Below are 114,354 nucleotides of genomic sequence, written 5' to 3' on the forward strand. Positions count from 1 at the left end.
GGTCGAGCCGGAGGACGACTCGGACCCGCCGGACTTGCTCGTGGCGCTGCTCGACGCGGTGTCCGTGCTGGCGGAGCCGGAGGACCGGGAGTCGGTGCGGTAGAAGCCGGAGCCCTTGAAGACGATGCCGACGGAGTTGAACAGCTTCCGCAGCCGCCCCTCGCACGCCGGGCAGTCGGTCAGCGGCTCGTCAGAGAAGGACTGGACCGCCTCGAGCTGGTGACCGCACGCGGTGCAGGCGTACTGGTACGTGGGCACGTTCTCCTCCGGATCTGACACGGCCGGTTGGCACTCGACGGATTCGAGTGCCAATGGTGCGTCATTGCCCCCCGGTTCGTCCAGCCGAAGTGTGGGGCGTGACACCCGAGGGGGTCGCCAGCGCCTGCAAGCCACCGGTAGGAGTGACCACCGCCCGCACCGGCAGGTCGTGTGGCTCGGCGGGCAGGGTGTCCAGCAGTTCACCGTCGTGCAGCGGCACCACGGTGAGCACGGTGGCGGGCACCCGGGCCAGGGCCCGGTCGTACGAGCCGCCGCCGCGGCCCAGGCGTACGCCCCGGCGGTCCACGGCCAGCGCGGGCAGCACGACCAGCTCCACGGTGGTGATCGCGGTCACCCCCAGCCGCGGCGTGTCCGGTTCCCGGGTGCCCCGGCCCGCAGCGACCATCGCCGCCGAACCGGCCCAGACGGCCCAGTCCAGGTCGAGATCGTCGCGGAGGACCGGCAGCAGCAACTCCGCCCCGGGCGGCAGCGCGTCGGCCAGCACCGCCGGCAGGTCCGGGCCGCCCGGCTCGCTACCCACGGGCGCGTACGTGGCCACCCTGGCCGGCCGTAGTCGGCGTACCAGGGCCGCCAGCTCGGCCTGGACGCGCGCCGCCGCTGCCTGGCGTCCGGATTCGGTCAACGCCCGGCGGCGCGCGAGCAGCGCCACTCGCGCCGCCCGCTTAGCGTCATGCGCCACTTCCGCTCCCTCAGCAAATTCCGGCACGCAACACTCCTTACGCAACGCTTACTTCGCTGTTGCTCTGTGTCAGCATCGCAGGCAACGGTCGCGCAACTTCCGGGGGGAAGCGTTGACGCTACGCGGGCGGTTGACCGCAGCCTTCCTGGCTGTGGCGCTCGGCCCGGTCCTGCTCGGTGCCGTCTTCGTCGCCTCCACCGTGGCGGCGGTGGACCGGAGCCGGGCCACCGAGCGGCTGGCGGTGGCCGCGACCGCCGTCCGTACCTCGATCGACGCACTCTGCCAGCAGCTGCGGGCCGCCGCGGACGCGGTCGCCCTCACCGCAGACCCGGCCGGCGCGGCCCGCCAGGTGGTCAGCCGGGGACTCGCCGCGGCCGTGCTGGTCACCGACGTGACCGGGCAGGTCAGCTTCGCCACCCCGGACGCCCCGCCGGCACCCTGGCGGGACTGTGCCGCGTCGGCCCCGCCCGGCGGCACGGCGCTCGGTACGGTCACCGCCGCACAACCGGTCGACCCCGGGCTCGTCGCCCGGCTCGCGGCGGTGACCGGGGTCGCGGTGACCCTGCTCGACGGGGCCGCCCCGCCCGTGCGGGTGGCGCACACCACCGAGTCCGCCGGTGGTCGCGACGCCGTCCTCGCCGCCGTCGCCTCCCTGGCCGACGACGGCGTCACCGGCACCCCGGAGGGCCGGTACGTGCGCCGGGCCGGCCCGGCCCCCGGGCAGCCCCTGCCCCTGGTGCTGTCGGTGCCCAGCGACCAGCCGCCCGGCCTGCACGGCGTGCTGGTCGCCCTGGTGCTGCTGGCCGCCCTGCTCGGAGTGGCCGTCGCCTGGCGGCTGGCCCGGGTGACCACCCGGCCGCTGGTGGAGCTGGCCGGGGCGGTGGACCGGGCCGCCGCCGGGGACCTGACTGCCCGGGTGCCGGTGCACAGCGGCGACGAGATCGGCCAGCTGGCCGGTGCGGTCAACCGGATGACCCGCGAGACCGGCGGCTACCTGGCCGCGCTGGCCAGCAGCCGGGACCAGCTGCGCAGCCACCTCGCGGTCCTCGGCGACACCCTGGCCAGCACCCACGACCTGCAACGGATCCTTCGGGTGATCCTGCGCAGCGCGCTCGCGGCGACCGGCGCCCGGGCCGGTGCGGTGCTGCTCACCGAGCAGGGCGACATGCTCGTCGCCCAGTGCACCGAGGGGCTCGACGGGTGCTGGTCCGGTACCGGGTCGCCGCGGGTGCCGTTGGGCAGTGGAGTGGTCGGCGCGGTCGCCGCGACCGGCCAGCCCCGCCGGGGCCGGATGGAACCGGCCGGCGTGTCGTCCGGCGAGCCACCCTGCCGGACGTACATCGCGGTGCCGTTCGCCGCCCCCGCCGCCGAGCCGGCGGACGCGGCGGTGGGCGTGCTCGCCCTCTACGACCGGCTCGGCGGCGAGGAGTTCGACGACGACGACCTGATCAACCTGCGCACCTTCGCCGGGCACGCGGCGGTGGCGGTGGAGAACGTACGGGTGCACGAGGAGGCGCAGCGGCTCTCGCTCACCGACCCGCTGACCGGGCTGTGGAACTACCGCTACCTACGGGAGTCGCTGCGCCGGGAGGTGGAACGGGCCAGCCGCTTCGGGCGGACGCTGAGCTTCCTCGCCCTCGACCTGGACCGGTTCAAGAAGGTCAACGACACGTACGGGCACGCGGCCGGGGACACCGTGCTGACCGAGTTCGCCCGGCGGGTACGCGGCGAGATCCGCGAAGTGGATCTCGCCTTCCGCCAGGGCGGGGAGGAGTTCGTGGTGCTGCTGCCGGAGACCGACGCCCGGGGCGCGACGATCGTGGCCGAGCGGCTCGGCGCGGCCATCCGGGACACCCCGGTCACCGTGCTCGGGCACGCGGGTGTGCCGGAGACGATCACGGTCACCGTCTCCATCGGTATCGCCGTCTACCCCGACCACGCCGACACCGGCCAGCAGGTGCTGGAGGCGGCCGACGAGGCGCTCTACGCCGCCAAGGCGGCCGGCCGGGACACCTGGCGGGCAGCGGGCCCGGATGGTTGCGCCGGTCCGGGGGCTGCCGGCGCGGGCAGCAGGGCGGCCCGGGCGGTGCCGCCGACCCGGGAGCTGCCGGTGTCGGCGGCGGCACGCAGCCCGGAGGACGGCCTGCCCCGGGCCGGGCTCGGCGTCGATGCCGGCGGGTAGGCCGTGCCCGGCGAGCCGACCCGGAACCGGTCCGGCCGGCACCGGCAGAACCGGTCGGGCGGGCGGCGCGTCTTCTGGTCCTCACCCGCCGAGGCACGGCCGTGGCCGATAGTCTCGCGACATGTCGGAGCACTCAGCGCACCCCTCAGCGGCCGCCGCGACCGGCCGTCCCCGTGCCGTCAAGGCGGTCATCCCGGCGGCCGGTCTGGCGACCCGGTTCCTGCCGGCCACCAAGGCCGTGCCCAAGGAGCTGCTGCCGGTCGTCGACCGGCCGGTGCTGCAGTACATCGTCGAGGAGGCCGCGCAGGCGGGCATCGGCGACGTGCTGCTGATCACCGGGCGCGGCAAGACGTCGATGGTGGACCACTTCGACCGTCGCCCCGACCTGGAGGAGCGGCTCGCGGGAAAGCCCGACCTGCTCGCCGCCGTCAAGCGGACCGAGGAACTGGCGGCCATCTACACCTGCCGGCAGCCGGAGCAGCTCGGTCTCGGCCACGCGGTCGGGTACGCCGAGTCGCACGTCGGCGACCAGCCCTTCGCGGTGCTGCTCGGCGACGAGTTCGTCAACCTCTCCGAGCCGCTGCTGCCGGCCATGCTGGAACTACAGGCCCGTACGGGCGGCGTGGTGCTCGCCTTCTTCGAGGTCGACCCGGCCGAGACCAAGCGGTACGGCATCGCCTCGGTCGAGCCGGCGGAGCCGGAGTTCGGTGACCTCGCCGAGGTGGTCAAGGTGACCGGCATGGTCGAGAAGCCGAATCCGGAGGACGCCCCGAGCAACCTCGCCGTCCTCGGCCGGTACGTGCTGCCGGGCAAGATCTTCGACGCGATCAAGCGGACCAGCCCCGGCAGCGGCGGGGAGATTCAGCTGACCGACGCGATGGAGTTGCTGCGCACCGAGGGGACACCGGTGCACGCCATCGTCTACCGGGGCACCCGCTACGACACCGGCATGCCGCTGGGCTACCTACAGACCGTGGTCCAGATCGCCGCCGATCGCGAGGACCTGGGCGGCGAGTTCCGTAAGTGGCTGGTCGAGTTCGTCAACTCCGACGCGTCGGGCGGTCCGAATACATGACCGCGACGGCCGACGCCGAGGCGGCCGAAAACGGGTTGACGCCGCTCGCCGACTACCTGGGCAGCGTGCTGCGCAGGTTACGCGCGCTGCCACCGCTCGACCTCGACCTCACCCAGGCGTACGGCAACGTCCTCGCCGAGGACGTCGTCGCACCACACTCGTTTCCGGCCTTCGACCAGTCGGCCGTCGACGGGTACGCCGCGCGCTGGGAGGACATCGCCGGCGGGGTCCGGGGCGTGGGGTACGTCCCGGCCCAGTCCGGCGGGCCGGGAGGCCGCACGGTACGGCTCAACGTGGTCGGTGACCTCGGCGCGGCCAGCTGGCGGCCGGTCCGGCTGACCCCCGGCTCGTGCTTCTCCGTCGCCGCGGGGGCGCCGCTGCCGATCGCCGCGGACGTGGTGGTCCCGGTGGAGTGGACCGACCAGGGCATGGCGGCGGTGGAGATCTTCCGCGTCCCCAAACGGGGGTACGGCGTACGCCGCGCCGGTGCGGAGGTACCGGCCGGCACGGTCCTCGCCCGCGCCGGCACGTACGTCTCGCCGGCGCTGGTCGCGGTCCTCGCCGCCACCGGCATCGGGCATGTGGTGGTGCGCCCGAGCCCCCGGGTGGTCATCGTGGCCACCGGCGACGAACTTGTCGACGTGGGCCGGGGCAGCCAGCCCGGTCAGGTGGTGGACGCCAACTCGCACGCGTTGACCGCGGCGGCGGCGGAGGCGGGCGCGCTGGCGTACCGGGTGGGCATCTGCGACGACGACCCGGAGGGGCTGCGCGGGCTGCTGGAGGACCAGACCCTGCGCGCCGATCTGATCATCACCACCGGCGGCACCGGCACCGGACCGGGCGACATGGTCCGCCGGATCCTGTCCCGCCGGGAGGGCAGCCGGGCCGGGCCGGTCACCTTCACCGACGTGGCGCTCTACCCCGGCACCGCGCTCGGATTCGGCACCGTCGGCGCCGAGGAGGTGCCGGTGGTCTGCCTGCCCGGCGACCCGGGCGCGGCGATGATCGGCTTCGAGGTGCTGGCCCGCCCGGCGATCAACCTGCTGGCCGGTGCGGAGCCGGTGTTCCGGCCCAGCGTGCGGGCGCACCTGCTGGAGACGGTCTCCTCCCCGGCCGGGCTGCGCGAGTTCCGGCCCGCGCACGTCGCCGAGCGCCGTGGCGGCGGTTACACTGTCCAACCGCTCAACGGCGGCCCGTTCACCCTCTCCGGACTGGCAGAGGCGAATGGACTTCTCGTTCTTGGTGAGCGGGTGACCGCCGCCGCCGCCGGCTCCACCGTGGACGTGCTGCTGCTTGACCGCCGACGGTGAATCGCCGGTGAGGCTCGGGGTTGGAGGATCGGTGCGGTTCAGACGAGCGCCTGGCTGGCCGGCCGTGCTCTCCGACGGCCCGGTGCTGCTGCGGCCGTACCGCCGTTCCGACGCGGCGGCCTGGTCGGCGGTGCGCTGCGCGAACCGCCAATGGCTGGCCCCGTGGGAGTCTTCGCTGCCCGGTGACTGGGACGAACTGAACTCGCCGGCGACCTTCCGGTGGATGCATCGCGACCAGCGTCGCTCGGCACGTACCGGTGAGGGCATGCCGTTCGCGGTCTGCCTTCAGGAGGGCGGCGAGGAGCGGCTGGTCGGGCACATCAACGTGGGCAACATCGTGCGCCGGGCATTCTGCTCCGGCTACGTCGGCTACTGGGTGGACCGCCGGGTTGCCGGCCGTGGCGTGATCCCCACCGCCATGGCGCTCGCCGTCGACCACGCCTTCGGCCCGGGTGGCCTGCACCGGGTGGAGGTGAACATCCGACCCGAGAACCGGCCGTCCCGCCGGGTGGTGGAGAAACTGGGCTTCCGCGAAGAGGCGTACCACACGCGCTACATGCACATCGACGGCGCCTGGCGTGACCACATCGGATACGCGATGACCAGCGAGGAAATCGCCGCCGAGGGTGGCCTGCTGGCCCGCTGGCACCGGCTGCGCGCCCGTACGGCGTGAGCCGTCCCACGTGCGGGATCGGCGCGGCGCGGTGGTTCCGGCGATGGTGACCCTTAACCTCAGGTAACTGCAAGCTGCGGCAGGCGCTGCCCGCTCCGCACGATTCACGACTCCGACGCTGATCGGTGAAAGATCATGCGGCCGGGCGGCGGTTGCCCGGAATTCGGCGACGGGAGGGGTGAGGGTGCCGACCTCGGTGCTCCTCGCCGTCCTCGCCGCCGCCGGCCTGCTCGCCCTCGCCCCGGCGCTGGTCCGTCGGTACGACGCCGCCGAGCGGCTGGTGGCGGAGCGGGCGCAGTCGACGGCGCGGGTGCTCCAGCGCCGTCGGCGACGCCGCACTGTCCCGGGTCGGCGACCGATCAACCCGACCCGCGCACTGGTGGTCACGCTCAGCGAGGACGCCAGCTCGGGCGCGCTCGCCACCCCGGTCTCCGGCCCGCCCGCGCCCCGCCGTCCGGACGGCGATTCCGGCGACCGGTCGCTGCCCCGCCGCTCCGGCCGGCCGAGCCGGCTGCGGGCCGTACCGCCCACCGCGGGCCGGCCCCGCCGCCGCCCGGCCCGGCGCCGCCAACACACCCCCGCCATCTACCGCCGCCGTCGGCTGCTGGCCGCGCTGGTGCTGCTCAACGCCGTCGAGCTGATCGGCGTCGCGGTGGCCGGCCCCGGCTTCTGGATCAGCTTCGCGGTCACCGGCACCCTGTTGCTGGTGTACGTCGTACACCTGCGTGCCCGGGCGGTGGCCGACCGCCGCCGACGCCGGGCCCGGGCCCGCGAGGCCGCCTGGCTGGCCGCCCGCCAGGCCGAGGTACGCCGCGAGCAGGCCCGCCGCGCGGCAGCCCGCCGGGAGGCGCAACGCCGCCTGGCCGCCCAGCGGGAGTCCGTCCGCCGTACCGCCATGGGCCTGGACCGCCCGGCCGACCTGCCGCAGGCGGCCAGCGGCGGCTCCGTCTCCTACCGTCGAGCCGGCGGCCTACGCGGCCGCCCCTACGAAACCGGCCCCGGTTCAGCGTAAGGAGATGTAAGGAAGGGCACCTTATTAACGCCTCGGGTAGAGGAGGGGGCCCCTATTAACGCCTCGGGCGAGCACGTCGCGCTGGGCGGCGGTGCGCGGGGTGCCGGCAGCGCGGGGCGGTTCGCGGCCGGGGCGGTCGACCTGTTAGCCTTGTCGCCGGCCCGCCCGGTGACAGCCGGGTGGGACCGGCGCCGGTTCGTCGGCGGAGGGGCTGTGGCGCAGACCGGTAGCGCACCTCGTTCGCATCGAGGGGGTCAGGGGTTCAAATCCCCTCAGCTCCACCACGAAGCAGCAGGTCAAAGGCGGGTTCTCGGATGATCGAAAATCCGCCCTTGATCATTTGTCATCACCTTGTCACCCGGACTGATCCTCAGTGAGCAGCACGAGATGACACGGGTCCGCACAAGATGTGATGTAGCTCGCGTCGCCGGTGACGGACGGAGCCACAGTTGGTGGCATTCGTCGTGCCATGCAAGCCAGCGGGAAGCCGGTGGGCCGCCGCAGAACGACAAGGCCCTTGACCCGGTTGGGTGGGTCATGCCAGCGGGTCGCGGTAGCGCCGTTCGACTGTGGCGACGCCTCCCGTGTCCCGGTTGCCGAGATCCTTGAGGATGATCGGCGCTGGTTCTCGCGGCAGCTTGGCTCGTGAGCCGTCCCGTTCGATTGCGGTGAACCGGAAGTCCAGGGTGTGAGTGTCGGTGACGTTGCCAACCAGATCACGCATCTCGAAGAGGCATTGCACACCGAACGGTGGACCTTGCCCCATGACGGCAAGCATGTGTCCGATCGTGCCCTCGTAGCGCCAGCGAAAGCGCAAGGGGTGTGAGTCGTGGGACGGTTTGAGGAGCCAGACGTCGGGCCAAGGGTTGTCGCTGCTGTCTGTGAACCGTCCGCTGGTCTTCTTGGCGTTCGTCACCAGGACCGCGTTCGGGCCGAAGTTGTAGAAGTCAATCGACACGATGACGAACAGCTTCAGGTGGTCGAAGCTCTCTCGCTCTACGTAAAGGGGCAGGGTGTGAATGACCTTCTCGTCCACGTCTTCGAGATGTCGGTGAAGGTGTTCACCTTGTACCGACACCGAGACCTGGGGCGCTGATGCGTCGTACCTGGCGTACACGCTCTCCAGCAACGCTCGCCGAGCTGCGTCGCGCGCCTCCTCGGCGTGCTCGGCCTGCCGCGCGGCTTCCTCACGCTGCCGTTTCAGCGCCGCCTTGTTCTGCTCCAACTCCTCCCGCTGCGTTGCCACCTGCTCCGTGAGTGTGAGCACCTGACGGCGACCCAGCAGCATCAATTCAAAGGTCAACGCGGTGTAGCCAACCGCAGCCATCGCGGTAAGGGCCAGCGACAGCGCTTCCGGGCGACCCTGAAGCGGCCGGAAGGCCAGAAAGAACGTTGCAGCGGTTACAAGAGCCTCTACGAGCCACCGAGGCACGTGCCGCAGGAGGGGTGGCGGGTTCACGCCGGGCAGTCTCCCATTCTTGAGGTGAGCCCTACTCGTGACGCGCCATAACTGGCTCTGGAACAGCGCCGCGGCTTCCTCCTTGGCCGGGTTGCCGATCGTCAGTCGCTTTATTTGTTCAACGCCTAGCCGTCCGAATTTTAGGCGGCGGGGCGACCGGCGTGCTTCCGGCAGGCGACGTATCCTGGACCTCAGTAAGAGGACCGGCTTGCTCAGCCGGAACTGTGGGGCGAGCACTTCCGGTAGATCCCGCCGGACACCTCACACGCGGCGTTCGGTGGGCAGTCCGTGTAGGGCGGGCCAGGCGCCGACGTAGCCCAGGGATCGATCACCGAGGTCGCGTGGGCGGCCGAGGTGCGAGTCGCCCCATGCGTAACCGAGGGTGCGGGCCGACGGAGGAACCGTCATGGCCCGATCCACACCAATGGACCACGAGTCCGCTGACCGCATCAGCGCGGCGGCCGACCGCGACCCGAGTTCGCCGACCGTGACGAGCGGCTTCGATGAGCGGGCGCAGGAAGCGGCTGGCCGCAACGAGGCGGAAGATCCGTACGACTACGACGACTACGACATCGAGTAGACGGAGCGAAGTGCCCACCATCCGCCGCGGAGTGGCGGGCACTCGGGCGGCAATACCGACTAAGTGCGGTATCATTACGAGTCGCGTCGGGGCGATGCTGCTGGTGCCCGACGTCAAGACCTCGGGAGAGACCTCATGACAACGCGCGTGACAAGCCACCTCGACGGGGCCCGCCGCCTCGGTGGTTGGCCTGGTGACCCGCTCGCTGCCGCAGACCTCGGTGAGGTGTGGCTGCACCTGCCGACCGGGGCCGCCGGCCTGATCGGGATCCGTCCCCACTACGACAACGGCCCGGTCCCGGCCCGCGGGTTCAGGTTGCTGGAGGCGACCACGCCGGTACCGCTACCGGCCGGGCATCCCTTCGCCCGGCGGACGACGGCCGAGGTGGAGGCCGTGTTGCGGGCGGAGGGCTGGCGCGTCATCAGCAGCGCCGACGCCGCCACCCGGCTTCGCGCCGCCGGGTACCGGCTCGGCACCCGCCGGGCCGCCGGGCACCTGCTCTACGACGATGACGCCGACGAGACCACCTGGCGGGAGCACTGCTCCGGCTACTGCGTCAAGGCGTTCACCGCGCCGATCCACCCCCCGCCCGGCCAGCCCCCGGCGCGCTGAGCGGCGTCAACCGGTGCGTGCGGTCAGGGCGACCCGCCGGACGCCGCTGGGAAGGGAAATCCGAGCACCGTACACCAGCCGCGTTACCCGTAGCGCTGCCGATAACCCGTAGCTCTCACGATGAGCCGGATGACCACCCACCATTGGTGCCCCATCCGGTCCGTAACCGCAGGCGGTCCCGGTCGGTGGAGGCAACCCACCGGCCGGGACCTTGATCGGACAACGGAGGTCCGACCATGACAGACCTTACGGCTTCGACGTCGCCGTTCCCTCAGCCCCGGATTCGCCACCTGCCGCCAGGGTCGGTGCCGACGCGCGCGGTGCTGGAAGGCACGGTGACGCGATGAGCGCCGACCTGACCGACCTGGCCAGGGCCGACCGGCGGGTCGCCCGTGAGCTGGCGACCGCTGAGCGGGAACGGCTGGCCGGCGCGCAGCGGATCGCGGACGAGGACGCGGCGGTGCAGCGACGCCTGCGCGAGCAGGAAGGGCGGCTGCGCCTGGATGACCAGCGCGATCGGCAGAAGGCTGACCGCGCCGAGCGTCGCCGCAAGGGGCGCGAGGACAAGCGCGAGGCGAGGCGCAAGCGGCGGCAGGCCCGCCGGCAGGACACGGCGGCCTGGTACGCGCGTCGCGTCGAGTACGTCCGGGCCAACGCCGCCTCGGTCTACTCCGGCGTGATCTACGGCCTCGCCGTGGCCGGCGCTGTTTATGGGCAGGTCGACGCTGCCAGGATCAACGGTCTGCCCACGCCGATCGGCGTCGTGGCGGCGGTCGCCATCGAGGGCACGGGCCTGGCGATGGCCCTGACCGCGCAGCAGCAGCGACTCGCCGGGGAGCGGGCGCTCGCAGCGCGGGCGCTGATCTGGATCTGCACGGCGGCGGCGGTCGCGATCAACGCCATCGGCCACCACACCGACCCGGTCAAGGCGGTCGGGCTGTCGTTCCTCTCGGCGCTCGGCATCATCGTCTACGAGGTCCGTAGCGGAGCCAAGCACAGGCCGACGCTGCGGGACCGGGGCATGCTGCCGCCACCGCCGCAGCGGTTCGGCTGGCGGCGGTGGCTGGTGGACCTCCCTACGACCGCCACGGCTTGGCGGCTGGACGTGCTGGACCGGCTGAGCCCCGGCGCGGCTGCCCTGGTCGCTCGTGCCGAAGCCATGAGGCGGGAGCGCCGTCGGCGCGCTGCCGTCGAGCGTGACCGGGAACAGCGGGAGGCGCTCGCGGCAGACGTGCGGAAGCAGGCGCGCACCGCTGCCCGCCGGGCTGCTCGTGCCGGGGAGGCGGGCAAGGCGCTCACGCTGCTGCTGCACCTCGCCCAGACCGGCACCTCGGTACCGTCACCGGCACTGCCGGGGCCGGCGCGCAAGGAGAGGGAAACGGCGCGGGAGGCTGCCCGCCTGGCCCGTGCGGCGCTGGCGGAAGCGGAAGCGCGGCTGGCCGCAGAAGCGACACGACGCGTTCAGGCGGAAGCGGAAATCCGGGCGGCTCGGCAGGCGGCGGAAGCGGAAGCAGCGCGGCGAGCGGAAGCAGCCGAGCAGGCGCACCGAGCGACGCGGCGGGCGGAGCACGAAGCTGTCCTGCGGGCGGCGGCCGAGGAAGCAGCAGCGACTGCCCGAGCGGAAGCGGAGCAGGCGGCCCGGGGCCGGGGGCAGGCGGAAGCGGAAGCTCAGCAGTGGCGCCGGCGCGGCGAGCTGGCGGAAACGGAGGTCGCCAACGTCCGGCTCAAGGGCAGGGAGCAGGCGCGGGTACAGAAGGACCTGGAGGTGCGGGCGGCAACCGCCGAGCGTGCCCTCGCTGACGAACAGCAGCGCCGCGAGGCCGTGGAGGAGCAGCTCCGCGGGCTCATGGAGCGGATGTCGCCGCGCCGTCGCCGGACGTCGGCGAACGCGCCAGCGGGCGAGCCGCTGATGTTCGACGGGCGGCCGGTGCCGCAGGTCGACCGGGTCAGTCCGGCCACCGTCCTGGCGGTGCTCGAAGCGCACCGGGATCACCCGGAGGCGAAGCAGCAGGAGTTGGCGAGCTTGGTGGGCGTCACCGACCGGACGGTCCGGAGCGTGCTTTCTGCGGCATCGCGGCGAGAACTCGCTACCGCCGGCACCTGATCTGCCAGCCCCCGTAATTCGGCAACGCCTCCCGGGCTCCGGGAGGCGTTGCCCGTACTCACACCGAGCGGCGGGTGCCATCGCCCGCCCGCACGGCCCCGTTCGACCTCAACTCGATCAGCCGCGCGGCCGACGCTAGGGCCGAGCCTCGCCGGGCGGCTGCGGATGCTTCTTGCGCCAGCTCAGGTATCTGAAGGACGGCGCGATGCGGATTGAGGTGGTGCTTCCGGAAGCAACGGAAGCAACCGGTGACCTTACTGCCGGTACAGTGACCCTCACCCGCGACCGGAGTCGCCCGGCTGCGGCGAGCGGAAGCGTAAACGGGCTGCCTGGCGGGCGACGCCGGGGCACATCGGGACGTGAACGCAGGGGGACGAGTGGAGCTACGGGTGGTCAACGACCGCCTCTGCACGAACCGTCGCGGAGCCGCGGAGTACCTCAACCGGAGCCTGGAGACCATCAACCGGGTCGCCTCACCCAAGCATCGTCCTACCACCGGCTGGCGCGAGCCGGTTGACGTGGTAGACGGCCAGGAGTGGCACGCGCTTGACGACCTCGACGCGTTTAACGCCTCATACTTCCAAGCCAAACGGACCGTCCGGATGGCGAGAGTGCACCAGGTCAGCCTGGAGGGCGACCCAGACGAGCTGATCAACGCCAAGGAATTCCGCGCCTTGATCCGAGTCACCCACGGAGCCTGGTCCAAGTACGTCCAAAAGAGCAGCCCGGCCTGGGAGGAAGACCGGGACGGCTACCTGATCAAGCCAGATCTGGAAGAGCCCGGCCGTCGCGGAATCATCCGCTCCTGGAAGCGTCACCGGGTCGAAAGCTGGATCAACAACCGCCCTGGATCGGCGGCGAGCACCGGCCGGCCGAAACAGGACGCGCAACCGGACGCCGGAAGATGAGCCCGAGCTGCCCGTAACACCGCGGCTGGCTGGGGTGACAGGCAGCCTGCCCGGCCGCGCTACGCCCAGCGCAGGACAACGCAGGGGTAGCCCTGGCGCCACCCCGTCATCGGCACCGTCGCTGTTCTTACAGTGCCGCCGCCCCGAAAGGGTGATCGGCTCGATGAGCTGGCGGACGGTGGTTCACGTCGGCTGCTCGGGGCTTGGAGGCTCCTGGCGCTGGGTCCTTCCCGTGCGGGCTGCTTCCTCGGTGCGCAGAAGGTCATTGATGATTGTGGCTATCCCTGCCCGGGTGGCGGGGGTTAGTCGGAGCATGGATCGGGCCAAGACGCGCACCTCCCGGAACTTTTCGGCGAGTTCGTCCTCGTCGCCGAGGAGGTATCCGACGGTTACGTCGAAGAAGGTGGCGAGGGCCTGAAGTGTCTTGGTCGTTGGGTTGGGGTTGGGTGAGCGTAGGAGGCGTTTGATGCCTTCGGCGCTGATGCGGTGGCCGCTGTCGGTGAGCGCGCTGGCGACTTCCTTCTCGGTGTAGGGGCCTCTGCCCGGCGGGGCGGTTTGGAACAGCTCGCGGAGTCTGGTGGCGAGCAGGCTCGGGTCTGCCGGGTCAGCAGGTGCGGTGTCCTTCGGTGTCATGGCGTCCCCCAACTGCAACTATAGTTGGCTAGATCCAAACTGTAGTTGACGCCTTTCGGTGGGTCGTGCTTAGCTCTCCGTACGCCCGCAACTTCAGTTGTTGATTCTGCAACTGAAGTTGTGTGGAGCGTAGCGGATCGGAGTACCGCTAGCCAGATGGGATCCGGTCCGCGGTGGCAGCGGTGGTGCCGCTGTCGCCAGGGGCCTGCTCGTGACGGTCAGCGGCCAGGTCGTGGCAGTAACGGGGGACCGACCAGCGTCCGGCGTGATGCCGGCGGTGGTTTGTGCTGTGCGACTCGCTTCGGGGGAGGCGTCCATGCTGATCGCATCGACTGGCGGGCCCGACCGCTTCGCGGATCCCGGCTCGCCGAGGCCGGCGTCCGGGATCCGCGAAGCCGGATTGTCGAGCGGGGTGATGTCACCGCCGCCAGTACCTCCCGCCATCAAGGAACGGGCGACGACGCCGCTGGTGCAGGGTCTGTGGTGGAAGGCGCAGGGAGCCGAGCCGTCGGAGATTCCTCGGGAGTTTGGCGCGGGCTCCCAAGTGGAGTCACTGTGGCTGCGGGCTGCGGGGTTGCGTCCTGGATGCCCGTTGGTGTGCTTGTCGTCTGCTGATGGGGGTGTCGGCCGGTCGACGCTGACCGCGGCGGTGGGTGCGGTGTTGGCGTTGGCCGTGCCCGGGCCGGTGGTCGCGGTCGATGCGAGTTTGCGGGCGTGGGGTGGGCTGGAGCATCGGGTACCGCGGCGGAGTGCGGCGACGGTGTGGGATGCCGTGTCGGCGGGGGAAGCGCTGAGCAGACCGCCGGTGGTGGAGCGGCTGACGCAGCTTGGCCCGACGGGTCTGCGTGTCCTGGTGGGCGAGAGCACGATGACGAGTGCCCGGCGTCCGCCGTCGTGGCCGGAGTTGTTCGCCGTCGTCGGGTATCTGCGGTCGGTTTACGCCCTTGCTGTGCTGGACCTTCGGGCGGCGGATGTCGCGCCGGTGTGGCGGGCGCTGGCGTGGGCGACCGCGCCGGTCCTGGTCAGTCGGGCGAGTGTGGATTCGTTGCAGCACACGATGCGGCTGCTGGCGCAGTTGCAGGCGGTGGGGTTGCGCGAGGTGGTGGACCGCACGGTAGTGGTCGTCATGGCGGCATCGCCGTCCACAGCCCGTGAGGTGCGGGCGGTCGAGCAGTTGGCGAGGCAGACGGTTGCTCATCTGGTGCGAGTGCCGTACGACCCGGCGCTGGCGCGTCCGGAGTCCCTTGATCCGAGATCGATGAGCAAGGCCACGCGGTCGGCGCTGGTCGACGTCGCGGCGGCGATTGTGGATCGCTGCCCGGTCGATCTCCGGCCGGACAGCAGCGCCGCCGACGAGGCGGCAACCGACGGGGGGAGCAAGCCGTGATAGTGGAATGGACGGCGGCGGTGCTGACGGCGCAGGCGCCGGCGGTGGTGGGCCTTCTGGCTGCGCCGGATCCGACCCCCGCCCCGAGCGGTGGCGGATTCGACTTCGACCGCATTCGTCCCGACCCTGGTGCGGTTCCGCGAGCAGACCTGTTCTACACGTTGGTCAACGCGTCCCTGTTCCTCGGGGTGGTGGCCGCGGTGGCGGGGCTCGCGGCGGGCGCGATCGCGTTCGGGGTGGGCCCGATCTTCGGCGCGCACATCATCTCTGACCGGGGCAAGTCGATGATGTGGAAGGCAGGGCTCGTCGCGATCGTGATCGGTTCGGTCACGACCATCATCAGCTTCCTCCTTCTCGAAATCTGAGGGGTGGACGGTATGCGAGGAACTGCGTTCAAGTCCACTGCTGCCCGCCGTGGGCGGCGGATGGTGCTGCCGGTGGTTGCCGTGGCCGTCGTGGCGTTCGCTGTCGGACGGGTCAGCGCACCGGCATCGGAGGTGCCGCCCTCTGCGCCCGGCGTGCGGGTCTCCGGCGGGGTGCCGGTCGGCTTCAGCGGTACTGCGCGGGGTGGTGGTGATGCCGCCGCGGCGTATGTGGTGAGCCTGTCGGCGACCGTCACCCGGTCGGATGTGGAACGGCAGACGGTGATCGGAGAGGTGATGGCCGATGGTGTGCCGGCCGCCGCGTTGGTCGGTGAGGCGCCGACGCCGGCAAATGGGGTCACCATCGTCCAGGCGGTGGTGACCCGGGTCTGGGTGCCGAACGAGGATCTGGACGCGCGCCTGCTTGATGGGGCGGAGGTGGAGGCGCACCTGCTGGTGTGCGCGCTCAGCGGCGCGGCGATCGGTGGTGGCGCCATCGATCCGGAGGGGGGCTTGGCGGGCGGCTGGTACGTCCAGAACCTGCGGGTGCGGTGGAGCGCCGGTCGTTGGCAGATCGTCGCCGCGCAGCGGGCGGTGCCGGTGCCGCCGCCTGACCTGCGCGGGACACAGCGCGACGGCGGACCCCGTGACATGCAGCCCTTGGTCGATGTGCTGGGCACTCGGTCGTGGGTGCCAGGGACGGTGTGACGCTCATGCCGCGCCTCAGCCGGCTGTTCGTGCTCGCTGTCCTGGCGGCCACGGTCGCCGTGGTCGTGCCGAGCGGCGCCGCTGCGGCGCCCACGCCCCAGCCGTCCGCGTCGTCGGAGTCGTGCCCGACCCCGCCGGTGGAGCGGCCGGTGCTGGGAGGAGAGTCGAATCCCCAGGTCAACTGGTGCCTGCCGTGGGTGCGGTGGCAGGCCGGGACCGGCTGGCTCACCGACTGCGGCAGGGCGGCCAGCGCGGTGGATCAGGAGCACTGCGACGCGGTGTCGCTGACGGTGCAGTCCCCACCACCGGACGGTGTGCTGTCGGTGCTCGACGACCGGTTGCCTCCGGACGGCAGCATGCCGGTGCGGTGCGAACGGTTCGGTGACCGCGCGGGTGAGGATCCGGCGAATGCCGGCCGCTGGTGGGCGAAGCAGTCCCGCTGTGAAGCGCTGCGTGATGTCATCGCCGGCTTCTCGTCGCTACGGGTCAGCGTGTGCGGCACGTTCGATGTTGCCTGCCAGGTGGCTGAGCAGGCGAGGGATGTCGCTCGGACGGGGTTCGAGGGTTTGGCGGACATCGCGGTGGCGGGTTTCGCGTGGGCGTTGGGCAAGCTCGCGACGCTGGTGTTCGAGGAGACCAGCGTGGTGGCCGACGAGCCGTTCTACGGCGTCTACAACGACGTCTCCGGCGTGTTGATCATCGTGGTGCTGGTGTTCTTCGTGTTCTCGACCGCCATCAACGGGCTGAGGCTCAACGGTCCTGGGCCGTTGTCGTCGTTGGGTGGTCTGGTGCGCGCGATGTTCGGGATCGCGTTCGCCGGTGGGATCGCGTTTCTGCTGATGGCGGCGTGGGATGAGGCCACGGTGGCGTTGATTCGCCGCAACCAGCAGCGGGACTGGCAGCCGAGCATGTGGGTGGAGGCACTCAACGCCCTTACCGGGGACACCGGGACGGTGCTGTTCGCGTTCCTGGTGTCGATCGTGGGCGTGTTCGGCCTGGTGCTGGTGTTCCTCATGCTGCTGTTCCGGTCGCTGCTGGCCGCTGGCGCGGCGGTGGTGGGGGCGATGGCGATGACCGGTCAGGTGATGCAGGAGACCCGCGGCTGGGGACGGAAGTGGTTCTGGACCTGCAACGCGCTGGCGTCGTCGAAGTTCTTCATCGCCGCGTTCTGGATCTACGGCACGCGCAGCAGCTACGAGTCCGATCACGTGATCAACGTCCTGCGGGGGCTGTTCATCATCGTGCTGATGGTGATCGCGCCGTGGATTCTGCTGCGGCTGATGAGCATGTGGGACGGCTACCTCGCCGACATCGACGCCCGGAGTCTCGCGATGTCGGCGGCGACCGCGGTGGGGCTCGACGCTGCCGCGCAGCGGCTGACCAACCCAGCTGGTGGTGGGGATGATGCGGCGGCGGTGATGCGCGGCAACGCCGACGCCATCCCCACCACCCCAACCACTCCGCAGCAGTCGACCGAACGCGGCGCCGCCCGGTCTGAGGCGCTGCAGGCGTTGGAAGGCCACGACGACGGACGGGTGGGCGAGCTGGCAGACGATCCCGGCACGCCCGGCGGCGGCCAGGACGGCGGGGAGAACGCGCAGGAAGCCGACGGCGTCGAACGCGACTCCCGCACCGCGCAGGGCGACGTAGCGCGAGGGCAGCTCACCGTGCCGGGTGACGCGACCGGTCAACAGGGCGCGCTACCGGTCGTGCCCGCCGCCGGTCCCGGCCAATCGGGGCCGCCGGGCAGTGGCCGACCTGCCGGGGAGCCGTCCGCCGGTGAAGGGCCGGGCCCATCCGGGCCGGCACCGCCGAGGGGTCCGGCACCTGCTGGCCCCGCCGTGGGTGGCGCATCGGCCGGAGGGGCAGCCGCTGGCGGTGCGGCGGCGGAGATTCCGATTGTTCCGTTGTAGGCGAGAGGACACGGGGATGCAGTTCCATTTTCCGCCGCGCTCGACTCGCGGCTCGGTGCTCGGTTTCAGCTGGGGACAGATCGGCACGGTCGTCGCCGGCGTGATCAGCCTCGTCGTCGCGGCGAACCTGTACGCCGCGGGCCGGTCGGCCGCGGCGGCGGGAATGCTGCTGGCGGCGTTGCTGCTGGTCACGCTCGGGTTGCTGCGGGTGCGGGGTCGGCGGGTCACCGAGTGGCTGCCGATCGCCGTCGGGGCGTTGGTGCAGCGCGCTGCGCGGCAGGACCGCTACCGGGGTGGCCCGCTCGCCGACGGGCCGGGGGTGCAGCACCTGCATCTGCCTGGCCCGGCGGCCGGTTACCGGTGGCTGCCCGCGGTCGCCGCGGACGGGCTGACCGAGATCGGGTTGCTGCACCACCGGCGGGAACGCACGGTGACCGCGGCGCTGTCGTGTGCGGGCAGCAACCTGGTGTTGGCGGACACGTCGGTGCAGCAGCAGCGGTTGACCGGGTGGGCGGACGTGCTCAACCTGCTCGGCACCGAGTACGCCGACGCCGGCCTGACCCGCTGGTCGCTGATGGCGCGGGCGGTGCCGGACACCGCCACGTCGGCGCAGCGGTACCTCGCCCAGCGGGCGGTGGCCGCCGGCACGGCCGCGTATCGGTCGTTGGCGGAGTTGACCGCCGCGGCGGCGCCGTCGACACAACGGCATGAGGTGTTCCTGGTGGCGGTGTTCGACCTTCGCAAGATGTCGGCGGAGGTCAGCGATGCCGGGGGCACGGACGCCGCCGCCGCGACGGTGGTGCTGGACAAGCTGGTCGGGATCGAGGCGGCGGTGCGGGAGGCCGGTATCGACACCGCCGGCTGGTTGAGCCCGAGGATGTACGCGTCGGTGCTGCGCACTCAGGTCGATCCGCAGGACCAGCCGTTCGTCGACATGCGCGCCGGTCCGGAGCCGGTGCTCGCCCCGCACACGGCGGGTCCGGTGGCCGCCGAGACCGTGGGCTGGTCCGCCTACCGGCACGATTCCGGGTTCTCGCAGACGCTGTGGGTGTATGACATGCCCCGACAGCCGGTGTCGGCGACGTGGATGACGGCGCTGTTCACGCGCACGGTCGGCCGGCGCACGGTGACGCTGGTCGCCGAGCCGGTGCCGGCGCAGCTCGCTGCCCTGGCGACGCGGCGGGACAAGGTCGCCCGTGCCGGTGACGCGCTGACCAAGCAGCGGATGCGGCTGGTCCGCACGGCCCGGGAGGACGAGGAGGCCCGCGCGGTCGAGCAGATCGACCGGGAACAGGCGGCCGGGCATGTCCGCTACCGGTACGCGATCCTCGTGACCGTCACCGCCAGCAGCGAGGAGCAGCTGCGGCACGACGTGCGGACGGTCCGGCGGGTGCTGGGTCGTACCGGCTGCCAGGCGGTCGTGCTCTACGGCGAGCAGGACCAGGGCTTCGTGGCGGGGGCGTTGCCGTTGGCGCGCGGGCTCAAACCCTTGCGGGGGTGGTTCGCGTGAGCCGGGTGCGGCGCGAAGGAGCATGGTCGCAGCGCCTGGCTGACGCGGCGGTCCAGCGGGACCTGGCCAGGGCGCAGGCCGCCCTGGCACGCGAGCAACGGGGCCTGCGGCGGTGGTCGGATCGGCTGCTCGGCCCACCCGCCGTCGATCGGCGGGGCGCGTACGGGCGGGCCGCGGGGCGGGTGTACTGGCGGCTGGGCCTGCCGCCGCTGGTCACCACGAGCGCGCAGTTGTGCTCGGTGTACCCGTTCGTCGCGGACCCGGGGCTGGGCGTCGACGGGCCGCTGATCGGACAAGAGGTCTACTCCCGCTCGGGTTTCGTGTTCTCCATCCACGAGCTGTACCGGGCGGGGGTGCTCAGCGCCCCTAACGCGGTGGTGACGGGGGAGATCGGCAGCGGGAAGTCGTCGCTGCTCAAGAGCATCGCGTTTCGTGGTGTCCCGTTCGGGACGCGCTACTACGCCGTGGATGTCAAAGGCGAGTACGACACCCTCGCCGCCGCCACCGGTATCCGTCCGGTCCGGGTCGGCCCTGGCGGCGGGGTAGTGATGAATCCCCTGGCGGGCATTCGCCGCCAGGCGGGGCAGAGCGAGGCGCAGTGGTTGCAGGTGCAGCGGGCCCGCCGGCTGCTGCTGTTGGAAGGGCTGCTGGAGATCCAGCTCGGCGGGCCGTTGAGTGAGGCGGAACGCTCGCTGATCGAGTACGCCCTCGACGCGGTTGCCCGCGGCGACGACGGCACCAGCCCCGACCGGATGGCCGTGCCGAACCTGTCGCGGGTGCTGACCGCGATGGGCGACCCCGGCCTGTGGGCGTATCGGCTGGCCGGGGTGCACTACCCGGTCGAGCAGTTCGTGGTGGACAGCCGGCGGGTGCGGTTGGCGTTGGAGCGGCTGATCACCGGTGTGCTCGGCGGGATCTTCGACGCGCCGGACGCCGAGAGCCTGTCGGTGGACTTCGAGCAGCCGGGCGCGATCCTCGACCTGCGGGCGGTCCGGGCGTCGGACGCGATGACGGCGATGGCGATGACCTGCGCCCAGTCGTGGCTGGAGGCGGAGCTGACGCGCCCGGACGCGCCGCCGCGGGTGTGCCTGTATGACGAGTTCGCCCTGATCGCCCGGCATCTGGGACTGATCCGGCGGATGCGGGAGCAGTTGAAGCTCGCCCGCGCGCTCGGCATGGCGAACATCCTGGCGTTTCACCGGTTCAGTGACCTCGCGGCCAGCGGCAGCGCCGATTCGGAGCAGGTCCGCATCGCCCGGGGGCTGATCGAGGACACCGGTGTGCGGGTGTCGTACCGGCAGGCCGCCGGCTCACTGGAGGCGGCCCGCGAGTTCCTCGCGACGACGGACGTGGAAACCGACCTGCTGTCGCGCCTGCGCCGAGGGATCGGGCTGTGGAAGATCGGCCTGCGCTCCTACGTGGTCAAACACCAGATCTCCGCCGTCGAGCGGGAGTTGGTCGACACCGACAGCCGCATGCGCCAGACGCAGGGACCTGCCGGCCAGACGGCGCCGCCAGCAGCGCCGGCTGCCGTGGGGGAGGCCCAGTGATGGCCCGATCTTTGATGTCTCCGGGGCATCGACTGCCCCGACGTGGGGTGGCGCGCGCCGACATCACCGCCCGGCTGACCCTGCTCGGCCTGGCCGTGCTGCTGGTCATGCTGTGCACGGGCACGCTGTGGCTGGCCGGGCAGGTCGGCGGGCTGCTCGCCCACCGGCGGTGGCCTGACAGCAGCCCCGCCGACGCCCCCGGCATCGCCCTCAGGCTGGTCACCACGCTGGGCGACCCGGCCGCAGCGTGGCCGCAGGCCGCCCGCGACGCGCTGCCGCCGACGCCGGTGCTGTACGGGCTGTGGCTGATCCTGCTGTGTGGCCTCGTCGGCGGCGTTGGTGTGCCGGCGCTGCGGATCGCCCGTCGCCAGGTGCGTCGGCGAGGCTTCGCCGGCCGCCGGGACCTGGACCAGGTGGTGACCGCCGCGGCGGTGCTGAGGCGGGTCGACGTGCTGCGGCCGGGCCTGACCATCCGTCCCACCGACAGCCCGCAGACGGTGGCGGTCAAGCAGCGGCGTCGGGCCGATCCGCTGGAGGTGGGCCGCTTCCTGGGCCGGCACGCGCTCACCGGCGAGCCACTATATCTGGCCAACGAGTACACCGAACTCCTGGCGGGGGCGGCGCGGTTCGCCAACAAGACGTCCCGCTACATCATTCCGCGCGTCGCGGACGCCCGGGGCGCGGTCATCTCCACCTCGACCCGGCTGGACGTCGCCGCCGTCACCTACGGCCTGCGCGCCGAGATCGGCCCCACCTGGATCTTCGAGCCGCAGGGACAGGTGCCCGGCGTGCCGCGGCTGCGGTGGTCACCGATCGAGGGCGCCGACGACCCGGACGTCGCCGCGCTGCGGGCCAAGGGCTTCGCCGCCGGCGCCGGCCTCAAGGGCAACGTCGAGAACGGCCAGTATTTCCAGGATCAAGCGGCGTCGATCATCCGCGGGCTGCTGCACGCCGCCGCCCTGGACGAGCGGGCGACGATGATCGACGTCGCGAGCTGGGCGGCGAACCCGGTCGACCCTCGTCCGGATCGGATTTTGCGCCACCACGGGCAGACGGTGTGGGCCGACCGGCTCGCCTTCCACCGCGAATCCACCGGCCGCAGCCGCGACGCCATCCAGTCCGTGGTGTTCGGCGCGCTCGACCCGTTCAGCAACCCGCGGATCCTGCACGCCTGCTCCCCACCCCGGGGGCAGCAGTTCCAGCCGGAGCCGTGGCTCGCCGAGTCCGGCACGCTGTACCTCGTCGGCACCCGCAGCGGCCAGTCGCTGATCGCACCGCTGTTCGCCGCGATCGCCGAGGACATCATCTACCGCGCCCTGCACGCCTCGTTCACCGCGCCGGGCGGCCGGATCGAGCCGTGCCTGTACCTGGTGGGCGACGAGATCACCAACATCGCGCCGCTGCCGTCGCTGCCCGCGCTGGCCTCGGAAGGCGGCGGCTCGGGGATCGCGGTGTCGATCGCCTGCCAGAACACCCACCAGTTGGAGGAACGGTGGGGACGCGACGGCGGTCAGGCGCTGCGCGACGGCGCGAACGCCCGGTTCGTCATGGGCGGCACCCAAGACGTCAACGCGCTCAAAGACGCCCAGGCCCTGCTGGGGCAGGTGCAGGAGCTGACCTCGGCGGCGAGCTGGGGCGGTGGCCGGGCCAGCGTGCAGGAACAGACCCGGCGGGAGAACCTGATCGACCTCGCCGAACTCCGCACGCTACCCACCGGGCATGCCCTGCTGCTGCTGGGCAACATGCCGCCCGTCGAGGTCGTGCAGCCCGCCTGGTGGCAGCGCCCGGACGCCGACCGCTTCCACACCGCGCAGGCCGCGTTCACCGCCCGTCTGGAAAGGGCCAGCTGATGTCGCAACGGACCTTCGCCTTCGAGCTGCCTGAGGACGCGACCGAACAGCAGCGGGCCACCATCGAGCTGGCCGAACTCATCGACTCCCTGCGTGGGTCCGTCGAGCACCTCGCTGAGGCGCACGCCGCGCTCGTCGACCGCGTCGACGCCCTCGACACGACGACCGGCTGGATACCGGCACGGCACTGCTGGCGGGAGCTTGACCCCGACGCCGCCACCGAGCTGTGGGCGTGGCTGATCGCCTGGACGGGATGGCTGGTCGACCGGTACGGCCTGGCCCAGGACCTCGGCCCCTGCTGGCCGGCCCACCCGGCGTTGCTGGAGGAGCTGACCGCCGTCTGCGTGGCCTGGCACCACGCCTACTCCCGCAAGGCGGATCCAGACGCGCCGCTGCGCTGGCACGAGGCGCTGCACCGGGCCCGGCAGCGGTGGCAGCAGTGGGACTACACCCGCTGCCGTCACGGCCAGCACAGCCCGGCCAACCCGGAGACCGTCTGGGCCGACTCCTTTCCGGGCGAGGCCGCCGACCAGGCGGTCAGCGACGACATCACCGCACGGTCGGCCACCAACGGGCCGGCCCCGGCCACAGGGGGTAACCGATGACCCACCCCGCAGAGATCACCAACGTGTGGGACTGGCAGCGATTCGAGACCGCGATCACGGGACTGCGCGACGGGATCACCCGTCTCGACGCCTACATCGCCGGCATCCACGACACCCGCAACGACTGGCGCGACGACACGAGGGAGAGGCAGCAATGGACGGACATCGACGAGATGGCGCGACGGGAAACGGAACTCGACTGGGCCAGCGACGGCCACCTCGACGGCCGGTACCACCGCGCCGTCGACGACTGACCGCACGCTCCCTCGACACCTTCCAGCGTGTCGGCGACAGCCTGGAGCAACTGCGTCACGACATCGACGGGCTCATCGACAGTGCCGCGGGTCGGCCCGACATTGACGTTCGGGGCGAGCTGGTGGACGTGCACCACCACCTACGGCTGCTGGGGCAGCACCTCAACACCGCCTTGGCCGCCACGGCACCGCCAGCATTGTCGCGGGAGCTGCCGTGGGCCAGCCAGTGAGGATGCGACAGGCAATCACGGTGGCGATCAGCCTGCTGCTGGCCGCGTGTGGCGCTCCGACCGCGACCCCGTCGTCCGGGCCGCCGCTCGGATCCGGCCTGCCTGCGGCCACGTCCGGCAGCGGCGCCCGGCAGCAGGCGGCGACGCTGCCGGCCGATCCCGACGGGGTCGGACCCTCCGCGACGGCCCGCCCGGACGAGGCGGCGGTGGATGCCGCGACGCGGTTCGTGCGGGCGTGGGCACGACCACACCTGCCGGCCCGGCGATGGCTGGCGGACCTGCGGCCCCTCGCCGTCGCGGCGTACGCGGACCTGCTCGCCACCGTCGACCCGGCCAACGTTGCGGCCCGCCACGTCACCGGCGGGGCCCGCGTCGCTCTGGCGATCGACGGCCGGGTCGATGTCGACGTGCCCACCGATGCCGGGCTGCTGCGCGTGTCGGTGCTGCGCGCAGGATCCCGATGGTTGGTCGCCACGATCACACCCTCACCCGATGAGGTCGGGGATGAGTAGCAGGCGGGTGGGGCTCGGCGTGGCGGTTGCCGCAGCGCTGCTGCTGTGTGGGCTGCCGGTCGCGGTCGTGGTGACCGCGACCCCGGCCGGCGGCGCGTGCCTGCCGCCCGGCCCGCCCGCCGCGACCGTCAGCGGTGCCGTGCCCGAGCCGGTGGGGCGGTGGGACACCGAGCAGGTCGGTAACGCCGCCATCATCGTCGCGGTTGGCCGAGACCGGCAGGCGCCACCACGTGGCTGGGTCATCGCCGTGGCCACCGCGATGGTCGAATCAAGCCTGCGGAACCTGCCCGGCGGTGACCGTGACTCGCTGGGCCTGTTTCAACAGCGGCCCAGCCAAGGGTGGGGAACCCCGGCGCAGATCCTCGACCCGGTGTACGCGTCCACGAAGTTTTACGACAAACTCGAAGCGATCGACGGATGGCAGCAGCTGCCGCTGACCGTCGCCGCCCAGCGGGTCCAAATCTCCGCCTTCCCGGACCGGTACGGGCAGTTTGAACACGACGCCGAGCAGGTCGTCGCTGCGGTCGCCGGAGCAGCCGCGATCACCGACCTGCCCGGCGCCAGCCTGACCATCTGCCCCGCCCCCGCTGCCATCGCCGCGTCCGGATGGACGGTGCCGCTGCGCGCACCAGTGGGTAGCGGCTACGGGCCGCGTGACGGCCGGCTGCACGCCGGGGTGGACATGGCCGCACCCCGCAACACGGTGATTCGTGCCGCCTCGGCCGGCACCGTGATCTGGGCCGGCTGTGACCTCAGCACCGGCAACTGCGACATCGATGGCAGCCCTCACACCAGGGGCTGCGGCTGGTTCGTCGACCTCATCCACGCCGGCGGCTTCGGTACCCGCTACTGCCACCTGATCCGACGGCCCGTCGTCGCCGAAGGCGACACGGTGCAGGCGGGCCAGCCGATCGGCGAGGTCGGCACCAGCGGCCACTCCTTCGGCCCGCACCTGCACTTCCAAACCCATGAGGGCGTCTGTGTGGGGTCACGGTGCGACCTGAGCAACACCAACTCCGTCGACCCGCAGCCGTTCATGCAGGCCCGCGGCGCAGGCCTGGAAGGACGGTGATGCCGCAGCCCACCAATACGTGACCGCGACAACTCTCACGGGGGAGAGAGACGTGAACAAGCACCACAAGACCCTGCCACGCCGACGCGGACGACACAGCCCTGCCGAGCCGACAGCAGAGCCACCCCGGCAGGACGCCGGGCAGGTGGGTCAACGCCGCAACCGCCGGCCCATTCGCCGGCCGAGGTGGATCCGATGAGCGCCGCGATGCCGCGGCGGCCACGGCAGATCGCCGGCATCTACCGTCCACCGGTCACCAACAAAACGCCGCCGCCACCGCCGCGACCGGGGCCACTGGCGCAGCTGTTCCGTACGGCCAACACCATCCGCGCGCACCTCGAACACATCGTGTTGCACGAGGAGGGCATGAGCTGGACCACCTACGACGTCCTGGTGCTCATCTGCGCCCGCCGCGTGGTCGACACCCGCACCGCCGCCGTCGAGATCGGCATCGCCAAAGCCACCCTCACCAACACCGTCGGACACCTCGTCGACCGTAACCTCGTCCGCCGTAACCTCCACGACAACGACCGCCGCCGCGTCGTGCTCCGCCCCACCCCCGACGGGATCGACCTCGCCCGCCGTGTCCAGGGCCGCGTCGACGCCGAGCAGACCCGGCTGCTTGCCGCCGCCGGCATCTCCTCCGGCGACGGCCTCGCGCGGGCACTACGGCAACTCGCCACCACCTCACGAGCCCACAAGACGCTCCATGCTCAGGCGGGAGCGAGACGATGAGCGGCCAGATCGGCGTTGCCCGCGGCACCGCCCTGTACGTCGGCGCGGTACTCGGACCCGGAGTCCTCGTGCTGCCCGCGCTGGCCGCCGACGCTGCGGGGCCCGCATCCGTCCTGGCATGGGCGATCCTGATCGCCGTGTCAGCGCCGGTCGCCGCGGCGTTCGCCGCGCTCGGCATGCGCTACCCCGACAGCGGGGGAGTAGCCACCTACACCCGACAGGCGTTCGGACCAACGGCCGGCACCATCGTCGGCTGGTGGTTCTACGCCGCCGTACCCATCGGCATGGTGGCCGGTGCCCTGGCCGGCGGACGGTACGCCGCGGCGGCGCTCGGATTCGGCCCCACCTGGGCAGCCGGGATCGCCGCCGCGTTGCTCATCGCGGCGTACACGCTCAACCTGTTCGGCCTGCACCTGTCCGGACGCATCCACCTGATGTTGACCGCCGGACTCGTCGTCCTGCTCGCCACCGTGATCGCCGTATCGCTACCCCGAGTCGCGATGGACAATTTCACACCGTTCGCCCCGCATGGCTTCGCTGGTGTCGGCAGCGCCGCCGTGGTGCTCTTCGTCGCCGTGTGCGGGTGGGAAGCCGCGGTGAACCTCGCGCCGGCATTCACCCGGCCCCGACGGCAGATGCCGATCGTCGCCGCCGCCAGCCTGAGCATCATCACGCTGCTCTACATCGGTCTGGCAGTCACCACGATCGGGGTACTCGGCCCCAAGGCGGCAGACACCGGTGTGCCGCTGATCCGGCTGGTCAACAGCACCAGCGGCGTCGGCGCGAGCGTGGTCACTGCCGCGTGTGCCCTGCTGCTCACGTTCGGGGCGACGTTCACGTTCATCGCCGCGGCAGCTCACGGCGGAGCCGCGCTGGCCCGCGACAGAGCCCTCCCCAGATGGCTGGCCGCAACCAGCCGAGCCAACGTGCCGCGGCGCAGTCTCGGCGTGCAGGGCGCCGCCGCAGCGATCGTCGCGACAGCGACCGGCATCGTGCCTCTCGACATCGACCTGTTGATGCGCGCGTTCGCCGTCCTGATGGCGTCGGTCAGCGTCATCGGACTCGCCGCCGCCGCCCGGCTACTGACGTCAAGGACTATCCGCGCCGGTGCTGTCATCGCCATCGTGGTTGTCGGCGCCGTAGCGGCGCTCGGCGGCCAGATGCTTGCCCTACCGGCAGCGCTCGGGGCGATCGCAGCGGCCTGGCAGCACCGGCAACCGCCCGGCCGTCGGATCACTCCGACTCTGGCTACGCCAAAGGCCAGGGGCCACGCGATTCGCAAGGGGCCTACCAGGCCCCGCTCATCGCATCAAGCTGGCGCGAGAGTCGCCGCCGACCGCGCTGCGACCCGGCGGTGATAACCGCGGCGGTCGCCGGCAGCTTCCCCGGCGGGCGACCGCCGCCCCAACCAAGGTCACCTGGCCCACCAGACGGATCCCCTACCTCAACAAGGAGACGGGATGACCCGCACCGTACTCAACGGACCTGACGACAACTCCCGGCTCGGCGGCCTGCTGCGCCGACTCGCCGGCACAGCCAGCACGAACATCGGCTTCCCCGCCGCAGTCGACATCGACTACCGCAAGCTCGCTCCCTTCCTCGGCCACCTGCTCAACAACGCCGGCGACCCCGACATCGACCCCATCCATCCCCACCACACCAAGGAGTTCGAGCGCGAGGTCCTGGCCTTCTTCGCCAACCTTTTCCGCGCTCCCGAACCGTGGGCTGGGTACGTGACCAGCGGCGGCAGCGAAAGCAACCTGGCGGCCCTGCAACTGGCCCGCAGCCGCTACCCCGACGGCATCGTCGTCCACTCCACCGCCGCCCACTACAGCATTCCCAAAGCCGCCCACCTGCTCGGGCTGTCCACGATCGTCGTCAACGCCCAGCCTAACGGGGAAATCGACTACGACGAACTCGCCTGCCACGCCGAGCTGCACCGCCGTCGCCCGATCATCGTCGTCGCCAACATCGGCACCACCCTCACGGAAGCCGTCGATGACGTCATCTACATCCAAGACCTCCTCGCGGACGTCGGCGTCCACGACCGATACCTCCACAGCGACGCCGCGCTGTCCGGCATACCGCTGGCCCTGACCGACGATCCGCCGGGCTTCGACCTGACCCACGGCGCAGACAGCATCTGTATCAGCGGCCACAAGTTCCTCGGCACGCCGATGCCGTGTGGAGTCCTCATCGCCCGACACCACAACACCGATCACCTGCCCAACGCCGTTCCGGCATACATCGGAAGCCCTGACACCACCATCACCGGCTCCCGCAACGGTTTCGCTTCCCTGATGCTGTGGCTGGTGCTCCACGAACTGGGCCGCCCGGGACTACGCGAGCGGGCGCAGTACGGACAAGAGTTGGCCCAGTACGCCCACCAACGCCTCCAGGACATCGGGTGGCCGAGCTGGCGCCACCCACACGCGCTGACCGTGGTCCTGCGGACCCCACCTGCATCGGTCCTTTCGCGATGGCCGTTGCCGAGCATGGACGGCCGCAGCCACATCGTCTGTATGCCGGGCGTCAGCCATTCCCAGGTCGACCAACTCGCTGCGGCCCTCGCGGAGAAAGGCAAGCAGATGTCCCGGCCATCTGAGTTGGACAGGTCCACGCACCCGGCATGCGCCACCAGGGTAGGCATTCCTTAGCCCTGGCGGGAGCGTCCTGCGTCGTCGTCATCGATCACTGGTCCGGCGGTGTCGGTTCTCGCCGCGGGCCCGCGACCGCGTGCGCCCAGATAGAGCCCTGATCGGCGCATCCAGCACATACTTGGCGCGATCGATCCGCCCGGGATCACGCGATACGATCATCACCAGTGCGGCAATGACGAAGATCAGCGCGTGCGCGACCGGTCGGGCTCGGACCAGCCCTACCAGGATGATGAGCCCAGGCGAGAGTTGTACGAGCGAGGCGAACATGCGTGACTCCGGCTCGATCGAGCCGGCCACGGCCCGGCTAAAGCGGCTATGAGTCAACAGATGCGCGCAGGCATCACCGAATCGCGTAGCCTTGGCCGCTACGTCGCCTGCCGGATCCGGGCCATGGTCCATCGGATTGCCGGCGCATCGTCGGTAGCGATGCTGTCGCGAGTACGAGCCCCTCGCGCAGGGCGTGTACGTAGCGTACCTGACGCCGCTCGATCGAACGGGGTGACGGCCTATGGCTCGCACGCGGTGGAGGGCTTCGGCTGCTTGCAGAGCCGGGCCTGCTGCTCCAGGTCTTGAGGGAGATTTCGCCGCCTGAGATTGCCGCCCCCCGTTACCCCGGGCAACCGACGCCCAGGTACCGCGCCGTTACGCCACCTGGAATGTCACCCTGCGGCAGCGCGCACGGCACCAGCGTCACGTTCGACCGGTACATGGTCGCCCGCGGGCAAAATCTCGGCGCGCAACCCATCGTCTTGTCCGTACCGCTTGCCGGTCGCGTGCCCGCCCTCGTCCGCGAACGCTGCCGCCACCTCGTCAGCGGCGACGCCGCGACGACCTACTGGCTGTTCCCCGGGGAACCCAGGGCCCCGGCAAAGTTGCGACGCATGTCCGACTTGGGGTTAGTCTCGGCCGCTCCGCCCCGCGAAGCGGCCCTAATCGGGAGGAAGTTGGTCTACTTCCGAGTTAGGTTGCTGGGCGCGCCCGAGCGTGAGGTGTAGGGCAGGACGTAGGAGCAGCAGGGGCCTTTGGCACCTTTCTTGTGAACCGTTTCGGCTGGTCCAGGCGACGTCGCCGTCTTCGACGTTGCGCACGACGGCACGCACCCCGATCGCCCGAATGCGTCGACGGTAGGGTTCGTGTCAGCCTGAAGGATTTCGCATTGAGCGCACCTGCCCACGGTGCCGTGCTGCTACCGGAGGGCAGGGCTGACCGTTAGCGAGCGCATACACCTGTTTGGCGGCGCCGTGGCGTCTAGGTCCGGTCGGTGCCGCGATCTTGCGCTTCACGGCGCCCCAGCCGGTGCCGTCGAGCACATCGTGCTCACTCAGCCCTGCCGTGGCAGGGGTCCGTTAGCTGGAGATGCTGGGGCTGTCGGGGCCGCCGGGGTCGGGCGTGGGCTCGTTGACGTCGTGTAGATGGACGGCTGCTTCGCTGCATGGCAGAGGTGCGATGCGGCTGACCGCGTCGTTGAGTTCGTTGACGCGTTCGGCGAGGCCGTCGAGTCGGTTGAGGACTTCGCGGGTGAACTCTTCGCCGGTGGGCGTGCGTGCGTGGTGGGCTTCTGCGATGAGGTTGGTGAGGATGTTCCCGGCCTGGGTTAGCTGGTCGGGTTCGGTGTATGGTGGTGGTGAGGACATGGCTTGGGCACGTTGGCTCAGGTTGTGGGGGTCGCGTTCGCCATCTGGTGGAGCGGCCCTCCTCTCGTTGAGGCGTAGTTCGGTGCCGGTGGTGGCTTCGAGGATCGTGGCGACGTCGACGATGCGGTTCCACCATTGGGGTTCGTCGGAGCGCAGCGCGCGTCCGGCGGACCAGGCGACGGCGTCGGCCATCCACAGTCCGGGGTGGGTGCGGTCTTTGACGTGGACGAGGCGCATGCGGTGGCTGATGGCGTGGTGGTCGAGTAGGCGGCGGTAGGCGCGCACGTCGCTGCGGTCGGTGGCGGGTACGCGGGTGCCGCTGGCGCGGGCGAGACTCCATTCGTCTTGGCTGGCGCGGCTTTCGAGGATGACGTCGCGGACGCGGTGGGTGTTGAGGTGGCGCAGCAGCCGTTCGAGGCTGATCTGTCGGGCGTGTTCGCGTTGGCGTTCGAGGTAGCTGACGACGCGGTGTCCGCTGGTTGGTGCTGGTTCCGGGCTGCCGTGTCGCAGCGGGGTGTGTACGGAGATGACGGACCAGCCGGCGTGTGCGTTGACGACGTCGAGCATGTCTTCGATGACGCCGACGTGCCCTCGGTGGTAGAGCACCGAGGAGTGGTATTCGTGGCCGCGGGCGGCGGCGTGTGCGGCCTCGGTGGCGGTGGCGATGTCGTCGCGTTCGATGAGGACGGCGGACATGAGGTAGGCGCCGGGGTTGCCGCGTTGTTGAAGCCAGGATTCGTCGACGTAGGCGATGGGGTGTCCGGGCATCAGTCAAGCTCCGTCTCGTTGTCGGTGACACCGGTGGTGAGCCGGCGTCGGGTGGCGTCGGCGTGCGCGGGCAGCCGGTCGGGTGTGGCGGCGGTGCGGGGTTGGGGTCGGGTGTCGTCGATGGCGCGGACGCGGTCGGTGGTGGTGGCGACGGCGTCGGCGAGGGTGGCGTTGCGGGTGGCAGCGCGGCGGGCGTGTTCGGCGGCGGCGGCGAGGCCGGCGTAGCGGGTGGGTAGCGCGTCGGCGTACCAGCGGGTCCAGGTGCCGTGGCCGGTTTCCAAGCCGGCGACGCGCTGTTGCTGACGATCGACCGTCTGCTGCTGCGTGGCGAGTTCGTGGCGCAGGTTGCTGCGGTGCCGGGCGGCGCTGTGGGCGCGCTGCTGGGCGTCGCGGCGGGCAGCGAGGAGCCGGGCGCGGGAGGGGCCGCGCTGCCACCAGCGGGGCTGAAGGTGGCGGGCGCGGGTGGTGGCGCGGTGGCCGGCGGCGTCGACTGCGGCGGCCAGGAGGGTGAGGTCGTGGTGCCGGTGTTCGGCGGCGGTGAGGTCGCGGTGCGCGGCGCGCAGCTGGTTGGCGACGTAGGTGGGTGCGGCGGCGTCGGCGGCGCGCTGGGCGTCGATGAGGTGGTGCAGGGTGGCGGTGTCGGCGGTGGTGAGGCGACCGGCGAGGGTGGCGGCGCCGACCGCGACTCGGGCCCGGTGCCAGGCGTTCCAGCGGTGGATGTCGCTGGTGGCGGGTTCGGCGCCGATGGGGTGGTCGCTGGCGAGTTGGTAGCGGTCGCGGTAGGCGACGACGATTTCGGCGCGGCCGAGCCACTGGTCGCGGCCGGCGGGGTCGGTCGGCACGTCGCCGAGGGCCCGGGCCCAGGCGGGTTGCTCGGTGGCGGCGATCTCGGCGAGGGCTTCGATGCGGCGGTCGCAGATGGCGGCGACGCGACGCAGCGCGTCACCGACGTCGCCGCCGGTGGTGGGCAGGCGGCTGGTGTAGGTGGCGGCCTGTGCCGGTGAGGTGGCGGTGACGGGGTCGGCGACGGCGCGGGTGAGCAGCCGGTCGATGCGCCAGGAGAGGACGGCGGCGACGTCGTCGGCGGTGGTGAGCTCGCGGTGTCGGATGGTGCGGCGGAGCACATCGGCGGGGTCGTGTCCGGCGGCTTCGAGGGTGGCCAGGCGGGTGATGAGGGCGGGCAGGGCGAGGTCACCGGCGAGCCGGTCGGCCAAGGGCCGGCCGGCGATGCGTTGCACGATGGTGAGGTAGTGGGGGATGCGGGCGCGGGCGGCGAGGTCGTCGTAGATGGGCGCCCAGGTGTGCAGGGCGTCGACGTCGGCCCAGAGTTGGTGTTCGGTTTCGGTGGCGGAGCGGTCGGGGGTGGCGCGGCGCATGATGTCGGCCAGGACGGCGACGCGGGCGGTGGGTGGCTGGGGTGGAGTGCCTTCGCGGGGGTGGTCGTCGGTGACGACGTACGCCTCGTTGAGGGTGTGGCCGCGGGTGAGCATGACGTACAACCGAGCGAGGCTGGTGCTGTCGTCGACGAGCGCGCGAGCGGTGTGCACGGTCTGCCCTTGGACGGAGTCGACGGTGAGCGCGTAGGCGAGCTGGACATGCCGCGCGACGTACGCGGCGGGCAGCACCGTGCTCGCGTCGGTGCGCAGGTTGGTGACCTGCAGCCGCCCGGCGCGGGTGACGGCTTGCACGCGCCATCGGTCGCGGTTGGCGACGAACGCGCCGCCGGCGCCGATCCGTCGGTCGTTGCGGAGGGTGACGATGACGTCGCCGACGCTGGCGTGGTTGCCGTCGCGCAGGCGCACGGCGGGGCCGGTGCGGACGAGGCCGGCGCGCAGGAGGATGTGGCGGGCGCGGCGGGCGATGTCGGCGGCTTCGTCGCCGGTTTCGACGAGCATCATGCTGGGGTGTCCGGTGGCCATGTCGGCGGCCCACCGGTCGAGCATCTGACCGATGAGCAGGGTGCGGTGCCCGCCGTGGAGCCGGCCGCGGCGGTCGTATTCGTGCAGGACGGTGAGGTCGCCGGTGCGCAGCCGCAGCGACGCCGCTCCCTCCCACATGTCGGCGAACCGGTGGACCTGGGTGAGGTGGGTCGTGGCGCCGAGACTGTCGAGGTAGCGGAACAGTCCGCCGGGCCCGACGGCGGAGATTTGCGCGGGGTCACCGACGAGGATGAGCCGGCCGCCGACGGCGTCGAGTTGGGTGACGAGGCGGGCGAGGTCGTGGCTGGACACCTGCGACGCCTCGTCGATGATGACCCACTGCCCGGGTGCGAAGCGCCAGTCGGCGGCGCGGGTGCCGGGCGGCGGCCGGTCGTGGGAGTGCAGCCACCGGGCGATGTTCTCGGTGCGCAGTATCGTGCCGTCGGGTTGGCGGGTGGCGTCGGCGAGCAGCTGCGCGGCGGACTGCCCGACGGTGAGACCGAGCACCGGCACGCCGGTGTGCTGGGCGGCGGCGACGACGGCGCGCTGGAGGTACGTCTTGCCGGTGCCGGCGGGCCCGACGACGCCGGTGGCACGCCGGTCGTCGCCGACGAGGAAACGCAGCGCGTCCGCCTTCTCCGGCGACAACCGGAACGTCGTGGTGGCGGCGTCGATCGCGGTGTCGGGTGCAGGGCGGGCGCCGCGGCGGCCGGCGTAGGTGATGACTTCCTTTTCGGCGGCGAGGACGGCGTGGGTGGTCATCAGCAGGTCGCGGTGGCGGGTGTATTCGCTGTGCTGGTCGCTTTCGCGCAGCAGTGTCGGTCCCCACTGCACGAGGGCGGGCGGTGTCAGCACTCGCAGCCCACCGAGGTTCTTGGCGATGGCCTCACCGGCGAGGGTCTGCACGCGCTGCCAGTCCGCCATCGGCGAGGTACCGGGGGTGATGTCGAGGACCCGGCCGATGGCCAGTTCGAGGTGTTCGCGGCCGAACACGGCTCGCTCGCTGCCGAGGGTGTGCACGGCGCGGGCGAGCGCCAGGCGCACGTCGGCGCGTACGGCGGTGTCGATGACCCGGTCGCGGTCGGGCCCGGCGATGCCGAGTTGGTTGGCGGCGGTGCGCAGCGTTTCCTCGTCGACCCCGGCCGGGTAGAGCTGGCGGGCGCGGCGCAGGACACGCCGCGCCGCGTCGGCGGTGGGGTCGTGCACGTCGCCGGTGAGGATCCGGCGTACTTGGGCGGGGGTGTCGAGGCGAGCGGTGCGGTCCTCGGCATGCCAGCGCTGCACGGCCTGGTCGGTGGACTCCGCGCCTGTGGCAGGGCGGCGGGTCCGCAGGGTCGCGTCCTGGGCGCGTCGGCGCCACTGCGCCGCCGGCGAACGGGCGGCGGGTCCGGTGCGGTCGACACGGCGGTCCATCTCCTCGGTGATGGTGCCGCGCCGCTTGCCGTAGTGGCGCAGCGACGCCTCGCTGAAGCCGGCGATCTCCCGGATGCCGGAGTCGTCGCGGGCGGCGAAGGTGACGCCCCGGCGCTGGTGTAGTTCGAGTTCGAGCGCGCGTTCGTAGGCGATCCGGGCGCCGACGGTCGCGCGGTAGAAGGCCCGTCCGTCCAGTGCCAGCCACTGCGGGTTGCCGTTGCCGTCGACGGTTTCGACCTTCGCGGAGACGACGATGTGTGAGTGCAACTGCGGGTCGCGTTCGCGGCTCATCCGGTGGTCGAAGACCAGCGCGGCCAGTCCCGCCGTGTCGAGTTGACGGACACCGGCGGCGCCGGCGCGGGTGAAGGCCCCGTGCCGCTGGAGGTGATCGAGCAGCGCGCGTACCCCGGCGTGGTGCGCGGCCACGACGTCCTGCTTGACCGTGTCGTCGCCGAAAGCCCACAGCAGCGACACGGACTTCACGGGAGAGACGGTGACGTCGTAGGCGGACACGGCCCGCCTTTCCGGGGCGTTCATGATGCGCTGCCACACCGAGTCGCGTTGTTCCACGGTGGCGTCATCGGGCAGGTGCGCCAGCGCGCGCCGGACCGCTTCGTTGCGGTATTCGTCGGTCATCGGCGTGTAGATCCGCCATTTCTGGCCGAGCCGGAATCCCGTGGTGGGATGCCGTCCCTGGCCGATGAGATAGCGCATCTGTTGTTCGGTGACCCAGCCGCTGACGCCGAGGACCGCGGCGCCGTTGCCGGCCCACCAGCCGGGGCTCTCACCGCGCGCGGTGTGGTTGATGTAGTAGGGCGTCGGGCCGCTGTCGCCGAGGGGGCGCAGGTCATGACGGCCGGCGGCGACCTGTTCCATGACGTAGCGGTAACCGTCGCCGGGCGAGATGCGCGTGACGGTCAGCATGCCCCGACCGTAGAAGATCAACTACGGAAGTGGCAGTCGAGAATGCAAGGGGGTGTGTCCCCTGTAAGTGAGCAAAGGGCGGGGCGGTAAAGGTTTGAGCAGGCCAGCCATGCTGTAGCCAAGACCGAACAGGTGCGGTAGGTGAGTTGGGCAATCTGGCTAACTTCGAACGATTCCGAGAATCGGTGGAGGGTTTAGGCTGGTGGGCGGAACCGGGCAGTCGTTACTGTCGGGAAATGGCGAGTAAAACGGGGAATGACGCGACGCGGGCGTTGCGGCGGCGGCAGGAGTTGGAGCTGCGGGCGGTGCGGGCGGTCGAGCAAGCCGCCGGCACGGTGCAGGACGCGCAGCGCCGGCGGCGCGAAGCCGTAGCACGGCTGGACCAGGAGGTCGGCGCGTCTGATGCGGCGCACGGCCTGGCCGTGGCGGTGCTGGCGACGGTGCTGCGCGACGACGGTTTGGCGGCGGACTTGACCGGGGTGGACGTTGCCCGGGTGCGGTCGTGTCGGCGTGGCGCGGACGGCGCGGCGGTGCGGGCGCGTGTCGCGGAGCTGGGCGAGGTGCTGCCGCGTCGTCGGCGGACGGCGGTGGCGAGACCGGGGCCGGTGCGGGGGGATGCGGGCGCGGGGGCCGGTGGTGTTGCTGTGTCTGGTGACGTCGGGGCGTGAGCTGGTGGAGGGTTGGCCGGTCCGGGTGGTGATCCGGACCGGCCAGCGTGCGGGGCTGCGGTGTCTAGGTGTAGTCGAGTCCGCAGCCGGTGCAGACGCGGACGGTGCCTGCGGCGTTCCATTCCATGAGTTCGTCGTCGGTGGCGGTGCAGTGCTCGGGGATGGCGGCGGGCCAGTTGCCTTGGATGACGCGGTGGCCGGGGTAGACCCAGCGCCGGGCGGTGCTGCCGTGGTACATCACGGGCGGCCCGGGGTGCGGGTAGGCCAGCGGCAGCGTGACGCGGTGGCGCAGTCCGGTGCCGGTGAGGTCGGTCGGGACGAGGGGCGGCACGTTGCGCTGTACGGAGTGGCGGAGCCGGTCGTAGTCCTTGTGGGTGGGTGAGGCGAGTTCCGCGCGGTCAATCAGGGCCAGGGTTTCGTACGGCTGGGCTGCCTTGTGGTGGCAGAGGGCGGCGTTGAGGTGGGCGTCTGCGCGGGCGTTGCGGTCGGCTTGTCGGTTGTTGCGTTCGGCCTGGGTGGTTTGTGGTGCGGTGAGTAGGTGGGGGCGGGCGTCGAGGTGGGCGGCTACGGCTGACCAGACGGCAGGGCGGCCGTACTTCAGGGTGAGTCCGTCGAGGTGGCTGTCTGCGATGTAGCGGATAGCTGCGTCCTTGCCGCCATGGATTGGGCTGTGGAAGTAGTTGGGTGCCCAGTCGGCGCAGGTCTGCGCGATCGTGACGAGTTCGGGGCGGGTCATGCCCACGGGCGGTGTCCTTCCGAAGTTGAGGCGTTGGGTATTCGGTGGGTGAGGGGCGGGAGCGGGAGCTGGCGGCGGCGTGCTCGATGCACGTCGACGCCGTCGTGGTGCGGCGGCGGCGCGTTGATCAGTCGGTTTGACCGAGAAGGCGGCGGTGGTCGCCGGTGGTGATCCATCCGGCGGTGTCGCCGAAGTGTCGTTCGGCGCGGTGGGCGAGCGTGACGGAGTACAGGTCGGGTCGCTGTACGTGGTGTTTGCCGTTCTGCCACAGGTCGAGCAGGAGGGCGGCTAGGCGCAACGTGTGTCGCATGCGGCCGGGGTTGCAGGCGTCGCAGTGGTGCCGCCGGGCGTACTTGATCAGGGCGACGGTGGCGGCGCGTAGCTCGATGGCGGCGGCGGTGTCGTTCGTGGGCGTGGTGGGCCACGCTGGGGCGTGAGGGCAGAGGCGCATGACGGTGAGGGTCTGTGCCATGCGGCGGCGGGCGGTGTCGAGCAGGCGTAGGACATGGCGTGTGCGCTGCTCGGTGGGCAGGGTCGGGAGAAGCATGGTGGGCTCGTCTGGTGCTGTCATGGGGACTCCTGCTGTGGGGTTTGGTGGGGCATCCGAGCGGGGTTCGCCGTCCTTCTCGATGCCTATTGCGTGACCGGTGCGGGGTTTCTTCGTCCGGGTGGCCCGACGCGGTGTCTGTGCTTCGGGCCACCCGACCGGGTGTTGACTAGCGGTAGCGGCGGCGCTGCATCGGGCGCGTCGTGGTGATGGTCGCGCCGATGTTCGGGTGCCACTCCTTGACGCCTCCGCCGCGTCGCTTGGCCGCGTACATGGCGGCGTCTGCGCGGTGGATGAGGTCGACGGCGGTCATGTCGTTGTGGTCCGCGATGGCGAGCCCGAGGCTGGCGTAACAACCGAAGGTCGTCGCACCGAGGGTGACCGTCGTTGCGTCGAGTGCCTGAGCGGCGGCCTCGGCGTTGGTGCGGGCGGTCTGCATGCCGTCGTCGGTGATGATCAGGAACTCGTCGCCTCCCATGCGGCCGACCTTCGCGCGCCACAGGTCGAGTGCCGTCAGGGTGTCCGCCACCTGGCAGAGCACGAAGTCTCCGGCGGTGTGGCCGTGCTCGTTGTTGATGTCGCTGAAGCGGTTGAGATCGATCAGGGTGACGGCGACCGGGCGGGTGTGGTCGGCGAGCAGCGCGTTCAGGTGCCGGAGCAGGGCGCGGCGGTTCGGCAGTCCGGTCAGCGGGTCGTGGTCGGCGTCGTGGCGGGCGCTGGCGAGTTCGGTGTGGAGCTTCGCGTTACGCGCGAGGAGCGCGAGGCATGAGGCGCTGGTGACTGCGAGCAGGGCCGTGGACGCGCTGAGCATGAGTGCTCTCCCTCGGTTGGGGTTCGTGTGTGGTGTGCGGTGGGGGTTCGCCGTCCCCTCCGAACAACTATTACTATACCCGCTTTGGGGTTGGCTGGCTACCCGTGTCCGTGCTGTTCGGGCATCGGATTTGATGATCTTGATCGTTGGATGCCGACGGCTACGCCGACCGGCTCGGCTGTGCGGGCGTGGCGGCGTCCCCCACTTCTTTCGGCGGTGGGGGCGAGTTCACACGTCGCTAGCCTGTTCGGCCCCCACCGAAGGAAGAAGGGTTTGGGCAGTGCGGCCGGAGGCCGCTTCCGGTTTCCGGTCCGCTAGGACCGGGCCTGCAACCCGCCACCACTCGGCGGCGGCCGGCACGAGGCCGCCGCCGGGTGTGCCTGATTACTGGTCGGTGGTGGGTGACTTGATCCGTTGCACCCGGTGCAGGTGCGTGAGGAGGATCTGAGCGGCGGGTGTGCGCGTCCGGGGATCCCAGACTCGCCGGTAACCGCTCGTCCAGAGCAGCCGCCAGGAGTGGGCGGCGTGGCCCGGCCGGACGCCTGCCGGGTCGCCCGCCGACGCGGGGGAGTCCGACCCCTGGGCGCGGTAGCGGCTCATGGTGCCGGCGAGCATGGGGCAGGCGGCCACGCTGTACTTGGCGCACTCGGGGTGCATGGCGGGCTCTGACGAGATGAGCCGGGACAGGTCGACGTCGCGCATGGCGAAGACGAACGGCCGGTCCATCGGGTTGCCGCAGATCTGGCAGATGCGGTCGGTCAGTGCCGCTAGGAGCCGTTCGGCGTCGATGGCTCCGAACCGGTATCGGCCGTCGGGCATCTGCATCGTGATCCACGGCACGACCAGGCCGCCGACGGTCGGGCGGTGCCGCAGCGTCACCGGGATGGGAATCTCGGGCATGAGGGGTCTTTCTGGCTCAGGTGGTGCCGGCCGGATGATCCGGCCGGCACCGGTGGTCGGGGTGGGCGGGGATGGGTGTGCCCGGCCCTACGTGGTGATGTCCGCGCCGAAGCGACGCAGCATGTCGGCGAGCGGAACTGCCTCGCGGACCGTGCTGCCGTCGTGGGCGATGCGGAACGCGTGGAAGGCTTCGCCGCTCTGGTGCGGCGTGTACTGGATGTGCTCGACGTGCAACCCGTCGAAGGCGGCGCGCAGCAGGGCGTGGATGGTGGCGGCGTGGTCCGTGTCCGGCATCCGGCCCGGGGTGGTCCTGCGGATCAGGGCGCGGATGATGCGCCGCGTCCGGGATGGGGCGCGGGCGGTTGTGTCGGTGACGACGACCGTGACGGAGAAGATGCCGGTGCGGTAGATGCGCAGAGGGCAGGTGACCAGGCTGCCGCCGGTGGTCCGGTAGGTCAGGGTGGCCGTCATTTCGAGTGGGGCCGGGCCGGGGACCACCGGCATCGTGTGCGCGAATCCGGGTTGCTCCCGGGTTCCCTCCCAGGCGCGATCTGCCTCTAGGTCGGCGCGCAGGGTGTCGGGGATGACGGCGTACGGACGTACGGCCTCGATGACGGTTTCCGAGTCGGAAACGGTCTCTCCCGCGCCGAGCCAGACGGGCATGGCGTCGGGGCTCTCCTCGTCCAGTACGCCGAGGTTGATCACCTGGGCGAAGAAGCTGCGCAGGGGGCGGTCCCACCCCACGCGCACGATGTAGCCGTCCCGTCCGGGGAGGGCGTCGAGCTGACGACTGCTCACAAGAAACTCCTTGGGGTTCGGTGGTTGTCCTGGTGGGGTTCGCCGTCCCACCCGAACAACTATTACTATACCCGCTTGCGGGATGGGTGTCTACCTTGTTCGGTCCGATGAGTGGTGCCGCCCCGGGGGGCTCCCCCGGGGCGGCCGCTATTGCTCGTGCTGGTTGGTCGGGTCGCCGAGCACGTGTACCCGGTCGGTGAGGATCAGCGGCGCGTCAGCCGGCCCCTTGACGTGTCCGCGCACGTAGGTGCGGCGGCGCAGCGTACGACCGGGTCCGCATGGCTGGTTCTCTCGCCAGAATCCGGGCACCCACCAGCGGCGGGTGTAGACGCGCGTCGACTTCTTGTCGCTGGTGGCGCGTGGCGTCTGCTGCTTGCGGCGCAGCCGTACGATCCGTACGAGAGGGGTGGGCCGGTTGGCGCGCTGGTACGCCTTGCGGGTCGCCTTGTCGGCTGGTTCGTCGGTGATCTCCGCGTCGGGCTGCGTGGTGAGGATCCACGTCGCGATCAGGGAGCACAGCATGAGGCGGGTTTGTTCGCTGGCGGGTGCGTAGGGCTGGCCGAAGCGCAGCCCCGCGCCGGTGCTGACCGGCGCTAGCCATCCGATGTGCTCGCGGAGTTCTTGCAACTGGCGTTCGGTGAGCTGGCGGCCCTGTGTCAGGACTTCGGCGGGGGTGTAGAACGTGATCCAGACGCCGCCGGGGACCGGTCCCCACTGCGCGGCGATGATCGGCACCGTGACGCCGGTTTGCGGTTCGGTCGGACGGTAGATCGGCGCGTGCCAGATGAGCAGTCCGTCGGGAGCGGGCATCTCGACCGACTCGATGCGTACGTCCGGAAGGTCACGCGCGGCGTGCGCGGCGAGGGTGGTGAAGTCGGGGTCGATCCAGAAGATCCGCGCGTTCTCGACGTGGTTGGCCATGAGCGCGGTGTACTGCCGCATCGGCTCGGCGTTGTCGACGTCGACGGTCGCGGTGGGCGCGTCGAGGGCAGCGCCGGGGAGCATGTGCCCCGGAACCTTGTACGTCTCCCCGGCGGTGAGGGCGTCCAGGAGGTGGTTCCGGCCGGAGGTCCGCCAGAACCGCACCAGCCGATCCCGCACCTTGGGCAGCATCTGCGGGCGCAGCGTCCGGAATTCGGGCGCGGCGGGGGCGTCGGTTGCGGGGCTGTCGGCCGGGCGGGCGGTGGCGCGGCTCGCGAGGGGTCGCCGTACGGGAGTGCCGGGCGTAGCGGCGAACAGCCCTTGGTGTAGCGGGCGCAGGATGTGCGCTCCCGGCCCGCCGTGGCGGCGGCGAGCCCGCTTGTGGGCGCGCTGGGTGAGCCCTTCGGGGTCGCGCCGTTCGACCAGGCGTGCGCAGACCTCGCACGCGGCCCAACTGCTGCCGAGGTTGTGCAGTTGCATTCCGGCTACGCCGGTCGTCAACGCCACGTCGAGCTTGCCGAAGGTGAAGCTGGCCACCGGGTCCGGCGCGGAGCAGAAGTCACATACCAACTGCATGTTGGCGAGTTGGGCAAGGGGCACCGGTTGGGGTTCGTGGTCCTCGGGGCTGCGGGCAGAGTGCAGAAACGCCTTCTCGCCCTGCGCGGTGATGACCGTCAGCGGTACGCCGCACGTCGCGCAGCCGTATCCCTCGATAACTGGCTGGGGGTCGCCATGGATGACCATGCGTCTCCTTGGGGGTTCGTGTGTGGTGTGCGGTGGGGGTTCGCCGTCCCCTCCGAACAACTATTACTATACCCGCTTTGGGGTTGGCTGGCTACCCGTGTCCGTGCTGTTCGGGCATCGGATTTGATGATCTTGATCGTTGGATGCCGACGGCTACGCCGACCGGCTCGGCTGTGCGGGCGTGGCGGCGTCCCCCACTTCTTTCGGCGGTGGGGGCGAGTTCACTCGTCCCGCGGCGCGCGCAGTGGAGGTCAAGTCCGGGGGCGGGGTTTCGAGGAAAAGATCATGCGGGGTGTGCATGATGTTTTGCGAGCCGCGCCCGGACTTGACCGGAGCGAGCACGTCGCTAGCCTGTTCGGCCCCCACCGAAGGAAGAAGGGTTTGGGCAGTGCGGCCGGAGGCCGCTTCCGGTTTCCGGTCCGCTAGGACCGGGCCTGCAACCCGCCACCGTCGGGTGTGCCTGGCGGTGATCTCCACGTCGGTCAGGCGGCAGGGGAGCGGATCGCGCAGTTGGCGCCGAGAGGCGCCGCAGGGCGACGCGGCGGTCGTGGCGCTCAGGACGGCCGCCAGGGCAGTCATTCGTTCGTGTGGATGTTAACTCCCGTTCGGTGTCTCTTCCTCCACGATGACGGAGGTGAGGAGTGTTCACGGCTGGCGTCGGCAGTGAGCCCGGCGCGGCGCCGGGCTAACGCGGCGACCGCGCCGGTGCTGCGCCGGCCGGTCGCGCCGATGCTCGCCGCGTCCGTCGACCTCGTGGCCGACGGTGCGGGCTTGGCCCATGAGCCGAAGTGGGATGGGTGGAGGTGTCTGGCGTTCCGCGAGTCCGATGGCGTCTACCTGCAGTCGCGGGCTGGTAAGAACCTCACCACCTACTTCCCGGACATCACCCGTGCGATCCGGACCCTTCCGCCCGGGGTGGTGCTGGACGGTGAGCTGATCGTCTGGGAGCGTGGCCGGACGAACTTCGCGCTGCTTCAGCGGCGGGTCACGGCTGGCCGTAGGCTGCTGGGCCTGGTCCGGGATCGCCCGGCTCACTATGTACTGTTCGATCTGTTGGCCGATGTCGGCGGCGAGGTGGTCCTGGAGTTGCCGCTGTCAGCGCGGCGGGCGCGGCTGGAGCGGTTGCTCGTCGACGCGCCAGCGCAGCTGGCTCTGACTCCGCAGACGGTTGACATGCGGCAGGTCGCGGACTGGGTGCTCAACTGGACTGTGGCGACCGGCATTGAGGGTGTGGTCAGTAAGCGGCTGGCCGGCCGGTACGAGCCTGGCCGGCGCGGCTGGTGGAAGTTCCGGACCCGGATCGTCACGGAGGCGATCGTCGGCGGGGTGACCGGCGGCATCCGTGACCCCGTCACGGTGCTGCTCGGGCGGTTCGACCGGCGGGGCCGGCTGCGGTATACGGGTCGGACCCACCCGCTGTCCGGTGCGCAGCGGCAGCAGCTCGGCGCGCTGCTGTCCCCGCCGCGCGTTGGGCGGCACCGTGGTGCCGCGGTGGAGCATCCGTGGCCCGAACCGCTGCCGGCGGCCTGGTCCGGCCAACTGGATCGGCTGGCGCCGGTCCGGTACGTGCGGGTCGACCCGACCGTGGTGGCCGAGATCGACGCCGACGTGGCCTTCGAGCACGGGCGTTGGCGGCACGCAGTGCGGTATGCGCGGGCCCAGCCGGACATGTCGGTGTGTGACGTGCCGCTGCTGCTCGGCGAGGAGGAGGGCTACTTCGGCGACCTGCGGTGAGTGCCCAGGCGATCAGCGCGGTCCGGGACGGTGGGCGGGATCTGCACCACCGGGGTTCGCTCACCTGGACCGATGGAGGGCCAGCGTGCCGAGATGGGCGGGGTGTGGCGTCCTGCAGGTGAGGCATCGGGCGACCCCGTCGGCTGGCCATGAGGAGAATGCGGCCTGGCCTGTGGGGCCGTCCGCGGCGGGCCTGGATCAAGTCCACCGCTGTGACGATGCTTCCGTGGGGCAATTCTTCACGCGCCGACAGGTGTGGACGGGCCGGAGGGGAGCCGGCGGTGCACCTGGTTTTACACCGTATCGGCCCGGGTGCGGAGCAGCGCCTGCCGTGTTCCAGTGGGCGACGAGGAACTACGCTTGTTGCTGGGCTCGATCGAGGATCGCCCAGAGCGTCGCGCGTTTCCACTTGCGGCGGTGGCGGCCTTTCGGACCGACGGTGTCTTCGTCTGCCTGGCGAAGCACCTCGTTGGGTAGGGCGTTCGGGTGGTTGTATCCCAGCACGCGTGCGGCTTCGGCGGCGCCGACGAGTTCGTCGGAATCGCCGGAGCGGTCCGGGTGGCCCTGGGGCGTCGCCCGGGGGCGGCCGGTGTGGGGGGCGCCTTTACCGGTGCGGCTGTCGGCGATCTCCCACACGGTGCGGCGCTTCCACCGGCGGCGCTTGCGGCCGGTGGGAGTGAGGGATTCGTCGTCGACGCGCTTTAGCAGGAGCGGCCAGATTCGATTGCGCCCTTGCAGGGAGTCGACTCTGCGATAGCCGAGGATGCGGGCGACGGTGGCGGAGGGGACGAGCTCGTCGGGATCGCCGGTGCGGTCCACGGCGGCGCTGGCAGCGCGTCGGGCCTTGTCCCGGGAAAGTTGGAAGCCGGCAATGTCATTAGCACGCCATTCGGTGCCGTTGACGCGCTCGGGGAAGCCGTTGGTGGCCCGTTCGCCGTAGAGCCGGTCCAGGTGGCTGACGGAGATGCCGAGCATCGCCGCGGCCTGGGTGCGACCGACGTGGGCGCTGCCGTGAGCATCGCGGGTGGGCATGCGCCGATGATGCCGTATCGGTTGACGCGGCGACCGTAGGGGATGGGCGAGCCGCTCGATACTGGTGGTGATCATGCTTTTACCGCTTGCCTGACCGATGAGTGATGTGTCGTAGGATGGGTGCTAAGTGCTCGGCGTATGGGTCTTTGGGGGCCCGTGTGGCGTCGGCACTAGGCGGCCGGGGGGAGTTCGCCAAACTAACCCCCCGGCCGTTGCCTTGCCCATCTGCGGTCAGGGCAGCGGCCGGGGCGGCGTTGACGGTGCCTGCAGGTGGTCTCATCAGGCCGGTAGAGGGCGGGTGCTGACACGAAGGTAGTAGCGGGCGGCTCGGGCGAGTAGCCCGTACTGCGTGTCCCATCGCGCGATGACCCGGCCGCTCGGCAGGTGCCGCGCTACGTACTCCCGTCGTAGTGCGTCCCATCGGCCGACACACGCGGGTGCCGGCTCGGGGATCAGCTCCCAGCGTTCGCCTTGGACCGAGGTGATGTGAGCGTGGCGCTCGCGGGTCAGCGACCAGCGGTCATTGCCGGCGGTGAGAATCAGTCCGTGGTCGACGCCGTCGCGGAACAGGTGCTGGCGGCCCGCGCAGTCATGGATCAACACCACGTCTGTCTGCGCGTCGAGTGTCTGGGGCCGTGTTGTGTGGCACTGCCAGTGACCACACAGCGGCAGGTGACGTGCCGCCGCACGCTCGGCATCGGTAAGGACGGTGGATGGCATGACTGACTCCTTGGGGATGACGCGTGGCTCTGGGGAAGGTTCGCCGCCTCGCCAGAGATATTGTTACTATACCCTTTCATGTGGGTGTTGTCCAGGCTGGAGTGGTTCGTAGAGGGCGCTCGGTGATGGGCGATCGTCGCGGGTGGCGGCGGAGCTGGCAGGCTGACGCGGCTGGTTGCGAGCGTAGCGATCGGCCGGGGCGGCCGGTGTCCGTGACTCCTTAGGACGGGCGAACGGGAGTGAAGCCGCCGCTGCCGTGGATGTCGTCGGTGGTGGCCTCGATGTGAGTGTGGGTCAGGAGGACCTGCCGCGCTTTGTGGGGAGCGCCGGCCTGCAGCTCGCTGACATGTGGCGACCTCAATAGGCGCAGCGGCATGTAGTCATCGAGCTTGTGAACCCGGGTCGCCGCAGCTATAGCCCGCGAGCCGGGCAACCCGCAGCACGGGTCGTGATTCCGCCCTGCTCAACGCATCCATCGGAATGTGCCGGCCCGGCGCCGATTGGCGAGCGCTGAGACGCCGTGATAGCCGCGCGTACCGTGGCAGGCGTCGTGCATCGTACGCAACCAACCGGGAGTGCCGGGCAGGCGTCCCGCACATGAGCGGGCGCGTCGGCCGCCGCTCGCTGAGCTGCGAATGTCGTCACACCGGGGCAACGCTCGCGCCATGTTCCCTCGATGCGGTGCGGGCCGTGCGGGACGTTTGCCTCGGCGTCGGGGCACACGGAAGTCGGGAACTCGATGTGGTCGATGCCGTCGTCGTGCATGATCTGCAACCTCTTGGTTTTGGAGGGGTGGGGTTCGTTGTGCCGTGCCGGCCGGACGGTGGGTGAGTGGTGAGCCGGGGGAGGCGAGGGGGCGGCGCGTGAGCGCCCCTCGTCCGGAGCCGGGCGCTCGATGCGCCCTGATCCGGGCACAGCGCGCGGGCGAGCGGTGATGACTGGCTGGAGGTGGTCGAGGACGGCGGTCGGTCGCGCTGTTGGCTATTGCTCGTCGGAGGGCTGGCGGTCTTCGTCGGGCGGTGGGGGGTCTGGAGGCGAGATCTGGGCGTGCCTGGGAGGTAGGGGGATGCCGGTCGGGGGCCTGGTGTGGCCCCCGACCGGCTGTATCAGGCGGCGAGACGGCTTTCGGGCTCGGACCCGGCAGGTTCGTCGGTGTTGTCCGAGGCGCTGGGCGTCCCCTCGTCCGGTCGGGGCTCGGTCTTGTTGTCGGCGGTGTCGGTGTCGAGTCCGGACAGTGGCTCGTCGGGCTTCGGGGCGGTGATGACGGTCAGGTCGGCGCGCTGCTTGGTGCGGTTGGCGACGGCGTCGATGATGAGCTGTTCGACCTCGCCGACCTGGAAGCCGTTGGAAACGCACCACTGCAACCACTTGGCGACCGCCGGGTCGGGTGCCCGCCAGGAGGATCGGGTGATGGCGCTCTCGTTGGCGGCGGCGATGGCTGCGAGCGAGATGACCGAGAACCGGCCGTCGCTGACACCGCGTGCGGGGACGCGCTTGGTGCCGGGCCGCTTGGTCTTGCCCGGCGACAGGAGTTCGTCGAGCATCTTCCGGCCGCCGTTGATCCAGGTCGAGAGGATGTAGCCGGAGTCGGCAAGCATCTCCGCGATCAGCTTCGCCGTGCCCTTAGGCGGGGCCTTGGCGGTCAGGAACGTCGTCAACCACTCACGGCGGACCGTGTTGGCGACCTCCATGGCCTTGTTGTTCTCGATGACCAGTCGCCGTTCGGCCTTCTCCTGCTCCGTCATGGGACCGCCGCGAGTGAGGGCCACGGCGTAGGCGGGCAGGGCGTGGCCGTGCGCGCGCCAGTCGGTGCAGTAGCAGGTTTCGGTCAGCCGCTCGTCGTAGGTGAGGAACAGCCGCACGGTGTGTCCGGGGCAGCCGCTGTGCCCTTCGGCGTCGAGGCGGTTGCCCTCGGCGTCGCGTAGGTCGCTGACCTCCTTGATCTTGGGGTGGTTGTACCCGGGGTGCTCGGACAGCAGCGTGACCCCGGCGTCGACAAGCTCGGCGCGTCGGGCAGCCTCTGCTGCGATCGCGGCGCGCGTGCCCCGATACTGCTCGACGGCACGGGCGAAGGCGAACGGCCCGTTCTCGGCCTCGTCCAGCAGCATTTCGACGCATTCGGGTTCGTCGGCGAACTCGGCGAGCACCGCGACCTGGGTGAGGTCGAGCCCGAGGGTCTGCGTGCGCTCGGCAGAGCGCTTGTCCAGGGTGGCGAATTGCCGCCCGGCCCTGATTTGCTCCGGCTTGTAGCCGGTGCGCCGGGCGATTTCGTCGTCATTCATGCCGTCGAGGGCGAGCTGCTGGATACCTCGGGCCTGCTGAGCTGCGGTGAGTTCGGTGCGGTGGACCTGCCGGAGCATGCTGATGAGCTGTTCCCGGTTGGCGGCCAGGTCGTCACGAACTATGACCTGGATCCACTTCTGCTTTGCCTCGACGGCGGACCAGTAGCGCTGCTCGCCGTCGATGATGAGGTATGGGCCTTCGTCGCCGAGCCCGAGCGGCGTGACGATGAGTGGCGAGAGGAGGCCGCGAACGCCGTCCTGGTGCAGGTTCTGCACGATGCCGGGCAGAGCCTGCGCGTCGTCGCGGGCGTTGTTGGAATTCGGCTTGATGTTCTTGACTTCGACCATGCGGTGCCGACCGGGCAGTTCGGGCATGTTCTGGGCGTCGTCGGTGGCCTGGGCGCTGGCGTCGGTGTCGGTCGTGACTGCCTCGGCGGCCTCGGGAAGGTTGGTGGCTTCCGGGGAGTCGTCGGGGGCCTCGCTGTCGATCTGCGGTGCGGGTGCGGTTTCCGTAAGCACGGTTCGTGCTCCCTTCGGATTGTGGGTGTTGGTTGTCCGGGGCGCGTCTGGGGTTGCCGTCCAGAGCGCTCCGGTGGTTCGTGGGGCCGCTGTCGATAGCGGTAGCGGCGGGCCTCGCGCGGATCGCTGTGGAGTTGTCAAGGAACGGCGCTCGATCAGTCAGGCGGCGGTGGCGACAGCGGTGAGGTGTGGCCGGTTGGGCGGTGACGGCATGGTGCAGTCGGTGCAGGTTCCGCCGTTCCACCGGTGCGGGCTGGCACCGTCGCCCGCCGGGCAGGGCAGGAGCTGGAGGTCAGCGAGGTGTGCCCGGTTGAGGCAGACGGGGCAGAGACCCCAATTGGCGGTTGGCGGGCCGGAGATCGGGGTGTCGCAGTGCCCGCAGCAGCAGCCAGCCTGCCGGAGGGCTTGACCGATGATGTCCGCCGTGGCGATCGCGCGGCGGGCGTCGGCGGCGAGGCCCTTCCACGCGGCGGTCTTCTGCACGCGCTGCCAGTCCTCGTCGCTCAGGGCGGGGCAGGGCAGGGTGGCGGGGTCGTCGGCCTGGGCGTGTAGGTATGCCTCGACCTCTGCGCGGCCGAACAGGGGGCCGGTCCATTGGAAGGTGCGGGCGAGTACGGATACGAGGTGTCGTGCGTCGGGCTCCGCGAGGTGTCGCGGCAGTGATACGCCGTGAGGCAGCCCGATGAACATGGACATGGTTGCTCCATCGATCGAAGGGGATCGGCATGAGACGGCACGCGAGGATCGAGCGTGTCCGGCGGGGCACCGGCGAGGTCTTGCCGGTTCGGGCCGCTGCGGGTCGGGTGCCGCTGGTGGCGGCACCCGGCCAGCGGTCAGAGCGTGGCAGCGATCTCCATGGCGCGGATGCCGACGTTTTCCATGTCGAACGCGGTGTCGGGGTCGCTGAAGGTCTGTGCGGCGCTGGTGACTGCGTGCAGCATGCCCCCGGCGGTGCGGTCCCCGCAGTCGATGAAGTGGTTGAGGATCAGGCGCTGCTGGTCCTCGGTGAAGCGAAGTCGCTGCCCGACGACTCGGATGGTGTGGTCGGGGTCGGGAATGCGGCGGCCCGCCTTCTCCTCGATCTCCTCGATCTTCCGGCGGACGTAGCGAACGTCGAGGAAGCGGCGTACGGCGTCGCGGGCCTGCTTACCGATGAGGCTGAGATTCGCCTCGTGGGTGTCGTTGCTCCACCGGATCGTGCCCTCATCCATCTTCGCGCCGAGGTGCACCGCGCGCAGGGCATCCTTGGTGATGGTGACGCCGTTGTCGCAGACCTGAACGACGATGCGCGGAGTGATGGTCATCGCGCCCTCGCCGGTTTCGCTGTTGGCGAAGACGAGCCCGGCGAAGACAACCGGGTTGTCCGCGCCGGTCGCTCCGGTGAAGGGGCTGCGGTAGTTGCGCAGCAGAGTCGGAGCGAGGGTCTTAATGGCCTCGGAGTGAACCCGGACGACCATACGCCGTTCACTCAGGTCGCACGCAAGATTTACCCGCAGCCCGGACTCACGGATTCCGGACAGCACGGACATCAGAACGTCGAGGTGGTCGATGATCTTGTATCCGTCGCTGAGGAAGGCGCGCAGAATGCCGCCACCGTTGCCGTCGGACAGGCACCGGGCAAGGTATCGCTTGCCGTGCTGAAGATCGAGCCAGCCGTTGACGTTGGCGTCATAGAGGTGCAGGGCCTGAGCGCGGGTCTTGCGCAGGTAGCCAGTGGGGATGCCCAGCTTCTCGCCGAGCCCGCTATCACCGATCTCGGTGGGCAGGTACAGCCCATCGGAGGAGGTGACACCAGTGTCAGTAAGGACCGGCTCTGCGCCGGTGATGCGTAGGTTACCGGCTTCGGCCCGCAACATCCCCGTTCCGGCGACGATGTCGAGCTTGTGCCCCTGCTGCTGATTGAGGATGGAAGTCAGGTCCGCCAGCGAGGCGTGCCGAGCAGTCAGAGGAATAGTGCTGATCGCATCACTCACGATAGTTCCTTCGGTTGGGTTGTCGGCTATTCGGTCGGGGGTTGCCACCCCTCCCTCACATATTTAATGGTACATGACGCTACTTCGGATGTCTAGTCGGATGGCCCAATCTGTTGGCGATGACGACCAGGAGTTATCTCGGTCGTTGAATGTTGCTGAGTGCAGCGCGGTCCGCGCATTCCTGCGGCTCGGAGATTCTTCCCGGCGGCCTGATCTACGATCGACCATTTTTTGTGGTGGGGGGCAAGCTGGTGTGTGGCTTGCCCCCCACCACAAAAAATGGTTGCCCTTGGGCAGGTTGCTGGGAAGAATCGGCCGCTGCTCTGTTCCTTCCCGGAGCCTGCCTCGCCGGCGAGGCGCCGCGGTTCAGCGGCGGGACGCTGACCGGGCCGGAGGCCATCGGCCGCAGGCCGATTTCAGCTGGCGGAAGCGGGAGCGTGCCCTTAGCAGACGGGGCTGCGACGGGCGATCACCATTGGCTCGTCAAGCAGCCGGGCGGCGGACCGGCGATGGGCGGCCCCCGGGGGAACTGCCGTTGTCACTCGCATTGCGCGTGCGCCCGACCGCCTGTGCCTCTTCTGTTGATCCACTCCTGCACGCGGCGGCGCTTCCAGTAACGAACCATGCCCGGCCCGGGTGCCGGTTCCTCATGATCGAAGAAGGGGAGGTAACCGTCCTCGTGGCGACGCCACGCCACTCGGCTGAGGTCGACGTACCTATCCCATGCCCCTTGGCTGACCTCCAGGATCTTTCGAAACTCGGTGGCGGAGATCAGTTCATCCGGTTCGCCGACGAGATCCACGTGATGAACGCGTGCTCTGGCGGACTCGACGATCTGCGGCAAGAGGACGTCTCGGACGCGCTTCAAGTCATTGAGAGGAAACCATGACTTCTTGTCTAGCTTGACCGGCGCGGGCCAGCCCGAGCCCTGTAGTCGTTGCTTGGGTGAGGTCTTGAGTCGAACTGTCGCCTCGGACCGACCGGTGAACTCAGCCGCCCCGCCGATGTCGGTGTGCGGTTGGCCACCGATGCTCCGGATCTCCATGCCTGTCCCTGCGCGCGACTAACCGGCGGTTGCAACGACCGGGGGACTTCATCCGCGGACAAAGTGGCAACCCCCCGGTCGCCTGAAACAACCAACAATCCCCACCCCACACCGCGGACGCCGTGAGGCCGAAGAGATTCTGATGCTAGCAGCCGGCCCTGTGGCTGTCGGGCCACTGGGCTCCGTAGCGGAGCGACATCGTAGGCGCCGCTCAGGGCTGCTACATCAGGGCGTGACCGCTCGCGTGGCGTTCGCTCGCCGTATCGGCGGGCGGGGGGCAGCGGGAGGGTGACGGTTGGACTGCCGTTGACGGGATGGTCTGCTCGTTGCGCCGTGCGAGCAGCACCGCTCGTTCGGCCCGACTGCCCGGGCGAGCCTCCCGCTGTGCCGCTGTCCAGCCACGATGCCGGCGGCGGATGAGTGTGTCAAACACCGGCTGAACTTTGACCCCTCTGTTCCGGGCGGGTTCCGGAAGCACGGGGTCAGTTCTCAGGGCCGTGCCCGCGCGTCGTCCGCGTCCTGGTCGAGGTGACGCCCCGGTCGGCCTGGCCCGAGGCGATCGCTCTGTCGCGGGCGGTGATTGGGTGGGTATACGTCTCGCGGTCGATCCGGGCGGCGGCGACCAGGTCGAGGATGCGTCGTGCCTTCGCCGTCGCCTGGTCGTGCAACTGCGGTGGGCAGCGGGTGTCCACGATGAACGTGTTGTCGGTCAGGTCGAAGTGCACGGTGGTCGGCACGGTGACGGCGGTCATGCTCTGCTGGCGCACGTACAGGCTCATGCGTGCCCGGGCCTTGCCGGGACATGTCGGCCAGACGCCCACGTACTCGGTGTTCCAGGCGCGGTACTCGGTGTTCGGGGACAGCCGGACGTGGGCGGGCTTGCCGTCGCGCAGGTACGGCCAGGGGCCGTTGCCGTAGCTGATGTCGCCGAAGACGTCGAGGTCGTACGCCCAGTCCCCGGCCGGCGGCCCGCCGAACGACCGGTGCGCCCCGGGTGGGTCCACCGGGGCTGGCGCGGCCTGCGGTTCGGGTTCAGGTGGGCGGGTGTTCGTGGCAACCCGTTCTGGCCCCACCGTTCCAACTTTTCCCAGGACCAGTGGGATCGACGTGCACCTGTATCCAACTTCTGCTGGCCCCACCTGCCCGTACGTCCGAGAGCTGGCCGACCGGCCGGGCCGAACCGCCCGAAGCGGGCCCCGTTGCTCGGTGGCAAGCCGACCCGCACCGCAGGCGCGTCCACGCGCCGAGGAGCGGCAGCACGCTCTGGCCTGGGCAGTCGTGTCGGCCGCTGCCGGGGGTGGGGCCAGAAGAAGTTGGTACGGGCGGCACCACCCCTCGACGCATCGATGCCCGTGTGGGGCCAAGAGAGGTTGGAATCTCGCAGGTGGGGCCACGAGAAGTTCGTCCGCTGGTACCAAGCCAACCTGGTCGAATCACCCGTCGGCCAGCGTCTCGGCCGGTCCGGCCGGGTCGGGCGTGGGGGTGGTGTGGGGCATGGGGATGCCTTTCGATCGTCGGCCTTCTGGTTGGAGGTGGAGTTCGAGTGCCGCCCCTAACTCAACCTATAATGATACCCAATTCACTCGGCTTTGGGAAGCCGGGAAAGCCACGATTTGGGGGGAGTGACGTGCGAAAACGTGGTCGGGTGCAGCCGTCGGCGGTGACTGGTTGGCGTGGTGTCGGCTACTGGCCGAACAGCGCGAGTTGATCCGGGTTCGGTCGCGGCCGGCGGGTGCGGCGTGCTGGCGCGTTGGCGGGGCGGACCGGCTCCGGGTGCTCGGCGGGGTGTTGTCCGTTGGTGCGGTCGCGGGCGCAGGCCCGGACGGCGTCCAGGGCCTTCTCCCGCCAGTGCAGCGCGTAGGTGAAGCAGTTGCGGCAGTCCGTCGGGCGGCGGGCTCCGGTGACCGGGTGGGGTCGGCTGAGGTGGTGGCAGTCGGGCAGCATCAGGTGTTCGTCGCGGGCGGTCTTGGACCACGCTTGGCTGTCGGAGCTGTCGATCAGGTGTCCGGCTACCCGCAACGCGTTGAGGGACACCCCGAAGCTGTGCATACGTAGGTTCAGGCCGAGTTCGGCGAGGGTGCCCAGGACGCGGGCCACGCCCTTCTGGGAGCCGCGTCGGCAGATGCTGCCGATGCCGACCCGCCGGCCGGTGAGGTCGATGCCGGCGCGGGCGTACATCTCGACGTGTTCGACCCCCACGGCCACCAGCCCTGCAATGTGGGCAGCCAGTCGATCATCGGGAACTGTTCGGCGAGGTAAAGGTAGGACTCCAGGGTCAGTTCCTGGTGTTCGCGGGTGGTCTTGCCGGTGCGTCGACGGACGTCCGGCTCGCAGGGCCAGTCCTGTACGCCGACGAAGTCGGGCATCAGCTCGCGGGAGGCGTGCCCGACCGCTTCGGCGAAGCGGACCCACATCGCGCCGTAGGCGTCGGGCCACAGGTACCAGGGGTGCTCGCGGCGACCGCGGGTGTTGAGCATCAGGGCCGCGTAGGCGCCGGAGTCGCCGGCCCAGGGTGTGCCGAAGGTCTGCACGGGCCAGTCGTCGCCCTGCTGTTCGTAGCGGCTGGCGTACCGGGCGAGGGTGGTCGCGGTGATGAACAGCGGCACGGGGGAGTCGCGCAGGTGGTGCGGGTGTCCGACGCCGAGGTAGAAGGTCATCCGCCGGGCGGGGTCGGGGTGGAACTCGCTGCGGGTGTAGGGGGTGACCGGCCCCCACTGGCTGTGCCAGCGGTCCGGGCCGAGGCCGTAGCGGGCGACGTGCGCGTCCCAGCCGGCCCGGCGCTGCGCGACGCTCGGCGGTGGCGGAGGCCACTTGGTGACGCCGTCGCGGCGCATGAACTCGGGGAGCCGCTGCGCCCGCTGCGGGTCGACGCCGTACGAGGCGATGGTGCGGCGCCGGATCGTGTCCAGGTCCTCGACGCTCATGCCGGCGCTGGCGAGGTGTCGAAGAGCGCGAGCTGCGCGACCGGCGGGCGCAGGACCGGGATGACCTCGGCGAGGATGCGGCCCATGGCGAAGCGCAGGGCCTCGGGGTCGATGTACCCGCCGAGCACCTGCGCGTGGTCGCGGCCGTAGGTGCGCCGGTACGCCGAGCGGTGGTCGCCGCGACCGAGCGCGTAGGGCGGGTCCGCCACGATCAGGTCGATCGGTTCGTCGGCCTGGGCGAGCACGGTGGCGGCCGCGCCGAGCACCAGTTCGGCCTGACCCGGGTCGCCGGGCAGCCAGAGCAGCAGCGCCCGGCGCAGCCGGGCGGTGGTGCCCTCGATCAGCCAGGCCGCGCGCTGGTCGTCGTCCGGGCGGGCGCGGCCCTGGCGGCGGAGGGATTGCAGGGCCGAGCGGATCCGGCGCTTGTACTGCTCCTGCCCGTCCTGGATGATGCGGCGTCCGTCGGCGCGGTCGGCCAGGCCGGTCCGTTCGGCGAGTTGGTACAGCTCTGGCGGGGTGTAGCAGCCGGACTCCAGTGTGCGCAGCAGGTCGGCGGCGGTTCGCAGCGGGCTCATGCGGCGGCCCTGACCAGGTCGGGGGCCTTCGGGTACGGCCCGAGCGGCAGCGGGGCGTCGTCGTCGAGGTCGGCCCAGTCCGGCCGTAGGTCCCGGTTGATCGTCACCGGTCGGAGCTCGACTTTGAACTGCCGGGCCTGCTTCTCCGTGCCGAGGGGCTTGAGGTATCGGTGGCAGCCGGGGTGGCGGACCAGGGTGACGCCGACGTCCGGGTCGTCGCGGACGGCGTCGCGCAGCCAGTCGGCCGGCTTCTCGCCGGCGCGCATCGGCCGGGCGCCGTATCGCTCGACGAGGCGCCGTTCGGCCGCCTCGTGTCCGGCCTTCTGCTGGCGGATCTTCTGCATCGTGACGCCGTTGAGGTACGTCCCGTCGGGGAGTTGCCACTGGGTGCGTCGCTCGCTTCGGCCGGCGATGCCGAACCCGCCGGCCTGGTAGATGAAGCCCGCGTGGCCGACGAAGATGGTTCGGCCGGTGGCGTCGATGCGGGGGTACGGGTCGGCGAAGGACAGCACGGCCGCCACGCCTTTGGAGAAGAGGTACTCGCGGCAGCGGGCGTCGAACCAGCTTTCGGTGTTCCCGGGCTCGTCGTCGGCGATCACGAACCGGCCGCATTCGAGGGACTCGGTGCCTGGTGCCAGTTCGGGGTAGGCCAGCCGCAGCGCGTCGGCGCTGGTGACGCAGTAGGAGGCGACCCCGACCAGGACGCCGTCCCGGTAGAGGCCGAAGGACTTGCGGCAGGCGACGTGCGATCCGCTGTAGTGCCGGGGGATGACGAAGGCGGCGGCGGTGGCCCGGTCGATGAGGTGGACCTCGTAGTTGCGGGCGTCGAACCGCTCGTGTGGGGTGGCGAGCTGCCATTTCTGCTGGCGATCGGCGGTCCAGCGCTGGCACCACAGCGACGAGGTCGGCAGTTCCAGCATCGGCTGCCCGGCGGCGTGCCGACGGCGTCGCGCGGCTCGCGGCGGGGCGGTCCGCGCTGGTGCCGGAACGGGCTTGTCGAGGGGAAAGGGAAGGGTCAGTTGGGTGGTCATAGGGGTCACCAGGTTCGTGAGGGGCCGCGGTGGGCGGTGCGGGCACGAGGCAGGGGGCCGGCTGGCCGGGCGGGATCTGATCGCGCACCCGGCCAGCCGGGAAGGGAGAACGGGGCGGGCCCGCTCAGATCGCGGCGACCGCCGACGTCGGGGTGTCGGTGCTCGGCAGGCAGTCCCGGCAGCGCCGGTGGTGGCACTGGTACGCCTGGCACGGTTCGTCGCGGTCTGGGAAGCCGCAGCGGCTCAGGTGCCCGCACTCCTGGTGCCGGTGCAGGTGCGCGGCGAGGTAGGCGCCGCTGTTGGACCATCCGGCGCCGCCGAAGTCGGTGGCCGACCGTTGCCGGCTCAGCACCGGCAGCACCGGCAGGGGCAGTTGCTCATCAGGCGCGACAGCCAGCGGGACCGGTCGGGTCGTGGTGCCGAGCGGCACGACGACGGTGGCCACCTTCAGCCGGATGATCGGGAGCCAGCATCGGCGGATTTCGTCGTCGCGGGTGCGACGTCGCGCGCCATTCTTGTTGAGGGTGTAACCCCGCAGGCTGTTCCAGCCGTCGTGAGGACGCTCGCCGAGGCTGATGACGTGTAGGCGGTAGCCCGCGGGTCGGCTGCGGTCGACACCCGGGCCGACGTCGATGACGTCACCGGGGCGGACGATCGGGGCGGATCCGCCGGTGGCGGTGGGGTGCTCGGACACAGGGGTGCTCCGGGGGTGTGCGTTGGGCTTCTGGGGGAGTTCGGGTTGCCGACCCTCACTCACCTATAATGATACCCTATTTCTAGGGTGGAGGGTAGTTCTAATTCATGGTCTGTCCTGGGAGAATGCGTGCCGCCCGGACCCGACGGGGGTCGGGATCCCGGGCGGTATCGGGAGTGGCCTGTACGGCGGGGCTGAGCGCGTCGAGCTGGCGGGGCAGGTCGAGCCGGTGGACGAACCGCCACAGCTCGTCGAACGCCGGGCGTTCCTTCGTGGCGCCGGCCACGGCCACGGTCAGGTAGAACGACTCCGTCGTCGGGTACGGCGGCGTCGCGCGCTCGATAATCAGGCGTGGTACGCCGTCGACCGTCTCGATCGTGCCGCCCCGGGCGACCTGCTCTGCCGCCAGGAGTTTCAGCAGGTCCGTGCGGGTGCCGGTGGCGACCGCGCGCAGCGACCGCCACACGTCCGTGCCCTTGTCGGACAGGTCGGGGCCGAGTAGCCAGCCGCGCCCGCTGCTGTCGCGTCGGTCACCGCGGCGTCGGTAGATGCGCCGCACCTCGTACAGCTCGGCCGGGCGGGCGTCCAGGTCGGCGGCGGCTTGGTCGACCAACTTGCCGAGGCCGGCCCGGCGGGCGATGTCTGCGGCGGACCGGTCTCGGTACAGCGTCATCCGAGGGTTGAGCGTGCGGGCGTTGCGTTCCAGGCTGATGGCCGTGCGGACCTGCTGCGGCTCGGCGGACCGCCGGCGGATCATCCGGGCGATGTCCGGACCGGCCTGGTATGGGCAAGTCACATGGAATAGTGAAGGTGGGTTTTGGCGTGGGCGTTGGTCATGGCGCTGGTGCGGCTGGGTTAGCTCTCGATCGCTGGGAAGCAAGATGACCTCTTTGCTGGCGCTGTTCTGGGTGAGGGCGGGCGTGATCGGGCATGTGCGCTCCTTTCGGGCTGAGGCCTGCCTGGTGGCGGACTCGATGGCAGGGGAGAGTTCATGGCTGGCGGAGGGCCTTGGTAGCCAGTCGGTCTGACGGAGGCTTGCGACCAAGCGGCTACGGGCGTCTGCGGGCTGGCTCGTCCCGCGTGGGAGACTGACGCGGTGAGCTCAGACGTTCCCCGCACGGTCAAGGCGGTGGATACGTCGGAGTTGATCCGGCTCGACGCGGAGGCGATCGAGTGCGGGCTGAACCGCAATCACGGTGCCGGGTGGCTGGTGGAGTTCGCCGATCCGCAAGCGGTGCACTATCTGTGGCCGGTGCTGGTGCACCGGACGGTGCACCAGCCTGCGGTCTCGCCGCATTGGCGGTGCATGCTGTTGCTGACAGTGCGAGACGGCCAGCAGGTCTTCTCACTGTTGGATGTCCTGCCCGCCTCGTTCGAGGGCCTGCCCGAGACGCTGGACGCGGCCACGAAGACGGAGATTGCTCACCGGCTGGAGCGTGGGGGTCTGCTGACGCAGGCGCAGTGGGCCGACCTCAACCCCTGACCTGGTACTGGTTGACAGTGACGTGCTGATCGGCCCGATACTCGACGGGTGATCTATGCGGCTGCGGGCGCCTCGGAGGGCGATGAGGTCGAGTCCGTCGATCTTGACTGGGAGCAGGGTCGCAACCTCAACTGCTGTCGGGAGCCCGGGGATGTCGACGCGGCCTTCGACCGAGGGGAAGAGCACGTCGGGGTCGCGCTGATCGCTCTGGTGCACAACAACCCCGACACCGATGCGGTCCTGCCCAGGGTCGCCCGAGGGCTACGGTCGCCGAATCCGGAGACCCGTCGACAGAGCCTGCTCGCTCTGACGCATACAGCTCGACTCCATGGCCGGGTGGACGCGATCACCTTGGAGCTGCTTCACGCCCTGCTGTCCGACCGGACTCCGATCAGCGTCGAAAGTGCGTACGAGGTGCGGGGCACGGCGACTCAGACGGTCGGGGACCTCCAGGTGTTCCTCCCGTCTGAGCAGCTGCCGGCCTGGGTGAACCACTTCACCGGCTGCTGAGGGTTGAGAACGCCCGAGGCCAGCGGCTCCGCGCGGACGATCGGCGGCGTCGATACTCTGAGCGGCTGTTTCGGCCGTCTCAAGCCGGTTGGTCAGGGGTGGTGGTTCTTGGTTATTGCGGTTTGGTTGGCGAGTTGTCAAGGCTGGCGAGCAGGCTGGCCAGCGGAATGAAGGGGTGCTTGTCCGAGCCACTGCTGTAGGTCGGTCAGGGCCAGTGGCTCGTAAGCGTTGAGGTGCACCACTTTGTTCGAGCGAGGGTGGGGCCCCTGCCTCAAATCGCCGATCCAACCCGCAATGACGTCGGCCTTCGTCGTCAGCGGGTCGACGCCGTGCTGGCGGCAGTAACGTTGGTGGTCCTCAACCGCCCGCCCGCAGGCATCTTCGGAGCCCGGCCGATGTGCTCGGTGAACTGAAGCCACCGGCGGCCGTGCTCGTGCTCAGCGAGAAGCGGATACTTCGTCCACCCGATAGCAGTCACACCTGAACAGCGAGCGCCCCCGCGGGGATGCTCGCGAGCCTCGGACCTCCAGATTCTGGACCTACGTCTGCATCCGCGCCCATGAGTAGAAGCCAAGCAGGACGAGGACGGCCACGAAGCACCAAAACATTCCCCACCGGAACGCCGGCCATGACCAGCCTCCGGCGGACTCCTGCGCGGCTATTCGGGCCGCCTGGGCGGCCCCTTCCAGCGCCGCTGCCGTTTGGGCCATGCCGGCGATGTGGGTCGAGGCGCCGGCCAGCCGCTCAACCGACTCGTGAGCGACCTCGACGCGACGTGCGACGTCGTGAAGGCCCTCTCCCGTGCTTTGGATCGCCTCTATCCTGGTAAGGGTCTGCGACATTCGATCGTGAAAACCATCAAACTGCTGCAGCGCGCACATAAGGGTCTCTGCCGAGCGTGGTAGATCCTCCAGGCCGCGCGACGAGTACATGAGCATTTCCACGGAGTACGGCAGCCGGCTCAGGCTCGACGCTGAGTAGCTGAGCATCTCGGCGCTTTGCGGCAGATGCCGTAACTCCTCCGCGGACGACCTGAGCGCTTGGGCGGTCTGTGCGTCGAGGTAGGGGCGTGTGAAGGCGTCCGCGACGAGTTGCTTGACCAAGTCCAGCGTCTCACTCCCGACGCCGTGCACTTTGGCAAGCGCCGCATCGATGCCAACCCGGGTGTCGTCGATGGCCTCGGCCAAGATCACCCTCAAGCGATCCTGCGTCAGCCAGTCGATCTCGTCCAGTTCATCCGACAGGTCACCCTCGACCTGCTCCTTCCAATCAGTAAGAAGATCGACTGTGTAGATGTGCAGGTTCTCCTGGCGATCGACCACCTTGTGGTGAGGCTCGCACAGCAAGATCAGGTTCCGGAAGTGATTTCGTTCAGGATTCGACATCTCCGAGTCGTAGCGGGCGCTGGTCTTCTTCAACCCACGGATGTGGGCGATCTCGACCTTGACCTCCCACTCCTCGTTCACGAAGCGCATCACCCTTGTCGCGCAGCTTGGCTCGTAACAGTGCCCTCGGCTGAGCATGAACAACGCCTTCTCGCATCCAGGCGAGTAGTTGCGGTCACCCATCGAAGCTCACCCGTCCCTCCGAACGACTCATGGAGTTTGACGCTAGGCGACAGGTACGACACCTACGGTGAGCTAGCTAGGCGTTCGGGGTGACGACCGCGCCGGCAACTGGTGAGATCAGCTCTGTTTTGTGAGCGGCCATCCCGAGTTCGGCAGCCAAATTCCACATAAGGCAGAATCCGCAGCACGAGCGCGGCCACTCGAAGCCGTACCAGCGGTGCAGTTCGGTGAGGCACCGGTCGCGGTCCCATCCGGCGTCGATCAGCGGGTACCAGGGCTGCTTGCCCGGGATGGCCAGGTCGGCACCCATGCCGTGCGTCTGGGTCACCAGCATCACGCCACCGCCGTCGGCGGGTCGAACAGCGTGCCCTGTACCGGGGCGTCGGCCGGCAGGACGCGGCCCACGTTGCTTGGGTCGGCGACCAGGACATAGTGCCGGTAGCCCAGCGCTGCCGGGGTGGTCAACCCGTACCGGCCGGCCTGTTCCACCTGGGCGACGTCGCCCACGCCCCAGCTCCGCAGCGCGGGCCGCCACTGCCAGGGGTCGTGGTCGACGTCCATGGTGGTGACCTGGTCGCCGTCGAGGACGACGATGGACCGGTGCGCGGCGGAGTTCCAGTTGCGGTCTTCGGACCACAACCGGCCGACCGTCACCCGGGCGGTCACGACAGCTCCAGCGCGTCGAAGAGCGAGCCTTGCTCGGCGCATCCCGTCGCGGCCGGCGCGGCCCCGAGGAGGTGCCAAGGGCCGGTTGGCGCGTGCGCCGGGCAGTGTCGCTGCGGCTGCCGGGTGTTGGCGAGCACCGGGACGTGGCAGGTCGGGCAACTCGTCCACTGCACCTCGAACCCGACCGGCCCCGGCGCGGGCGCGATCGAGGCGAGCGGCCGGTTGTGCTGGAACGGGTCGTCCAGGTCGACCTCGACCCGTTCGTAGGCGGCGGCCGTCGCCGGTGCCATGCGCTTGGAGATGGCCAGGTCCCTCTTGGAACCCATGATGCACAGCCGGCAGCTCAGCCGGGAAAGGCCCTCGGAGTAGGCAGGGTGGTACGGCACACCGGACTCGCGGATATCGGCCCAGACCTCGCGCGCGGTCATGTCGTGGATGGGCAACCAATCCCAGACATGCCGACTGGCGGCGGCGGATGCCTTGAAGCTGAACGAGAACGGCGGTCGGGCGGCCCGGTCGTCGGACTCTTCGGCCCGGAACCCCATGACCTGCAAGACCCGCACCGGGCGGGACAGGCCCCGCTCGGCGCGTACCTGCTCGCAGATGGCCTCGGTGAACGCGCGGCCGATGGCCGTCTTCCAGTCGGACGTGCTTATCTGCACTTCACTCGATTGAGTGAATGACTGGCTTTTGCGGGAGCGCTGGCGATCGGCGGTGGTACAAGCCGGAGCTTCGAGGTGGTGTGACCCGAGGCGGGGGCAGGTAGCCGGTGTTGCGATGCCGTGGACGACGGGTTGACTCTGGCGGCCTTTCGGGCGTGGCAAGGAGTGCCGCTGTCGCGTTGAATTAGAGACGGCAGGCGATGTCGATGGCGGCGATTCTGGGGAGACTACGTGGTCAACGTGCGGAAGTATGGGCGAGGGGTTGTGCCGGCGTTGGCCGTGCTCTCGCAGGGAACTTGCTACTGGCCAACCTGCGACGAGCCGATTGTCAGGTTCGTCGGGGGGATCCCTGTGAACAACTTCGAGATCGCGCACATTCGCGCGGCGAACGAGGGTGGCCGGCGCTATGTGGCGCGGATGACCGATGAGGAGCGCAACAGCTTCGACAACCTTGTTTTGCTTTGTATCGTTCACCACAAGATCGTCGACAAGATCCGCCCGGACGAATTTTCGATCGAGGTCCTTGAAGCGTGGAAGGACAACCGTGAAGGCCCAGGGCATGCAGCGCTGCGTGGCCTGCGAAGTTTGACAGAGGACCGGCTGCAAGATCTCATCGCGGCGTCGTTCGCCGATGTGACGGCGCAGATCGATGAAGCCGTCGACCGTCTGAGCGCTATCGATGCGGAGGCGGCCAGCCTGTTGCGACCCTTGGTGGAGCAGTTGGCCGAGTCGAAGTTCACGAGCCGGTACCCGAACGAGGACGTGGCCGCCATGCTGTTGAGAGCGGGTCAGAAGCTCGGTCATCTCGAGGACTCGGCTGCGACGCTTAGCAGCGCGGCGGACAGGACCGCCGGCCTTCAGGACGGAGTAGTAGCGCTTGATGCGGTCGTTGAGCGTTTGGCGGGTTTGCTTGAGAACTTCAATGCGGTGGAGCGGCGCCTTGGTCGGTTCCGCAGCATGATGTAGCGCTTCGGACGGTGCTGTTTCGGGGTCGAAGTTATGCCCAGTGTGGGGGCGAGGGATGGGTGAGGGGTGGCGGTGGGTCAAGCGTTGTCACCCCTTGGCTGTGGTATGCCGAGCTGGGTGAGCGATCGGCGTGCGAGGCGTTTGGCTTCTTCGCGCTTGATGCGCAGGAAGGTGAGGGTCAAGTCGAGTCCTTCGATTTCGCCGAGCCAGTTCTCGTGCTCGGCGTGTTGGCGGCGTGCGAGTAGGGCGTGCGAGTAGGTCGTGTTCGAGTTCGTTGAGCCGGTTGATCATCTTCGGGTTGACGCGCAGCATTGGGCAGCGGATGCAGGCGTGCTCGTGTTGGCAGGGGGTGCCGTAGGGGCGTGCGCAGGAGCCGAGTTCGACCTTGCGTTTGTCGAAGTGCTCCTCGAACTCGGCCCACTCCGATTCGGCGACCGGGCCGTACTCGTCGTCGGGCCGGATCCGGCGGCGTTGCTGGAGGTGGGCCTGGTAGTGGCGGACGACGTCCTCGTCGAAGACGGCGACGTAGCCCCGTGTGGTCTGAATGTTGAGATGTCCGAGCAAGGCGGCGCCGATGTGGATGGGCAGCCCGCTGTTGACCAGTTCGGTGGCGAAGATGCGGCGGAAGTCGTGCGGCGTGAACCGCAGGTTGGCGAATGCCGGGTTGTAGGCGGCGATCGCGGTGCAGACGCGGCGTAGCCGCAGCAGGATCGTGCCGCCGCTGGTGACGGTGGCGGTGGTGCCGTTGCGCCGTTGGAACAGGAACGGCAGCGCGGCGCTCCAGACTTTGTCGAGGGCGTCGAAGCGGCGCAGCAGCGGGATGGTGCGCCCGCCGGTGGTGTGCCGGCGGATGATCGAGGCGATGACGTGGAACAGGTCGGCCGACATGGGGATGACTCGTTCCCGGTCGGTCTTGGAGGGGGCGACGACGAGCAGGGCGATGACTTCACCGTTGGCGCGCTGGTATTGGCGGATGCTGAGGTGGGTCAGTTCGCAGAGTTCCTCGATGCGCAGGCCGGAGTGGCGCAGGGTCTCGACGACGGCCCAGTCCCAGAACGCGTCCTCGTCCTCGGGTTCGGTGTTGATGACCATGCCGGAGGGCAGCTCCTGCACCCGGACGGCGGCGGGGCGGCCGGCCTTCAGGTGGGCGCGGTCGGTGTCGCTGACGTAGCGGCGGTAGCCGCGCCCGTTGACGGTGAAGGTTTGCCCTTCGGCGGTGGTGGCTGCTTCGGCGTGCAGGCGAACGGCGTGCTCGTGGCGGGCTTCGACGTGTGCGACGAGCACGGGCAGCAGCGGCTGCCGGACCCGGGTGCGGTCGGTCGAGCGTTCGTTGATGCGTCGGCGCCGGGCGCCGAGGCCGCGGATGTCGGTGGGCGGTACCGGGCAGGGTGCGACCCAGGCGGCCCATCGTTCGGGTTCTTCGGCGGCCCAGGTGTGCAGGTCGAGGTAGAAGCTGCGGACGCCGATCACGACGTCGTCGACCTGCAACCGCGGCGTGCCGTCATCGCGGAAGCGGATCTGGTCGCGCCAGGTGGCGTAGATCTCGGGCGGGATGCGCAGGTCGGTCTGGCCGGGGTTGAGCTGCTCGATTCGGCACCAGAAGTTTCTGACCAGGTTGATGACCAGCGTGGTGAGCGTCGAGTAGTCCGAGTCCGCCCGTCGGCGGGTGAGGTATTCGATGAGTAGCTGGCGTACGGCCGCGTTCTGGATCGGGTACCGGTCGACGAGTTCGGTGACGGTCTGCTGGCCCCGCAGCATCGCTTCCCGCATCGTCTGCGGGACGGTGGGCGGGAAGTGGCCCATGCGGTGCAGGACGTTCCAGGCGCCGCGGCAGATGAACCGGTTGGCGACCTTTTCGCCTGGGTGCAGGATGGCGCGTGCGGCGCGGTTTTCGTGCGCGTGGTGCAGCAGCGACTCCGGGGTGACGTCGGCCAGCGCGACGCCTTGGACGGTGAGCAGGCCGCACATGTCGGCGATCGCGTCGCTCTGGTGCTGGTGCGACATCGGATGCGCCTTCACGTGCTTGACGTAATCGTCCAGCAACGGATCGTTTTGCGCGGCGACGAACAGGATGTTGTAGCCGGAGAACGGATGTCGGCGGAACGCCAGCAGGCTCGGCTGGATCGCCCGGAGACAGAACAGTTGCCGCACGCCCAGCGACAGTCCGTAGGTCGCGCTGCGGCTGGCGTCCAACGACCCAGCGCCGAACTCACCGCGGCCCAGGGGGCTGGCGTCCCACCGCTGCTGCCATGTGCCACCAGCGAACTCCGCCAGGTAGTCCAGCACCTCCCGGGCAGCCGCCTGCCGCTGCACCCGGCTTGGTCGTGTCCCCGGACCGAACGAACCGGCAAGTTCGGCGAGGGAACTGGCAGCGGCGTGGGCGAGGTCGCCGAACGGCCGCGGCGGGACCGCCGCGACCGCGGCAGCGGCCGGCATGGTCCCGGACACGAACCGGCTGGCGAACCCGAGTTCCTCGACGTAGGGGCCGTGCCGGTGATGGCGGTGGCTGTGGGCAGTGGTCACGTTCGTCCTAGGCACCGAACACCACCAGCACGTCGGCCGGGTCGTAGCCAGGGCTGTAGATGGTCTGCGGCCGAGGTTGGCTGTAGTGCTCGGCGAGCTTGTCGAACAGTTCCTCGACCCGGGTGACCAGATAGCGGCCGGTCACCCGGATATCGGCGTGCCGCAGGATCGACTGCACCTCGGCGAGGGTGAGCTTCCCGCCGTTGGCCATCCGGATCGCTGCGGTGTGCCGCAGGTCGTGCAGCGTCCAGTTGGTGCCAAGCCGCTGGTTGGCCCGCTGGATGATGCGCCGCAGTGCGGAGTACGTCAGCGGCTGGACACGACCACGCCGGGTCCGCCATACCGGCTCGTCGGCGGGCGGGGTGCCGTGCTCGTCGAGGTAGCTGGCCAGGTAGAGGAACGCCTGCGGCGACGCGGGGATCACCTGGCGCAGCCGGGTGCCCTTGGAGATCACCCAGACCCGTTGGCCGGCCCAGTCGATGTCGGCGAGCGTCACGCCGAGCAGCTCGGCGGCGCGGGCACCGCTGGAGACGAAGAACTCCATCAGCGCCCGGTCACGGTCACAGCTCATCGTCGCGAACAGCTCATCCCACAGAGGGTCCGGAATAGACCGGGGCGGCTGGTCGGACACCCGCTGCCGCAACCGGCCTCGTCGGTGCTGCCGGGCAACCTCCAGCGGGCTGCGATGTGCCAGCGCGCGCCGCCGCTGCGCGGCGGCCGGGACCGGGTTGACCAACGGGCCCCGACCGACGTGTGCGTGGTAGGTGTAGAAGCCGCTGACGACACTCAACGCGTGATTGATGGTCCGCGGCGCGTAGCCGCGACGAAGACTCGCCTTACCAGTCCGCAGGTTGACCGCGCCTGGCTCGGATGTGTCACCAGCCGTGCGGCGACGCTGCGGGTTGTCCGACGCACGCAGCCACGCCGCCAACACCGCAACCTCGGCCTCGGTCGCTTTCTCCCACGCCACATCCAGCAGCCACAGCAGCCGAAACCACCGCAGCAGACCGAAGCCGTAGCTGCGGCAGGTCAGCGGGCTGCAATCGCCGATCGCCAAATCCCGCAGGTAAGCGGTAACCGGCTCAATCTCGACGCCAGCAGCGTCGACGACAACGACCGGCGGATGCACTCGCCCGCTCACCGCGAGCGAGCCGACGTTGGGAAGGCCGCACCGGCCCTCAACGAGCAGACTGCGTAGGTCCACACCAAACTCCTTGATCACGGTCATGAACGCCCTGATCAACGAGGGAAAGTAGGTGCAGATAACACAGCAGAAGCGCGTCCACATCGTGGCCCAACTGCGCGGCGACCCGTCCCGCTTGCGGCGGGTGGCGAAGTCGTCGAGCAGGTCGCCGTCGACGTCGCGGCGGGCGTAGTGCATCAGGCCCGCCCACTGCTCCCGGTCGGTGAGTTTCGCGCCGGCCCGGTGGGCGTCCCACAGTGCCCAGCCGTCCGCCCCGGACAGCGGGATGCCGGCGCGGGCCGCCTGCTCGGCGGCCAGCTCGGGGACCTGCTGCCACTTGATGCGCGGATCGTCGCTGCTGGTCCGCGGGTCCTTGTCGAGTACCAGGTGCAGCACCGCGACCCGGTCGAGCACGCCAGCGGCGGCGAGGATCCGCAGTACGCGACGGACGGCAGTCTGACTATCCTTGCCCCCGCTCGTGTGAATGATGATCACGTCGTACCAGCCCAGCCAGTCCGGCGAGTCGGGGCCGGGCGCGCTCGCGGCCTGCTGGATCAGCGCCAGCTTGCGCGTCACGGCCGCGGTGAGTTCCTCGGGCGTGGTCGTGGGCGGTACCGCGATCGTCACCATGCGCGGCTCGACCACCAGGCCGATCGCTTTGCGGCGGGGCTTGATCTCGACCTTGCAGGCGAGCCAGTCGGGCAGGTTGGCGCCGGCCAGCGCGCGCACGTACGGCGTGGTCGCCCCGGTCATCGGGCTTTTCCGCCCGGTCGCCGAACCGTTGCGGCGGGTCGGGAGACGGCCGGCAGGTCGTGAGTAGACACGGACGCTCCTGGGGTGGTCGGGCCTCTGGTCGGAGTCCGTGTTGCCGTCCCTCACTCCATCTATAATGATACCCCATGGTCTGTGGGGACGCCAGTCGCAAAGTGGCTCTGGACTGGGAAAACGTGGCACGGCAGGAGGCCGAACGTCGCCCGGACCGAGGGGCGGTCGGGCGGCGTTCGGCGCGAGTGGCTAGGCGGGGCGGGCGCTGGGTCGCTGCGCCCCGTACGGTCGGCGGCGGATGCGACGGCCGGTGGGCACGTGGGTGATCTCGGTGGCGCTGCCGGCGTCGACGACCACCAGCGTGAGCGTGTCGTCGGTGTTGATCCGCCAGATCCGGGCGGAGAAAACGCCGTAGCAGGCGTCGAGGCAGTCGACCAGGGTGACCGGTCGCCCGTCGCGCCACCGCTCGTAGAACTGGTTGCCCCAACTGAAGCAGTAAAGGCCGCTGACCCTGGCCGGGCGAGCGCCGGTCATCGGTCCAGTTCCCCGTGCCGCGTGTCGGCCGGGGCGACGACGTTGGCGGCGTACCGGGTGGCGCGGGTCTCCTCGAAGGTCAGACCGAGGTCGCGGACGTGCCGGATCACCGCGTCAAGGCCGGCGTCGGTGACGCAGCTCCACTGGCCGTTGTCCAGCCTGATGTCACGCAGCTCGCCAGGGGCGCCCTTCCATCGCCCGAACCAGGAAGCCGGAAGGCCGAGCAGCGGCGCCAACCCTCGGAACTGGTCCTCGCTCATGCCCAGGACCATGACGTCACGCTCGGTCGTGACACCGCCGATCGGCAGCCGCTCCCAGGTTTCACCGTCGGGCCAGTGCCCAGGGCCGCCGATGTCGACCCCGACGGAGGGGCGGCCGTCGACTAGTACGGTCAGGGTGTCGTCCCCGACCAGCACGAGCCGGTCGGGTTGCCGCCCGGACGCCTCGATGACGACTTCCCGCCCGGTGCGCGGCGGGAAGGACTGGCCCAGCGCGCTCGGAAGGTGCATTTCCAGCAGGTTGGCGTGAGGCATGACGGCGGCACCGTCGTCACTGGTGTTGAAGTGGCCCGGGTCAGCGTCGTAGGCCGCGATCAGGTGCAGGTGGACCTCGTCGATCGTCTTGGCATTGAAGGTGGGCGGGTCGCCGAGGGCGACCGCGTCAGGGTGGGCCGCGAACGGGCCGCAGTCGTCGTACCAGAGCAGGGTGCCGTCGGCGTCGCGGACGTGGACCAGGGTAATGACGGTTTCGGCGGTGACGACCTTCTCGTCGTGGTCGAAGACCACGGTCACGGCCGTGGCCAGCGCGGGCAGTCCGCGCAGCAGCAGGCAGGCCAGTCGGCAGCGCTCGTTGGCGTGCGCGATGGCGGCTCGCTCGGCGAGCCGGGCCGCGGCCTGTGCAGCCTCGCGGGCCGTGTCGATGGCGGGCGGGTCAAGGCAGGTTGGCACGAGGTTGCCTCCGTGTCGATGAGCTGTGGATGGCGGGCGGGGTAAACGAGCCGACCCTGGTCGGGCGCCACGCGGCGCCCGACCAGGGCATCGGGTCAGTGCCCGTCGACGAAGCCGACCGCGACGCTGGCGACCGTCACGGTCGGCGTCTCGGCGGCCAGCCAGACCTGTACCGGGCGTCCGTCGCGCAGGCGGTAGTGCAGCAGGTAGGCGTCGGGCTGGATGACCATCCGGGCGCCCATCAGCGCGTCGGTGAGCATGTAGGTGCCCTCGGTCCGGCTGAACCCGTGGGCCGACAGGTGGCGGGCCAGTTCGGCGGCGCGGCGCTCGCGCAGCTCGCCGCCCGAGGTGTGAAGGAAGCGGTAGTCGTCGTCGGCTGCCTGGACCGCGTCGACCGCCCGACACAGTCGCTTGATCGTGGGCAGATAGCCGGACGTGCTCCGGTTGCCGGGGACGGTGCGTAGGTCGAACTCCGCCACGTTCTGCGCCCGGTCCCAGTCGTACTCGCCGCGCCGGCCGGAGTCCGGGGCGAACCACAGGTGCCCGTCGACGCCGCGGAAGTACGCCATGCCGTGCGCGGCGACGTGGGCCAGCGGGACGGGAAAGTCGGGTCCGAAGCGGAACCGCTCGTAGGCGAAGCCGTCGCGCGTGCCGTACGTGGTAGGTAGCCCGTCGCCGGCGGGCTGACCGCGCAGCATCGCGCGCACTGCGGTCATCTCCTGCTCGTGGTGGCCTGGCCGCGTTCCGGTGACCGCCCGGCGCAGCCAGTCGACCAGCGGCGCGACGTCCTCGACGTCGAGCACCGCCTTTTCGTCGGCGAGCAGGGCGGACAGCAGATCGACGGCGATGGCGTCCGGTTCGCAGGCGGCCAGCGCGCCGGCGACCGCCGACGCGACGTCCAGCGCGACCAGGTGCGCCGGCCGATCCGGATCAGCACGCTGCACCCTGGAATGTTGGAGCAGCGAGCGGTCGAGGTCGGCGGGAACCTGGATCACCTCGCCGAGGGCGGTCTCGGTCTGGGTGTCGAAGTAGCGGGTGGCCGGGCCGCCAGCGGCGTTGAGTGCCTTGGCCTCGGGGCCGTCGGCGAAGAGGTCGCCGTACCACAGCAGTTCGCCGGCGGGGCCGCGTATTGCCTCCAGGGTCACGCCGAACCAGGTGTCGTCGTGGTCCCAGGCGAAGTGCAGCGTGTGCGCGCCCGGCAACGCCTGCGCCACCAGGTGCGCGGCGCGGCCGGCTGCCAGGACGAATGCCCGGTCGGTCGCGCGGGCGCAGGTGGCGCGCTCGCGGGCGATAGCGGTGTCCAGCTCGCGGGGATGGTGTCGGGGTTGGGCATGGTGCTCCTTGCGACATCAGGCTTCTGGTAGCGGGCCCGGTTGCCGACCAAACCCGCTCTATAATAATACCCTATAGGGCGATGCTGCGCCAGCGCGCCGCTGGCGAGACGGCGTCAGGCAGTCGCAGGCCGGTCGGGGTGCCGGCCGCATCATGCCCGTGCGGGTGAACCCGCGGCGCCGGGTAGGTCGCACCCTGGGGTTCGTCGGTCGGTGCATGGTGTGCACTCGCCTGGGCTGGGGCTAAGTCGTTGGCGGCAGCGGCGCTCGGGCGCGTCCGGGTGCCGTGCTGGCCGCTCTTGTCGGAGCAGGGCATCGAGGGTGCTCGGCCGTTCTATTGGCCGAAGTGCGGTAGCGATGGCGAGTTCGTCGACAAGGTGGTCACGGTGGCGCGCCGGGGCATCGACCTTCCGGCTGCCCCACGTTGGCACCGGCGGTGCTGTGCTCGATGATCTGGCCAGCGACGCGACGGGGGAGGTTGCCCGCGGTGGCGACGGCCAACTCGATCTGCGGGACCTCATCGGCTGACGGCTGGTAGCGGCGGGGTCGTACCCGTGCCGGACCGACGGTGACCAGCGGAACCCCGTTCTGCACAACCGGTCGCTGGCCTCGATCCGGCCCGCCCCCGGGCCGGCCGGCTTCGACGTGCGGTGGACGAACTGCCCGCGCTGCGCGGTGCCGGTTCTCGTCAACACCCACCAGAGGGTGCGGTACTGTCCCGCGCACGCCCACGCCGGGCCGTGGCAGCTCGCCAGCGCGACCGAGCCGGCCACCCCGTGCGGGCGCAGGCCACGCTCTTCGACGCCCCGAGGGCGTCACGGGGTGCCCAACCTCGATGGACTTGCCCTACTCCACAGCTTCGTCGTCGGCGGTGGCCTCGTCGTCTGCCTTGCGGCGAAGGCGCCGGACGACCTGCATACTGACGTCGGTGCCGAGCCGGCTGCTCAGCTTCTCGGCGAGTTCGCGAAGGGTGGGCCGCACATCGGCGCCTGACTCGGCGAGCACCGCCTGTAGGTCGGCGACCTGCGGTCGCCGACCAGGCTTGCGCCCGCTCGTGCGCCGGGTAGCGGGAAACGCCCACTTCCAGCCGGTAACGCGCCGCCAGCGATAGACGAAGCCCTGAACCGGGGCGCGTTCCGGCGGCCAGACGTCAGGCCGCGGGAGGTAGCCGTCCTTTCCGCGTTCCCAGGCCGGAATCGAATCCTCGACATAGCGTTTCATCGACCCCAAGGTGATGCCCTTGAGGTCGGCAAGTTCGTCGACGCCGATCAGCTCGTTGGGGTCGCCATCGAGAGCGGGAGCGGGAGCAGGAGCGGGTCGCAGCACCGCGTCGAGTTCGTCGAGCGCGAAGACCTCCTGCCCGTTGACCCTCTCCGGCAGCGGCTCCGGCCATCCGAACACCGGCCGGCCCTTGGGCGACGAATATCGGGTGACGGTGTTCGGCGCGAGCCCGAGGTGCTCGGCTGCGCCCGCGCGGTTGGTGGCCTTGCGGCCGCCGACGATCCAGGTCTCCACCGTCTCCACCGTCTTCCCGGCCCTGATATGGCGACGGCCGGGGCCATCCACCCGCTTGCGGGTGGCGGCAAGGCCCCGGCCATCTTCCAGAAGCCCGACGCGGGCGTCGCCACCCCGCCGGTGCCCCGTCAGTGTATAGGCCGCAGCCGTCCAGGGCGGCATGGGTGATGCCTGGCTCGCTCAGGCTGGCCGCCCACCTCGCCGCGGATGCTGCCGTCGGTGCCCTCGCCGCCGCCCCATGCGATGCCGCTGAAGTCCGCGGCGGCGGTTTGGCGAGGATGTGTGCGACGGCGTCTCGGATCCGGGTCATGAAGGCGGTGTCGGAAGTGAGGGGTGTGGCGTCCAGCGTGCCGGATCCGGGTGACAGGCAAGGTGGGCGTGGCTGTGTGGCGTTGACGGTGTGGTGGCGTGCCACCATGTTGGCGTGGAAGCCTGGCTGCCTGCGCCACTCGACGCTGGTCGTGTGTCTCTGCGTCGTCCTGGTCCCGACGATCTGGCCGGGCTTGTCGCGCTTCTCACCGACGGCGAGGTGCGCCGTTATCTTGGTGGGCCCGTGGAGCGGCGGACGGCCGAGCGGCGAGCTGTCCGGTTGGTTTCCGAGCCGGCGTGGGGACAGTTCGTGATTGTCGATCGGGTCACGGATGAGCTGGTGGGCAGTGACGACCTGAGCCGCAAGCGTGGTCCTTGGGAGATCTCGTATCAGCTCTCGTATCAGCTGCGGCCGTCGTCGTGGGGGATGGGTCTGGCGTCTGAGACGCTCAGCGCGGTGCTCGACTGGTACTTCGCCACGATGGGCGAGGACTTTTGATCGCGGTGACCCAGGTGTCGGCGTACAGGTCCGAGTGCAGAGGTAGGTACAGCTGCAAGTGCACACCTCGCCGATCTCGACCTACGCACGATGACCGCCCCTCGGCTTGGCGGCGATCCAAGTCGGTGACGTTGCGTGAGGGATTGCTGGCCCAGCCAATCCCTCGACGTGCGGATCTGGCTCCCCTCTGTGTCAAGACGCTGCCGGGAGGAGAGTTCTATCCTGGGTGGCGGCGGGTCCGGGAAGTGACTTCTCCGAAGAGCCGGCTGGGGGATGTGAGTCGGTCACGCTGGAGCCAGTTGTCGTTCCCTGTTGTCCTCCCGGGCCCGCTGCCGTGGCCGCTGTGGTGTCGTTGATCATGGTCCGGTAGATGATGTCGGACAGGCGTCGTTTCAGCGCCCGCATCGCCTCCATCGATGTCTTGCCGGCTGCCTTCTTGCGGTCGTAGTAGGCGCGGCCTTCGGTGGGGTTGCGTAGCTGGACGGTGGCCATGATGTGCAGCACCCGGTTGATCTGTCGGTTGCCTGCTCGGGAGAGTCGGTGGCGGACCTGTTCGCCGGAGGACGCGTCGATGGGGGCGGTGCCGTTCCAGGAGGCGAAGTGGGCCCGGTTCGGGAACCGGGTGATGTCGGCGACCTCGACCAGCAGCCGGGCGGCGCCGGACGGTCCGATGCCGTGCAAATCCATCAAGGTGGTGCCAGTGGACGCCACCAGATCCTTCAACTCTTTGTCTGCCTCCTTGGAACGTCGGTAGACCCGTTCGAGGTCACCGATCAGCTCCGCGGCGACCCGCCGTCGGGCCTTACCGACCGCGTCACGGGGCCGGACGGTGGCCAGCAGCGCCTTGGCCTGGGCGGCGGACAGGCTCTTCTTCGCCCCACCCGGGATGAGTTCCAGCAGCAGTTGATGCAGCTGGGACACCATCCGGGTGTGATCCTCACCCAGACAACGGCGCCGGTCGACCAGAATCCGCAGCAGAGCCAGTTGCTCATCATTGACCACCGGGCGCAGCCCGGTCATGCGGGTGCCGACCAGCGCGATGGAGTGGGCGTCGGTGGCGTCGGTCTTGCGGCCCTGCCCGGTGGCGAACACCCGCGCCCTGGCGGACAACTTCGGCGGCACGTCGACGACCTGCTCACCATCGGCCAGCAGCCGGGTGGCGATGTGCCGGCCGATGCCCTGGCAGCCCTCGATCGCCCAGACCCGGTCCGGCCACTGCGTGGCGTAGGTCCTCATCGCCGTGTAGCCGCCGCGGTCGGTGTCGAACCGGCCGCCGCCGACGATGGTCTCGTCGCCGGCCATGACCTCGATCGTTGCCGAGCGCTTGTGCGGGTCCATCCCGATGACCACACGATCTGACGTGAGACTCAACGCGTCCTCCGATGCTCGATCCACCTGTGTTGTCGAGCCGGGAGGGCAACGCTACTTCGAGCCGAGCAAACCCCTCTTGAGCCTCTCCCTGCCCTGGGGCGACGCCCGGGCCGCGCAGGCCAAATGAGAGCCACACGACCAGCGTGGGCAGCCGATGAGAGAGCGACAGCCCGGGCGCCTCGACCGAAGCCTGGCCGGGCCACGGTCGCAGGTCAATGAAACAAGTAGCCGATGAGAGTGCGTGGTGACGCCGAGAAGCCAACCACGCGCAGACTATGCTCGATCAGTATCAGAAGCCGGGGCTGGACCGCTAGCCGACGCCGCCGGGTTCGTGTAGTCACGCTGACGAGGTGGACTGTTGTCGATCCGCAGGATATCGGCTGCCGTAAGGTAGGTCCACATGATGCAGGTTTCCGCTTCGGCGCGGGTTACGGCATCATGGACCCCCTTGCTGGACAGCTCGTTGAGCCGCTTCAGTCGGTTATCCAAGCTGCGGAATGTCTCCTTCACCAGATCGGCGTGGGTGCCGCTCCGAAGGCGTTGCGTTACATATTCGAGAAGCCGATTGCGATAGAGGTCGTCGGACATACGGCGCTCCCTGCCGTCGATACCGATGACCATCTGGTTGGTCGCAGGGTAAAGAGCATCAGCGAGCGCCTTAATCATCCGACGGCAGGAGGTCAAGGCATGGGCGAGGTCCTCGGGTTGGCCCGATTCGACGGCCTTTTCGGCCGCGCGGAACTTCTCCAGCGCGTCGGGTGCCAGTCCACGCAGCCTGCCTTCGATGTACTCCCGTGCCCTGTCGAAGATATGAGGGCGACGCTGGCCTAGCTCGATTTGGCGCTCGGTTTCGACGAGGAAGTCGTAAACGTCCTGCTTGACCCGCTCAAGGAGGTTCTCTAGATCCCGCCGAAGGGGGAGCAACTTCGCGACTGCGGCATCATAACTGCGCGCGACGTGGTAGGTGTCAATCGGCGTGAGGTTGTCCGGCGGCTTTCGGTAGCTGTCGCCAACCTCGGCGATTTGCGCGAGGAGTGCCTCGATCTGGCTGATGCTCTCAGCGCGTACCTTGTCCCGCTGGCCGCTGACGGTCCGGATAGTGATGTGTCGCCGCGTGGCAGCAAGATATAGCCGCTCGGCCTCCTCGGAGCCCAGCAGCAGCTCCAAGTTCGCGCGCGCGTCCCGCAGCATCGCGTCGCTGACCTTGCCTGTGGTCATGTCCTGGGTTTCGGGGATGAGGCGTATCAGCGCTGCATAGTCCTGTCGCTTAGCGGCGATGCGGATGGCGCGCCGCAGGAGGTTGCTCGTGCTTGCACTCGGATCGTCGAAGGCGTCCAGGGCCTCCTCGACAAGCTGCTCGATGGACTTCCCTGTCACCTCGGTGCCTCTTTCATCGCTGTGTGAGCCTTCGTCAGAAAGTGTGCCAGCGGTGAGAACGAAAAGACGTCGCTCCTCGCCTGGCTCGTGTTGCCGACCCGCCGATCTGCCCCAGGCTCGCTGGCTGCAAGAACGGCGGCCCGCACTGGCATCCAAAAGACTTACCGTCTGGGCACCCAGCTATGCAAAATCTCGCCCATATAATCTTCGGTCCCGTCTGGCTTCACGCGATATCCCGGGCCGGTGTTAAACCGTATGACTGGACGCCGAGGTGGCAGGTTCAGCAGCTCCAACTGCCGTTCTCGTCGAGGATGACCGACCACCACTTGATAACACGCCAGCGTCATGTCGGCGTTGCAGGCTCGCACGCGTTCTGGCTCAATCCACGTCACCGGCTCTCGGGCCTGGTGCGTCAGCAAGAGCTGCATCGCGGGACTGATCGGGAAACGCACCTCCTCTGCGTTTTCTAGGCCGAAGCCTTCGAACTGGTCGCGAGGCGTCGGGGCGCGCCACAGCACAAGCGGCGCGTCCGAGGTAATGAGCCGTGGTTTGCGGGCGACTTCCAAACTCCAACGCATGCGGAGCATGACTTGCTCTACCGCTTCTACTGTGCTGAACGCCAACCGAATCGCGTTGTCCTTGGTGAACAACTCCCGCTCGCGGAGCAGGTACTGCGTCAGGTCCAGCGCGGCACGTACCTCGCTGTCCCGGGGGCTGAATCCCAGATGCTCCCGTTCCAGGTATTCCGCCATCAGGGCGGCGTCGATTTCTCGGCTGCCGGCGTAACGTGCCACTCGCTCCGGAAACATGATGCGCTCGCGGTGCAGCGGAGTCCTGGTGAACTGCACCGCCAGGAAGGTGGCCAGTGTGCTCCGCGCGGACGATCCGATAGGAGGCGCCTGCTGGCTTTGCTCCACTTCGCGCAACGCCATGATGGCTTCACCCTCAAGGCCGGCGAGACCCCGCTCAATGGCGTCGCTCGGCAGACCGTCGTCGCCCAAGACCTCGTAGAATCCAGATTCGACAGCGACGTTCTTGACGCTGGTTGCGTACATCGCCGGCCGGCGCCGACGGCGCACCAGGACCGAACCGCCCTCACCGAAACGGGCGAGGTAGGCGGCCGGCACGTAGTGGTGCCGCTTGGCACGACTCATGGTCGCAGACGGTACCGGGGACAACCGACAAGGCGTCGCGGCGGGTAGACCAGTTGACGGCCCAACCAGCACCACTCCGATGATCGACAGAGCGCACGCAGTGCACTCTCATGCTGCCGATGACCTCCAGAAGGAAACGCCGGCCGCCCAGAAGGTGCAGCGCCGGATGCCCACTAAGCCTTTCCGAGTAACGGTGTGAGGACTTGGAGTAGCTGCTCGACCAACGGCCCAGACGCGCCCGGATCCGTTGCGGTGCAACGGAAAGACGCAGAGCCCCGGTATGAAGGTGGTCCTTCCCGGGATCACCGTCATCGAGGTTCTGCGTCGCTATGAGTGTCACATACACCGCCGTCCTGCCCGTACGCGAGGCGACCGTGTCGTTCCTGTCCGGCCTCCTGCACGCGCAACGGCAACGGCTCGGCACCCGCGCCGGGACCCGGTCGTTGGGCTGCTTCAAGCAGGCCGTCTTGGTGATCCGCTGGTTGATCGACGGCACCCGCATCTCGCAACTGGCCGCCGACAACAAGATCAGCCGGTCGACCGCGTACACGTACCTGCATGAGGGCATCACCGTGCTCGCCGCCCAAGCCCCCGGCCTGCACTCGGTGTTGCTGGCCGCGAAGATGGCCGGCTACGGCCACGTCAATATTGACGGCACGCTGATCGAGACCGATCGGTGCCGCACCCCCGGGCCGACACCCGGGGTGGATCTGTGGTGGTCGGGAAAGCATGACAACCACGGCGGGAACGTGCAGGTCATCACCGCTCCGGACGGATGGCCGCTGTGGACCTCACCGGTACGCCCGGGGCGTGAACACGACACCACCGCCCTACGCGAGCACGGCATCGGGCCGCTGCTGCGCACCTGGACCGACGGCGACCTACGGCTCCTCGGTGATCTCGGCTACGAAGGCGAAGCCGACACGATCACAGTGGCGTTCAAGAAGCCACGCAACGGTGCCTGCACCGACATGCAGCAGCAATTCAACAAGGCCCACAACGCAGTCCGCGCCATCGGCGAACGCGGGAACTCCCTGCTCAAGACCACCTTCAAAGCATTACGCAACGTCAGCCTGTGCCCCTGGAGCATCGGCCGGATCACCGCTGCAGCCCTGGTCCTGCTCCACATCGACCACGCCCGCACAACATGATCACCCAACGCCACCAACCGTTACTCGGAAAGGCTCACTGTGTGGGCTGCCGTTCCTGTCGTGGCGCGCTGGCGGGTGGTTGCGGGTAGGACGCCCGCCAGCGTGATCAAGAGCACGAAGCTAGTTAGTGGTTCTTCCGGACCGCTTGCCACGCCGCGCCGGGCAGCGCAAGTATCCGGTAGAGCGCGTATAGCACCCAGACGGCGGCCAGAGCCACACCGATGAGGATGACCGCGCCGCCCAGGTAGTGGGTGCTCTCCAGGATCCAGCCGCCGGCCAGCAGGACGGAGCCCACGACGACGGCCCAGGCCAGGATGCGGCCGGCTTTGGTTAGCGACATCCACAGGCGGGCGTTTGCGGGGCCGTCTGGCTCCGTCGGGTCGCCGACCTGGGACTGCAGGGCGAGGCTGTCGATGTCGCCGGCGGCGGCCCGGTCGGTGGCATGTGGCGACTCGCGTAGCACTGCCGACAGGGCGCGCAGGTCGTCGTGGTGGCGAAGCCGTCCGGTCCGCGGATCGCCGAGTAGCGCCACGGCGTGCGGGAACCCGAGCAGCCACGCCTTGCCGTAGCCGCGTTTCGCCCCCGGTGGCAGCACCACGACTTTGCCGCCGTGCATGTCGTCGCGGTCAGTGCGGTCGCCGATCACCCGAACGATTTCCGTGCCGGCGATCGCCACCTCGGTGTCGACGAGGTCGGTGGCATGGCTGAACAGCGTGACGAACTGGGCGTACGCGGCGACGACCGCGAACAGGCCCAGTACCGCGACCGCAGCGCCGAGCAGCTCGTGCAGCCGAGCCGTGACGCCGGTGAGCAGCAGCGCAGGGACGACGGCGAACAGGTACCAGCCGACGAAGACCAGGAAGCGCCGCCGGTTCAGCCAGCGCTGCGTCCGCACGCCCTGCGCGCCAGGTGGGAAGGCGGGGAGAGCTTTCCCGCCGTCCGGCCGTTGCCGGGCGTCCTCGCTCAGCATCATCACGTTGAGGCGGTGGACCCGAACCTCAAGGCGGTCACCGGCCAGACTCGCCAGGTCGCGGACGAACTGCTTCTCCTCAATTTTCGGGTCGGCCAGGTCGAACAGCCGCACCGCCGGTCGCCCGTCCACGGTGGCCCGCAGGTCACTCGGAACGTCCAGGCTGACGCCCGGGTCCGGCACCAGGTAGAGCGCGGGGCCCGTGCGGCGGTGACCCCGCCCCTCGATCTCCCGGTTCTTGATCACCACCGCTGAGATCTCGGCCCATCGCAGGTCACGTCGGTACCGGCCGATCCGCACGGTCCAGCCGTCCCGGTCGACATCAACCTGAAACCGCTGCAACCCGTACCCGAGAAAGCTGACCGCCGTGAGCAGGACGATCAGCGAGAGCACGCCAGCGCAGAGCCGCCCGGACACCGAGCCGTGGACAGTGAACTGCAAAATCACCAGATGACCGACGAACCCTACCAGAAACGCCGCGGCAACCACCGCGAATACGCGAGAGCCGACTGGACGGCGCAGATACACCCACACATCATCAACGAACCAGGCAACTCAACCACGGCCTCGTCCTCGGTGAACCGCACGGCAGCCCGGCGGCGAAAGCCGACGTAGTCGACCTAACGTCCGAGGTCTTCACTCTCATGCCGCCGACCGAGCGCTACGGTCCGCTGCAGGTGGCGACCTGCCACCCGCCGACAACCCCTCGGACCGTGGCAGCATACGTGGTCGCCCTCGCCCAAGGCCGCCACTGCAACTTACTGCGCGGCGTGCGTGGCGATGGTTGGCTGCGTCACTACGATGTGGACTGTGGACTTGGAGGCGTTGTCGTGGATCGGTGGCATAACGGGTGCTGCGACAGGCATTCTTGCACTCGTCGTGAGCGTGCATTTCACTCGGCGAGCTACCCGAGCGGCCGAGACAGCTGCGGCTTCGGTTAAGGAGACGGCAGAGCTTGAGGCTGAGCGCCGAAATGCCGAACTGACGCCTCACTTCGTGGTGTCCGCGATGGCGCGTGATCACGGCAGCAACCGGGTTGTTCTCACCCTCGCCCTCGAAGGACCCGCCGGCCTGCCGGGCTTGGACGAAGTCGTCGTCCGAATTCGGAGTGATCAGCCCCCAACCTCGCTGTTGGCAGGAAGCCCGAGTCAGCAGCAGATGGCCGACACGGTCTGGGGACCCTACCGGCTTGTTCCCGGTGTCGACCAATCGGACAAACTCGGGCAGACTGCGGCGGCCTTTGCCTTACGACGCGGCGAGCGGCACAAGCTCGAACTCGAACCAAGCTTGCCGCCGACGTGGACAAGCGCAGACACCTGGGCGAGTCGATACGACGAGTCCCCGATCCAGCTTGAGCTTCTTTGCGCCCGAGCCAGCGGCAAGCCCTGGACCCTCCTGCTGGAGGTTGACCAGCCGCAGGCCACGTTTGATGCTGTGGCCTCCCACAGGTCGGGCGGTTCGATCGTGATCACGTTTACCAATGTCGGCAATGCTCCGGCTAGCAAGATGCGCTTCACGGACAACACCGGGACCGAGCCTCACCTTGAGGGGCAGGCGGCCGACGTGGTGCGACCAGGAGAAGTGACACAGCAGGTATGGATTTCCGACACCTACGAGCACATCACGGAGTGGGTGGAGCTGTCATGGACGGACATGCGAGGCGCCCGCCAGTCATTGAAGGCGCGGCTCCCCGACTAAATAACCTCACCGTCGAGCAGCCGGGTTCGCGGCAGCTTCGCCTGTTCTGGGCAACTACGTGATTCAGCTGCCCTCGACCGCACCCACGAACTCAGCGAGATCGGGTACTGGACCGCGCCGTGGGCGCGTGGACAGGGGGTCGCCGTACGCGCCGTCCGGGCCGTGGCCCGGTGGTCCTTCGAGGAACTGAAGCTGCGGCGGCTGCTCTGACTATCCCCAGTTGGGTTAGTCCGTGGTGCTCATCTCACCGAGTCGGCGAGTCACGCGCGCTACTCATCCGCGATAGCTTTCCACCAATTCCTTGATAGTCCAGGCAAACGTGTCTCCGACCGGCTGCACCCGACTTGCAAATGCTGAATCCGTACCGACAACGCATGTCAGGGCAGCACGACGCGGTGGTTCACGCTGAACTGGTGCAGTACACCTGACGCGATTGTCCAGACCACGTCCAGCAAGCCCTGGTCGTCGCTTTCGATCGGCACCTCATCTACAGCACCGATCATAACTGGGCTGGCTTGATCGACTGCACGCTCATGCCGCCGGTCGCGCGACCAACAAGACGGGATGGTAGCCGGGACTGGGCTCAGGCATCCGGGCGGGCACAATGCGGCGGTGTCAGATTTCTCTGAGCCGCTCGGCTACCGCCTTATCACCGGACCCGATGATGCTGAATTCTGCGCCCGCGTCAGCGGCCTTCTCGACCAGGGCTATCAGCTGCATGGGTCGCCGGCGCTGACCTTCAACGGTGAACGCGTCATCGCCGCACAAGCGTTGGTGCTGCCGCACTCCGTCGGCCCCGAGGCGTCCAAGGGCAGCGCCAGATAGAGCCGCACGCTCATGCCGCGATCCAGGCGCCGACCAGACTCTACTGGTCACGCAGCGTGAGCAGTGGAAGATAGGCCGCTACGTCCGCAGCCGAAGCGGCAGACAACCCGGCCTGTGTACGTCTGGCGTACCTGGTTCTGCACTGGAACCCGTACGCCGACACCCAGGACGCCAATGTTCGCTCGGCAAGGTGCCTGGAACGCAACGGAGCGAAGCTGCGACACCGGTTCGAGGAATACGGGGCGCTCCAGCGGTACTACGAGTTCCACCGAGACAGCCGGCACCAGCGGGCGTGACGAGGTTCTGTGTCCTTGCGGCGTGCAGGGCGGGATCATGGAGGTGTCCTGCCACGGTTGAACACGGCTGCCGGTGCCCCGCTCGACGATCGTTCCTCTGGCGCCGACGGTCGGGTTACGTCGGATGACACGGCCTTCGGCGGTGCGCTTGGCCGGTCGGCTGTGGTGAGTTCGCGCCACGAGCCGGACGACGACGGCGCGCGCAGGAGGCGGTTGACCATGTCTAGGGCCTCGGCCTGGCTGTCGAACTCCCAGCGCTGGCTCCTGCCGGTCTCGCTGTCGCCGGCGCGGGCGATGACCTTCCAGCGGGTTTGTCGGACGAGCCATATGTCGCGGCGCGCCAGTCGCCCCCAGGTGCCGTTCCACCACCTCCTGACCGTCTGATCCATGACCCGAATCGTACACATGTTCGATCATGTTTAGGTTGGTGGCCGGGAGATCGAAGGTCATTCGCAGCGGTCTTCGGCGCCTCTGCTGTGCGGTTCGCAGCAGTCGGGGCGGTGTCGGTACACCCGTAGGTCGTGACCCTGCCGGTGGGTGACCTCGGTGGTGATCTCGTGTAGGCAGGCCTGCCAGGTGACGGTTTCCCCGCCGCCGGTGACGGTCTGTCCGTCTCCTGGCCCGCCGCGTAGCAGCAGCCTCATGCCACCCACCGTAGACATCCAGCCTGCCCAAGGGCCACGGACTGGAGGCGGGACGCGCGTCAGCCGTGAGCCGCGGTACGGGAGCGGGCAGGTCAGGCGCCTGCCCGTCGGGAGCCGCAGGCGCAAGTGCGAGATGCCTGGGCGGGGCGATGGCGCTGGCCGGCCGCCAGTCATCCGGGTTGCAGGTGGTCGGGATCGATGTCCCGGTCCAGCAACCAGGCGCCGAGGGCGCCGATATCTCGGGGCTCACGCTCAGGCGCGGAGGCCACCCATCGGCCGGACTGCGCGTAGACACGGGCTCGACCGTCCGGCCAGATCTCCAACCGCCAACGGCGCCTTTCCCGGTCGGGCGGCGTGAACCACACCTGCACCCGCCGGGATACCCGCTGGCCCGCGGCCAAACCCCGCCGACGCCCAGGCGGGCCGTCGGGGTAGGAGCCGACCGACAGCGGCGCGTGCCCGTCGTCACCTCGGTGCAGAATGCCGCTTCGAGCTGTGCCCCGAATTGGTACTCACATTCCTCTTGCCCAACATTCTGAGACATAGTTGCTCAACAATGGCAATCACTCGCAAATGCTGTCCTCAGCCGACTCGACCTATCACCTTAGTTCACTGGCTCACTGTCTATGCAAACTCGTCGCGCAGCATGCTCTCGACCCGCCCCAGCATCTCGTCGTCGGCTGAAGCGAAAAGACCTAGCTAACCTGCCGAAGTTGGCGTCGTCAGCGGGTGCGATGGCGCTAAGGAAGTCCTCCCTCCACCGTCTCCCGGAGTGCCGCGTCCAGCGCCGACTCTCCGAACTCCACCTTGCCGCCCGGCCTCGGGCCTGTGACGACCCTGAAGGTCGCGGTGGTCCTCAGCCCAACGCTCTCCTGTCCGTTGTCGCGGGGGTTGGGACAGGGGGAGTCGACCCGGCGGGTCGTGTCCCTGCCGGTCGTCTCACGCTGGGCGGACCCTCAGGAGACTGTTCCCGGCGTCCGTGCCCCTCAGGACGGGCTCGACGCGGCCTCGGGCGGTGGGTCTGGATCATGGTCGGAAGGGCGAGGGCCTTCCGGGCCATCGGGAGCAAAGCGCAGCAGGGTTTCGACACGGGCGATGCGGAAGCGCTGGCCCAGGACGGTGACCTCGTCGGCGCGGCGGCGCTCGACGTGGTCGGCGGCCTTCTGGTAGGCGGCGTTCTGGTCGGAGGTGAGCCGGCGGCGCGGCTCGGCGTGGCGAAGGGCGTAGGCGAGTTCGTCGCGTGCCCATTGAGGAGTGGCGACGACATCGCTGACGGGCTGCCACGCCCCGTCGACGTGTTCGGCGACGGCGAATCGGGCGGGGAGCAGCGCGACGTTGGGATGGGAATGCACGGCGGCCACGCTGTCGGCGTACACGTCGGCCGGCACCTGGGCGCGCGGGTAGTGCGCGGTGAGCAGGTCGACTTTCAGCACCGCGGCGCCGACGCCGGTGGCTGCCGCCGGGTCGGCGATCACCTCTTCGTCGTAGAAGCTGTCGTGATCGGCGTACTCACGCGGATCGGGGTCGGTGGGACGCGGCGGTTCGGGCCCGTCGGGGCCGAAACGGGCGAACGTGTCCGCGCGTATCACACGGTGGATCTGCCCCGCGACGACGACCTCGTCGATCTTCTCCCGATCGAGGACCCGCGCGACGGCCGTCACCTCGGCGGCCAGGGCCGGGTCGGTGGTGTCGAGCAGTCGTTCCCGCAGCCGGCACGCCAGGCCGTTGCGGGCCTCCTGGGGGGTGTGGTCGAGCAAGGCATACACCTGCCACCGCCCGTCGCCGAGATCCACCGCGTGCCCGAACAACGGCGCCCCGACCCGGATGGCCGGGTACGCCTGCGCGCGGGAGACGGCGTCGTGATCGGTAATTGCACCGACGGGATTGTCGGGCCGCTCGACGCGCACGATCGCCGGCGACCGGGCCTGCTCTTCGTAACTCATGGGCGCCATTGTGTAGCGCTGCGGATAATGCTGTCATGCCGGCACGCGGCGGCTGAGCCACGGAACGAAGGCGGTCACGCGCCGGCGGTCGGCAACCACCGACGCACCTGCAAGCGTCCCGGAGCGGTACATCACCAACACATCCGCCTCGATGGGCGATCATGGTCGGCCGTCACCTTTATCAAGTTGGGCCAATAGTGGCAGAACTGGGCATAAGGTGACGGGCCAGGTGATTTGATTGTGCGGTCTGAGGGCCAGGGTCAGCGGACCGCCTTCGCGTGGTACTCGTCCACGATCTTCTGCGGAATCCGGCCTCGGCCGGAGATGTCCTTACCAACTTTCCTGGCCCATACGCGGATCGCTTTTCTGTTTCCCGTCGGCGCGCCTCCACTTCGACCACGAGCCGCCCGGCCACCGGCGGCAACGCCTCCGCGGCCTACCTTCGTGCCGTGAGCGACGTAGGAAACGAGCGCGTCACGCAATCTTTTGGGCGTTGCCGCTAGAGACGTCGATCTCGTATTGCACACCGTCGAGCGCGAACTTGACGGTCTCGTCCGCGTCGCCGCCGCTCAGGAGCATGATGATGTGCTGGTGGATTCGCCCAGCTCGCCCAGGGTCGAGAGCTGGGCGAAGGTCGGATGACCCACCTCGGTCCTCCGGACCCGACCGCCGGTCGAGGCCGGTATCAGCCACAGTCGGAGGCGGCACACCACCCGGGCACCATCAGCGGGTGTGACGAGGTTCTGTGTCCTTGCGGCGTGCAGAGCGGGATCATGGAGGTGTCGCCGCGGGGCACGGGCGGTCGTGTTCAGGGGACGTCGGCTTGGCGCGTGGTGATTGCCGCTGCTGCTTGTCCGGTGGCGTCGTGCCACCACCATGCTTGCCCGTTGACGACCAGGCAGGGGGCCGAGGCGGTGAGATCGTCCCGAACGCGAGCGAGGTCGGCACCGGGCATCAGGATGTGGACGGCTCCCGTGGCGGTGGGCAGCAGGTAGCCGTACCGGCCGTCTCGGTCGGCTGACGGATCGCGGTCCGCCGTCGCGGGCAGGTCAATTCCACGTTGCCGGAGGGCGTCGACAAAGGCGGACATGTTCGCCTCCGCTGCCGCTTCACTCGCCTCGTCCACCGGACCGGTGCCAAAGTTGACCATGACAGGAGAGTATCGTCGGCTTGCGAAAACGCTAGAGCCGCCCCACGCCGGACGGTCGTCGCTCTGGTGCCGGCGGTTGGGTTATGTCCGTGTCTGGCCTTCTGGGGATGACACGGCCTTCGGCGGCGAGCCGGGCACGGCCGCTGGAAACGAAAGAATAAGAACGGGTGTCACGGTCGTGTTGGTCAGCGGTGTCGTTCGCTTGCCGGCTGCGTCCGGTCACCGACGGGCGCTCGGTGACCGGACGCATCGGCGATTCCTGGCTATCAGCAAAAGACGCTCAAGGGCCGGCATGCGGCCTTCGTGCGTGTCGCGGAACAGATTCCGTCGGGAACACGAACGGGATGGGCCCGTGTCGCGGGGTCAGCGGCCTGCCTTCGCGTGGTACTCGTCCACGATCTCCTGCGGAATCCGGCCTCGGTCGGAGATGTCCTTACCGGCCTTCTTGGCCCACTCCCGGATCGCCTTGTTCTGCTCCCGGTCGGCGCTGGTGGCACCACGACCACGGGCGGCCCGAGCACCCACGACGACACCGCCCCGGCCTACCTTCGTGCCGTGGGCGACGTAAGCGCTGAATGCCTCCCGCAGCCTGTTGGCGTTGCCGCTGGACAGGTCGATCTCGTACTGCACACCGTCGAGCGCGAACTTCACGGTCTCGTCCGCGTCGCCGCCGTCCAGGTCATCGACCAGCTTATGAATGATCTGCTTCGCCACGTCTGGGCTATTCCTTTCGAACAGGGGTGGATCGCACAACGTGTGAGCACAATAACCCGTACCGCACTCGGCGCGTCAACACGGTCCGCTGGGCAGATCGTATAGACCGACTCGATGTCTTGAGAGGGAAACGCCCACCCCGCCGCCGGGGAATATTTCTGCTCGGTAGGTGAATAGCGACTTTGTGTTGACCGTGGGAGTCTGATCCGTGCGGATGCGGCCTCCTGTGTTCGTCGGGAAGGGGCCGAGCGGCCATTGTGGTGGCAATCCGTGACGGGTCATGCGAGTTCTGTTGCCGCCGAGGGTCTCCCTCGCGCCGCCACGTTGGTGATCGGCCGGGATCGCCACCGGGTGTCTCGGCCCATCCGGATCGGCACCGCCTCCGTGTCGACGCCGCCACGGTGGCGGCGATGACACGGTCGGGTTTGCCCTCACCGGTGTCGGCTGCGCGCGGCAGCGACGATTCGGTCGCTGACCGGTTGCCGGGGACCGCCGGCGCGGGCGGTCTGGCGTTGAGGGGTGCGGCGCATCCTCACTGTGGGTGGAGGTGCTGGTACAGGCCTGCGGGGTAGAGCTCGACGCCGAGGGCGACTTCGAGGCAGGCGAGAGTTCGCAGGTCGGGGTATTTGTCGCCGCGCAGCGCGCTGATGATGGTCGGATGGGTCAGTCCTGCTAGCTTGGCCAGCCCTCGGATGCTCACCGGCCGTGCGCGCATCGCCGTTTCGAGTCGATGGGCGAGTGCCTGGGAGTAGTGAGCACTGGCGGGTGCGTCGGGTCGCAGGGTCGCCTCGGGCCACTGGCCGTGCGCGATGTAGGCGTTGGGCGCTCTGTCGCTCCTGCCGCGTGGCACCCCTGCCCCTTGTGTCGAGCCCTTCGTCTTCGTCGTCCATCAGGGTGTTGACCGGGTAGCGGGATGGCACCTCGACACGCGCGGTAGTTATAGCTACCATCGGGGTTGGTGATCTTCGGACGCCTGCTGGCCGGGTTATGCCCGTTGCGATCCTGGGCCTGTGAGCCCTCATGCGAGGAGGAGCGCCGGCCAGCACTCGGCACGCGGCAGGCATGGGAATGGATCGGGAGATGGCGACGTATTACGCGGGCCTGGACTGGGGTGAGCGGCATCACGACCTCGCGGTGGTCGATGACGGCGGGCAGTTGGTGCGCCATGTGCGGGTGACCGATGACGTGGACGGGCTGGCCGAGGTGTTGGCGGTGCTCAGTTCGGTACATCGGGCGCGGCGCGGCATTGCGATCGGGATCGAGACCGGACGTGGGCTGATGGTGGCCGGCCTTCGCCGAGCGGGTCAGCGGGTGGTGGTGCTCAACCCGACGCAGGTCGCCCGCTACCGCAGCCGCCTGACGCCGGGTCGAAAGTCGGACCGGGGGGATGCGAAGCTGCTCGCGCACATTCTGCGGGTCGACGGCGACGCGCACCGTCCGCTGCCGGCGTCGTCGGTCGAGGTGGTCGCGTTGCGGGAGTTGACCCGGGCACACCGCAGCGCCCAGCGCAACGCGCTGTACCTGACCGCTCGGCTGCGCTCGGCGTTGCGGGACTACTATCCGGCGGCGGTGACCGCGTGGGCGCATCTACCCGGCGGGATCGGGCGTGCGGAGGCGCGCCTGGTCCTGGCCGCCGCGCCGACACCGGCCCGCGCCGCCCGGCTGACCTGCCGCCGGTTGGAAACCCTGCTGACCGCCGCCGGCCGCACCCGGCTGATCGCCGCCGAGGCGCAGCGTCTCCACGATCACTTCCGGACCCGGGTGCTACGCCAGCCCGCGCAGGTGGAGGAGGCGATGGGCCAGCACGTGCTGGCGCTGCTGGCTCAACTCGACGCGATGCTGGCCAGCGCTGAGGGGCTGTGGACGCGCGTCGGCGCCCTCGCCGAGGCGCACGCGCACACGCGGATCTACCGGTCGTTCCCGGGGATGGGCCCGCTGTTGGCCGCGCGGCTGCTGGCAGAGCTGGGTGACGATCCGCACCGGTTCGCCTCCGCCCGTAACCTGCGCGCGTTGTGCGCGGCGACCCCGATTACCTGGGCCAGCGGCACGTCCCGGCGGGTCAGCCACCGCCGTAACGCCAACCCGATCCTCGCCGCCACCGGCCACCTGTGGGCGTTCGCGGCGCTGACCCGCTCACCGGGCGCCCGCGCCCTGTATGACCGGCGCCGCGCGGCCGGGGACCGCCACGCCGCGGCGCTGCGACGCCTCTACGCCCGTCTCCTCGGCTGCCTGCACCACTGCCTGCGCCACGGCATCGTCTACGACGAGCAGCGGGCGTGGCCAGAGCGAGAACACCGACCGGCCGCCGGTGAGGTGGACGCCGGGACCACGCCCGACACCTGCTTCCGGGCCGCGAGCCCTCGCGCGGGAACCGGCACCCCGACGTCCGCCTGACTGGCCGCCCTCGGCACGACCAGCCATGGTGCGGTGCGGTGGCCGGTCAGGTGGGAGCCGGGACCACGCCTCAGGAGCACCCCGGGCCCGCGAGCCCCGGCGTGGGACAGGCATCTCGGCGCCCTCCTGACCGGCCACCGCGGACCGGCCTGACCGGACACCCCTTCGACACCCTGAAGGAGAACGTTGCCATGACTGACCTGCATCGGGTCGCCGTGCCACCCGCCGACGACGGCGCGGTCAAGCCCTGGCGCAAACTGCTGACCGGCCTGGACGACGACGAACCCGGCGGCAGGGCCTGCAAGGGTCACTTCCTGGAGCCGGGCGCGGTGTACGAGCTGCCCACCGGGGCGCTGATCGTCGGGTGCGACCGGACCGAGTCCGGCCACCGCACCCGGCTGTGGCGGGTCACCCGCACCGGCGACCTGACCGTCGCGCGGGACTCCCGCTTCGTCACCTACCGTGCGGCGTTCGGGGACAGCGTGCGGCGGACTCTGCGCACCGCCCTGGCCAAGTATCCGCCCGTGCAGCGGACCGCGCCGCGTCTGCTGGTCGCCGCACCGGATCGACCGAACGGTCAGGAGCAGCCGTGCCGCCGATGCCGGCAGAGCGTGCCGGCCGGCGTGGGCCGCCTGGTGCGGGTCGAAGGCCGCACGCTGGTCGAGCACGTTCCCCCCTGCCCACCGGCACCACCGGCGGTCAACCGGTACGCGGGATCCTGCGTGCACTGCGCCGGCTGGCTGAGCCCCGGCGAAGGAATCCTGGTCACCCGGCCGGGTGACACGACGCTGGGCGCCGCTCACGGCACTGACATCCAGGCGTGCCCGCCACCAGAGCAGCGCCGACCCGCGCCACCACGCGCCAACCAGCGACCCGGACCATGCGGGCGGTGCGCGCAAATCGTGCCCGCCGGGGAGGGCGTCTACCAGGACGGGCAGGTCGGCCACCACGGCGACTGCCCGCCCTACCCGGACGGACACACCGGCGCGACGTGGACCATCGCCTACGGCCGCCCCGCCGCCCACACGCCGAAACCCGGGCGGGGATACCGCATCGGGCAGACGCTGCGCGCCACGCTCTACGAACACCGCCACCCGATACCACCGCACACCCCCGGCTACCGGCGCCTGCGCGAACACGCGGTCAGCGCGATCGTGACCGTGCTCGCCGAGTACGAGCCCACCTACTCCTGGGACGAGGACGGCAACGCCCCCCACTCCGACCTCGTCGGCGTCGACGGCTGGTACTTCGAGGCCGTCGTCCGGCCCGCCACCGACGCCGAGGCCGCGCCGCGGCTCGCCGCCGAAGCCCACGCGGCGCATCGCGCAGACCTGGAACACCGCCGCCTGGCACTGTTCGCCTGGAAATACGGGAAGCTGCCGGACTCGTCCCGGCCGGTCCAGCCCGACCTGTCCGGCGCGGTCGAGGTGCCGCTGCGCGCCACGCCCGGCCCGCCGTGGGCCGACGAACTGTACGTCGACGAGGACGACGGCGTGGTCTGGACGCTGGTCGCCAACGGCGCCGACGGCGACGACTTCAGCGTGAACAACGTCGGTGGCGGTATCGCGACCGTCCACCCGCTGACCGCGCCACGGGCCGAGCTGATCGCCGCGCTGCGCGCCGAATACGCGGCGCCGCACCTGGCCCACCGCGCCCAGGTGAGCCCCGAGGCAGCGCAGGCGCTGCTGGACGCCGGCTGGACCGCAAAGCAGGCCGCCGACCAACTCGGCGCGCTCACCCTCGACACCGCCACCGACGTCACCGACCTGCTGCACCACCAGACGCTGCTGGCCGAAGCCGGCTGGCTGACCCGCGCGCAGGCCCACGGCGGCCGGCGGTTCACCCTCACCGACGCCCTGCGGCTGGCCCGCTGCGGGATAGGGCACCGCCGGGCCGCCGCCCTCGCCCAGGCAGGCGTACCCATCGACCAGATGGCCACCAGCACGGCGCCGACCATCCCCGACGACGCCACCCGCATCATCATCAAACCCGCCAGCAGCAGAGGGCCCGCTGTGATCACCGGCAAGCCGGACACCGCCCGCGCCTGGCTCGCCGACCGCCCGAACCACTGGCGACCCGACCTCATCCAAACCGACACCGGCATACGATGCGTGCACGTCGAAGAGCGATCCTCCTGGTCCCTGTGGGACGACGGCTCCCTCGCCGCCAACACCCGATGGATCGACCCGGCCGAACGAGACCAGACACCCCGTACCCTGCACCCGGCGGCGATCACCGCGCTGAACCTCGTCACCAGCACCACCCCGGACAGCCCGATCCGCCAACGAGACGCGTGGCACCCGCTGCGCGACGCGACCGCGCACACCGCCACCACCCTGGACGAGCAATCCCACGACGACCCCGGATCCCGCTTATGGTCAGGCAAGACGCTGCGCCAGCACCACTTCCACACCCCCACCGGGCCGATGACCTGGTGGGAAGTGGAAACCTACGCCGGAGGGTGGAGCGGTGGCGACGCCGACCACCACGAAACCCGCACCGTGTGGCTTGACGAAACCACCGCCCGCCGCCACTTCCGCCACCCCTGACACCCTCTTGCCCGCACCTCCCATCGTCTCGCCGCTGCCCTGTCCGGGCCCGACACGCCAGGGAGAACGTGCATGCGCCCGTGCCCCGTGGACCGGCGATCGTGACAACGAGTGCCGGCAGCTGGTGGCCCCCGGAGCGCGGCGCACGGGGTGGCCTGGTGAAGGAGGCGCCAGCGCCAACGCCCACTGTCGGCATCGAGTGTCGCTGGCTAATCTTTGCTGCCTGGCCTAGAGCACCTGCTCCACCGTACGAACCTCTTCGCCGACAAGGAACTCCGCCGGATCCACGCCGAGTTGCTCACGCTTCGGCGACGCCCAGTAATCGGCATTGGCCGCCTCGAACGACCGATCACCGTCATAAGAGATGACCCAGATGTGTATGCCGCGTCGCCGATCTTGTTGCTGCGGAGCAGAATTCTAAGCTCCTGGCCGGGTACCTCATTGGCTTTTCACGTCGTTTGCGACGCTGCCCCGGATGAACGATATGAAAGGCACGGACGATGCCCAACACGATCCGGCCGCCAGCCGTGTCGCCCGGCTCTGTGGTGGCGGTGGTCGGCACCTCATCGCCGGTGAGCAGCGACGCTTTGATCGGCTCGTCGGCTACCTACCCAGCCACGGCCAGTCGCTGCCGCGCCACCGCCTTGAGCAGCTCCAGGTCGCCGGTGATTCGTATCCTGGCCTGCCCCGTCGCCACCATGCTGTTCGACATCGGTCGGCTCATCGGCGCTCGTTGCCGTCAAGGGACTCTCACGCGCGACAACAGCCGCCGCCGATCGTCGGGTGGGCGAGCTGGATGTCCAACGGCTATAGCGACGGCAGGAGCGCGGAGACGCTGAACAGCCGTGGTACTGCGCCACAGGTGGGCTTCCTGCCTGGGCTCCTGGCCGTTCAGGAAAGTCCACGGCTGGTGGGACGAGGTAAGGGGGCGTCAAGATCGTCGGCCTCGGGCGGTTCGTGTGGTCCGCTGTTGGGACAGCGGCCGGTGGACTGCCGCCGGAGGGTGGGGTCGGGGGGTAACGGCAGGTGGCAGGGTCGACCTGGTCGTGTTGGGTCTCGTCGTGTCGCCTATACCGGCGACCTGAGGTTCCGTAAGGTCTCATCCACGGGACCTGGGGCTGGTGAAGGTGGAGGGGCGGCCTGGGTGGGCCGTAATGGGTGGTCGAGTGGCCGAGTAGGGCCGGTGGGGCGGTGTGTCGGGCCTCGACGCCGCCGGGTTGGTCGGCTGGCCGGCGGCGACGCCGAGGTCCGGGTTGGTGTTGGATGCTGGCGGCGCGTTCGGTGATGCGCTGTGCCGAAGGCTAGATGGTCGGGTTGTCGTGAGTGCGGAGGAATGAACGCCAGGAATCGTGAGTGAATGACAGTGTCGTGTCGGGATTGGTGGAGTTGCGCACTTGGATGGTGGTGGGGTGGCGAGACGTTTCTAGGCAGTTGTGGTGGTCGCATCGGGAACTGCGGGTCCAGACAGGGGAAGTGTTGTGGGATTTTTTCATGGCGATTCTCCTGGGTCACGCGTGGTGCAGCCGTTTGTGGGAGGCGGTGCGGCGTCGGTGAGGCGTCAGCGCGGGCTGGCGGTGGATCGGTGGCGGGCTACCGGACCCACACAATCCTTCACTTACCGTCTTCGGATGCGTCGCTCTGTGTAAGCAGGCTAGCAGGAGGTGACCACTTCAGCCATGAATGTCTGGCCCATTCACCCGATTCAGCGTCCCCGTGCCCGGCCTGATAGCTTTATGCCCTCGGCATCGAGCTGGTGGGCCAAGACGAGTTGCCCTATGCGGGTTTGGCTATTCATTTTGCCTTCTGCATTTGCCGATCGGAGGGCGTGGATATGACGACGAGCGGGCCGGGGCCGACCACGATTCGTCGGCGGATCCGCCTTCTGTTGCGTCAACTGCGAGTCGACCGTGGACAATCCCAGGAGGATGTGTGCCGGGTGATGGATTGGTCGCAGTCCAAGATGGCCAGAATTGAACGCGGCACCACCAACGTCGGCGTTCGGGATCTTCGGGACTTGCTCGAATTCTACGGGGTTGACGACGTCGATGAGGTAGCGCGGCTGCTGAATCTCGCGAGGCTGGCACGTCGGCCTCATTGGGCAGGTACGTATCGCGATTCGGTGCCAGCTCCGTACATGGACTTCATCGGTTACGAGGACGATGCACTCCGTATCAGCCAGTACCATCCATTTGTGATTCCCGGGTTACTGCAGACCGAGCAGTACGCCCGCCTACTGCAGGCCGTGGGGCCGCGGCGTCGTGATGGCGACGAGGTGGCCGAGGCCCGCGTGCGGCTGCGGCTGGACAGACAGCGTCGCGTCTTCGCGCAGCCATTACCCGGCCGGGTGCGGATCGTGCTCGACGAGCGGGCGCTGACCGTCGTGGAGAGCGAGCAGGTCATGCTCGACCAGATCGAGCTGATCCTGTCGCGGCTACCCAACATTGATCTCGTGCTGCTCAGGCGCGACACCGCCTCCGACTCCGTCCTGGTCGGCCCGTTCTCGATGCATGAGTTCGGATCGGAGGCTGATCCAGATGTGGTCTATCTCGACAGTCAGCCCGAGGACGTGGCGCTCGTCGAGGACCCGGAAGTGGTCGCCGGCTACAAGCATGCCTTCGACGACCTGTACGGGCAGGCGGCCTCCGGCGACGACGTACGGCGCGTCCTCGACGCCATAGCCACATCACTGCGTCGAACATCGAGTTAGCCCTCCCGGGAGTGACGGGGACCAGGCACGTCCACCCGGGCCCCCTGAGCGCCGGGCTCGCCCCAGCGCGACCTTCCCCTCGCCGCAGCTGTCGGTGCCCACATCTGCGTGACGGGCTCCGCCCGCCGCTCCGCCCGCCACTCGACCAGCCCGGCCAGCAGCCCGACTAGAACGGCCACCCTCAGATCCTCGATCAGCGTGCCGACCAGTACCGCCACCGCGACTACCGGCCCCGACGAGCCCTGGATCTCGAACAGCGGTACCAGCCACTTATCCCCCGCCCCGCCCGTGGCCACCACCGTCATTTGCGCCGCCGAACTCGCGTCTGCCGCCGACCGGCGGCCCGCCACCCTGCCCGAACGCACCATGCGTGCGCTTCTCCTCTGTCATCGATGACAAGGCAAGATGCAGAGTGCACTTGCCGAACACATCTGCCAGGACGTATCACCCGACATGACTTATGCACTTTACGGCGCAGGGGGCGGGGTAGCGATACCCGACACGCCCACCGCATCGCCTGCCCGTCGACCGCCAGCGGTCAACCCGCCTCAATTGGATCCCCCGTGATGAAGGTGCCCGCGCGCCACTCACCTCCGCCGGTAAACCCGCCGGCCGTAGCCGGCCACACCCTCCCTGTCAGCCCACACGTGGCCAGCCTCTCCAAACCTCGACGGCCGCGAACCCACGCAGACCCGCCGAACGCATTAGCGGGACGGCCCAGCCATCTCGGACGCCGGCACACCCCACCCGGTTCCTTCGAGCAACCGACCGAGCCGATGTCGCCTATCAGACACCCGGTACGCCGGAGGGCGTCCGCCCTGCGCGATACCTCCGTCAGAGTTTGGTGACGCCGGCCGCGACACCGGGCAGCCGGAGCCTCGGCCGGTCGGAACCGTACGCGTCCGCCCGCCAGACGCAGGGACGGCAGCAGGCGCAGCCGTGTCCGACGGTGCGGGGTCGGCTGTCGGTGGGCGTGCCCCGTTTCGGCGGACATCCGAGATCAGGAGCCGGTAGGGCTTCGGGAGGATGTCCAGCATCATGGAGAGCGTGGGGAAGAAGCGATCGAGGCCGAGGTGGGCGTTCACGTCTGAGTTCAAGGCCGAGCTCGTCGAGTTGTGTCAGCGCGGGGACCGCAGCGTCGGTCAGGTCGCGAAGGATTCGACCTGACCGAGACCGCGGTGCGGCAGTGGGTGAAGCAGGCCGAGATTGATGCCGGGACACGCTCGGACGGGCTGATCAGCGACGAGCGGGCGGAACTGGCTCGGCGGGCGTACGCAAGCCGAACCCCGCGGTGGCCTGGCGGGCGGCGGACGCGGCCGGGGTGCCGATCGGCGAGTGGCCGGCCTGACCGCGACAACGGCGGGCCGCGCCGAGCCCAGCACCGTGAGTGATGCTGAGGTTTGGCCAGGGCTGGTGGAGGTTCGGCGTGCTGGCGGACCCGGTCGAACTGCTCGTCCCGGGCCGGGTAGTCGCGGGAGTAGATCCTGAGGGAGTTCTCGGCAAGCCCGCGGGCCTCCTGCCGGCCGCCAAGCCCCGCGAGAACCCGCAGGTGGCTACGCGCGCTGGCCCACGGCGTTTCGGCCATCGCCGCACCCGCACGCCACCATCGCTCGGGGCGCCGCCGATTCGGCCTCCGGCAGCGCCTTTGCGTGTCACGAGACAGCGTCTAGCGTTGGAGGGTGCCGCCTTCGAAGCGCGGTGCGGCCGGGGGACAGGAGGTACAGGTATGTCGACCAATTTCTACCTCCGTACGCCCGACACTCCGGCCGAGAGCGAGGGCATTCACCTCGGCCAGTTAGCTGCCGGCGGTTTCACTTTCCGCGCTCACCCGGAGCGGGGCATCACCGATTACCCCACGTGGCTCGCCCAGCTCAACAGCGGCGAGATCGTCGCCGAGTCCGGTTACACCGTGACCCGCGACGATATGGTCGACATCGCCGCCCGGCGGGCCCGTACTGCGTCCTGGGTCGAGCGCGGCGCCAGCCACTCGGGTGGGGCGGGCTTTGTCGATCCGGACGGGCGGTGCTGGCTGACCGTCAACTTCTGCTGACGCCATACCGGCCGGCATCCTCGATATCCACCCCCGTCGTCTACGTCACCGGCACTGCGATCGACGGCACCCGCCGCTCCGGCTGCTGCTGAAGCGAACTGCGTTCAGGCATGAGCGGATCGCCATCGTGATCGACGTGCGTTCACCGGGTCCGGACGAATACATTGATTCCTATCTAATGTGTCGGATGACTTCGAATGCCTCGGCGGCTTCGGTGCCGACGCGGGCGCCGCGTTCGGCGAGTTGTGCTTGGACTGCGGCGAGTGAGCGGCTGTGGGGGCTGGGCCGCATTTCGGTGTTGTAGATGGTGAGGGCCGCCATTTTGGTGTCGACCGCTGTCGTGGTCAGGGGTTGGTACCAGGTGGGTTGGTAGGTCGTGTGGGGTGACCATTCGGTGGCGGATCGGACTTCGTAGGCGAGGACGGTTCGGACGGGGGTGCCGGGGTGGGGGCGGGTGGCGGCGGCGGTGGCGTGGGCGACGAGTTGGTGGTCGCGGCTGAGGTCGGCGTGGGAGTGGGTGTAGACGGTGGTGGGTGCGACATCGGCGATGGCGGCTTCGATGTGGCGGGTGATGTCGAGCAGTGCCAGCGTGTCGAACCGGTTGTCCGGTAGGTCGGCGGTGCGTAGGTCGGCGCCGTAGAGGGCGGCTACGTCGCGGGCGCAGCGGGCGCGGTGGCTTGCGGTGGCGGTCTGGTCGGCGTCGGGGCGGCTGCTGACGCTGGTGCTGAGGATCAGGATGCAGAGCTGGGCGCCGTGGGCGGCGTGCGTGGCGAGGGTGCCGCCTGCGCCGAGGGTTTCGTCGTCTGCGTGCGCGGCGACGACGAGTATCCGGTCGGGGTGGGATGCCATGTGCCGACGGTAGGGCGGGTGATGGCGGCTGGTGGAGGGGCTCAGGGTGTGAACGTTGTGAAGACGGTTCATCGGCGTTGGGCCGGCGGGCAGGGTGGGAGCAGCCAAGGGAGGAGGGGACGGTGACAGGTGGTGAGGATGGGTTTTGTGTCTGAGGTGTCGGCGGCGGAGTTGTTCGCTGGCACGGGTGAGCACTATGTGCGTCACCGGGTGGCGTACCCGCCGGAGCTGATCGCGCCTGTGGTGGAGGCGACCCGGTGCCTTGCACCGGGTCGGGTCGTCGATATTGGATCGGGCCCGGGAACTGTGGCGCTGGCGTTGGCTGAGTGCGGCGTGCGTGTGGTGGCGGTCGACGCGGCCTGCGAGATGCTCGGTTGGGGGCGGCGGCTCGCTGCCGAAAGGGGGGTCGGAGGCGTCGAGTGGGTCGTCGCCAACGCGGAGCGGCTTGCGTTGCGGCGTGGTGCTGGCCTGGTTGGCGCGACGATCGGTGACGCGTTCCATTGGATGGACAGGGCTGCGGTGCTACGCGGGTTGGACTCGCTTCTCAGCCCGAGGGGAGCGTTCGTTGCGGTGCTGTCTCGGCGGGCTCCCGGGGCGCCGAGGCCGGCGTGGCATGCGGCGGTGCGGGTGGTTCGGGATCGGTATCTGGCGGGGCATGGTGCTGCGGTGGCCCGAGGGTACGGTCGGCGGTTGCGTGAGGGACATGAGGTGGTGCTGCGCCGGTCGGCGTTCGCTGTGGTGACGGAGGTGACCGCGGTGTATGCGGTGGCGTACACGTTGGACGAGGTGGTTGGCCGGCAGTTGTCGAAGGCGTTCAGTTCCCGAGCGGTCCTTGGCGAGCGCCGGACGGTGTTTGAGGCGGACATGAGGGAATCGCTGCTCGCCTTGGAGCCCTCTGGTCGGTTCCGGGATGTGACCTCGGCGCAGCTGCTGTTGGCGCGACGTGGGTGAGCCCGTGCCGGCGGGTTGGCCCGGGGTGAGGGTGCGGGTGGCGCGGCGGCGGGTTGGCGACGGCGTGCGGGTGGGCGCCGGGTCGGTGCTGGTCGCCGACGAGCTGGATCTGGGCGACGGGGTGGTCATCGGGCAGGGGTGTGACCTTCGGGCAGGGCAGTTGCGCCTGGCGGCGCACGTCAGGATCGGTGATGGTGTGCGGGTGCTGGCGGCGGATCGGCTTGTTCTGGGCGAGGGATCGGTGTTGGAGTCTGGTGGTGATGTCGTCTGCCGGGAGCTGGTGGTGGGCGGTTCCACGTATCTCGGCGCCGGCCTGCGGGTGGGCTGCGGGGCGAGCATGGAGCGGGAGTCGGTGGTGACGATCGGCTCGCGGTGTCAGATCGCACCGGAGGTGGTGATCAACCCGACGCGGCCGGTGGTGATCGGGGACGACGTGGGGGTCAGTAGCCGGGTGGCGTTGTGGACGCACGCCTATCACACCGGGCATCCGGCGATTGAGGGGTTCGAGGGGGCATTCGCCGGGATCAGCGTGGGAGACGGGGTGTGGCTGGCCTATGACGTGGCGGTGATGCCGGGGGTGAGCATCGGTGCGGGCAGCATCGTGGCGGCGCGGGCGGTGGTGATCCGGTCGCTGCCGGCTGGTGTGCTGGCGGCTGGGCTGCCCGCGCAGGTCAAGAAGAGGCTGATCGGCGATGGTCCGACGGATCGGCGTGGTTTGGTCGCCGCGCTGCTCGATGCGTGGGGTGAGGCCCTGCGGTACAAGGGGTTGGCGGTGCGGGAGTTGGCGGGCAACTGCTGGGCGGTGGACGACGGCGCCGAGCGGTGGCAGGTGGCGTGGCGGCCGGCGGCCGGGCAGGTGGAGATCGTGGGTGTGCCGGATGACGGGGTGCGGGTCCGGTTCTGTTTCGCCAGCCTGCGCATTGACGGGGTGTTGGATCGGCTCGGTCATGACTTGCGTGACTTCTGCCGCCGCCGGTCGTGGTCGTTCCCGTATGGACGTAACTCGTCACCGATCGTGCCGGCCCGATTCGCTCGGCTGATGGACCAGGGGTTACAGCGGGCCGCCGCCGGTGAGGTAGCGGCGGTGGTCGTCGGTGAGGCGCAGGACGCACCCGGCGGCGGACTCGCGGAGCTGCGCGGGGGTGGTGGCGCCGACTACGGGAGTGACGGGTAGGTCGCTGGAGCACAGCCAGGCCAGGGCCACCTGGTGTGGGGTGGCGCCGAGGGTCCGGGCGAGGCGACGTGCTCGCTGGTGGCGGGCCAGGTTGTCGGGGGTGTGGTAGGTGGCGTGCTGGTAGGCGTGGTGGCGGCCTCCTTCGTGGTGGGGTGTGGTGGCGAAGAATCCGAGGGCGGCGGCACGGTAGGGCAGCACGTGCAGCCGGTGGGTGCGGGCGCAGGCGAGGTGCTCCGGGCTAGCCTCGACCAATTCGGGGTCGGTGGTGGTGCGGCTGCGCCGGGCGAGGCTCCACAGCGGTGCCGTGGCGTGCAGCGGGGCGTGCCCGCTGGCGGCGAGTCGGGTGGCAAGTGCGTCTAGGCGCGCGGGTTGCCAGTTGGACACGCCGATCGCGGTGGTGGTGCCGGTGGTGACGAGACGGTTCAGGGTGTCGGCGAGTTCGTCGACGGGTACCTGCGGGTCGTCGCGGTGTAGCAGGAGCAGGTCCAGGTGTGGGCGTCGGAGCCGGTCGCGGGAGCGATCGGCGCTGAGCAGTAGGCGCGGCGGGGCGAGGTCGGGGCGGCGGGTGGCGGGGTTCAGTCCGGCTTTGGTGGCGACCTGGATGGCGGTGCCGGTGGTGGCCAGCCAGTCACCGATGATTGATTCGGCGTGGTGGCTGCCGTCTGCGTGAGGTCCGTAGGTGGGTGCGGTGTCGATGAGTTGGCCGCCGATGTCGGCGTGGGTGTCGAGGAGGTCCCGGCATCGGTCCGGGGGTAGGTGGCTGCCGAATTCCCAGGTGCCCAGGCCGATGGCACCCCACGGCGGCGGGGTGTTGGTCACGGTCGGGTCAGGGCGTGAGGGCGCAGCGCGGCGCGGGCGTGCAGAGCTGTGGCGATCGCCGGCGGCAGGGGTCGGCGTGGTGGGGTGCCGTAGCGGCTGCGGTAGCGGGCCATGTCGGCGACGAACGTCGTGATTTCGTTGGGTCGCGTCGGGCCGTGGCTGATGCTGCCGCTGCCGGCGGCTGCCAGGACCAGGTGGGCCAGGTCGAGGATGGTGGTGGCGCGGCCCGAGCCGAGGTTGAGCACCGGCGGTGGCGGCTGGGGGTGGAGCAGCACGGTGGTCAGCATCGTCACCATGTCGTCGATGTGGCTGAGGTCGCGGGCCTGTTCGCCGGTGCCGTCGATGGTGAGTGGCTGGCCGGTGAGGGCGGCGTCGAGGAAGGCGGGTACGACAGCGTCTGCCCCTTCGTCGGGTCCGTAGACGTTGTGTAGCCGCAGGCAGGTGATCTGCTGGTCGGGGTGTAGCGCGCGGTGCACGGCGGCGAGGTGTTCGGTGGTGAGTTTCCCGACGGCGTACGGGGAGCGTGGTCCTGGCCGTTGGTGTTCGGCGCAGGGTTGCTGGTCGCGTTGGCCGTAGACCTCGCAGCTGCTGGCTATGAGCAGCCGCTTAGGCCGGGCGGCGGCGCACAGGTCGAGGATGTGCCGGTCGACGGTGATGTTGTGCAGCAGGTGGTCGCTGTTGGTGAAGCTGTCGGGGACGCTTTTGGCCGCGGCGAGGTGCACCACGGCATCGACGGTGTCCAGGTCGGCGAGGGTGAGGTTGCGTACGTCGCGGGTGTCGAGGGTCTGCGGTGGCGGGCGCATCGGCGTGACGGAGAGGTTGTCGACGAGGTGCACCTGGTGACCGGTTTCAGTGAGGCGGTGGGCGAGGTGGCGGCCGATGAATCCGGCGCCGCCGGTGATCAGGACGTGCACGGGAAGTCTCCTCAGTGGCCGAGGGTGGCGAGGAAGTCGGCGGTGCCGGTGGCGGTGCGGTGGAGGTGGGCGCGTAGTCCCATCGCAGTGGCGGCGGTGATGACGGCGGGCTGGTCGTCGAGGACGATCAGCCTGTCCAGATCCGCCCCGAGGCTGCTGGTGATGTGGGTGAAGAAGGCTCGGTCGGGTTTGGTGTGCCCGATCTCGTGGGAGCAGTACACAGCGCGCAGGGCGGTGAGCTGCTGCCGGTAGCGGCGGCGCCAGCTCGCGGCGTGCAGGATGTTGGTGTTGCTGACGCCGACCGGGACGATCCGCTGCGGGTCCAGACGGCGCAGCAGGGCGACGAGGTCGTGGTGCGCGGGACCGTAGATGGCGTTCCAGCCGGCGGTGAGCGCGTGGTCGTCGAGGTCGACGCCCAGCAGGCGGCGCAGGTGCGCCAGGTATTCGCCTGGGGCGATCGTGCCGCGTTCGAAGGCGTCGAACGGGCCGTCGATGGCGAACCGCTCCCGCAACAGCGTCGCGTTGACGTTGGCGAGCGTCGCCCACCGGTTGATTGCCCTGTGGAAGTCGTAGTGGAAGAGCACTCCGCCGAGGTCGACGAGCAGCACGTCCGGCTCAGGCGCGGGCATCGGTGACCTCCTGGCGACGGTAGTGGGCGTCGAGCACGGCGGTATAGCGGGCTTCGATCTGCCGGCGGCGTGGTTTGCCGGTGCGGGTGAGCAGCGTCGGGTCGGCCTGCCAGTCGTCGGTCACGATCAGCACGGCGTGGACGTCGGCCCAGGGCAACGCCCCGGCGTGGTGGGCGGCGCGCAGCCCCTGGCGTAGCGCGGCTTCGGTGTCGGCGCGGCGGTCGGCGGGCCATTGTGCTGCCGTCGGTGCGCTGACCAGCGCGACGGTGTGCGGCCGGTCGTGGCCGATGAGGCAGGCGGCGGCGATGTCGGGCCGAGCGCACAGGTGCGCCTCGACCGGCTCGGGGGCGATGAGCTGACCACGGGCGGTCTTGATGGTGGCGGCGATGCGGCCTGCCAGGCGCAGCCCCTGCGCCGAGGCGGTGACCCGGTCACCGGTGTGCAGCCAGCCGTCGGTGTCGGTGGTGGCGGTGGTGCGGGGCCAGCGGGTGACGTACCGGGCGGCGTAGGGGGCGGCGTAGGGGGTGCCGAGCAGAAGTTCACCGGTGGGACTGGTGCGGGCGCGGACCGGACCGACGGGTGCGCCGAGCAGACCATCGCTGTCGTCGCCGGTGGTGTGGAAGGCGGGCACCGTCGTTTCGGTCAGGCCGTAGGCGCTCGTGGGGTTCAGGCCGAGACGTCGCAGTCCGTCGGCGGTGGCGGGCGGTAGCGCCGCTGCGCCGTTGACGAGCAGGCTCACGGTGCGCAGCGCCACCCGTAGGGTGGTGTCGGCGGTGGCGGCGTGAAGCAGGTCGGCGAGGGTGTGCGGAACGCCGAGGAGGATGTGTGGTCGGGCGTGCCGGATGGCCTGGACGAGGGTGTCCGGGGTGGCCAGGTGCACGGCCACCCCGAACAGACACAGCAGGTGATGGCCCATGATCCGCTGGGCGATGTGCGAGATCGGCAGGTAGGACACCGTGCGGGTCGCGGCGCGGGCCGGGCCGGGCCAGGCTCGGCGCCAGGTGTCCAGGCCGGCGATGAGCCCGGCCTGGGAGATGAGCACGAAGCGGGGTACGCCGGTGCTGCCGGAGGTGGCGATCACACACGCCCCACTCGTGCCGGACGCCGATCGGGCCGCCCGCAGGTGTTCGTCGAGCCGGTGGCAGGCAGACGAGCCGAAGCCGGCCGGGTCAAGCACCGGCACACCTACGGCGCGGCCGGCAGCGACCAGCGTGAGGCTGGGGTCGCGGTCGATCACACAGGCGGGGTTCAGGACCCGCAGCGCCGCGGCGATGTCGGCGTTGGTGGCCCTCTCGGGTAGGGCAGCGGGCACCGCCCCGCACATCAACGCGGCCAAGTCGACCGCGTGCCACACCGGGTCGCAGACCGTGGCCCGCAACGCCACCACGGACCCGGACCGCACGCCGAGCGCGTGCAGTTGCGCGGCGATCCGGCAGGCGGCGGCGAGCAGGTGGTGGCGGCTGATGACTCGCCGATTCATATCGACGAGGGCGGGGGCGTACGGTGCGGCGTCGACGTGGGCGGCGAAACGGGTGAGCAGGCTGGTCATCACAGGTCCCGGGGGCAGTCGCCGGTGAGCAGGTACTGTCCGGCGCGTTGCCGGCCCGCGGTGGACAGCAGGGCATGCTGGGTGATGACGTCCAGATCGCGCAGGCAGTCACCCAGGCCGCTGCTGCGGTAGACGGAGGCGGAGCCAGCGCCGTCGAAGAGCGTCCGGCCCACCTCGCCGGACGACCGGGTCGCTTCCGTGGCGGCCAGCCGCAGATCGACCCGGGCACGGTCGGGCACCGGGCCGGTCAGCGCGGCCGACCAGGCTGCCGCTACCCGGTCGGTGAGGTAGGTGCGGGCCGCGTCGAGTCGGGCTGACGCCTGCGCGAGCGCGATCTGCGCGCCGGGCTGCTCGGCGAGCGTCCCGGCTGCGTGACGGGGCTGATGCCGGCCGGCGGCGTCGAGGAACAGGTCACGGCTGTGCTCGGCGACGCCGACCGCGACGGCGGCAAGACAGACCGCGAGCAGCCCGAAGCGAGGAAACCGCGTCAACGGGGTGCCGCCGTTGACGTCGGTCACGAGGTCGATGCTGTGCGCGGCGGGTACGAGCGCGTCGTCGACGGCGATGGTGGCGCTGTCGGTGCCGCGAAGCCCGTGTGCGTCCCAGTCGTCGACGACGCGCAGCTGGTGGCGGGGCACGCACAGCCACCGGACCAGTGGTTTCGCGTCGGTGCGGTGGATGGTGGCGGCGAGGAATGCGTGGCTGATCTGGTGGGCGCCGGTGACCAGCGGCCATCGGCCTGTCAGCCGCAGGCCGGCGGCGACCGGTCGGGCCGTGCCGGCCGGCTGCGACGACCCGCCGATCAGCAGGCCCGCGTCGGTGTCGGCGTGGATGCGCTGCGCGGCGGCGGGAGGCAGCAGGGACACGAACAGCCCGGCGGGGGCGTGGATCCCGGCCGCCCACCCGGCGTTGGCGTCCACGCGGGCCAGCGTGATGATGGCGTCGATCAGATCCGGTGCCGCGATGCCGGTGCCGCCGAGGGGACGGGGCAGGCAGGACCGGGTCAGACCGGTGTCGCGCAGCGCCTGCCACACCGTGGGGTGCAGCCGGGTGCTGTCCGGGTCCTGGTAGGCGGCGGCGATGCCGGCGGCGTCGGTGACCGCGAGCAGGGTGGCAGTCATGGTGTTCCTTCCGCAACGTGTAGGGCGGTCGAGAGGTGGTCGGCGAGTTCGCTGGCGAGGAAGCCAGGGCCGTGCCGGTCGCGGGCGATGCGGCTGGCGGCCTGGACCAGCCAGCAGCCGATCTCGGCGGCGGCGGCCGGGGCGATGCCGTGGGCGAGTAGCGCGGCGACGGCCCCGGCGAGGACGTCACCGGTGCCGCTCTTGGTCAGCTCCCGAGCGCCGTCCAGCCGGGGCCGTAGGGCGACGCCGGTCGGGGCGGTGATGTGGTCGATCGGCCCTTTGGCGACCAACACGGTGTCCAGGCGGCGGGCAGCGGCGGCGAGGCCGCGTCGGTGCGAGCTGGCGAGGTTCAGGCCGGCGGCCTCGCGGTGGTTGAGCAGCACCACCGCCGGGGCGAGCAGCCGTAGCCGCTCCCAGCCGAGTAGCCCGCCGGCGAGGTTGCCGTCCACGACCACGTGGACCCGTCGCAGCCGCTGACACGCCGCCGCGACTGCGGTCAGCACCTCGGCCGGGTCGGGGTGCCCACCCAGACCCGGCCCGACCAGGACCACCACCTGCCCCCGTGCCGTCTGCTGGCAGCGGCGCAGCAGCTCGTGGCCGGTCCGCTCGACGACCTGACCGGCGTCCGGGCCGAGGTCGTCGGCGCCGCCGGTGTGCAGGTGGACGTCGACGCCCAGGGGTACCGCTCGCGCGTCGGCGGGGACGACCGCACGGACGTCGTCGACCGCGGCACGCAACGCCGCCCGCGCGGCCAGGATCGGCGACCCGGGGTAGCGGGCCGACCCACCCACGACGATCACCTGTCCGGCGTCGCCCTTCGCCCGCCGGGGAAACGGCCAGCCCACCTTGCCCAGGTGACGGGCCAGCCCGGCCATGGCCGCGTCACCGGCGTCCACGATCGAGCTGAGCCCGGCGGTCACCGGGCCACTCCCGCCGCGTGGACCGAAACCGGGGTGTGATGCATACTCTGCGGCGCCGCTCGTTCACAGTGAGACGGGCGGTGTGCCGACCGCCGTCGCCGCGTGGCCGGCGTCCTGCCTCCGCGCAACCCCCAGCTAGCCTCAGGGAGTCTTCGATGACCTCGCGCACGTGGCCGCGACTTATCAACAGCCTGCTGTCCGGGCAGGACCTGACCTCCGAGGACACCCGATGGGCGATGCGGGAGGTGATGCGCGGCGACGTCGATCCCGCCGCGTTGGCCGGGTTCCTGGTGGCGCTGCGCGGCAAGGGCGAGACCGCTGAGGAGATCGGCGGGCTGATCGAGGCGATTCTGTCCGACGCTGTCGCGGTGCCGATCGATCCGGACGCGGTCGATATCGTCGGCACCGGGGGCGACCAGTCCCACACCGTCAACATCTCGACAATGGCGGCGATCGTGATCGCCGGTGCGGGCATCACCGTGGTCAAGCACGGCGGCCGTGCGGTGTCCTCGAAGTCCGGATCCGCCGACGTCCTCGACGCCCTTGGCGTCCCCTTGGACCTGGCGCCGGAGGCCGTGGCCCACTGCGTCCGTGAAGCTGGCATCGGATACCTGTTCGCGCCACACTTTCACGCCGGGCTGCGCCACGCCGCCCCGGTGCGCCGCAGCCTCGGCGTCCCCACCGCGATCAACTTCGTGGCGCCGCTGGTCAACCCGGCCCAGCCCCGCGCCGGCTGCGTCGGCTGTGCCAACGCCCAGCTCGCCCCAGTGCTGGCGCAGGTGCTCGCCGATCGCGGCAGTAGTGCCCTGGTCGTGCGGGGGCACGACGGTCTGGACGAAATCTCCACCGCCGCCCCCACCCAGGTGTGGGTGGCGTCGGGAAAGACCGCGCGTGAAACTGTCCTCGATGCGGCCGATCTCGGCCTGCCCCGCTCCCAACCCGGCGACCTGACCGGCGGCGACGCCGCGCACAACGCGCAGGTCGCCCGCCGAGTCCTCGACGGCGAGACCGGCCCCGTCCGCGACGCCGTGCTGGTCAACGCCGCCGCCGGGATCGCCGCATACCGCGGACTCGACGCAGACCTCACCACCGCCATGACCGCCGGCCTGGCCGAGGCCACCGAATCGATCGACTCCGGCAACGCGCGAGCCGCCCTGCACCGATGGGTCACCGTCGCCGTGGCAGCCCGCCACCGCACCATCTGACCCCCGCCGCCCGGTCACGGCTGACAACCGTGACCGGGCGGCGCCAGCAACGGCCACACCTCGCTGGCCCGTCGGACCTTCGCCCACCGGTCCGCGAGGTCCGCCGCGGCGAGGCCCGAAGGATGCCGTGTCACCCTGCCGGCAAGCGGTACGTGCGGCATCGCCGGCACCTGCCGCTGCACCGTGCGCAACGCCGGCTCCACCGACCACGTCGTCCCGGCGGCCAGATGCCCGGCCGCCTGTGCCACCAGCGCACATCGCTGCGGCCAGTCGCAGAACACGCCCAGCTCACGAACGAGATCAGCGCCGTCCTCAGCCGTGTGGACCATCGTCAACGCCCGGTTCGGGCTACCCGCGACCGCACGCAAGGTGCCCGGCTCACGCACCTGAGGATCGTTCGCGCCCTTGACACCCCTCAGCCTCGACGCAACAGGCGATCCCAGCACCGGCGCGTCGTCGGCTAGCAGCAGCAGCACGCTCGGCCCCAACGCCACGACCGCGTCCAGCAGCCACAACCGCTCCACAGTCGCCCGCTCCAACTCACCGGCCCACAACGCCCGCACACCGCGCCGATCCAGACGCACCACCACACCGGCCACCGGCCGGAACCCCGCCCGCACCACCGCGTCGAGCACCACGTGCGCCACACCGGCCGCGAACGCATCCGGCCGCACCCACAACAGCCCCACCGACGCGGCAAACCGGTACGCCTGCGACTCACCGAGCGTGGTGGACAGAGCCGCCCACGAGTCACGGAAGTAGATGTCCCACTGGGCCGCAGGATCCTTGCTCACCGCGCCGAACTCCTCCCACCGCACCGGCGCGTGAAGATCAGTTAACGGAGCGGCTCTGGAACCTTCACCGCAGGTGGCTGTGGATATCGGTGCCGGCAGCGTAGGCAGCATGATCCGGGCTCCCTCCTGAGGATGCGACGCGAGAACAGTCAGCTCACGTCGGCATCGCCACGACACCACGGCACAGGTGGGCGTCCATAGACGACGAGAGCGCGATCGTCGTGGACATCATCGACAAGGTGCGAGAGTTGTGAATCCGGCACCAATCCAAGACCTTCGTGCGGCACCCTTGATCGCAACGGATCCGCACCTCGACACCAGGCGGAGAAATCGTGACGTCGGCTCCCACACCACCCACGATGGATCGCACGCTCGGCGCTGCCCTCGCCGCCGCCGGCCTGTCCGCACGGGCCCTGATCCGCGAGGTCAACTGGCACCTCGCCGCAGTCGGCCACGACGTGCTACACCCCACCGCCGCCTACCCCTGGCTCAACGGCTCGACCCCCGCGTCCCCCGTTGTCCGCCACGCCGTCGCTGTCGTCCTGACCCGCACCACCGGCACCGCGCACCACCCCACCGACCTGTGGCCCGACGCGACCGACCCATTCACCCTCCTGCGCGCCACCGACGACCTCGTCGGCCCCCGCAGCCTGCGTCGCCTCCTCGACATCTCCGCCGCCTGGACCGCGCTCACCGGCACCCACCAAGGAGCCGTGCAACCCAGCACAGGCCCACTGCTGATCACCAGTGCCCTCGACGCCACCGCCAACCCACCCGCGCAACGGCTACGCCACCCCGCCGTCCACCTGGTCGAGCACGTCCTGCCGCCCATGGCCGCACACCTGGAAGCCAGCCTCGCCGACCTACGACGCCTCGACGACCAAACCGGCGGCGGTGCCGTCTCACACCGATGGGTACGCACCGCGCTCGCAGGAGTCCTCGATCTACTCCGCAGCGCCCAGTACAGCGATGACACCGGCCGCCGACTCCTGCGCACCGCCGGCGGCCTGGCCCAACTCGCCGGATGGATGTGTTTCGACTCCAACCTCAGCGGCCCCGCCCAGCGCTACCACCTGCTGGCCCTGCGCCTGGCCAAAGCATCCGGTGCCGCCGAGGCCGTCGCCAACAACCTCGGCATGCTCGCCTACCAGCTATCCATCACCGGCAACCCCACCGACGCCGTCCGACTCGCCACCGCCGCTACCGACGCCGCCAAGACCTGCGCCCCAGCCGTGCGAGCAAGAGCACTCGGGCGACTCGCCACCGCACACGCCGCCGCGGCAGACCTGCACGCCTACCAGACGGCCGCCGACGCCTGCCACGTCATGCTGAGCCGCGCGATCCCCGACGAAACCCCCGACGACCTCTACTACTACACACCTCGACAACAAGCCGCCGAGCACGGACACGCCCTGGTCGTGCTCGCCGCGACCTACCCGCCCCACGCGCGGAGCCTGCTCACCCAGGCCACCACCCTGCTCACACCGCTGGCCATGAACAACAGCGACGACACCTACCAGCGCTCCGCTCTACTCCACGGCATCCACCTCGCCCGAGCCCACCTGCTCACCCACGACCGACCCGAAGCCATCACCACCATCAACTCCCTCGCCCAACGACTTCCCGGAATCCAATCCGTGCGATGCCGCTCCATGCTGGCCGACCTACGAAACGCCGCCCGACGACACCTACCGACCGCTACCCGAGATGCCGTGGACAAGGCACTCTCGACAGCATGAGCTCGCCCCCGAACACGCACGCCCACCCTGTCGCGCTCGGGCAACCCCGCACACGCCCCCGTCCCTACAGCCACCCCGACGTACAGCACCTACTCCACCGCCTGCACGCCGAACAACTCGCCATGTACGGCCACGCCGACCCCACCGACGACACCCCAGCCAGCGACTACGACCCACCCACCGGCCTGTTCCTCGTCATCTACCTCGACCAACAGTCCGCCGCCTGCGGCGGATGGCGCCGGATTGCAGCCGGCCACGCAGAGATCAAACGCATGTACGTCCGCCCCGAACTGCGCGGCCACGGACTAGGCCGCAGCATCCTGCGACACCTCGAAAGCAACGCCCACGCCGCCGGGGCCAGGCACATCCAGTTGGAAACCGGCCGGCACAACGACCGCGCCCTGCGGCTGTACGCAGCAGCCGGCTACGAACCCACACCCCCCTATGTCCCAGGCCGCGACCCCGCCATCAACCGCGCCCTGCACAAGAACCTCGCGCCGTAGCAGTCGACCGCCGCCGCACACGAAGCCGCCGCGAACACGCCACCCGCCGTCCGCGCGATGGTCGCCGTCCGCAGCAGCCTCGCCCACGCCGCCACCGGTGACGTCACCAGCTACCACCGGACGCGTGACCGCACCCTCGACTCTTGCACGCCACCCCCGACACACCGGCCCCCGCATGGGCCTCATACATCGACCGCACCGAACTCGACGCGATCACCGGCCGCGGCCTCGTCGTCCTCGCCGAGCAGGTACCAACACAACGCAGACAACTGCTCCGCCACGCCGCCGACCTACTCCACGCACGCGCCCACACCAGCCCCACCGACCCGCCACAACGCTCCGCACCACGCCACGGCGCATGGCTCAGCCTGGCCCACCCCGCCGCCGGCGACCTCGACCGCGCCGTCAGCGCCGCCCGGCTCGCCCTGTCCCGCCTACCCGCCGTCAGCTCCGCGCGTAGCGTCGCGCTCCTACTCCGGCTCCACGACGACCTCGCCCCCACTGCCGGACGCTCCCACGCCGTCCGCGACCTCGTCACCGAGCTACGCACTCTGCCCACACCGGCACGACGAACCGCACCACCGTAACGGCGGACAACCCCGGTCGACCTGCGCAAACACCCACGAGCCGCTGCACACCGACAACCAGCCCACCCGCCGCAGCCCGAAAGGGCCGATTGCCATCCGGTCGCTGTGGCCGATGCCCTCCTAACCGCGCTGGACGTGAGCGCCGATAACACCATCCGCATGTTCCAGTGGACTGGGGTGGACTGGGTAGGCATCCCAAAAAACACCAACTCGGAGCCCTTCGGTCAACAGCTCTCTAGGTGAGCGGCGCGATGTCTGGGCGAAGATCGCTGCCGGTGCGGCGGCCAGGTAGATCAGGTTTGGCCAGCTCAGAGACCGGTTGAACCTTGACCGGAAGCAAAGTTGGACCGCAAAGAGGCATTCCCGGATCCGATGCGTTCTGTGATGGTTGATGGGCGGTCGGTTACGTGACGTGGGCGGGATAGCGCGGCGAGGCTGCGCAAGCGCGTTCGGGATTCCCAGATCGTAACGTTCGGTAGTGTCACGTACGAAAGGATCTGTAGTGGAGAATACGGTCGTCGATGATTCGGCGCAGGCGGATGCTCTGCGGCACGCGCTGGTCGAGGAACTCGTTGCTGCGGGCTCGATCGCATCGCCCGAGGTGGTGGCGGCGTTCCGGACCGTACCCCGGCATCTGTTCGCTCCCGAGGTGCCGCTGCAAGAGGCGTACGCGAACGACATCGTCCGCACGAAGCGCGATGAGCACGGGGTGACGATCAGCTCGGTTTCCGCGCCGTGGTTGCAGGCGGTGATGTTGGAACAGGCACAGATCGGCCCGGGGATGTCATGCCTGGAGATCGGGTCCGGGGGTTACAACGCGGCGTTGATGGCGGAGTTGGTCGGGCCGGACGGTGAGGTCACCACGGTCGACATCGACGCCGACGTGACCGAGCGGGCTCGCCGGTTCCTGGACGCCGCGGGGTACGGGCAGGTCAACGTCGTGTTGGCCGATGCCGAGCACGGTGTGCCGCAACATGCGCCGTTCGATCGGATCATCGTGACGGTGGGTGTGTTCGACCTGCCGCCTGCGTGGTGGACCCAGCTGTCGGTTGGCGGTCGGATCGTCGTGCCGCTGCGGATTCGAGGGCTGAGCCGTTCGCTGGCGTTGGTCCGTGACGGCGATCATCTCGCCAGTGTCGGGCACGAGATGGCCGGCTTTGTCGCGGTGCAGGGTGCCGGGGCGCACGCCGAGCGACTGGTCACGTTGCACGGGGAAGAGGTGGGTCTGCGGTTCGATGATGACCAGCCGGTGGAGGTCGAGGCGCTGCGGGCGGCGTTGCGTCAGCCGAATGTGCAGGCGTGGTCGGGGGTGAGGTTCGGTGGGATGGAGCCGTTCGACGGGCTGTTCCTGTGGCTGGCCACCGGCTTGGACCGGTTCTGTCTGCTCAGCCGGGCGCGCACCGATGCTGCCCGAGGGTTGGTTGATCCGGCGTCGCCGATCGCCACGCCCACGCTGTTGAGCCGAGACGGCTTCGCGTATGTCACGTTCCGTGAAGTCGACCCGCAGACGGAAACCTACGAGTTTGGTGTCTACGCGCATGGCCCGGACGCGGAGGGTGCCGCCGCGACGCTGGTCGAGCAGATCCGCGTGTGGGATCGCGACCACAGACACGGCCACGTCGCGCAGATCAACATTTATCCCGCGTCGGTGCCGGTTGCGAGGGCGCCCGGCGTGCGCGTTGTCCCGAAACGGCACACGACCGTCACGATTTCCTGGCCCTGACCGGTGATGGCAGGCCCAGGCGTCCCACTGTCGAGCACAAGGGGAGGAATCCACGTCATGCCCATCACGACCCTGACCGCGCCCGCCACCGTCGGCGAGACGGACACCGACCAGGACCTGTTCGATCTCGACATTAGGCTCATCGAGTCCGGGCCGGTGATCCCGGAACTGCTGCGGAGCACTAGCGACAACTGCGGCAAAACGTGCGCGTCGGCCTGCACGAGCTGTAGGTCCTGACCCGATCCGTGGTGGGTCCGGCACCGGCGGCGCCGGACCCACCGCCACCCTGCGGGAGGGCGCCGGTGTACCAGGTTCTCGACGCGCTGCTGATCCGCGCGTCTACCCACCCCACCGCCTTCGACCTTCCTGCCTGGCCGGATCCGGTCGGCGGCCTCCAGGCGGAGGTCGTGAGTGACTGGCTGACTGCGGTGTGGAGCCGCGGACAGGTCGCGGAGGGCATCACGGCCGCCAGCCCGACACTGGCCGGTCAGGTCGAACGAGTCCGCGCGGGGCTGTGCCGTGATCCGCGTCAGCTCCGCCGAACGGTGGCGTCGGTGTCGCGGTACCTGCTCCGGATGACCGGGCGTAGCACGCCGTTCGCGCTGTTCGCCGGGGTTGCTCCTGCGGGGCTGGGTGCGCAGCCCACGGTGCGGTGGGGCCGGCGGCACCAGCCGATAATCCGAGCCGATGGGGCATGGCTTGCCGCAGTGACCACGTTGCTGGAGGGATGCCCGGCGCTGCTGCGCCGGCTGCCGGTCGTGCTCAACGACCTCGCCGACATCCGTGAGGATCGCGTGCTCGTGCCGTGCCAGCGGCCTCCCACCCACCAGGACCCGCGCGGTGGCGAACTCAACCTGGTTGACGTGTCAGTCCGCCGCACCGCCGCCGTCGCGGCCCTGATCACCTACGCGCGCAACCCCATCGTGGTTGCCGACCTGATCGACAAGCTTCGCACCGACTTCCCGAACGGCGCCGCATCGACAGCCGAGACGGCGATAACGCAACTGGTGCAGACGCGGGTGCTGCTGACCGCGTTGCAGCCACCGATGACGGTCACCGACGGCCTCGGTCATCTGCTGACGCAGCTGGCGTTCGTGGACGCGCAAGCGATCCCCGAGGTAGCGGACACCGTCCAGGCGCTGCGGGCAGTCGCGGACACGATGCGACACCACAATGCCGGCGCATCCGCCGACGGTGGCGTGACCCGACCCTCCGCGCTGGTCGAGCAGATGAATCCGGTGCGCGCTGGCTCGGGCCGGCCGGTCGCGGTCGATCTGAGACTCGACGCCACGGTGACGCTGCCGGACACGCTGATCCGCCACGCCCGTGACGCTGCGGCGGTGCTGACCCGTCTGACGCCGTATCCGCGTGGGATGCCATCGTGGCAGGACTACCACGCCGCGTTCCTGGAGCGCTACGGCGTGGGTGCCGTGGTCCCGCTGGCGGATGTGGTTGACCCGGCGATCGGACTTGGCTTGCCCGCCACCTACCGGGGATCAGACCGATCGGTCGCCGGGCCGCCGGTGAGTGAGCGGGACCGGGGCCTGCTGCGGTTGGCGCAGCAGGCGACTATGGGCGGCGGTGACGAGATCATGCTCGACGAGCGTATCGTCGCCGATCTCGCCGGTCCCGACGCTCGGGTGCAGGTGCCGCCGCATGTGGAGCTGTTCGTCCAGATCCACGCCGGCAGCGCGGCGGCGCTGCGTCAGGACCGGTACACGTTGGTCGTGTCCGGCGCGGCCCGCGCCGTCGGGTCGACCACCGGCCGATTCCTGCACCTGCTTGACCCCGTCGAGCGGACCCGATTCCGGGACGCCTACTCGGCCGTCGCGACGGTGCGCGCCGCAGCGGAGCCTGCTCAGTTGTCGTTCCCGCCGGTGTTGGCATCCTCCGACCACCTCGCCTGCGCTCCGCCGATGCTGCCGATGCTGCTGTCAGCAGGCGAGTTCGTCGACGGGGACGAGCCGATTCGTGTCGACGATCTCGCGGTCGGCGGCGACACCGATGGGCTGTTCCTGGTGTCGCGTCGCCACCGCCGACTGATCGAGCCCACCGTGCTCAACGCTGTCGAGTTCCGCCATTTCAGCCATCCGATGGCCCGGTTCCTCTGCGAACTGCCGCGGGCGCGGGCAGCGGTCTACATGCCGTTCTCGTGGGGAGTTGCGGAAGCGCTGCCGTTCCTGCCTCGTCTCCGATACGGCCGCACCGTGCTCTCCCCGGCCCGGTGGAACCTCACGGCCCGCGATCTGCCACCGCTGGCCGCACCGTGGTCGCAGTGGAAGGACGCGCTCGCCGGGTGGCGGCAGCGGCTCCGCCTGCCTGACCGGGTGTATCTGGTGGAAGCGGACAATCTGCTGCCGCTGGACCTCCGCGAAAACCTGCACCAGGACCTTCTCCGGACCCATCTTGACCGACACGGCCACGCCCGGCTCGACGAAGCCCCACCTCGCCACGCCTACCGGTGGCTCGACGGGCACGCCCACGAAATCACCATCCCACTGACGTCCACCGCGCCGCCCATAAAAGCACCACACATGGCACCGATTCGGACCGTGGGCCGCAACGACGGACACCTGCCGGGTACCGCGTGGCTGTACGCGAAGCTGTACACCGCGGCCGGCCGGACCGTTGAGATCCTTCGCCGGACGCCTGAACTTCTCGCTGGCTGGAACGAGGCCATCGACTGGTGGTACCTGCCCTACCGCGATCCGGAACCCCACCTGCGGCTACGAATCCGGCTACCCCACCCTGGCGCCTACGGCCCCTCCACCGCCCGGGTCGCTGCCTGGGCCGCTCGACTCCGGCACCATCGGCTCGTCGGCCGTCTGCAACTGGACACCTACTACCCCGAGACCGGCCGGTACGGCCATGGTCCGGCGATGACCGCCGCCGAGCAGGTCTTCGCCGCCGATTCCGCCGCCACCCTGGCCGAGCTACAGGCCGCCGGAACAGCGCTCCCGCTGGACGCGCTCGCCGCCGCCAGCCTCGTCGACATCACGGCAGCCTTCACCGGCGACACCGCCACCGGAATGCGGTGGCTCACCACCTACCTGCCGAACGAGCCCATGCCGGCTCCACGAGCCGTCCACACCACCGCCGTCCGCGTGGCCGACCCCACCGACGACTGGGCGGCGCTCCGCACCGCCGATCACACCAGCACCGTGCTGGGCCTTTGGCAGCAGCGCCGCGCCGCCATCGCCGACTACCGAGACCAACTTGCCCCGCAACGCGACCCGCTTTCCGTCCTACCTTCCCTACTACACCTGCACAGCATCCGCCTACACGGCATCGACCCCGATCGCGAACGCCTGGGGCGCCGGCTGGCGCGCGCCTCCGCGCTGCGATGGTCCGCCCTCCAGCCCGCAGAGCCGCGATGAACCCCGTGACTCCACCAACGGCACTGCGGATCGCCAACGAGGTGGCCGCCATCGCCAACCGTCTCGCGGCCGACCCGCCGCCCCGACCGGACCACGCGCAGTCCCTGGCCGACGGAGCCGCCGGAATCGCACTGTTCCACATCGAACGCGCTCTCGCCGGCACCGGCGGATGGGACACGGCCCACCGCTGGCTGAACCTGGCCGTACGCCACGGCGTCCTCGCCACCATCGACAGCAGTCTCTACCGCGGAGCACCCGCCATCGCCTTTGCCGTTCACCTCAGCAACGAGGCCCACACCAGCCGCTACGCCAAGGCCCAAGGCACACTGGACCAGTCAGTCACCGCGCTTGCGCACCACCGCGCCAACCTAGCGTTCGACCGCATCGCCCGCCGAGAGCCGCCGACGATGGCGGAGTACGACATCATCTCCGGGCTCACCGGCATCGGCGCCCACCTGCTTCGCCACGCCCAAGACGATGACGCCCTCCACCGCATCCTGGCCTACCTCGTCCGACTCACCGAGCCAATACGCCACGACGGCACGACGCTGCCCGGCTGGTGGACCGCACAGGACCCGCACGCTTCCATCTCACCCGCCTTCCCCGGCGGCCACGCCAATCTCGGCCTCGCCCACGGCATCACCGGCCCGCTCGCGCTGCTATCCCACGCCAAGCAACGCGGCATCGTTGTCGACGGCCACCTCGACGCCATCGAGCGCATCTGCGACTGGCTGGACACCTGGCGCCAAGACCACGACACCGGCCCCTGGTGGCCCCAATGGGTCACCCACCGGGACCACCGTACCGGCCGACCGACCCAAGCCGTCCCGCTCCGCCCCTCCTGGTGCTATGGCACCCCCGGAATCGCCCGAGCCCAGCA

At 69.9% G+C, this 114,354-nt stretch carries 104 protein-coding genes, 1 tRNA gene and 4 pseudogenes (2 of these 109 only partly in view); 50 read left to right on the forward strand and 59 right to left on the reverse strand.

Going from position 1 to position 114,354, the window contains the following annotated elements; translation table 11 throughout:
• Positions 1-103: the end of a hypothetical protein gene (locus ACQPYA_RS03540; protein ID WP_433533727.1), read on the forward strand. 104 nt of this gene lie to the left of the window's left edge; the window shows 103 of its 207 coding nt (coding positions 105-207); its start codon lies beyond the left edge, outside the window; the stop codon is at positions 101-103.
• A gap of 62 nt (positions 104-165) precedes the next feature.
• Here ACQPYA_RS03540 and ACQPYA_RS03545 read toward each other — a convergent pair.
• Both ACQPYA_RS03545 and ACQPYA_RS03550 read right to left on the reverse strand, forming a co-directional pair.
• A pseudogene (locus tag ACQPYA_RS03545) lies at positions 166-393 on the reverse strand (FmdB family zinc ribbon protein); the annotation flags it as partial.
• Positions 320-985, reverse strand: coding sequence for a 5-formyltetrahydrofolate cyclo-ligase (locus ACQPYA_RS03550; RefSeq protein ID WP_433531197.1), 666 nt, complete (start codon positions 983-985; stop codon positions 320-322). The gene ACQPYA_RS03550 and the pseudogene ACQPYA_RS03545, both read right to left, overlap by 74 nt.
• 85 nt (positions 986-1,070) lie before the next feature.
• Here ACQPYA_RS03550 and ACQPYA_RS03555 point away from each other — a divergent pair.
• The 6 genes and pseudogenes from ACQPYA_RS03555 (at position 1,071) to ACQPYA_RS03580 (ending at position 7,494) form a co-directional block, all read left to right on the forward strand.
• A pseudogene (locus ACQPYA_RS03555) lies at positions 1,071-3,252 on the forward strand (diguanylate cyclase).
• 9 nt (positions 3,253-3,261) lie between these two features.
• A complete protein-coding gene (locus tag ACQPYA_RS03560; RefSeq protein ID WP_433531198.1) occupies positions 3,262-4,215 on the forward strand; it encodes a UTP--glucose-1-phosphate uridylyltransferase in 954 nt (317 codons plus the stop codon).
• Positions 4,212-5,525, forward strand: coding sequence for a molybdopterin molybdotransferase MoeA (locus tag ACQPYA_RS03565; RefSeq protein ID WP_433531199.1), 1,314 nt, complete (start codon positions 4,212-4,214; stop codon positions 5,523-5,525). The genes ACQPYA_RS03560 and ACQPYA_RS03565 overlap by 4 nt, the downstream gene beginning before the upstream one ends.
• Positions 5,526-5,556: 31 nt before the next feature.
• On the forward strand, positions 5,557-6,198 hold the full coding sequence (locus ACQPYA_RS03570; protein ID WP_433531200.1) for a GNAT family N-acetyltransferase: 642 nt from the start codon (positions 5,557-5,559) through the stop codon (positions 6,196-6,198).
• Between the two features lie 178 nt (positions 6,199-6,376).
• Complete coding sequence (sepX, locus tag ACQPYA_RS03575) at positions 6,377-7,210, forward strand: divisome protein SepX/GlpR (protein ID WP_433531201.1); 834 nt, start codon at positions 6,377-6,379, stop codon at positions 7,208-7,210.
• Positions 7,211-7,417: 207 nt separating this feature from the next.
• Positions 7,418-7,494, forward strand: a tRNA-Ala gene (locus ACQPYA_RS03580).
• Between the two features lie 251 nt (positions 7,495-7,745).
• Here the strand turns inward: ACQPYA_RS03580 and ACQPYA_RS03585 are convergent.
• Together ACQPYA_RS03585 and ACQPYA_RS03590 are read right to left on the reverse strand one after the other, a co-directional pair.
• Positions 7,746-8,669: a hypothetical protein gene (locus tag ACQPYA_RS03585; RefSeq protein ID WP_433531202.1), complete on the reverse strand. Its 924-nt coding sequence runs from the start codon at positions 8,667-8,669 to the stop codon at positions 7,746-7,748.
• Positions 8,670-8,930: 261 nt separating this feature from the next.
• The gene (locus ACQPYA_RS03590) at positions 8,931-9,077 is read right to left on the reverse strand and encodes a hypothetical protein (protein WP_433531203.1); all 147 of its coding nucleotides are present in this window, start codon (positions 9,075-9,077) and stop codon (positions 8,931-8,933) included.
• Here ACQPYA_RS03590 and ACQPYA_RS03595 point away from each other — a divergent pair.
• The 4 genes from ACQPYA_RS03595 to ACQPYA_RS03610 all read left to right on the forward strand — a co-directional run bounded on the left by ACQPYA_RS03595 (position 9,076) and on the right by ACQPYA_RS03610 (position 12,873).
• Complete coding sequence (locus ACQPYA_RS03595; protein WP_433531204.1) at positions 9,076-9,249, forward strand: hypothetical protein; 174 nt, start codon at positions 9,076-9,078, stop codon at positions 9,247-9,249. The two genes, ACQPYA_RS03590 and ACQPYA_RS03595, sit on opposite strands and share 2 nt — an antisense overlap.
• A 135-nt stretch (positions 9,250-9,384) precedes the next feature.
• The gene (locus ACQPYA_RS03600; protein WP_433531205.1) at positions 9,385-9,861 is read left to right on the forward strand and encodes a hypothetical protein; all 477 of its coding nucleotides are present in this window, start codon (positions 9,385-9,387) and stop codon (positions 9,859-9,861) included.
• Positions 9,862-10,204: 343 nt separating this feature from the next.
• Positions 10,205-11,965 carry a DUF2637 domain-containing protein gene (locus tag ACQPYA_RS03605; RefSeq protein WP_433531206.1) on the forward strand — a complete coding sequence of 587 codons (1,761 nt, stop codon included), beginning with the start codon at positions 10,205-10,207 and terminating at the stop codon, positions 11,963-11,965.
• Positions 11,966-12,354: 389 nt separating this feature from the next.
• Positions 12,355-12,873, forward strand: coding sequence for a hypothetical protein (locus tag ACQPYA_RS03610; RefSeq protein WP_433531207.1), 519 nt, complete (start codon positions 12,355-12,357; stop codon positions 12,871-12,873).
• 183 nt (positions 12,874-13,056) lie between these two features.
• Here ACQPYA_RS03610 and ACQPYA_RS03615 read toward each other — a convergent pair whose 3' ends face one another.
• Positions 13,057-13,506 (reverse strand): hypothetical protein, encoded by a 450-nt coding sequence (locus ACQPYA_RS03615; RefSeq protein WP_433531208.1) that lies wholly within the window; start codon positions 13,504-13,506, stop codon positions 13,057-13,059.
• Positions 13,507-13,822: 316 nt separating this feature from the next.
• Between ACQPYA_RS03615 and ACQPYA_RS03620 the strand changes: the two genes are divergently transcribed.
• The 14 genes from ACQPYA_RS03620 (at position 13,823) to ACQPYA_RS03685 (ending at position 28,851) form a co-directional block, all read left to right on the forward strand.
• Complete coding sequence (locus ACQPYA_RS03620; protein WP_433531209.1) at positions 13,823-14,893, forward strand: MinD/ParA family ATP-binding protein; 1,071 nt, start codon at positions 13,823-13,825, stop codon at positions 14,891-14,893.
• Positions 14,890-15,258, forward strand: a complete 369-nt coding sequence (locus ACQPYA_RS03625) for a hypothetical protein (RefSeq protein ID WP_433531210.1) — start codon at positions 14,890-14,892, stop codon at positions 15,256-15,258. The genes ACQPYA_RS03620 and ACQPYA_RS03625 overlap by 4 nt, the downstream gene beginning before the upstream one ends.
• A gap of 12 nt (positions 15,259-15,270) precedes the next feature.
• Positions 15,271-15,963: a hypothetical protein gene (locus ACQPYA_RS03630; RefSeq protein ID WP_433531211.1), complete on the forward strand. Its 693-nt coding sequence runs from the start codon at positions 15,271-15,273 to the stop codon at positions 15,961-15,963.
• A gap of 314 nt (positions 15,964-16,277) precedes the next feature.
• On the forward strand, positions 16,278-17,876 hold the full coding sequence (locus tag ACQPYA_RS03635; RefSeq protein WP_433531212.1) for a hypothetical protein: 1,599 nt from the start codon (positions 16,278-16,280) through the stop codon (positions 17,874-17,876).
• A gap of 16 nt (positions 17,877-17,892) precedes the next feature.
• Positions 17,893-19,386: an SCO6880 family protein gene (locus ACQPYA_RS03640; protein ID WP_433531213.1), complete on the forward strand. Its 1,494-nt coding sequence runs from the start codon at positions 17,893-17,895 to the stop codon at positions 19,384-19,386.
• Complete coding sequence (locus tag ACQPYA_RS03645) at positions 19,383-20,936, forward strand: hypothetical protein (RefSeq protein ID WP_433531214.1); 1,554 nt, start codon at positions 19,383-19,385, stop codon at positions 20,934-20,936. The genes ACQPYA_RS03640 and ACQPYA_RS03645 overlap by 4 nt, the downstream gene beginning before the upstream one ends.
• Entirely contained in the window at positions 20,936-22,786 is a 1,851-nt protein-coding gene (locus ACQPYA_RS03650; RefSeq protein WP_433531215.1) for a type IV secretory system conjugative DNA transfer family protein, read from the forward strand. Before ACQPYA_RS03645 ends, ACQPYA_RS03650 begins: the two co-directional genes overlap by 1 nt.
• Positions 22,786-23,391, forward strand: a complete 606-nt coding sequence (locus ACQPYA_RS03655; protein ID WP_433531216.1) for a hypothetical protein — start codon at positions 22,786-22,788, stop codon at positions 23,389-23,391. The genes ACQPYA_RS03650 and ACQPYA_RS03655 overlap by 1 nt, the downstream gene beginning before the upstream one ends.
• Complete coding sequence (locus ACQPYA_RS03660; RefSeq protein WP_433531217.1) at positions 23,388-23,645, forward strand: hypothetical protein; 258 nt, start codon at positions 23,388-23,390, stop codon at positions 23,643-23,645. The genes ACQPYA_RS03655 and ACQPYA_RS03660 overlap by 4 nt, the downstream gene beginning before the upstream one ends.
• Before the next feature lie 232 nt (positions 23,646-23,877).
• Positions 23,878-24,387: a hypothetical protein gene (locus tag ACQPYA_RS03665; protein ID WP_433531218.1), complete on the forward strand. Its 510-nt coding sequence runs from the start codon at positions 23,878-23,880 to the stop codon at positions 24,385-24,387.
• Positions 24,380-25,459, forward strand: a complete 1,080-nt coding sequence (locus ACQPYA_RS03670) for a M23 family metallopeptidase (protein WP_433531219.1) — start codon at positions 24,380-24,382, stop codon at positions 25,457-25,459. The genes ACQPYA_RS03665 and ACQPYA_RS03670 overlap by 8 nt, the downstream gene beginning before the upstream one ends.
• Positions 25,460-25,654: 195 nt before the next feature.
• A complete protein-coding gene (locus ACQPYA_RS03675) occupies positions 25,655-26,194 on the forward strand; it encodes a MarR family winged helix-turn-helix transcriptional regulator (RefSeq protein ID WP_433531220.1) in 540 nt (179 codons plus the stop codon).
• A complete protein-coding gene (locus ACQPYA_RS03680; RefSeq protein ID WP_433531221.1) occupies positions 26,191-27,552 on the forward strand; it encodes an APC family permease in 1,362 nt (453 codons plus the stop codon). The genes ACQPYA_RS03675 and ACQPYA_RS03680 overlap by 4 nt, the downstream gene beginning before the upstream one ends.
• A 102-nt stretch (positions 27,553-27,654) precedes the next feature.
• The gene (locus ACQPYA_RS03685) at positions 27,655-28,851 is read left to right on the forward strand and encodes a histidine decarboxylase (RefSeq protein WP_433531222.1); all 1,197 of its coding nucleotides are present in this window, start codon (positions 27,655-27,657) and stop codon (positions 28,849-28,851) included.
• 27 nt (positions 28,852-28,878) lie between these two features.
• On the opposite strand, the gene ACQPYA_RS03690 is transcribed toward ACQPYA_RS03685, so the two are convergent.
• The 3 genes from ACQPYA_RS03690 to mobF form a co-directional block, all read right to left on the reverse strand.
• On the reverse strand, positions 28,879-29,121 hold the full coding sequence (locus ACQPYA_RS03690; RefSeq protein ID WP_433531223.1) for a hypothetical protein: 243 nt from the start codon (positions 29,119-29,121) through the stop codon (positions 28,879-28,881).
• Positions 29,122-30,200: 1,079 nt separating this feature from the next.
• Positions 30,201-31,256: a hypothetical protein gene (locus ACQPYA_RS03695; RefSeq protein WP_433531224.1), complete on the reverse strand. Its 1,056-nt coding sequence runs from the start codon at positions 31,254-31,256 to the stop codon at positions 30,201-30,203.
• A complete protein-coding gene (mobF, locus tag ACQPYA_RS03700; protein WP_433531225.1) occupies positions 31,256-35,512 on the reverse strand; it encodes a MobF family relaxase in 4,257 nt (1,418 codons plus the stop codon). Before mobF ends, ACQPYA_RS03695 begins: the two co-directional genes overlap by 1 nt.
• Positions 35,513-35,748: 236 nt before the next feature.
• Between mobF and ACQPYA_RS03705 the strand changes: the two genes are divergently transcribed.
• Positions 35,749-36,180: a hypothetical protein gene (locus ACQPYA_RS03705; protein ID WP_433531226.1), complete on the forward strand. Its 432-nt coding sequence runs from the start codon at positions 35,749-35,751 to the stop codon at positions 36,178-36,180.
• Positions 36,181-36,244: 64 nt separating this feature from the next.
• On the opposite strand, the gene ACQPYA_RS03710 is transcribed toward ACQPYA_RS03705, so the two are convergent.
• From ACQPYA_RS03710 to ACQPYA_RS03735, 6 genes are all read right to left on the reverse strand, one after another.
• Positions 36,245-36,922: a hypothetical protein gene (locus ACQPYA_RS03710; RefSeq protein WP_433531227.1), complete on the reverse strand. Its 678-nt coding sequence runs from the start codon at positions 36,920-36,922 to the stop codon at positions 36,245-36,247.
• Between the two features lie 121 nt (positions 36,923-37,043).
• On the reverse strand, positions 37,044-37,487 hold the full coding sequence (locus tag ACQPYA_RS03715; protein WP_433531228.1) for a hypothetical protein: 444 nt from the start codon (positions 37,485-37,487) through the stop codon (positions 37,044-37,046).
• A 145-nt stretch (positions 37,488-37,632) separates the two neighbouring features.
• Positions 37,633-38,274, reverse strand: coding sequence for a GGDEF domain-containing protein (locus ACQPYA_RS03720; protein WP_433531229.1), 642 nt, complete (start codon positions 38,272-38,274; stop codon positions 37,633-37,635).
• Between the two features lie 384 nt (positions 38,275-38,658).
• Complete coding sequence (locus ACQPYA_RS03725; RefSeq protein WP_433531230.1) at positions 38,659-39,174, reverse strand: hypothetical protein; 516 nt, start codon at positions 39,172-39,174, stop codon at positions 38,659-38,661.
• An 87-nt stretch (positions 39,175-39,261) separates the two neighbouring features.
• Positions 39,262-39,972: a hypothetical protein gene (locus ACQPYA_RS03730; protein WP_433531231.1), complete on the reverse strand. Its 711-nt coding sequence runs from the start codon at positions 39,970-39,972 to the stop codon at positions 39,262-39,264.
• A gap of 147 nt (positions 39,973-40,119) precedes the next feature.
• Positions 40,120-41,637: a hypothetical protein gene (locus ACQPYA_RS03735; protein ID WP_433531232.1), complete on the reverse strand. Its 1,518-nt coding sequence runs from the start codon at positions 41,635-41,637 to the stop codon at positions 40,120-40,122.
• A gap of 663 nt (positions 41,638-42,300) precedes the next feature.
• Here ACQPYA_RS03735 and ACQPYA_RS03740 point away from each other — a divergent pair.
• Positions 42,301-43,371, forward strand: a complete 1,071-nt coding sequence (locus ACQPYA_RS03740; protein ID WP_433531233.1) for an ATP-dependent DNA ligase — start codon at positions 42,301-42,303, stop codon at positions 43,369-43,371.
• 354 nt (positions 43,372-43,725) lie between these two features.
• Here ACQPYA_RS03740 and ACQPYA_RS03745 read toward each other — a convergent pair whose 3' ends face one another.
• From ACQPYA_RS03745 to ACQPYA_RS03805, 13 genes are all read right to left on the reverse strand, one after another.
• Complete coding sequence (locus tag ACQPYA_RS03745) at positions 43,726-44,478, reverse strand: hypothetical protein (RefSeq protein ID WP_433531234.1); 753 nt, start codon at positions 44,476-44,478, stop codon at positions 43,726-43,728.
• Between the two features lie 204 nt (positions 44,479-44,682).
• Entirely contained in the window at positions 44,683-45,123 is a 441-nt protein-coding gene (locus tag ACQPYA_RS03750) for a hypothetical protein (protein WP_433531235.1), read from the reverse strand.
• Positions 45,124-46,229: 1,106 nt separating this feature from the next.
• Complete coding sequence (locus ACQPYA_RS03755; RefSeq protein ID WP_433531236.1) at positions 46,230-47,924, reverse strand: ParB/RepB/Spo0J family partition protein; 1,695 nt, start codon at positions 47,922-47,924, stop codon at positions 46,230-46,232.
• Positions 47,925-48,083: 159 nt separating this feature from the next.
• Positions 48,084-48,620 carry a hypothetical protein gene (locus ACQPYA_RS03760; protein WP_433531237.1) on the reverse strand — a complete coding sequence of 179 codons (537 nt, stop codon included), beginning with the start codon at positions 48,618-48,620 and terminating at the stop codon, positions 48,084-48,086.
• Between the two features lie 137 nt (positions 48,621-48,757).
• The gene (locus ACQPYA_RS03765; protein WP_433531238.1) at positions 48,758-49,897 is read right to left on the reverse strand and encodes a DUF932 domain-containing protein; all 1,140 of its coding nucleotides are present in this window, start codon (positions 49,895-49,897) and stop codon (positions 48,758-48,760) included.
• Between the two features lie 538 nt (positions 49,898-50,435).
• The gene (locus ACQPYA_RS03770; RefSeq protein WP_433531239.1) at positions 50,436-50,942 is read right to left on the reverse strand and encodes a hypothetical protein; all 507 of its coding nucleotides are present in this window, start codon (positions 50,940-50,942) and stop codon (positions 50,436-50,438) included.
• 482 nt (positions 50,943-51,424) lie between these two features.
• The gene (locus ACQPYA_RS03775; protein ID WP_433531240.1) at positions 51,425-51,946 is read right to left on the reverse strand and encodes a hypothetical protein; all 522 of its coding nucleotides are present in this window, start codon (positions 51,944-51,946) and stop codon (positions 51,425-51,427) included.
• Positions 51,947-52,625: 679 nt separating this feature from the next.
• Positions 52,626-53,102 (reverse strand): DUF7221 family queuine tRNA-ribosyltransferase-like protein, encoded by a 477-nt coding sequence (locus tag ACQPYA_RS03780; RefSeq protein WP_433533372.1) that lies wholly within the window; start codon positions 53,100-53,102, stop codon positions 52,626-52,628.
• Positions 53,000-53,866, reverse strand: coding sequence for a DUF7221 family queuine tRNA-ribosyltransferase-like protein (locus ACQPYA_RS03785; RefSeq protein WP_433531241.1), 867 nt, complete (start codon positions 53,864-53,866; stop codon positions 53,000-53,002). Before ACQPYA_RS03785 ends, ACQPYA_RS03780 begins: the two co-directional genes overlap by 103 nt.
• A complete protein-coding gene (locus tag ACQPYA_RS03790; RefSeq protein WP_433531242.1) occupies positions 53,863-54,441 on the reverse strand; it encodes a hypothetical protein in 579 nt (192 codons plus the stop codon). The genes ACQPYA_RS03785 and ACQPYA_RS03790 overlap by 4 nt, the downstream gene beginning before the upstream one ends.
• Positions 54,438-55,472, reverse strand: a complete 1,035-nt coding sequence (locus ACQPYA_RS03795) for a hypothetical protein (RefSeq protein WP_433531243.1) — start codon at positions 55,470-55,472, stop codon at positions 54,438-54,440. The genes ACQPYA_RS03790 and ACQPYA_RS03795 overlap by 4 nt, the downstream gene beginning before the upstream one ends.
• Positions 55,473-55,596: 124 nt before the next feature.
• Positions 55,597-56,166, reverse strand: a complete 570-nt coding sequence (locus ACQPYA_RS03800; protein WP_433531244.1) for a hypothetical protein — start codon at positions 56,164-56,166, stop codon at positions 55,597-55,599.
• A 100-nt stretch (positions 56,167-56,266) separates the two neighbouring features.
• Positions 56,267-56,962, reverse strand: a complete 696-nt coding sequence (locus ACQPYA_RS03805) for a hypothetical protein (RefSeq protein WP_433531245.1) — start codon at positions 56,960-56,962, stop codon at positions 56,267-56,269.
• An 85-nt stretch (positions 56,963-57,047) separates the two neighbouring features.
• Here ACQPYA_RS03805 and ACQPYA_RS03810 point away from each other — a divergent pair, with 85 nt between their 5' ends.
• The 3 genes from ACQPYA_RS03810 to ACQPYA_RS03820 all read left to right on the forward strand — a co-directional run bounded on the left by ACQPYA_RS03810 (position 57,048) and on the right by ACQPYA_RS03820 (position 58,159).
• Positions 57,048-57,194 carry a hypothetical protein gene (locus tag ACQPYA_RS03810; protein WP_433531246.1) on the forward strand — a complete coding sequence of 49 codons (147 nt, stop codon included), beginning with the start codon at positions 57,048-57,050 and terminating at the stop codon, positions 57,192-57,194.
• A gap of 101 nt (positions 57,195-57,295) precedes the next feature.
• A complete protein-coding gene (locus ACQPYA_RS03815; RefSeq protein ID WP_433531247.1) occupies positions 57,296-57,649 on the forward strand; it encodes a hypothetical protein in 354 nt (117 codons plus the stop codon).
• 48 nt (positions 57,650-57,697) lie between these two features.
• A complete protein-coding gene (locus tag ACQPYA_RS03820; protein WP_433531248.1) occupies positions 57,698-58,159 on the forward strand; it encodes a hypothetical protein in 462 nt (153 codons plus the stop codon).
• A 539-nt stretch (positions 58,160-58,698) separates the two neighbouring features.
• Here the strand turns inward: ACQPYA_RS03820 and ACQPYA_RS03825 are convergent.
• The 4 genes from ACQPYA_RS03825 to ACQPYA_RS03840 form a co-directional block, all read right to left on the reverse strand.
• On the reverse strand, positions 58,699-59,727 hold the full coding sequence (locus ACQPYA_RS03825; protein WP_433531249.1) for a hypothetical protein: 1,029 nt from the start codon (positions 59,725-59,727) through the stop codon (positions 58,699-58,701).
• 76 nt (positions 59,728-59,803) lie between these two features.
• A complete protein-coding gene (locus tag ACQPYA_RS03830; protein ID WP_433531250.1) occupies positions 59,804-60,061 on the reverse strand; it encodes a hypothetical protein in 258 nt (85 codons plus the stop codon).
• Positions 60,061-60,393: a hypothetical protein gene (locus tag ACQPYA_RS03835; protein WP_433531251.1), complete on the reverse strand. Its 333-nt coding sequence runs from the start codon at positions 60,391-60,393 to the stop codon at positions 60,061-60,063. Before ACQPYA_RS03835 ends, ACQPYA_RS03830 begins: the two co-directional genes overlap by 1 nt.
• A complete protein-coding gene (locus ACQPYA_RS03840; RefSeq protein WP_433531252.1) occupies positions 60,390-61,055 on the reverse strand; it encodes a phosphoadenosine phosphosulfate reductase family protein in 666 nt (221 codons plus the stop codon). The genes ACQPYA_RS03835 and ACQPYA_RS03840 overlap by 4 nt, the downstream gene beginning before the upstream one ends.
• A 351-nt stretch (positions 61,056-61,406) precedes the next feature.
• Between ACQPYA_RS03840 and ACQPYA_RS03845 the strand changes: the two genes are divergently transcribed.
• Positions 61,407-62,021 carry a hypothetical protein gene (locus tag ACQPYA_RS03845; RefSeq protein WP_433531253.1) on the forward strand — a complete coding sequence of 205 codons (615 nt, stop codon included), beginning with the start codon at positions 61,407-61,409 and terminating at the stop codon, positions 62,019-62,021.
• Between the two features lie 87 nt (positions 62,022-62,108).
• On the opposite strand, the gene ACQPYA_RS03850 is transcribed toward ACQPYA_RS03845, so the two are convergent.
• The 7 genes from ACQPYA_RS03850 to ACQPYA_RS03880 all read right to left on the reverse strand — a co-directional run bounded on the left by ACQPYA_RS03850 (position 62,109) and on the right by ACQPYA_RS03880 (position 70,981).
• Positions 62,109-64,544, reverse strand: a complete 2,436-nt coding sequence (locus tag ACQPYA_RS03850) for a site-specific integrase (protein ID WP_433531254.1) — start codon at positions 64,542-64,544, stop codon at positions 62,109-62,111.
• Between the two features lie 7 nt (positions 64,545-64,551).
• Positions 64,552-66,480 (reverse strand): tyrosine-type recombinase/integrase, encoded by a 1,929-nt coding sequence (locus tag ACQPYA_RS03855; RefSeq protein ID WP_433531255.1) that lies wholly within the window; start codon positions 66,478-66,480, stop codon positions 64,552-64,554.
• A gap of 261 nt (positions 66,481-66,741) precedes the next feature.
• A complete protein-coding gene (locus ACQPYA_RS03860; RefSeq protein ID WP_433531256.1) occupies positions 66,742-67,026 on the reverse strand; it encodes a hypothetical protein in 285 nt (94 codons plus the stop codon).
• Positions 67,023-67,973, reverse strand: a complete 951-nt coding sequence (locus tag ACQPYA_RS03865; protein WP_433531257.1) for a hypothetical protein — start codon at positions 67,971-67,973, stop codon at positions 67,023-67,025. Before ACQPYA_RS03865 ends, ACQPYA_RS03860 begins: the two co-directional genes overlap by 4 nt.
• Positions 67,974-68,068: 95 nt before the next feature.
• The gene (locus tag ACQPYA_RS03870; RefSeq protein WP_433531258.1) at positions 68,069-69,187 is read right to left on the reverse strand and encodes a hypothetical protein; all 1,119 of its coding nucleotides are present in this window, start codon (positions 69,185-69,187) and stop codon (positions 68,069-68,071) included.
• Between the two features lie 498 nt (positions 69,188-69,685).
• Positions 69,686-69,898 (reverse strand): hypothetical protein, encoded by a 213-nt coding sequence (locus ACQPYA_RS03875; protein WP_433531259.1) that lies wholly within the window; start codon positions 69,896-69,898, stop codon positions 69,686-69,688.
• A 252-nt stretch (positions 69,899-70,150) separates the two neighbouring features.
• Positions 70,151-70,981: a hypothetical protein gene (locus ACQPYA_RS03880; protein ID WP_433531260.1), complete on the reverse strand. Its 831-nt coding sequence runs from the start codon at positions 70,979-70,981 to the stop codon at positions 70,151-70,153.
• A gap of 262 nt (positions 70,982-71,243) precedes the next feature.
• Between ACQPYA_RS03880 and ACQPYA_RS03885 the strand changes: the two genes are divergently transcribed.
• Complete coding sequence (locus ACQPYA_RS03885; protein WP_433531261.1) at positions 71,244-71,627, forward strand: GNAT family N-acetyltransferase; 384 nt, start codon at positions 71,244-71,246, stop codon at positions 71,625-71,627.
• 192 nt (positions 71,628-71,819) lie between these two features.
• On the opposite strand, the gene ACQPYA_RS03890 is transcribed toward ACQPYA_RS03885, so the two are convergent.
• From ACQPYA_RS03890 to ACQPYA_RS03900, 3 genes are all read right to left on the reverse strand, one after another.
• Positions 71,820-72,965, reverse strand: a complete 1,146-nt coding sequence (locus ACQPYA_RS03890) for an IS110 family transposase (protein WP_433531262.1) — start codon at positions 72,963-72,965, stop codon at positions 71,820-71,822.
• A 306-nt stretch (positions 72,966-73,271) separates the two neighbouring features.
• Positions 73,272-74,375, reverse strand: a complete 1,104-nt coding sequence (locus ACQPYA_RS03895; RefSeq protein WP_433531263.1) for a hypothetical protein — start codon at positions 74,373-74,375, stop codon at positions 73,272-73,274.
• Between the two features lie 161 nt (positions 74,376-74,536).
• Entirely contained in the window at positions 74,537-75,529 is a 993-nt protein-coding gene (locus ACQPYA_RS03900; protein WP_433531264.1) for a DUF4238 domain-containing protein, read from the reverse strand.
• Positions 75,530-75,858: 329 nt separating this feature from the next.
• Between ACQPYA_RS03900 and ACQPYA_RS03905 the strand changes: the two genes are divergently transcribed.
• A complete protein-coding gene (locus ACQPYA_RS03905) occupies positions 75,859-76,680 on the forward strand; it encodes a transposase family protein (protein ID WP_433531265.1) in 822 nt (273 codons plus the stop codon).
• 124 nt (positions 76,681-76,804) lie between these two features.
• On the opposite strand, the gene ACQPYA_RS03910 is transcribed toward ACQPYA_RS03905, so the two are convergent.
• The gene (locus ACQPYA_RS03910) at positions 76,805-78,097 is read right to left on the reverse strand and encodes a hypothetical protein (protein WP_433531266.1); all 1,293 of its coding nucleotides are present in this window, start codon (positions 78,095-78,097) and stop codon (positions 76,805-76,807) included.
• Between the two features lie 3 nt (positions 78,098-78,100).
• On the opposite strand from ACQPYA_RS03910, the gene ACQPYA_RS03915 reads away from it, so the two are divergent.
• The 4 genes from ACQPYA_RS03915 to ACQPYA_RS03930 all read left to right on the forward strand — a co-directional run bounded on the left by ACQPYA_RS03915 (position 78,101) and on the right by ACQPYA_RS03930 (position 80,173).
• The gene (locus ACQPYA_RS03915; RefSeq protein WP_433531267.1) at positions 78,101-78,265 is read left to right on the forward strand and encodes a hypothetical protein; all 165 of its coding nucleotides are present in this window, start codon (positions 78,101-78,103) and stop codon (positions 78,263-78,265) included.
• Positions 78,266-78,460: 195 nt separating this feature from the next.
• Positions 78,461-79,348: a hypothetical protein gene (locus ACQPYA_RS03920; RefSeq protein ID WP_433531268.1), complete on the forward strand. Its 888-nt coding sequence runs from the start codon at positions 78,461-78,463 to the stop codon at positions 79,346-79,348.
• 99 nt (positions 79,349-79,447) lie between these two features.
• Positions 79,448-79,558, forward strand: a complete 111-nt coding sequence (locus ACQPYA_RS03925) for a GNAT family N-acetyltransferase (RefSeq protein WP_433533373.1) — start codon at positions 79,448-79,450, stop codon at positions 79,556-79,558.
• A 402-nt stretch (positions 79,559-79,960) separates the two neighbouring features.
• Positions 79,961-80,173: a DUF1737 domain-containing protein gene (locus tag ACQPYA_RS03930; RefSeq protein WP_433531269.1), complete on the forward strand. Its 213-nt coding sequence runs from the start codon at positions 79,961-79,963 to the stop codon at positions 80,171-80,173.
• A 460-nt stretch (positions 80,174-80,633) separates the two neighbouring features.
• On the opposite strand, the pseudogene ACQPYA_RS03935 reads toward ACQPYA_RS03930, so the two are convergent.
• The 7 genes and pseudogenes from ACQPYA_RS03935 to ACQPYA_RS03965 all read right to left on the reverse strand — a co-directional run.
• A pseudogene (locus ACQPYA_RS03935) lies at positions 80,634-80,858 on the reverse strand (hypothetical protein); the annotation flags it as partial.
• A 57-nt stretch (positions 80,859-80,915) separates the two neighbouring features.
• A complete protein-coding gene (locus ACQPYA_RS03940; RefSeq protein ID WP_433531270.1) occupies positions 80,916-81,113 on the reverse strand; it encodes a hypothetical protein in 198 nt (65 codons plus the stop codon).
• 986 nt (positions 81,114-82,099) lie between these two features.
• Entirely contained in the window at positions 82,100-83,056 is a 957-nt protein-coding gene (locus ACQPYA_RS03945; protein WP_433531271.1) for a DUF5954 family protein, read from the reverse strand.
• 260 nt (positions 83,057-83,316) lie between these two features.
• Positions 83,317-83,635 (reverse strand): annotated as a pseudogene (locus ACQPYA_RS03950) (histone-like nucleoid-structuring protein Lsr2).
• Positions 83,636-83,864: 229 nt separating this feature from the next.
• Complete coding sequence (locus tag ACQPYA_RS03955; protein ID WP_433531272.1) at positions 83,865-84,206, reverse strand: hypothetical protein; 342 nt, start codon at positions 84,204-84,206, stop codon at positions 83,865-83,867.
• A 363-nt stretch (positions 84,207-84,569) separates the two neighbouring features.
• Positions 84,570-84,920, reverse strand: coding sequence for a histone-like nucleoid-structuring protein Lsr2 (locus tag ACQPYA_RS03960; protein WP_433531273.1), 351 nt, complete (start codon positions 84,918-84,920; stop codon positions 84,570-84,572).
• 532 nt (positions 84,921-85,452) lie between these two features.
• Positions 85,453-85,770, reverse strand: coding sequence for a helix-turn-helix domain-containing protein (locus ACQPYA_RS03965; protein WP_433531274.1), 318 nt, complete (start codon positions 85,768-85,770; stop codon positions 85,453-85,455).
• Between the two features lie 230 nt (positions 85,771-86,000).
• On the opposite strand from ACQPYA_RS03965, the gene ACQPYA_RS03970 reads away from it, so the two are divergent.
• Both ACQPYA_RS03970 and ACQPYA_RS03975 read left to right on the forward strand, forming a co-directional pair.
• Positions 86,001-87,314, forward strand: a complete 1,314-nt coding sequence (locus ACQPYA_RS03970) for an IS110 family transposase (RefSeq protein WP_433531275.1) — start codon at positions 86,001-86,003, stop codon at positions 87,312-87,314.
• Between the two features lie 191 nt (positions 87,315-87,505).
• The gene (locus ACQPYA_RS03975; RefSeq protein WP_433531276.1) at positions 87,506-89,863 is read left to right on the forward strand and encodes a hypothetical protein; all 2,358 of its coding nucleotides are present in this window, start codon (positions 87,506-87,508) and stop codon (positions 89,861-89,863) included.
• A gap of 1,301 nt (positions 89,864-91,164) precedes the next feature.
• On the opposite strand, the gene ACQPYA_RS03980 is transcribed toward ACQPYA_RS03975, so the two are convergent.
• Positions 91,165-91,356, reverse strand: a complete 192-nt coding sequence (locus tag ACQPYA_RS03980; protein WP_433531277.1) for a DUF397 domain-containing protein — start codon at positions 91,354-91,356, stop codon at positions 91,165-91,167.
• 260 nt (positions 91,357-91,616) lie between these two features.
• On the opposite strand from ACQPYA_RS03980, the gene ACQPYA_RS03985 reads away from it, so the two are divergent.
• A complete protein-coding gene (locus tag ACQPYA_RS03985) occupies positions 91,617-92,570 on the forward strand; it encodes a helix-turn-helix domain-containing protein (RefSeq protein ID WP_433531278.1) in 954 nt (317 codons plus the stop codon).
• On the opposite strand, the gene ACQPYA_RS03990 is transcribed toward ACQPYA_RS03985, so the two are convergent.
• Complete coding sequence (locus tag ACQPYA_RS03990; protein ID WP_433531279.1) at positions 92,567-92,938, reverse strand: hypothetical protein; 372 nt, start codon at positions 92,936-92,938, stop codon at positions 92,567-92,569. The genes ACQPYA_RS03985 and ACQPYA_RS03990 overlap by 4 nt on opposite strands.
• 1,358 nt (positions 92,939-94,296) lie before the next feature.
• Between ACQPYA_RS03990 and ACQPYA_RS03995 the strand changes: the two genes are divergently transcribed.
• Positions 94,297-94,620: a hypothetical protein gene (locus tag ACQPYA_RS03995; RefSeq protein WP_433531280.1), complete on the forward strand. Its 324-nt coding sequence runs from the start codon at positions 94,297-94,299 to the stop codon at positions 94,618-94,620.
• 171 nt (positions 94,621-94,791) lie between these two features.
• Here ACQPYA_RS03995 and ACQPYA_RS04000 read toward each other — a convergent pair whose 3' ends face one another.
• A complete protein-coding gene (locus tag ACQPYA_RS04000) occupies positions 94,792-95,469 on the reverse strand; it encodes a PIG-L deacetylase family protein (RefSeq protein WP_433531281.1) in 678 nt (225 codons plus the stop codon).
• Positions 95,470-95,616: 147 nt separating this feature from the next.
• Here ACQPYA_RS04000 and ACQPYA_RS04005 point away from each other — a divergent pair, with 147 nt between their 5' ends.
• Positions 95,617-96,420, forward strand: coding sequence for a class I SAM-dependent methyltransferase (locus ACQPYA_RS04005; protein WP_433531282.1), 804 nt, complete (start codon positions 95,617-95,619; stop codon positions 96,418-96,420).
• Positions 96,421-97,471: 1,051 nt separating this feature from the next.
• On the opposite strand, the gene ACQPYA_RS04010 is transcribed toward ACQPYA_RS04005, so the two are convergent.
• Genes ACQPYA_RS04010 through ACQPYA_RS04035 form a run of 6 tightly spaced genes read right to left on the reverse strand, consistent with a single transcriptional unit; the run spans position 97,472 to position 103,546 of the window.
• Positions 97,472-98,413 (reverse strand): aldo/keto reductase, encoded by a 942-nt coding sequence (locus ACQPYA_RS04010; RefSeq protein WP_433531283.1) that lies wholly within the window; start codon positions 98,411-98,413, stop codon positions 97,472-97,474.
• The gene (locus ACQPYA_RS04015; RefSeq protein WP_433531284.1) at positions 98,410-99,327 is read right to left on the reverse strand and encodes an NAD-dependent epimerase/dehydratase family protein; all 918 of its coding nucleotides are present in this window, start codon (positions 99,325-99,327) and stop codon (positions 98,410-98,412) included. The genes ACQPYA_RS04010 and ACQPYA_RS04015 overlap by 4 nt, the downstream gene beginning before the upstream one ends.
• A gap of 11 nt (positions 99,328-99,338) precedes the next feature.
• The gene (locus tag ACQPYA_RS04020) at positions 99,339-99,956 is read right to left on the reverse strand and encodes an HAD family hydrolase (protein ID WP_433531285.1); all 618 of its coding nucleotides are present in this window, start codon (positions 99,954-99,956) and stop codon (positions 99,339-99,341) included.
• Positions 99,943-101,505, reverse strand: coding sequence for an AMP-binding protein (locus tag ACQPYA_RS04025; RefSeq protein ID WP_433531286.1), 1,563 nt, complete (start codon positions 101,503-101,505; stop codon positions 99,943-99,945). The genes ACQPYA_RS04020 and ACQPYA_RS04025 overlap by 14 nt, the downstream gene beginning before the upstream one ends.
• Entirely contained in the window at positions 101,505-102,626 is a 1,122-nt protein-coding gene (locus ACQPYA_RS04030; protein ID WP_433531287.1) for a hypothetical protein, read from the reverse strand. The genes ACQPYA_RS04025 and ACQPYA_RS04030 overlap by 1 nt, the downstream gene beginning before the upstream one ends.
• Positions 102,623-103,546 (reverse strand): NAD(P)H-hydrate dehydratase, encoded by a 924-nt coding sequence (locus ACQPYA_RS04035; protein ID WP_433531288.1) that lies wholly within the window; start codon positions 103,544-103,546, stop codon positions 102,623-102,625. The genes ACQPYA_RS04030 and ACQPYA_RS04035 overlap by 4 nt, the downstream gene beginning before the upstream one ends.
• A 155-nt stretch (positions 103,547-103,701) precedes the next feature.
• On the opposite strand from ACQPYA_RS04035, the gene trpD reads away from it, so the two are divergent.
• Positions 103,702-104,751: an anthranilate phosphoribosyltransferase gene (gene trpD, locus ACQPYA_RS04040; RefSeq protein WP_433531289.1), complete on the forward strand. Its 1,050-nt coding sequence runs from the start codon at positions 103,702-103,704 to the stop codon at positions 104,749-104,751.
• A gap of 14 nt (positions 104,752-104,765) precedes the next feature.
• On the opposite strand, the gene ACQPYA_RS04045 is transcribed toward trpD, so the two are convergent.
• Positions 104,766-105,545, reverse strand: coding sequence for a nucleoside-diphosphate kinase (locus ACQPYA_RS04045; RefSeq protein ID WP_433531290.1), 780 nt, complete (start codon positions 105,543-105,545; stop codon positions 104,766-104,768).
• 359 nt (positions 105,546-105,904) lie between these two features.
• Between ACQPYA_RS04045 and ACQPYA_RS04050 the strand changes: the two genes are divergently transcribed.
• From ACQPYA_RS04050 to ACQPYA_RS04080, 7 genes are all read left to right on the forward strand, one after another.
• Positions 105,905-107,284: a hypothetical protein gene (locus tag ACQPYA_RS04050; RefSeq protein WP_433531291.1), complete on the forward strand. Its 1,380-nt coding sequence runs from the start codon at positions 105,905-105,907 to the stop codon at positions 107,282-107,284.
• A complete protein-coding gene (locus ACQPYA_RS04055; protein ID WP_433531292.1) occupies positions 107,281-107,787 on the forward strand; it encodes a GNAT family N-acetyltransferase in 507 nt (168 codons plus the stop codon). The genes ACQPYA_RS04050 and ACQPYA_RS04055 overlap by 4 nt, the downstream gene beginning before the upstream one ends.
• A gap of 143 nt (positions 107,788-107,930) precedes the next feature.
• The gene (locus tag ACQPYA_RS04060; RefSeq protein WP_433531293.1) at positions 107,931-108,374 is read left to right on the forward strand and encodes a hypothetical protein; all 444 of its coding nucleotides are present in this window, start codon (positions 107,931-107,933) and stop codon (positions 108,372-108,374) included.
• Positions 108,375-108,876: 502 nt separating this feature from the next.
• Entirely contained in the window at positions 108,877-110,097 is a 1,221-nt protein-coding gene (fxlM, locus tag ACQPYA_RS04065) for a methyltransferase, FxLD system (protein ID WP_433531294.1), read from the forward strand.
• Between the two features lie 57 nt (positions 110,098-110,154).
• Positions 110,155-110,334 carry an FxLD family lanthipeptide gene (locus tag ACQPYA_RS04070; protein ID WP_433531295.1) on the forward strand — a complete coding sequence of 60 codons (180 nt, stop codon included), beginning with the start codon at positions 110,155-110,157 and terminating at the stop codon, positions 110,332-110,334.
• Between the two features lie 65 nt (positions 110,335-110,399).
• The gene (locus ACQPYA_RS04075) at positions 110,400-113,474 is read left to right on the forward strand and encodes a lantibiotic dehydratase (protein WP_433531296.1); all 3,075 of its coding nucleotides are present in this window, start codon (positions 110,400-110,402) and stop codon (positions 113,472-113,474) included.
• On the forward strand, positions 113,471-114,354 hold the 5' portion of the coding sequence (locus ACQPYA_RS04080) for a lanthionine synthetase C family protein (RefSeq protein ID WP_433531297.1). The gene runs 349 nt beyond the window's last position; only the first 884 of its 1,233 coding nucleotides appear in the window; it begins with the start codon at positions 113,471-113,473; its stop codon lies off the right edge, out of view. Before ACQPYA_RS04075 ends, ACQPYA_RS04080 begins: the two co-directional genes overlap by 4 nt.

Source organism: Micromonospora sp. CA-263727, assembly GCF_050942455.1.
GTDB lineage: Bacteria > Actinomycetota > Actinomycetes > Mycobacteriales > Micromonosporaceae > Micromonospora.

What these genes read in the sequence shown, in the direction of transcription:
- ACQPYA_RS03560 (WP_433531198.1), top strand. Translation starts at nt 3,262, where the DNA reads ATGTCGGAGCACTCAGCGCACCCCTCAGCGGCCGCCGCGACCGGCCGT.
- ACQPYA_RS03565 (WP_433531199.1), top strand. Translation starts at nt 4,212, where the DNA reads ATGACCGCGACGGCCGACGCCGAGGCGGCCGAAAACGGGTTGACGCCG.
- ACQPYA_RS03595 (WP_433531204.1), top strand. Translation starts at nt 9,076, where the DNA reads ATGGCCCGATCCACACCAATGGACCACGAGTCCGCTGACCGCATCAGC.
- ACQPYA_RS03590 (WP_433531203.1), bottom strand. Translation starts at nt 9,077, where the DNA reads ATGACGGTTCCTCCGTCGGCCCGCACCCTCGGTTACGCATGGGGCGAC.
- ACQPYA_RS03600 (WP_433531205.1), top strand. Translation starts at nt 9,385, where the DNA reads ATGACAACGCGCGTGACAAGCCACCTCGACGGGGCCCGCCGCCTCGGT.
- ACQPYA_RS03605 (WP_433531206.1), top strand. Translation starts at nt 10,205, where the DNA reads ATGAGCGCCGACCTGACCGACCTGGCCAGGGCCGACCGGCGGGTCGCC.
- ACQPYA_RS03615 (WP_433531208.1), bottom strand. Translation starts at nt 13,506, where the DNA reads ATGACACCGAAGGACACCGCACCTGCTGACCCGGCAGACCCGAGCCTG.
- ACQPYA_RS03620 (WP_433531209.1), top strand. Translation starts at nt 13,823, where the DNA reads ATGCTGATCGCATCGACTGGCGGGCCCGACCGCTTCGCGGATCCCGGC.
- ACQPYA_RS03630 (WP_433531211.1), top strand. Translation starts at nt 15,271, where the DNA reads ATGCGAGGAACTGCGTTCAAGTCCACTGCTGCCCGCCGTGGGCGGCGG.
- ACQPYA_RS03640 (WP_433531213.1), top strand. Translation starts at nt 17,893, where the DNA reads ATGCAGTTCCATTTTCCGCCGCGCTCGACTCGCGGCTCGGTGCTCGGT.
- ACQPYA_RS03650 (WP_433531215.1), top strand. Translation starts at nt 20,936, where the DNA reads ATGGCCCGATCTTTGATGTCTCCGGGGCATCGACTGCCCCGACGTGGG.
- ACQPYA_RS03655 (WP_433531216.1), top strand. Translation starts at nt 22,786, where the DNA reads ATGTCGCAACGGACCTTCGCCTTCGAGCTGCCTGAGGACGCGACCGAA.
- ACQPYA_RS03660 (WP_433531217.1), top strand. Translation starts at nt 23,388, where the DNA reads ATGACCCACCCCGCAGAGATCACCAACGTGTGGGACTGGCAGCGATTC.
- ACQPYA_RS03665 (WP_433531218.1), top strand. Translation starts at nt 23,878, where the DNA reads ATGCGACAGGCAATCACGGTGGCGATCAGCCTGCTGCTGGCCGCGTGT.
- ACQPYA_RS03670 (WP_433531219.1), top strand. Translation starts at nt 24,380, where the DNA reads ATGAGTAGCAGGCGGGTGGGGCTCGGCGTGGCGGTTGCCGCAGCGCTG.
- ACQPYA_RS03675 (WP_433531220.1), top strand. Translation starts at nt 25,655, where the DNA reads ATGAGCGCCGCGATGCCGCGGCGGCCACGGCAGATCGCCGGCATCTAC.
- ACQPYA_RS03680 (WP_433531221.1), top strand. Translation starts at nt 26,191, where the DNA reads ATGAGCGGCCAGATCGGCGTTGCCCGCGGCACCGCCCTGTACGTCGGC.
- ACQPYA_RS03685 (WP_433531222.1), top strand. Translation starts at nt 27,655, where the DNA reads ATGACCCGCACCGTACTCAACGGACCTGACGACAACTCCCGGCTCGGC.
- ACQPYA_RS03690 (WP_433531223.1), bottom strand. Translation starts at nt 29,121, where the DNA reads ATGTTCGCCTCGCTCGTACAACTCTCGCCTGGGCTCATCATCCTGGTA.
- ACQPYA_RS03695 (WP_433531224.1), bottom strand. Translation starts at nt 31,256, where the DNA reads ATGCCCGGACACCCCATCGCCTACGTCGACGAATCCTGGCTTCAACAA.
- mobF (WP_433531225.1), bottom strand. Translation starts at nt 35,512, where the DNA reads ATGCTGACCGTCACGCGCATCTCGCCCGGCGACGGTTACCGCTACGTC.
- ACQPYA_RS03705 (WP_433531226.1), top strand. Translation starts at nt 35,749, where the DNA reads ATGGCGAGTAAAACGGGGAATGACGCGACGCGGGCGTTGCGGCGGCGG.
- ACQPYA_RS03715 (WP_433531228.1), bottom strand. Translation starts at nt 37,487, where the DNA reads ATGACAGCACCAGACGAGCCCACCATGCTTCTCCCGACCCTGCCCACC.
- ACQPYA_RS03720 (WP_433531229.1), bottom strand. Translation starts at nt 38,274, where the DNA reads ATGCTCAGCGCGTCCACGGCCCTGCTCGCAGTCACCAGCGCCTCATGC.
- ACQPYA_RS03725 (WP_433531230.1), bottom strand. Translation starts at nt 39,174, where the DNA reads ATGCCCGAGATTCCCATCCCGGTGACGCTGCGGCACCGCCCGACCGTC.
- ACQPYA_RS03735 (WP_433531232.1), bottom strand. Translation starts at nt 41,637, where the DNA reads ATGGTCATCCATGGCGACCCCCAGCCAGTTATCGAGGGATACGGCTGC.
- ACQPYA_RS03745 (WP_433531234.1), bottom strand. Translation starts at nt 44,478, where the DNA reads ATGATCACCACCAGTATCGAGCGGCTCGCCCATCCCCTACGGTCGCCG.
- ACQPYA_RS03750 (WP_433531235.1), bottom strand. Translation starts at nt 45,123, where the DNA reads ATGCCATCCACCGTCCTTACCGATGCCGAGCGTGCGGCGGCACGTCAC.
- ACQPYA_RS03760 (WP_433531237.1), bottom strand. Translation starts at nt 48,620, where the DNA reads ATGTCCATGTTCATCGGGCTGCCTCACGGCGTATCACTGCCGCGACAC.
- ACQPYA_RS03770 (WP_433531239.1), bottom strand. Translation starts at nt 50,942, where the DNA reads ATGGAGATCCGGAGCATCGGTGGCCAACCGCACACCGACATCGGCGGG.
- ACQPYA_RS03785 (WP_433531241.1), bottom strand. Translation starts at nt 53,866, where the DNA reads ATGAGCGTCGAGGACCTGGACACGATCCGGCGCCGCACCATCGCCTCG.
- ACQPYA_RS03790 (WP_433531242.1), bottom strand. Translation starts at nt 54,441, where the DNA reads ATGAGCCCGCTGCGAACCGCCGCCGACCTGCTGCGCACACTGGAGTCC.
- ACQPYA_RS03795 (WP_433531243.1), bottom strand. Translation starts at nt 55,472, where the DNA reads ATGACCACCCAACTGACCCTTCCCTTTCCCCTCGACAAGCCCGTTCCG.
- ACQPYA_RS03810 (WP_433531246.1), top strand. Translation starts at nt 57,048, where the DNA reads ATGACCTCTTTGCTGGCGCTGTTCTGGGTGAGGGCGGGCGTGATCGGG.
- ACQPYA_RS03825 (WP_433531249.1), bottom strand. Translation starts at nt 59,727, where the DNA reads ATGGGTGACCGCAACTACTCGCCTGGATGCGAGAAGGCGTTGTTCATG.
- ACQPYA_RS03830 (WP_433531250.1), bottom strand. Translation starts at nt 60,061, where the DNA reads ATGCTGGTGACCCAGACGCACGGCATGGGTGCCGACCTGGCCATCCCG.
- ACQPYA_RS03855 (WP_433531255.1), bottom strand. Translation starts at nt 66,480, where the DNA reads ATGACCGGGGCGACCACGCCGTACGTGCGCGCGCTGGCCGGCGCCAAC.
- ACQPYA_RS03860 (WP_433531256.1), bottom strand. Translation starts at nt 67,026, where the DNA reads ATGACCGGCGCTCGCCCGGCCAGGGTCAGCGGCCTTTACTGCTTCAGT.
- ACQPYA_RS03880 (WP_433531260.1), bottom strand. Translation starts at nt 70,981, where the DNA reads ATGCCGCCCTGGACGGCTGCGGCCTATACACTGACGGGGCACCGGCGG.
- ACQPYA_RS03890 (WP_433531262.1), bottom strand. Translation starts at nt 72,965, where the DNA reads ATGGACCCGCACAAGCGCTCGGCAACGATCGAGGTCATGGCCGGCGAC.
- ACQPYA_RS03900 (WP_433531264.1), bottom strand. Translation starts at nt 75,529, where the DNA reads ATGAGTCGTGCCAAGCGGCACCACTACGTGCCGGCCGCCTACCTCGCC.
- ACQPYA_RS03905 (WP_433531265.1), top strand. Translation starts at nt 75,859, where the DNA reads ATGAGTGTCACATACACCGCCGTCCTGCCCGTACGCGAGGCGACCGTG.
- ACQPYA_RS03915 (WP_433531267.1), top strand. Translation starts at nt 78,101, where the DNA reads ATGACCGACGAACCCTACCAGAAACGCCGCGGCAACCACCGCGAATAC.
- ACQPYA_RS03940 (WP_433531270.1), bottom strand. Translation starts at nt 81,113, where the DNA reads ATGAGGCTGCTGCTACGCGGCGGGCCAGGAGACGGACAGACCGTCACC.
- ACQPYA_RS03945 (WP_433531271.1), bottom strand. Translation starts at nt 83,056, where the DNA reads ATGAGTTACGAAGAGCAGGCCCGGTCGCCGGCGATCGTGCGCGTCGAG.
- ACQPYA_RS03955 (WP_433531272.1), bottom strand. Translation starts at nt 84,206, where the DNA reads ATGGTCAACTTTGGCACCGGTCCGGTGGACGAGGCGAGTGAAGCGGCA.
- ACQPYA_RS03970 (WP_433531275.1), top strand. Translation starts at nt 86,001, where the DNA reads ATGGCGACGTATTACGCGGGCCTGGACTGGGGTGAGCGGCATCACGAC.
- ACQPYA_RS03975 (WP_433531276.1), top strand. Translation starts at nt 87,506, where the DNA reads ATGACTGACCTGCATCGGGTCGCCGTGCCACCCGCCGACGACGGCGCG.
- ACQPYA_RS03980 (WP_433531277.1), bottom strand. Translation starts at nt 91,356, where the DNA reads ATGAAAAAATCCCACAACACTTCCCCTGTCTGGACCCGCAGTTCCCGA.
- ACQPYA_RS03990 (WP_433531279.1), bottom strand. Translation starts at nt 92,938, where the DNA reads ATGGTGCGTTCGGGCAGGGTGGCGGGCCGCCGGTCGGCGGCAGACGCG.
- ACQPYA_RS03995 (WP_433531280.1), top strand. Translation starts at nt 94,297, where the DNA reads ATGTCGACCAATTTCTACCTCCGTACGCCCGACACTCCGGCCGAGAGC.
- ACQPYA_RS04000 (WP_433531281.1), bottom strand. Translation starts at nt 95,469, where the DNA reads ATGGCATCCCACCCCGACCGGATACTCGTCGTCGCCGCGCACGCAGAC.
- ACQPYA_RS04020 (WP_433531285.1), bottom strand. Translation starts at nt 99,956, where the DNA reads ATGCCCGCGCCTGAGCCGGACGTGCTGCTCGTCGACCTCGGCGGAGTG.
- ACQPYA_RS04025 (WP_433531286.1), bottom strand. Translation starts at nt 101,505, where the DNA reads ATGACCAGCCTGCTCACCCGTTTCGCCGCCCACGTCGACGCCGCACCG.
- ACQPYA_RS04030 (WP_433531287.1), bottom strand. Translation starts at nt 102,626, where the DNA reads ATGACTGCCACCCTGCTCGCGGTCACCGACGCCGCCGGCATCGCCGCC.
- trpD (WP_433531289.1), top strand. Translation starts at nt 103,702, where the DNA reads ATGACCTCGCGCACGTGGCCGCGACTTATCAACAGCCTGCTGTCCGGG.
- ACQPYA_RS04050 (WP_433531291.1), top strand. Translation starts at nt 105,905, where the DNA reads ATGGATCGCACGCTCGGCGCTGCCCTCGCCGCCGCCGGCCTGTCCGCA.
- ACQPYA_RS04055 (WP_433531292.1), top strand. Translation starts at nt 107,281, where the DNA reads ATGAGCTCGCCCCCGAACACGCACGCCCACCCTGTCGCGCTCGGGCAA.
- ACQPYA_RS04070 (WP_433531295.1), top strand. Translation starts at nt 110,155, where the DNA reads ATGCCCATCACGACCCTGACCGCGCCCGCCACCGTCGGCGAGACGGAC.